The organism is Bacteroides sp. 1001302B_160321_D4 (genome assembly GCF_015667765.1).
Classification (GTDB): domain Bacteria; phylum Bacteroidota; class Bacteroidia; order Bacteroidales; family Bacteroidaceae; genus Bacteroides; species Bacteroides xylanisolvens.
In genome coordinates this window covers 1-115343 of record NZ_JADPLO010000012.1, presented here as the reverse complement: position 1 = coordinate 115343, position 115343 = coordinate 1, and the positions used below count along the sequence as shown (strand labels likewise).

General features: G+C 38.5%; 91 protein-coding genes, 1 pseudogene and 1 CRISPR repeat array. Of the genes and pseudogenes, 21 read left to right on the top strand and 71 right to left on the bottom strand.

Annotated features, from left to right (window positions below):
• The first annotated feature begins 76 nt into the window (after positions 1-76).
• From KFO40_RS07245 to KFO40_RS07235, 3 genes are read left to right on the top strand one after another with little or no spacing between them, the layout of a single operon-like run.
• Entirely contained in the window at positions 77-415 is a 339-nt protein-coding gene (locus KFO40_RS07245; protein WP_048696669.1) for a hypothetical protein, read from the top strand.
• Positions 396-980 (top strand): hypothetical protein, encoded by a 585-nt coding sequence (locus tag KFO40_RS07240; RefSeq protein WP_048696646.1) that lies wholly within the window; start codon positions 396-398, stop codon positions 978-980. The genes KFO40_RS07245 and KFO40_RS07240 overlap by 20 nt, the downstream gene beginning before the upstream one ends.
• Position 981: 1 nt before the next feature.
• Positions 982-1422 carry a hypothetical protein gene (locus KFO40_RS07235; RefSeq protein ID WP_048696643.1) on the top strand — a complete coding sequence of 147 codons (441 nt, stop codon included), beginning with the start codon at positions 982-984 and terminating at the stop codon, positions 1420-1422.
• Between the two features lie 387 nt (positions 1423-1809).
• On the opposite strand, the gene KFO40_RS07230 is transcribed toward KFO40_RS07235, so the two are convergent.
• From KFO40_RS07230 to KFO40_RS07015, 44 genes are all read right to left on the bottom strand, one after another.
• Positions 1810-2436, bottom strand: a complete 627-nt coding sequence (locus KFO40_RS07230) for a hypothetical protein (protein ID WP_055229381.1) — start codon at positions 2434-2436, stop codon at positions 1810-1812.
• Positions 2437-2527: 91 nt separating this feature from the next.
• On the bottom strand, positions 2528-3463 hold the full coding sequence (locus KFO40_RS07225) for a DUF6734 family protein (RefSeq protein ID WP_055229382.1): 936 nt from the start codon (positions 3461-3463) through the stop codon (positions 2528-2530).
• Positions 3464-3607: 144 nt separating this feature from the next.
• Positions 3608-4399, bottom strand: a complete 792-nt coding sequence (locus KFO40_RS07220; protein ID WP_151923091.1) for a tetratricopeptide repeat protein — start codon at positions 4397-4399, stop codon at positions 3608-3610.
• Between the two features lie 24 nt (positions 4400-4423).
• The gene (locus tag KFO40_RS07215) at positions 4424-5431 is read right to left on the bottom strand and encodes a hypothetical protein (protein ID WP_055229385.1); all 1008 of its coding nucleotides are present in this window, start codon (positions 5429-5431) and stop codon (positions 4424-4426) included.
• A 12-nt stretch (positions 5432-5443) separates the two neighbouring features.
• The gene (locus tag KFO40_RS07210) at positions 5444-6199 is read right to left on the bottom strand and encodes an SDR family NAD(P)-dependent oxidoreductase (protein WP_225693978.1); all 756 of its coding nucleotides are present in this window, start codon (positions 6197-6199) and stop codon (positions 5444-5446) included.
• A gap of 35 nt (positions 6200-6234) precedes the next feature.
• Positions 6235-7419 carry a glycosyltransferase gene (locus KFO40_RS07205; protein ID WP_081030127.1) on the bottom strand — a complete coding sequence of 395 codons (1185 nt, stop codon included), beginning with the start codon at positions 7417-7419 and terminating at the stop codon, positions 6235-6237.
• Positions 7419-8531: a radical SAM protein gene (locus KFO40_RS07200; RefSeq protein WP_055229389.1), complete on the bottom strand. Its 1113-nt coding sequence runs from the start codon at positions 8529-8531 to the stop codon at positions 7419-7421. The genes KFO40_RS07205 and KFO40_RS07200 overlap by 1 nt, the downstream gene beginning before the upstream one ends.
• An 18-nt stretch (positions 8532-8549) precedes the next feature.
• Complete coding sequence (locus tag KFO40_RS07195) at positions 8550-10979, bottom strand: GumC family protein (RefSeq protein ID WP_055229390.1); 2430 nt, start codon at positions 10977-10979, stop codon at positions 8550-8552.
• A 12-nt stretch (positions 10980-10991) separates the two neighbouring features.
• Positions 10992-11786: a polysaccharide biosynthesis/export family protein gene (locus KFO40_RS07190; protein ID WP_055229391.1), complete on the bottom strand. Its 795-nt coding sequence runs from the start codon at positions 11784-11786 to the stop codon at positions 10992-10994.
• Positions 11787-12272: 486 nt separating this feature from the next.
• Positions 12273-12728 carry a hypothetical protein gene (locus KFO40_RS07185; RefSeq protein WP_187325305.1) on the bottom strand — a complete coding sequence of 152 codons (456 nt, stop codon included), beginning with the start codon at positions 12726-12728 and terminating at the stop codon, positions 12273-12275.
• Positions 12729-12755: 27 nt separating this feature from the next.
• On the bottom strand, positions 12756-13127 hold the full coding sequence (locus tag KFO40_RS07180; RefSeq protein ID WP_055229393.1) for a hypothetical protein: 372 nt from the start codon (positions 13125-13127) through the stop codon (positions 12756-12758).
• A gap of 102 nt (positions 13128-13229) precedes the next feature.
• Positions 13230-13385: a hypothetical protein gene (locus KFO40_RS07175; RefSeq protein WP_153882652.1), complete on the bottom strand. Its 156-nt coding sequence runs from the start codon at positions 13383-13385 to the stop codon at positions 13230-13232.
• Between the two features lie 34 nt (positions 13386-13419).
• Positions 13420-14007 (bottom strand): WbuC family cupin fold metalloprotein, encoded by a 588-nt coding sequence (locus KFO40_RS07170; RefSeq protein ID WP_117977926.1) that lies wholly within the window; start codon positions 14005-14007, stop codon positions 13420-13422.
• Positions 14008-14110: 103 nt separating this feature from the next.
• The gene (locus tag KFO40_RS07165; protein ID WP_055229394.1) at positions 14111-14788 is read right to left on the bottom strand and encodes a PIG-L deacetylase family protein; all 678 of its coding nucleotides are present in this window, start codon (positions 14786-14788) and stop codon (positions 14111-14113) included.
• Positions 14789-14791: 3 nt separating this feature from the next.
• Complete coding sequence (locus KFO40_RS07160) at positions 14792-15445, bottom strand: sugar transferase (protein WP_055229395.1); 654 nt, start codon at positions 15443-15445, stop codon at positions 14792-14794.
• Positions 15446-15467: 22 nt separating this feature from the next.
• Positions 15468-15605, bottom strand: coding sequence for a hypothetical protein (locus KFO40_RS07155; RefSeq protein ID WP_153882651.1), 138 nt, complete (start codon positions 15603-15605; stop codon positions 15468-15470).
• A gap of 92 nt (positions 15606-15697) precedes the next feature.
• A complete protein-coding gene (locus tag KFO40_RS07150) occupies positions 15698-15859 on the bottom strand; it encodes a hypothetical protein (RefSeq protein WP_153882650.1) in 162 nt (53 codons plus the stop codon).
• Between the two features lie 331 nt (positions 15860-16190).
• A complete protein-coding gene (locus KFO40_RS07145; protein WP_117977909.1) occupies positions 16191-16331 on the bottom strand; it encodes a hypothetical protein in 141 nt (46 codons plus the stop codon).
• Positions 16331-16483: a hypothetical protein gene (locus tag KFO40_RS07140; protein WP_153882649.1), complete on the bottom strand. Its 153-nt coding sequence runs from the start codon at positions 16481-16483 to the stop codon at positions 16331-16333. Before KFO40_RS07140 ends, KFO40_RS07145 begins: the two co-directional genes overlap by 1 nt.
• A gap of 89 nt (positions 16484-16572) precedes the next feature.
• Positions 16573-17634, bottom strand: a complete 1062-nt coding sequence (locus KFO40_RS07135) for an ATP-grasp domain-containing protein (RefSeq protein ID WP_211146219.1) — start codon at positions 17632-17634, stop codon at positions 16573-16575.
• 95 nt (positions 17635-17729) lie between these two features.
• Entirely contained in the window at positions 17730-18761 is a 1032-nt protein-coding gene (locus tag KFO40_RS07130; protein WP_055229397.1) for a WD40/YVTN/BNR-like repeat-containing protein, read from the bottom strand.
• Positions 18762-18810: 49 nt separating this feature from the next.
• Entirely contained in the window at positions 18811-20094 is a 1284-nt protein-coding gene (locus tag KFO40_RS07125; RefSeq protein ID WP_055229398.1) for a glycosyltransferase family 4 protein, read from the bottom strand.
• A gap of 91 nt (positions 20095-20185) precedes the next feature.
• Positions 20186-20797, bottom strand: a complete 612-nt coding sequence (locus KFO40_RS07120; protein ID WP_055229399.1) for a CatB-related O-acetyltransferase — start codon at positions 20795-20797, stop codon at positions 20186-20188.
• Positions 20797-21906 (bottom strand): glycosyltransferase, encoded by a 1110-nt coding sequence (locus KFO40_RS07115; RefSeq protein ID WP_055229400.1) that lies wholly within the window; start codon positions 21904-21906, stop codon positions 20797-20799. Before KFO40_RS07115 ends, KFO40_RS07120 begins: the two co-directional genes overlap by 1 nt.
• 125 nt (positions 21907-22031) lie before the next feature.
• The gene (locus KFO40_RS07110) at positions 22032-22385 is read right to left on the bottom strand and encodes a sugar-transfer associated ATP-grasp domain-containing protein (protein ID WP_055229401.1); all 354 of its coding nucleotides are present in this window, start codon (positions 22383-22385) and stop codon (positions 22032-22034) included.
• A gap of 567 nt (positions 22386-22952) precedes the next feature.
• The gene (locus KFO40_RS07105; RefSeq protein ID WP_055229402.1) at positions 22953-23810 is read right to left on the bottom strand and encodes an ATP-grasp fold amidoligase family protein; all 858 of its coding nucleotides are present in this window, start codon (positions 23808-23810) and stop codon (positions 22953-22955) included.
• A 5-nt stretch (positions 23811-23815) separates the two neighbouring features.
• A complete protein-coding gene (locus KFO40_RS07100) occupies positions 23816-24646 on the bottom strand; it encodes a hypothetical protein (RefSeq protein WP_130042169.1) in 831 nt (276 codons plus the stop codon).
• 116 nt (positions 24647-24762) lie between these two features.
• Positions 24763-25893, bottom strand: a complete 1131-nt coding sequence (locus KFO40_RS07095) for a hypothetical protein (protein ID WP_130042168.1) — start codon at positions 25891-25893, stop codon at positions 24763-24765.
• A 127-nt stretch (positions 25894-26020) separates the two neighbouring features.
• Positions 26021-27169, bottom strand: a complete 1149-nt coding sequence (locus KFO40_RS07090) for a hypothetical protein (RefSeq protein ID WP_055229405.1) — start codon at positions 27167-27169, stop codon at positions 26021-26023.
• Positions 27170-27171: 2 nt separating this feature from the next.
• Positions 27172-28677 (bottom strand): lipopolysaccharide biosynthesis protein, encoded by a 1506-nt coding sequence (locus KFO40_RS07085; protein WP_055229406.1) that lies wholly within the window; start codon positions 28675-28677, stop codon positions 27172-27174.
• 53 nt (positions 28678-28730) lie between these two features.
• A complete protein-coding gene (locus KFO40_RS07080) occupies positions 28731-29315 on the bottom strand; it encodes a hypothetical protein (RefSeq protein WP_055229407.1) in 585 nt (194 codons plus the stop codon).
• Between the two features lie 250 nt (positions 29316-29565).
• On the bottom strand, positions 29566-30615 hold the full coding sequence (locus tag KFO40_RS07075) for a polysaccharide biosynthesis protein (protein WP_055229409.1): 1050 nt from the start codon (positions 30613-30615) through the stop codon (positions 29566-29568).
• A gap of 40 nt (positions 30616-30655) precedes the next feature.
• The gene (locus KFO40_RS07070) at positions 30656-31870 is read right to left on the bottom strand and encodes an NAD-dependent epimerase/dehydratase family protein (protein WP_055229410.1); all 1215 of its coding nucleotides are present in this window, start codon (positions 31868-31870) and stop codon (positions 30656-30658) included.
• A 5-nt stretch (positions 31871-31875) separates the two neighbouring features.
• Entirely contained in the window at positions 31876-33063 is a 1188-nt protein-coding gene (gene wecB, locus KFO40_RS07065) for a non-hydrolyzing UDP-N-acetylglucosamine 2-epimerase (protein ID WP_055229411.1), read from the bottom strand.
• Between the two features lie 40 nt (positions 33064-33103).
• Positions 33104-34423 carry a nucleotide sugar dehydrogenase gene (locus KFO40_RS07060; protein WP_195591942.1) on the bottom strand — a complete coding sequence of 440 codons (1320 nt, stop codon included), beginning with the start codon at positions 34421-34423 and terminating at the stop codon, positions 33104-33106.
• Between the two features lie 25 nt (positions 34424-34448).
• Positions 34449-36383 (bottom strand): polysaccharide biosynthesis protein, encoded by a 1935-nt coding sequence (locus KFO40_RS07055; RefSeq protein WP_055229413.1) that lies wholly within the window; start codon positions 36381-36383, stop codon positions 34449-34451.
• Positions 36384-36466: 83 nt separating this feature from the next.
• Positions 36467-37015 (bottom strand): UpxY family transcription antiterminator, encoded by a 549-nt coding sequence (locus KFO40_RS07050; RefSeq protein ID WP_055229414.1) that lies wholly within the window; start codon positions 37013-37015, stop codon positions 36467-36469.
• A 646-nt stretch (positions 37016-37661) separates the two neighbouring features.
• Positions 37662-38870 carry a tyrosine-type recombinase/integrase gene (locus tag KFO40_RS07045; RefSeq protein WP_055229415.1) on the bottom strand — a complete coding sequence of 403 codons (1209 nt, stop codon included), beginning with the start codon at positions 38868-38870 and terminating at the stop codon, positions 37662-37664.
• A 417-nt stretch (positions 38871-39287) separates the two neighbouring features.
• Positions 39288-39962, bottom strand: coding sequence for a hypothetical protein (locus KFO40_RS07040; RefSeq protein WP_055229416.1), 675 nt, complete (start codon positions 39960-39962; stop codon positions 39288-39290).
• Between the two features lie 101 nt (positions 39963-40063).
• Positions 40064-43639: a CRISPR direct-repeat array (repeat unit 47 nt; unit sequence GTTGTGATTTGCTTTCAAATTAGTATCTTTGAACCATTGGAAACAAC).
• 106 nt (positions 43640-43745) lie between these two features.
• On the bottom strand, positions 43746-44078 hold the full coding sequence (gene cas2, locus KFO40_RS07035; protein WP_055229417.1) for a CRISPR-associated endonuclease Cas2: 333 nt from the start codon (positions 44076-44078) through the stop codon (positions 43746-43748).
• Positions 44078-45010 (bottom strand): type II CRISPR-associated endonuclease Cas1, encoded by a 933-nt coding sequence (gene cas1 / locus KFO40_RS07030; RefSeq protein WP_055229418.1) that lies wholly within the window; start codon positions 45008-45010, stop codon positions 44078-44080. Before cas1 ends, cas2 begins: the two co-directional genes overlap by 1 nt.
• 926 nt (positions 45011-45936) lie before the next feature.
• A complete protein-coding gene (gene cas9, locus KFO40_RS07025; RefSeq protein WP_055229419.1) occupies positions 45937-50232 on the bottom strand; it encodes a type II CRISPR RNA-guided endonuclease Cas9 in 4296 nt (1431 codons plus the stop codon).
• Positions 50233-51088: 856 nt separating this feature from the next.
• Positions 51089-51871 (bottom strand): hypothetical protein, encoded by a 783-nt coding sequence (locus KFO40_RS07020; protein ID WP_225680746.1) that lies wholly within the window; start codon positions 51869-51871, stop codon positions 51089-51091.
• The gene (locus KFO40_RS07015) at positions 51861-52229 is read right to left on the bottom strand and encodes a hypothetical protein (RefSeq protein ID WP_117977906.1); all 369 of its coding nucleotides are present in this window, start codon (positions 52227-52229) and stop codon (positions 51861-51863) included. The genes KFO40_RS07020 and KFO40_RS07015 overlap by 11 nt, the downstream gene beginning before the upstream one ends.
• Positions 52230-52719: 490 nt before the next feature.
• Between KFO40_RS07015 and KFO40_RS07010 the strand changes: the two genes are divergently transcribed.
• The 3 genes from KFO40_RS07010 (at position 52720) to KFO40_RS07000 (ending at position 56478) form a co-directional block, all read left to right on the top strand.
• Positions 52720-53355, top strand: coding sequence for a tetratricopeptide repeat protein (locus KFO40_RS07010; RefSeq protein WP_070102211.1), 636 nt, complete (start codon positions 52720-52722; stop codon positions 53353-53355).
• A gap of 12 nt (positions 53356-53367) precedes the next feature.
• Entirely contained in the window at positions 53368-54267 is a 900-nt protein-coding gene (locus tag KFO40_RS07005) for a BT4734/BF3469 family protein (RefSeq protein WP_055229423.1), read from the top strand.
• A gap of 297 nt (positions 54268-54564) precedes the next feature.
• On the top strand, positions 54565-56478 hold the full coding sequence (locus KFO40_RS07000) for a DEAD/DEAH box helicase family protein (RefSeq protein WP_117977925.1): 1914 nt from the start codon (positions 54565-54567) through the stop codon (positions 56476-56478).
• Positions 56479-57678: 1200 nt separating this feature from the next.
• Here KFO40_RS07000 and KFO40_RS06995 read toward each other — a convergent pair.
• From KFO40_RS06995 to KFO40_RS06930, 14 genes are all read right to left on the bottom strand, one after another.
• A complete protein-coding gene (locus KFO40_RS06995) occupies positions 57679-59370 on the bottom strand; it encodes a DUF3987 domain-containing protein (protein ID WP_055230343.1) in 1692 nt (563 codons plus the stop codon).
• The gene (locus KFO40_RS06990; RefSeq protein WP_055230340.1) at positions 59367-59798 is read right to left on the bottom strand and encodes a hypothetical protein; all 432 of its coding nucleotides are present in this window, start codon (positions 59796-59798) and stop codon (positions 59367-59369) included. The genes KFO40_RS06995 and KFO40_RS06990 overlap by 4 nt, the downstream gene beginning before the upstream one ends.
• Before the next feature lie 191 nt (positions 59799-59989).
• Positions 59990-60286: a hypothetical protein gene (locus KFO40_RS06985; protein ID WP_055230339.1), complete on the bottom strand. Its 297-nt coding sequence runs from the start codon at positions 60284-60286 to the stop codon at positions 59990-59992.
• A 712-nt stretch (positions 60287-60998) separates the two neighbouring features.
• Entirely contained in the window at positions 60999-61325 is a 327-nt protein-coding gene (locus KFO40_RS06980) for a DUF3853 family protein (protein WP_055230335.1), read from the bottom strand.
• 197 nt (positions 61326-61522) lie between these two features.
• Complete coding sequence (locus KFO40_RS06975; protein WP_055230332.1) at positions 61523-62800, bottom strand: hypothetical protein; 1278 nt, start codon at positions 62798-62800, stop codon at positions 61523-61525.
• 163 nt (positions 62801-62963) lie between these two features.
• Positions 62964-64394, bottom strand: a complete 1431-nt coding sequence (locus KFO40_RS06970) for a tyrosine-type recombinase/integrase (RefSeq protein WP_055230330.1) — start codon at positions 64392-64394, stop codon at positions 62964-62966.
• A 544-nt stretch (positions 64395-64938) separates the two neighbouring features.
• On the bottom strand, positions 64939-65637 hold the full coding sequence (locus KFO40_RS06965) for a DUF4468 domain-containing protein (RefSeq protein ID WP_015531316.1): 699 nt from the start codon (positions 65635-65637) through the stop codon (positions 64939-64941).
• A 455-nt stretch (positions 65638-66092) separates the two neighbouring features.
• The gene (locus KFO40_RS06960; RefSeq protein ID WP_015531315.1) at positions 66093-67388 is read right to left on the bottom strand and encodes a hypothetical protein; all 1296 of its coding nucleotides are present in this window, start codon (positions 67386-67388) and stop codon (positions 66093-66095) included.
• 7 nt (positions 67389-67395) lie between these two features.
• Positions 67396-68001, bottom strand: coding sequence for a hypothetical protein (locus tag KFO40_RS06955; RefSeq protein ID WP_015531314.1), 606 nt, complete (start codon positions 67999-68001; stop codon positions 67396-67398).
• Between the two features lie 97 nt (positions 68002-68098).
• Positions 68099-68758, bottom strand: coding sequence for a hypothetical protein (locus tag KFO40_RS06950; RefSeq protein ID WP_015531313.1), 660 nt, complete (start codon positions 68756-68758; stop codon positions 68099-68101).
• On the bottom strand, positions 68743-70386 hold the full coding sequence (locus KFO40_RS06945; protein ID WP_015531312.1) for a trypsin-like peptidase domain-containing protein: 1644 nt from the start codon (positions 70384-70386) through the stop codon (positions 68743-68745). Before KFO40_RS06945 ends, KFO40_RS06950 begins: the two co-directional genes overlap by 16 nt.
• Before the next feature lie 2 nt (positions 70387-70388).
• Positions 70389-71075, bottom strand: coding sequence for a hypothetical protein (locus KFO40_RS06940; RefSeq protein WP_147340876.1), 687 nt, complete (start codon positions 71073-71075; stop codon positions 70389-70391).
• Positions 71076-71912: 837 nt separating this feature from the next.
• Positions 71913-72548: a recombinase family protein gene (locus tag KFO40_RS06935; RefSeq protein WP_007754395.1), complete on the bottom strand. Its 636-nt coding sequence runs from the start codon at positions 72546-72548 to the stop codon at positions 71913-71915.
• Between the two features lie 293 nt (positions 72549-72841).
• Positions 72842-73864, bottom strand: a complete 1023-nt coding sequence (locus KFO40_RS06930) for a DUF3871 family protein (protein ID WP_004320912.1) — start codon at positions 73862-73864, stop codon at positions 72842-72844.
• A 762-nt stretch (positions 73865-74626) separates the two neighbouring features.
• Here KFO40_RS06930 and KFO40_RS06925 point away from each other — a divergent pair.
• Together KFO40_RS06925 and KFO40_RS06920 are read left to right on the top strand one after the other, a co-directional pair.
• Positions 74627-74821, top strand: coding sequence for a hypothetical protein (locus KFO40_RS06925; protein ID WP_211146218.1), 195 nt, complete (start codon positions 74627-74629; stop codon positions 74819-74821).
• A gap of 258 nt (positions 74822-75079) precedes the next feature.
• A complete protein-coding gene (locus tag KFO40_RS06920; RefSeq protein ID WP_015531308.1) occupies positions 75080-75898 on the top strand; it encodes a helix-turn-helix domain-containing protein in 819 nt (272 codons plus the stop codon).
• A 152-nt stretch (positions 75899-76050) separates the two neighbouring features.
• On the opposite strand, the gene KFO40_RS06915 is transcribed toward KFO40_RS06920, so the two are convergent.
• The 6 genes from KFO40_RS06915 to guaA all read right to left on the bottom strand — a co-directional run bounded on the left by KFO40_RS06915 (position 76051) and on the right by guaA (position 82858).
• Positions 76051-77856 (bottom strand): DEAD/DEAH box helicase family protein, encoded by a 1806-nt coding sequence (locus KFO40_RS06915; protein ID WP_081030975.1) that lies wholly within the window; start codon positions 77854-77856, stop codon positions 76051-76053.
• Entirely contained in the window at positions 77840-78016 is a 177-nt protein-coding gene (locus KFO40_RS06910; protein WP_015531307.1) for a hypothetical protein, read from the bottom strand. Before KFO40_RS06910 ends, KFO40_RS06915 begins: the two co-directional genes overlap by 17 nt.
• Before the next feature lie 67 nt (positions 78017-78083).
• On the bottom strand, positions 78084-78572 hold the full coding sequence (locus KFO40_RS06905; RefSeq protein WP_015531306.1) for a hypothetical protein: 489 nt from the start codon (positions 78570-78572) through the stop codon (positions 78084-78086).
• 245 nt (positions 78573-78817) lie between these two features.
• Positions 78818-79816, bottom strand: a complete 999-nt coding sequence (locus KFO40_RS06900; RefSeq protein ID WP_229098082.1) for a hypothetical protein — start codon at positions 79814-79816, stop codon at positions 78818-78820.
• 66 nt (positions 79817-79882) lie between these two features.
• Positions 79883-81112, bottom strand: a complete 1230-nt coding sequence (locus tag KFO40_RS06895; RefSeq protein WP_015531304.1) for a site-specific integrase — start codon at positions 81110-81112, stop codon at positions 79883-79885.
• 438 nt (positions 81113-81550) lie between these two features.
• The gene (gene guaA, locus KFO40_RS06890; protein WP_117684970.1) at positions 81551-82858 is read right to left on the bottom strand and encodes a glutamine-hydrolyzing GMP synthase; all 1308 of its coding nucleotides are present in this window, start codon (positions 82856-82858) and stop codon (positions 81551-81553) included.
• A gap of 283 nt (positions 82859-83141) precedes the next feature.
• Between guaA and KFO40_RS06885 the strand changes: the two genes are divergently transcribed.
• The 13 genes and pseudogenes from KFO40_RS06885 to KFO40_RS06825 all read left to right on the top strand — a co-directional run bounded on the left by KFO40_RS06885 (position 83142) and on the right by KFO40_RS06825 (position 106722).
• Positions 83142-83723, top strand: coding sequence for an RNA polymerase sigma-70 factor (locus KFO40_RS06885; RefSeq protein ID WP_117684968.1), 582 nt, complete (start codon positions 83142-83144; stop codon positions 83721-83723).
• An 82-nt stretch (positions 83724-83805) separates the two neighbouring features.
• Positions 83806-84996: a FecR family protein gene (locus KFO40_RS06880; RefSeq protein WP_004314578.1), complete on the top strand. Its 1191-nt coding sequence runs from the start codon at positions 83806-83808 to the stop codon at positions 84994-84996.
• 24 nt (positions 84997-85020) lie between these two features.
• A pseudogene (locus KFO40_RS25870) lies at positions 85021-88350 on the top strand (SusC/RagA family TonB-linked outer membrane protein).
• A gap of 11 nt (positions 88351-88361) precedes the next feature.
• On the top strand, positions 88362-89864 hold the full coding sequence (locus KFO40_RS06870) for a RagB/SusD family nutrient uptake outer membrane protein (RefSeq protein ID WP_211146217.1): 1503 nt from the start codon (positions 88362-88364) through the stop codon (positions 89862-89864).
• A gap of 11 nt (positions 89865-89875) precedes the next feature.
• On the top strand, positions 89876-90736 hold the full coding sequence (locus KFO40_RS06865; RefSeq protein ID WP_008649981.1) for a DUF4843 domain-containing protein: 861 nt from the start codon (positions 89876-89878) through the stop codon (positions 90734-90736).
• A 21-nt stretch (positions 90737-90757) separates the two neighbouring features.
• A complete protein-coding gene (locus KFO40_RS06860; protein ID WP_008649980.1) occupies positions 90758-92437 on the top strand; it encodes a PKD-like family lipoprotein in 1680 nt (559 codons plus the stop codon).
• Between the two features lie 33 nt (positions 92438-92470).
• Complete coding sequence (locus KFO40_RS06855; RefSeq protein WP_151935456.1) at positions 92471-95056, top strand: zinc-dependent metalloprotease; 2586 nt, start codon at positions 92471-92473, stop codon at positions 95054-95056.
• 14 nt (positions 95057-95070) lie between these two features.
• Positions 95071-97614, top strand: a complete 2544-nt coding sequence (locus KFO40_RS06850) for a zinc-dependent metalloprotease (RefSeq protein WP_151935455.1) — start codon at positions 95071-95073, stop codon at positions 97612-97614.
• 81 nt (positions 97615-97695) lie between these two features.
• Positions 97696-98115: a carboxypeptidase-like regulatory domain-containing protein gene (locus tag KFO40_RS06845; RefSeq protein WP_004309031.1), complete on the top strand. Its 420-nt coding sequence runs from the start codon at positions 97696-97698 to the stop codon at positions 98113-98115.
• A gap of 39 nt (positions 98116-98154) precedes the next feature.
• Positions 98155-100938 carry an outer membrane beta-barrel protein gene (locus tag KFO40_RS06840; RefSeq protein WP_004309030.1) on the top strand — a complete coding sequence of 928 codons (2784 nt, stop codon included), beginning with the start codon at positions 98155-98157 and terminating at the stop codon, positions 100936-100938.
• Between the two features lie 185 nt (positions 100939-101123).
• Complete coding sequence (locus KFO40_RS06835) at positions 101124-102059, top strand: ABC transporter ATP-binding protein (protein ID WP_143260040.1); 936 nt, start codon at positions 101124-101126, stop codon at positions 102057-102059.
• A 1-nt stretch (position 102060) separates the two neighbouring features.
• Positions 102061-104382: a Gldg family protein gene (locus KFO40_RS06830; protein WP_117684954.1), complete on the top strand. Its 2322-nt coding sequence runs from the start codon at positions 102061-102063 to the stop codon at positions 104380-104382.
• Positions 104383-104394: 12 nt separating this feature from the next.
• The gene (locus tag KFO40_RS06825) at positions 104395-106722 is read left to right on the top strand and encodes a Gldg family protein (protein WP_117684952.1); all 2328 of its coding nucleotides are present in this window, start codon (positions 104395-104397) and stop codon (positions 106720-106722) included.
• 79 nt (positions 106723-106801) lie between these two features.
• On the opposite strand, the gene KFO40_RS06820 is transcribed toward KFO40_RS06825, so the two are convergent.
• The 7 genes from KFO40_RS06820 to KFO40_RS25930 all read right to left on the bottom strand — a co-directional run bounded on the left by KFO40_RS06820 (position 106802) and on the right by KFO40_RS25930 (position 114820).
• Positions 106802-108241: an ATP-binding protein gene (locus tag KFO40_RS06820; protein ID WP_008640698.1), complete on the bottom strand. Its 1440-nt coding sequence runs from the start codon at positions 108239-108241 to the stop codon at positions 106802-106804.
• Positions 108242-108260: 19 nt separating this feature from the next.
• On the bottom strand, positions 108261-109391 hold the full coding sequence (locus KFO40_RS06815) for a sensor protein KdpD (protein WP_008640697.1): 1131 nt from the start codon (positions 109389-109391) through the stop codon (positions 108261-108263).
• Between the two features lie 83 nt (positions 109392-109474).
• The gene (locus KFO40_RS06810; RefSeq protein WP_074705922.1) at positions 109475-110239 is read right to left on the bottom strand and encodes a hypothetical protein; all 765 of its coding nucleotides are present in this window, start codon (positions 110237-110239) and stop codon (positions 109475-109477) included.
• Positions 110240-110360: 121 nt separating this feature from the next.
• Positions 110361-110933, bottom strand: a complete 573-nt coding sequence (locus KFO40_RS06805; RefSeq protein ID WP_004312961.1) for a K(+)-transporting ATPase subunit C — start codon at positions 110931-110933, stop codon at positions 110361-110363.
• 16 nt (positions 110934-110949) lie between these two features.
• Positions 110950-112983: a potassium-transporting ATPase subunit KdpB gene (gene kdpB / locus KFO40_RS06800; protein WP_120145327.1), complete on the bottom strand. Its 2034-nt coding sequence runs from the start codon at positions 112981-112983 to the stop codon at positions 110950-110952.
• A gap of 18 nt (positions 112984-113001) precedes the next feature.
• Complete coding sequence (kdpA, locus tag KFO40_RS06795) at positions 113002-114708, bottom strand: potassium-transporting ATPase subunit KdpA (protein ID WP_134993292.1); 1707 nt, start codon at positions 114706-114708, stop codon at positions 113002-113004.
• A 31-nt stretch (positions 114709-114739) separates the two neighbouring features.
• Positions 114740-114820, bottom strand: a complete 81-nt coding sequence (locus KFO40_RS25930; protein WP_073343870.1) for a potassium-transporting ATPase subunit F — start codon at positions 114818-114820, stop codon at positions 114740-114742.
• Positions 114821-115343: the final 523 nt, after the last annotated feature.

Below are 115343 nucleotides of genomic sequence, written 5' to 3'. Positions count from 1 at the left end.
AATGACAAAACGCTCTTAGTATCCCGCCAATTCCTAACTAATGATGAAAAACAGCATATTTGATATGTGGAGTATTATGAATTTATTCTTTGGTGGTCCCCCGGAGGAATTACTGAAGCGTCAGGTTGGAAAGAAGGCTTCTTGTCCTGATGTAAACGAAAAAACAAGAAGTAATAGTAACGAGAAGTACGAACAGGATATTACAGCACTCAAGGAGAAGTTCGGAAACTCTTTTATAACCGGACTCTGTATCAGGATTACACTGAAGGAAGCACTGGGGATGATGCCACGTAACCGAAAAAGGGTTGACGCATATTATGGGCTGACCAGGTATCTGCAAGAAGAGTACGGAATTACACTAACCATTTATTCACAAAAAACTAAACCAAACGACCATGAAGAAGATAATTTATAAAGGTACAATAGAAGAGAGTGATTATAACCGTGTGAAAGATATAGACAGTGAGAACTATATAACCCCGGACGGGACAACGGTACTGCCTAAATTAACACAAATGCCATTACGGGACCTCGCTATCCTAAGTTTCACCAGTGAGAACGAACTGAAGAAATACTACACCGGCAATGAGGAGTACTTTTCATATTCCGTTGTAGAATTAATGCTCGATACAAGAATACAAACCAGTAACTTGAGCAGACACAAGGTCAGCAGTTTTGAAGACGCATTGTATCTGCTTTATAACTATTCAGAGGAGATACCACAAGCAGACGATCCCAAATATCTGTCCATTCTTATTGCAGCCGACATATTGAATGTAGAGGAGGAGGATATCATAGAAGAGGCAAGAAGGGATAATAAGTTGTATTCGGACGAAGACAAGAACCTGTTTGTACCGGTCCGGTGGATTGGGGATTGGTATAATGATGCTCTGGCTGCTTTAGGGGTATCGAGTGTAATCTATATACAGACTAGGGGAACGGGGAAAGTTAAAATATTAATTGAAAGAGACCTGGAGTAATATGAAAAAGAAAATATTCGTTATGGGCAAGGTGTATGATTTGGGTACACTAAGTGTTGATATGATAGAAAATGCTGTTCAGGCGGATCTGGATAAGGTCTTTAATGTCGGTGGAGTCAGATTTAAGCTTAGAGAAGTATCAGGGAAAACATTGGAACTAACATTTTTCCGTAAATATAGGGAGAAGGAAATAGACTGGCTGAATTATGATCCAAAGTTGATCTATAATATTGATGCTAACATAATCACAGGGCATAGTTTTAATGGTTTCAGGATACCGGATTACTGGGGAGGCGTTCCCTTCGGGTACACGTTTTTCATGTCGAAGAGAGAATTTATAGGGTGTTATAAAAATTCGGCTGTAATGCTTGGGGCAGATCAGGTAGATAGAGTTAAGATCACAGCACAACCGGAGAAAGTGGTTATGAGATTGACATTTTAAGAGCAAGAGAGAAGATAGTTAGGGAGCTGTCTTCTCTACTTTTTTGTTTTTAAGAAGTACTAGAAAGTACCAGATTGATTCTCTTCACGGGCATCCATATTTCACCTTCTCCCATTCAACAACAAAAATCTCCCTGTAAGACATGTATCGAACTATTTATGAAAATATATATCAACGATCTTCACAGACAGTTGATATATGGGGTAAAAAAACATATCGGAAATCAACCGATATGAAAATGTTGGTTTAGATATACCGCCGTACTCTTTTCTTAACCAACGAAAGATGTAGGGTTCTTCATCCTGTAGCATGAAGTTAGGGACCTACATATAACGAATTCAATATAAAAGGTATTATATGCAAAGAAATACACTATTTTAGGCCTGTTCAAGGAGATAACTTCTCATATAGCATAACCGCTTTTATCAAACGTAGATTCTCCCTGCAAAACCAAGGAAAGTCAACACAACGGAAATCAACACGAAATTCGTCAAGCAAATCATAAAAGCGAATATCCTGTATTAGATCACGAACTGAAATGAACAGAAGCAAATACTTTTTCCTTTTGCAATAAAACAATGCTTTCTGAAGTTCCGCATAGGCAATATTTTCTCCTGTTTTACACTTTGGAGCTTCTTTATCACAGAAAGACAACTGAATCTTTAAAGAATTATTCCGCTCCAAATATTCTGCCAATCGTTCTTGTACTACAGGGGAAGAAGCATCACCATATAATACAACATCTTTATATTCCATATCCGATATTTTCCTGGAAGGAGTACTTTTCAAGTCAGAACACAACATATTATATTCTTTAAACAGGCTTTGTTTCGTGTGTCGCCGTAGTTTTTCAACAGAATAGAAAGCATACCTGAATACAAAATGTGTCCCTCGCTTCTCTATTGTTTCCTGTTCTGAGAAAAAAGCATGTAAACGCATCTTATTGGTTTGAAGAGATTGCTTGGGAATATCTTCAAGCGTATTGGTGATATATTCGATTACAGTCTTTTTCATATATTCAAGAACACATTTTTACATTCTACAAAATAGCCCCTGTTCCACAAAAGAGCATCAGAACAGGTTAGTCGAACACTTATCATAACAGTTATTTAGCAAATTGCAACATATCCAACGGTTCTTCCGGAAACCGAGTAACAAGTTCGTGTAACAACTGCTGTTCCAATTCAAGCTTAGCCAAAGGATGTTCCTCCAGCCATTTCTTATAAAACCAAAAATGGGTAAAGAGCATTCTATCGTCAAGTCTGTTAAATGACCAGCTACCATATTGCGGGTCATCTGATACAAACCTGAAGAATTTAGGAGACCAGGTTGCATTAAGAAAAGGACGACAAGTATACCCATATCGCTTGGAAAGCAGAACAGGAAGCCGTTGCTCCATATACAGTATTTCAGGAGTTGCATGCAAACTGGATATGGAATCCACCTTATTACCACGCATATACTTGAAGGCTTCATTAACGAAAATTCTACAGAAATCCATGTTATTGAATACTGTAATGCACATATTTGATGCACGCGTTTCCGCAAATGCCAATTTAGGAAATATATAACCTGCAGGCTTTGACAGGGTAGCGGTATCAGGATAAGAAATGTCCCCTGGCTCAATCGATTCCCAATGGGCAAACTGCCAGTCCACATCGGGACATATATCCAGTTTTTTCCAGACAATAAGGTCAGTATCGATACAGACAAACGGTTCGTATTGCCTTTCATAAACCAGAAACTTCACTGCCGACCAGAAGACTTGTAAATTAATCCCCCTGTCTACGGAATCATCCCGAAGCACTTCAATATCATCCCAGCAAGATAACAGTCGGAATTGCCGAAGCTGTTCATAAACAGAGGCATCGCAATACAACTTTATATTTCCATTCGTTTTTTTCCATTGTAGGGCGGAAAGGAGCATCGTATATAAAGCATAATTAGAAAATATTTTACCGGGAATATAAGTCTTATATACACCGCTGACATCACGTCCCTGTTGAACCGGCTGGGAGAAAAAACAATGGATACCGAGCATATAAAATACGATTACCTAACAGGAAAATATCTACGCAAGCAATTCAAGGATACGATTCTTTAGTTCGTCACCGTGCAATGAACCACTCTTCAATCCTGCCTGCAATGAATGGCGCGCAAAATTCACCAATCCATTCATGGAATTTTAATTATTCTCATTACTCCTCACAAAACACTCTCTACATTCCTTTATATCAGGTGAGTAGTACAACACGTTCAACAAAAGTTGCAAGAACCTGTAATGATTCCTGTCTTTCCTTTCCGTAAGCCGGTTATATCTCTCCATATATTCACCCGCTTTAGCCATCCTGTCACTTGCCAGATACACCACTACCAGATGCGTATAATAAAATTCCTTGTAACCATCTATAAATATAGCCTTTTCAAGTAACCGGGCAGTCTCTCCCCATGAAATTGCATCATTACCTTTTTCTAATTGATAAACGTAGGATAACGCCAGATAAAAAAGATACAACGATTCTTTTTCTTCACTTTTTTCGCACGCCAGCTTGAAATACTCACTTGACGATTCGTATTGTCCCGCTCCATAGTAGGCCCTGCCCAAATCATAAAAATAGTATACTTTCGCATTGTCATTGTTCTCAATAGAGTAATTTAACTCCCTTATCGCTTCCGGATACTTTTCCCATTCAATATAAATGACTCCCAGATGATAATGATAACCATAATCATCAGCCAAATGATACACACGCATCTTATCAAACAAAATACAATACGAATCTTCCGCCTGTCGATAACATTCATGCGACAGGGAAATATCCCCTGTTCCCTTATGGGAAAGTCCTTTGCGATAATAAGAGACAGCCAGTTCATGATAATAATACCACATCTCAGGATTTATGGCAATTATATTCTCCAACAATTCTATTGACCTGGAATATTCACCTCTCTTCCGGTAAGTAATAGCAATCCACATTAGAATATCGGTATTCCGCTTATCCTACCGGAGTGCCTCGGCAAAAGCAGACAATGCTTTTTCAAAGGTGTTGTTATTCTCCGGACTATCTCCTTGAATGGTAGACAGGTAAATACGTCCCAACAAACAACTATATCTGGAAAGAGTATATTGGGAAGAAGTACATGTCTCGTCTATAATCCGCAGGTCTTTTTTGGAGGAGTCCAGACCGGGCAGACTTGATTTGGACTGCAGAACTTCCATAGCCTTAAGAACATACCTCCCGGCAAGTTCAAATTCTTCCAGATAAAAATAGGTCTCACCCAAATAATAATAATATTCATTCTGTACATCCTTGTAAAAAAGATGAATAACGTTCTCAAGTCTTTCACGGGCACCCTTATAATTCTCACGGTCCATTTCGACACGAGCGGACGCATAAATAAAATAAGGATACCCCATGCCCTCATACTTCCGACAAATCATATCTGCCTCCTTATAACGGAATTGGGACAACAGACTTTCCACACGGGTTTTATCCTGAATCTCCTGCATTTCTTGCAGGTTATCGGACATCTCACGCTTGTGCCTTTCCCGTTCATCATCCATTCCCTTCAACTTATCCTCCATTTTCCTCTCAAACTCTTCCTTATCCTTTTCAAGATGCTTCAGTTCATCCTGTATTTTCATTAGTCCCAAAAAACTAAAAATAACAAATACAATCGTGACAACACTAAGTATCAAAGTAATAGAAGAGGAAAAGTCTTCAAAACGTGCCTTAATCAGCCGCAGTTCGGCGTGTAAGGATTCTTTGCAATACAGTAAATTTTTATCAGTTTTAGAGGAGTCTTCAACATTATCGACCAATTCCTCCAATAAACGGGATTCTATAGTAGACATATGTTCTGTAGTCTTCGCACCAATATAGCACTGCCAGCACAAGAACAAGAACAGAATCATAGAAACAAGCAAAATGAATACAAAAGAAAGCTTGTCCGTTATCAAGGAGGAAAGAATACACACATTCTTACCCTCTTTTAATTTCCCTGTCATCTTATCCCTATGCTAAAGTCCTGTTCCACCATCCACGCACATTATCTCTCCGGTGGTCCATCCCGATTGTTCCCCGGCAAGAAAAACAATAGCCTTAGCCACATCAGAGGAAGAACCGAACCATTTTAAGGGCTGTTCCCCCAGATAATGATTCATTCCATTTAGTTTCCGATAAGCCTCATAACTTCCCTCACCGGCCCCCTCGACGGGATTCAATATGCCCGGACAAACACAATTCACACGAATATTATACCCGCCGTATTCCACAGACAACAAACGGGTAAGATGCACAACAGCGGACTTCACGGAACCATAGACGGAGCATCTGGTATCACGCAAGGAACGAAGTCCCAAAACGGAACCGACATTTACTATGGAACCGAAACGCTGGTTAAGCATAAAAGGAAGAACCGTCCTGCAGGAGACAAAAACGGTGAACATATTGGACATTACCAACTGATAAAAGTCCTCCGCTTCCGTCTCGACAAAAGGTTTGGATATGAAACCGCCTGCAACATTGACAAGAATATCCACACGTCCTTTTTCCCGGATACGGGGTTCAAGTATCTCTTCCGACTTGTGCAAATCACAAAGATCAGTCTCCACAATCTCATACCGGATACGGTCCTTAATGTCCGAATCACTCTCTATCCGTTCTCTCATTCTTTTCCGATTCCGACTTACCAAAATAAAATAGCAGCCGGAATATAAACTCAGGAATTCCCTAATTACCGCCACACCAATTCCGGAAGTCGCACCGGTTATCATTATTATTTTACTTTCATTTTCCATCGCTCAAAACATCATGTTAATCCTAGAATACCGTTTAACAGTTTATTGTATTCCCTGTTCACGTCAGCAATGCCATAGGATAAGATACACGGCATTAAAATCTCCCGGTGTTGTAAACCGAGAAACATTTCTTCTATGCTTTTAAAAAGATCATACGCATCATAAGGATTGGTCCTTACCACCCTGCCACAATCTTCCGGAAGCAGTTCGTTTACACCACAGAATCTTGACAGGACAACCGGAACCCCCATCTGTATGGCATCATAAGTGATTATGTTGAAAGGATCGTACAGACTGGGAACCACCAGAGTATCACACTGTTCACAAATGAATGAGATATACTCCACCCTGTCACGTTTCCAACCGGTCAGGCTGATGGCTCCGCGATCCAGCAAGGACTTAAACTTGACGGCATTGTCCGGGGAAAGAAAAAGACGGTCGAAGTTCTCCATATAGAGATAATCCGACAGAATATGCAATTCCATGCCATATTGTGTATGACAGTGGAAAAAACTGTCTACCAACTGTTCAATACCTTTCCGGTACTCCCATCTCCCGGCATACAGTAAACGGAACTTTGGAAATGATACCCTTGTAACATCCCAAGTACGGTCAAAACCACAGATGGGCACAGGTATCGGATAAATTACAGAAGAACGGTGGAGTATATCCGGGAAAAAACGGGAAGCATATTCTCTATCCATACAGGAATCAAAGACCAAATGATCCGCTACGGCTACCAATTCGCGCTGCAAACGGTGAAAGTGCTCAAAACCCACCCACTTATTCTGGGCATTGGCTATCCATTCCTGCTGTAAAATGGAATGGACACAATAAATAACCTTGACTCCGGAATTCATGCTTCTAGCATATTTTATGCTATCGCTCCATACAAACATTTCGCAGACAAGCAGATCAAAACCGGACAAGGCTTTCCCAGCAAGCGAGATATCCCTCGAATCCATCTCATGTACATGAATACGGGAACAGGGAAAATGAATATGAAAATCAGCCTGTATCTCCTGCAAGGAGCCAGAACTGAAATCATTAATTGACGTAGTGTATAAATGAATGGAGGATATGGAAATATTTTCACATATGGCATTTATGACAGTAAACAAATGATAATTTATGGAAAAGCTTCTTCCACCCAGTAAATCTGCGGTAAGGCAGGCAACAGACACATTATTTTTCATCACTCATCAACATTTAGTTTGCCAGAAAGATCATATTTCTCGTAAAAACTGCAGCACCGTGTACAAAACGGAAAGGAACCGTGTGATATCAGGCTGTCTCTAAAAGAATTATTCTTCTCACCATTCCAGATCTTCCAAAACGACTGTTTTTTTATATTACCCAACACCATACCCGAACAGTTGGAGATATCCCCATTGGGACAGATGGTAGGAACACGCCATGGCTTAAGACAGACATTATCCTTACCGCACAGAAAATGCCGCCGGTCCGAATAATAATTATCAATGTCCGGGGAATCAAGGGCAGGAAAAAATGAAATATTCATCTTACCTGACCATTTTTTTACCACAGAAGAAAGGAGTTTTATCCTCTTTAAATAGGCATCATCGTACTCATAAGAGACATTCGGTTCCAATACCAATGTAAAAGCGTCCCCAAAAGCCTTTTTCCAGAACTGATCGGTCATATTACGCAAAGCAACAGAAGAAAATTGCATGTGTTGAAGGGAAAGAGAATGAATAGGATATGAGGATAAAAAATGGATCAGTTCCTCTATTCCGTCAATATTATCGGGAGTCATCACACAATTAACCCCTACATTACTGAAATATGCCGGGGCATGCCGGGAAAGAAAATCAAAGAAGCCTGCTATTCTTTGAAAGCTATTCGGACAATTCTTGATATTGTCATGCACCTTATCAACACCACTCATACTCACTGTCACTCTAGCATCCACTGCAATCAGTTTATCAACATACTTCTCCAAGAAAAAACCATTGGTTACGACCTCCACCGGACAATCCCGTTGACAAAGAAAATCCAAAAGAGAACCAACATTCTCATACAACAAAGGCTCACCACCGAACAAGAGAAACGTGGGCTTTGCCCATGACAGTTCTTCGATGGCCTCTACCCAATCCGACACTTCCAGTTCCTTCTTCTCCACGGTAGTATGCTGTAATGTGCACATATTACAACGCATGTTACAACGGTCGGTCAGACACAGAATTACTTTTCGGGGAATGGCAAAAGAAGACCGTGCTGAATAAAAGTCCACAACGCTTCTGTACGCCACAGACTTATCGGACAGAGGGTTAATCGGAATAGCCATCAAAAATACATTTATTCATCACTTTTCTCCATATCCATAGCCGTAGCCATAACGTTTGCCATAGCCGTAATGCTTGCCATACTTACCGTAGCCGTAATAATAACCGTATTTTCGCTTCTTCAGGTCTACACCGTTAATGACGGTACAAAGATTAGGCAGTTTCTTCTCAAAAGACAGTTCATTGATCAATGTATATTCCGCCTTATGAGTGTAGTCAGCACGACACACGTAAACTGACAAGTCTGCTACACGACCTATTAATAAGGTATCGGTTACCATACCAATAGGAGCAGTATCAAGAATGACATAATCGAAGTTCTTCTTCAAGGTTTCTATCGCTCTGTCCAGACCGTTACGGGCTAACAGTTCTGTCGGATTAGGAGGAACAGTACCACCCGGAAGAATAAACAGATTCTTATTTACATCAGAAGGCTGAACAAGTTCCATCAAATCCGTTTCAGGATTGGAAAGATACTGAGTAATACCTCTCTCCTTATTAGAGAGCTGGAATACTTTATTCAGTCCTGGCTTACGAATATCGAGCCCGACAATCACCACTTTCTTTCCCAAAAGAGAAAGACTGATTGCCAAATTCGACGAGACGAATGATTTTCCTTCGCCACTGACAGTCGAGGTCACAAGGATCACCTTCTGATCATTATTGAGCATAAACTGAAGATTGGTCCGAATATTACGGAAGGTTTCACTCATCAGATTATTCTTGTTCTCGAAGACAGCGATAGAACCATTCTTATCATTCTTCTCATCAGTTAATGGAATATCACCGACAACAGGCACACTTGTCAGTTTCTCTACATCGGCACGACCTTCTATCTTGAATTTCGTCAGTTCAATCAGGTAGATGATGCCAACAGGAATTCCAATACCCAACACCAATGCAATCAGATAAATCATTTTGCCTTTAGGAGATACCGGAGTATCGTCAGCTATTGCTTCATCAATAATTTTTGCATTATTGGCAGTAGCGGCAAGCGCAATTGCATTCTCTTCACGTTTCTGTAACAGCATCAGATACAAGCCAGCTTTGATTTCTTGCTGACGGGCAATGCTTACATAAGCACGTTCTTGCCCCGGAGCGTTGCTGATACGACGGGAATAGCGACTCGCCTCACGGTCAAGGTTTGATTTAGTGATCATCAACCCCTGCAAAGTTCCTTCAAGAGTAGCTTGTACATTGGCTTTCATAGCACGTATACTCGTATCCAGATTCACAATAGCAGGATTATTCTCAGTTGATGTACGTAACAGACGTTTACGTTCCACCAGCATTTCATTATAACGTTCAATCGCACCAATCAAGGCAGCATCTTGTAAACCAACATTACTTGGTAATACTTCATATTCATTACCTTTCAAGTATTTACGCAAGTCATTCACCAGACTGATTTGAGTACGGTTCTCCACACTCTTCTTTTCATATTCAGCATTACCGGCTAAGGCTATCTGAGCTTCACTCGTCAAGTCCGTGATACCCGCGTCACGCTTAAAGGTTTCCAAATCCGCTTCTGTACTTCCCAGTTCTTTTGAAATAATACTAATACGTTCATCAATAAACTCAGCTGTTTTCTGAGCAATTTCGTTCTTATCATTATTCGTATTGCGATTATACATTTCAAGCAACTGGTTGATAAAATCCTGCCCACGTTGCAAACTGGAATTTTTTAATGAAATCACAGCCACAGAAGTAGTCTTGGAGGTTGGCGCAATAGACAGGCTGTTACAATACCCCTTTGCCACTCTCATCGGTTTGTTGATAGTCGCAGTTATATGACGTACGTTCTTCTCCATCCGAGGCACTTTCGTTCCATCTTGCAAAGTTACCGAATCAACATCTTGAAAGAAAGCCAATGTACCTTCATCAGTCGGAAAAATAGCAGGCAGCTTCTCAAAATGTTTCTGATACCCTTTCTCACCTATAGTCACATTCACATCCATATTACCTTCAGGCTGTAAGGTCATCTCGACTACCATCGAAGTTTTTAATTTTTCAGCTTCCTGAGGTGTCAAGCTTACTTGGACAGGAGATGTCTTATATAAACCTTTAGCAGGAAACTCATCCTCGTCTTTATAAGTTATATACAGATTTAATTGATTAACAACTTCTTTTACAAGCGTTTTTGAGCGTAGGACTTCCAACTCGTTATCAATATTCTTAGAAGAAGTCATCAGACCACTTAATCCCATATCCTCCAATTCCGAAGAAACTCCCGAACCTCCGCCCTTCTTCTCATCTTTTATTAGAACGGTGGCTGAAATATTATAAATGGGGGTAGCCCAATGCAGATAAAACCATGCACCAACAAAGCAGAGCAACACTGCCCCTACAAACCAAGGCCAATGAATAATATATTTAAAAAGCAATGTCCGGAAATCTATTTGTTCTTCAGCCATTTGGCGTTCCTTCCCGTTTTGATTTTCTTCTTTCATGACTCTTTCTTTTTATTTCAAGATGTTAAACAACAAGCTGGCAATAGAAACAAGGATAGAAGTAGCAGAGAACCATAAGCTTGTACTAGTTCCGATATCTGAGTTTCGTGCTTTCGCCTTATTCGGAGTAACGTATATGATATCATTCTGCTGCAGATAGTAATAAGGGGAAAGGATTGTCTCAGCCTTATTCAGATCCAATGGAATTATTTCCTGCTTGCCATTAGCATTCTCCCGTATTAGTTTTACATCATCACGCAAACCATATACGGTCATATCACCTGCCATAGCCAAAGCTTCCAGGATATTCACTTTTTCATTGGAAATCGTGAATGTACCGGGACGGGCAACTTCTCCGATCACAGAAATCTTATAATTTACCATACGTACTGTTACAATAGGAGTTTCAGTAATATAAGGTTTCAACTTTTCAACGATCATTTGTTCGGTTGCCTTCTTGGTTAGGCCACCAACATGAAGTTCACCCAATACCGGAAAGTTGATATTACCATCGTTATCAACTAAATATTGTTGTAGGACTGGCTGAGTAGTTGTATAACTCAAAGCAGCATTATTCTGCGTAGCCACTGTCAAGTTGAAAGGTGCTGCCAATTCAGGACTAGTACATGACACCACTATCGTCAGCAGGTCCTTGGGCATGATCTTAGCATCATAAAGCTGTTCGTTCTGGGTACTGTACAAAACGACCTCAGCATCCTGCAGGTAAGGTACTTTTTTGTAGGACTGGCAGCCTGTAAACATTAATGTCGCCAATGCGCAATAGAATAATTCTTTCAATCTTTTCATATATTTCTTTCTTGCTGGGGTTATACAATTTTTCGCAAGACCGGGTATCCCCATTTCATCCGGCCAGTACGGTATATTATTGGAATTCTTAGGTAAGGTCTTTTTCTTTTACAGCTCAATCGGATAAGCAGGACAAGGTATCTTACTTACTGGTCCTCCTGTTCCTTCTTTTTTCGCCCTCCGATATGACCGTCCATATCCCGCATCCCGCTATGCCGAGGAACATCTTCAGTTTCCACTTCTCTAGTATGCCTTGATTGATCTTACGACAGACAAATTTTATCTTGTTCAAAAGACGAGTATGCCTATTCGGAAAATAACGGTTTTCCAGGACATACGCCTTTAACTCATCACAGAAGGCGATAAAATTCTGATCGTTCTTTCTGGACATTCATTTGCTATTTATAGAATTCGTATCCGCTTGCCCGGTGGTTTGTTTCCGCTCCCTCCTCACGGCCTATAACTACCTCCAGCCTCCGTGCGATATCAAAGAAAAACATGGAGATCGTTATAGTCCAGCATTGTCAAAGCCATTGAGGGTATAATAGCCCCATTCAAAGGTGTCAGAATCAACCTCCCCACCATCGAAACAGATGTTGCCATAACTCTCCTCGAAACGCTCCAGAAACATGTCACCCATATATTACCCTTTATGATGAATTTATGGAACGCCCTAAACACTTTAACCTGGGAATTGTAGTAAAGGCTACGGACAACCGTCACCAAATCCAATGCCATTGAATATTTAGTCTTCTGGGAAAGTTCAAGGTTGTCATCCGGTCTCCTCGGATCAACATCATCAAAGTAACCGTCAGTCAGCTGGTCATCATCCAGAATATGCTCGAAAAAGCGTTGGAGCATCTCCTCAAGGGACATTCCGTCAAAGTCATAGATCTCTGTTTTGAAAGGGTGGATGATCGGCATATCCGGTTCTACCGCCAATTCCTTCGACTTCTTCCGAACTTTTTTTCAGGACGGAATCAAGGTGGGAGCAAACAATTCCCGTAGTTCATCGACCATCAGCAGACTCTCCTTCCGCGTCTTCTTGTCATAACACACAGAGACCAAGAGAAACATCTTTAGGGTATCGATCCGGCAGGGAGCTTTTACCACAGAGGTATTAGGACACGCCTTGACAAACTCCTGGGCCAATTCCTTCACGCAAAGCTTTTCCAATACCTCTATCGGATTTGACTTGACGTAAGAGTCGATCTTCTCAATCATATAAGGCTTATCTGATGATTTACTGACAGACACACCAAGGATAGTGGCAATCCGAAAAAATGACTCCTTATGGACAATACCCAAATTACTATGGTACGTAAACGAGATTATGCTCATCGTTTTTTATAGGAAATGTAGGAAAAATTCATTGTGGTTGCTATCAGTAGACTTATGTCGAACCGCAGGCATTAGCAGTACTTTGTTGACAGATAAACATTATTATTTCTTCAATGTTTCGAGAGCTTCGGCAGCATCTTTCTTTGTTATCTGGAGGCTGCGAGCTACATACTCAAGAATCATGAGATCCATTGAGTAACTATGCTGCTCCATTTCTACAAATTCTACTACATGCTTTTTCAATTCTTCTGTAATCATACTCAATTATTGATTAAAGGGTTATATATCTTCATCATAGTTCCTTCATAACTTGCTCAACATCTTCCAATGGGACATTGAGCATACGAGAGACATACAAAGGGGAGATTACATCCATCGAACCAGACTGTCGTTCCATACCTATAAGGTATTCGATGTTCTTTTTAAGGTCACCAAGAGAGTTTGAGAACCCAGTATGTTCAAATGATTCAAAATCCCTTTTTGACTTATATTCATCAAGTGTTTCGCTTTCATCCTCACCATACTTGCCATCCTTTGCCTCATAAATAACACAAGGCTCCAAAACTTCTACGGTATGCCAAGCACATTGCGGAACAACACAACCGTAGTTCCCCTTTGATGGATCGAGATGGATTCGCTCTGTTTCGATACCATTGTCGTCATAGAACACTTCATCCATCTTTCCAACGAGCAATATCACATTCTCATTACTCATTGGATGGCGATGAATAGGCACTATAGTACTGCGCAACATAGCATTAAGCATACGTTGTCCTCCATCATTTAGACTTGTACGCAAGTCGTGGTTTATGCGCTTGCGGTCGCTTGACTCTGCCTGTACGAAGAGAGAATCAAGCAGTTCTTTGTTGATTTCTATCATATCGTATCTTGTCTGTCTTTTGTGGCCAAAAACAAGTAACTTACAAATTTCCAAACTGGCCAAAAAAAATCTTCATGATCAAATACCTGTAATTTATTATAAATCAATATGCTCGAAGCACCACTTCAAATGCCTCTGAGTACATTTGCCTCCATTGGCCTCCTCGCATAGCAGCAAGACCGGTAATATAGTCAGCAGAACGAGGGTGCGGATATGGACGCATCACGCCACGGTACATCGAGAGAGCTTTGATCTTCGCATCAACGCCCTCCTTGCCCACCTCCACATAGCAGTTCGGGTTGAACGACTCCATCGCGTTATTGATTTTCCACTCCGTACACGAAGGCACCTCCATGTACCAGAACTCCTTCACACGCTTCACCTCCGGCCTACGCTGGAACAGGCGGATTGCCTCCTGACATGCCATCGACGTCTGCAAGTGATCATTATTCGTGTCTGCAGGATGATGAGTGATGATAACATCAGGCTCACTCTCCTTGATTGCAGCCTCAATGAACTGCACCAGTTTCAAATGAGGCACGGTATTCATCTCAATATTTGGGAAAGTACCCTCATAAATCTTATTTACACCCAAGAACTTGTTAGAAACATTAGTATCATCCTCCAACTCATTGTCTTCAGGTCGGAACGCGCGAGCCTTAGCCTCAGTACACATGATGCATACATCCACAGTATCTCCGTTATGTGCCCACTTCCACATACTTGCGCCTGCTCCCAATGTTTCATCATCAGGATGCGCTACAACTATTAAGTATTTCATCGCTTATACAGTTTTTGAATATTCAACCAATTTATCATGCAACCACTGTGGATATTTTCCGCAAGTAGTATAAAGAATAGACAATACCGTCCACCAAATCAGACAAATGTCCCACCAAAAGCTCGCATGCTTCACATAATACACATCTAGTTTCAGACGGATAGGTAACACTTTTTCGTTGTACTCTTCCTCTTCGGTGAACTGATCTCCATAGATATAATCCCACAAGCTCGACTGAGAGGTCAGTCCGCAAGGTACAGTAGCAGCAATAGCATTCTCGCCACCACGAGTAATCTCTATCTGATCAACTGCTGCAGGACGAGGGCCTACAATTGACATTGTGCCGTTAAGGATGTTCAAGAGCTGAGGTAGTTCATCAATCTTCAGTCGGCGCATAATCTTGCCCCACCAGAAGATTCTATCCTGCTCTGGACGAAGACTCGCCTCACTTGCTCCACGAACTACACGCATGGAGCGAAACTTCCACATCTTGAACTTTTTGTTGTCCTTACCCACACGATTGGCAAAGTAGAACAACGGCCCTGGGTCGCTAATCTCAGTAAGGATGATGCTCACAATCCAGATCGGGCTGGTACCTATAATGCCCAATAGGGCGCAAATCACGTCAAACAGGCGCTTAAAGAACTTATATATCATATCAAGACATTGTTTTCATAAATTATTCATACCCATGTAGTTTACGGTCGCAGAAATGCCAGATACGCCACATCGAACCCCAAAACCAGTCAAAAGAAGCGAATTGCGAGTAGGAGTAGTTCTTTCGAGTAATGCGGACAAGACTCTGCAAAGGATTCATCCTACGAAAGTTATCCGCTCATCTTTATAACCGAAATTACCACTCTGAATAATCTCATTCAAAAGGAAACGAGCATTCTTCTCATTGGGTTCTCACAGCATCCAGTTAGCGTTACCTTCAAACATCTCCCCCAACACCCACATCAACGCCTTAGCAAAGCACGTCGTGTTAAAAGAAGTCACCTCCTTCTTAACTTTCTCTACGTTCTTATCACTCTCACCACCTGCTGCTTGCAGCAGCATATAGTAGTCCATACACTGCCTCAGTCCCACGCCCTCCGTAAAAATGTTGGAAGATATGTGTCAACTGATGAACAGTATTGAAAGTTCAAGCAGTGGTCACAATCTCGTGCCTTCCAACCTCGTTTGGGATGCGTTCTTTATGTGTAAAACACTCCTCAGCCATCTCGACAAAGAACCATTGCAGACGTACGTTGGTTACGAAGTTCTACACCAACTCAGGACGATAATGTGCCTCAACCTCTACATCCTCAAACACATCCAGATGTGCATGCGTCTCGCGTAACTCTTTCGTTGGAGCCAGTTTCCGCACCAACTCTATCACACGCTCCTTGCCATTCTCTATTCAGATGTCGATGTCGCCCGACTGACGAAGCGAAGATAACTCAGAAGGATAAAAAGGAAGATTCGCCTGTCCCTTAAAGATACAGCTTCTCACTCCCTGCTTCGTAAACAATGTCTGCACCTGTCCGCATCGCTCATTCATCAGTTCATTCTGTTTCTGAATCGTTGCGGTAATTCCAAGCTATGCATCTTCAATTCGATGGGTAGATTCACCAACTGTCGTTGCTTGTTCAGTTTCTGCATCCCATCAAAGCAAACTCCTATTAATACCTGCTTCTCAGCTATGGCATACATAACCTCCTATTCCTCAGCCGAAGGCGTATGTAACAGACAAACTACCTTACCTATAGATACTCGTATCAGTTCCAAGAAAAGCGCTTCCATCAAACCTCCCTCTTCTTTTTATCCTTACTTAGTTTGGCAAAGCCTTGGAACGTGAACGCAAAGAACACCCACAGGTCAGCCCAAGAGAATATCTGGTCCGTAGTATTCTTGAACGAGAACCACGAAGGCTTACACTTGAATCGGTTAGGCGACTTTAGGAACCACAGCACATCCATGTGCATGTAGCGCAGATACTTGTGCGCCACCTCAAACTGCGGCTTCACCTCCTTACCCAGAGAGTCATCCACTATCAGCTGCGAGAAGTTCACACCCGCCTCAAAGCAGATCTTCACCGAACCCGTGATGCGAGGGTTGATCTCCATGATCTTTGCCTTACCATCGCGAGTATCCTCTATCAGGTCAATGTCGGCATAGCCTCTCCAGCCAATCTCCTGCAGCAACTTCTGACAGTCAGCCACAATATCCGGACGGTCGATGGTCTCGTTCAGCGTACTGCTCCCGCCATCTATCGGGTACCAACGCACCTTGGCAAATACACAAACGCCCTTCATCTCACCATTGCGGTCAATGAACATCTCGCACTTGTACTGCAATCCATCCTGGGGAATGTACTCCTGTATCAACATCTTGCCATACTTCTGTTCCGCCTTGTCATAGTAGCCGATCAGGTCCTGCTCGTCCTGTGCCACATGGAAGCCCACAGCTGCACAACCCGTACGAGGCTTCACTACCACAGGGAACTTCACCTTATCCTTGTTCGCCAAATAGTCCTGCTTGTCAGTAAACGACAGCGGGCAAGGCAGATCATGCTGCATACACACCAGCATCGTCTTCAGCTTGTCCGAAGCCATCTGGAAAGTCTCCCAGTCCTCCACCGCAATCACAGTCAGACCCTTCAGGTCCTCCTTATGCTGAGCCAGAATGATAGCCACATCATCGTTCATTGGAATCACCAAGTCATAATGATAAGCCTCCAGTTCCTTGCGGATAGCCCTGTACGAACCATCAGGATCGTGCGCATTGCAGTACGCCAGCAACTTCCTGTGCGGATACTTCGACGCATAGCCCGGATCCAACTTACTGCCATTGTATGTAGTCACCTCACAGCCCAACGCACGCAGCGATTTCGCCATAGGCAACACCTGTCTTGCTCTGCCCTCTATAAGCAGCACCTTTATGTCATTGTAATCTTTCATTATTTCTCTATCATTACGGTTTCACCATGTCCTTTCAGTCCCATTGTGGTAAACACTACCCTATCGCACTGGTCTGAGCCCAGCGGGAAGCGCATCACACCATATTGCAATATCAGCGGCCACATGTCCTTCTCCAGCTGCCATATGTTCACCGGCCTTCCAGCCACCAACAGCTTCATGCGGCTGAAACGATCCAACTCGTTCTCGCCACCTTCCACACCGGTCGAGAAGAACGCCCTTCCGTCCCGATACGAAGCGCAACCGTGGCAAGGCCCTTCAAAGTCAGCCACCACCTCAATCTCGCGCGTCTTCCTATCCATGCGGATGAAGTGAACAGTGTCCGAACAACTGCCCGCATCCGTACCCCACAGCAACGCATCCTCCGTGAAGCACACACCAATAGCACGCCAATCCTGACTGCCTTGGCCTATCAGCGACCACGTCACGCCATTGTCCTCGCTACGATACAGGCAACACTCCCTGTTACCCTCGCCATAGTCACCAGTGCCCATCCAAAGGCACTTCTCGTAGACATCCCACTTGATGAAGTGGATATGACGAATCTCCGCCGAAGCAAATGTCTTCACCACCTCGAACGACATACCATCGTCCACCGAACGCCACAACTTCACCACCATATCGCGATTTGGGTTCAGCACATATTCGCCAAAGAAAATCGTACCCTCAGGTGTCACGCACACCCCTTGGTGCACAGGCTTATTACCCTTAAACTCGCTCCAGGCGTTTAGCACCTTGCCCTCGGACGAAAGGATATACAGCTTCCGCTTCACCACCACCAGCAGGTTACCATTCTTCAGCGGCAACAAGTGGTGAATCCCCACACGCAACAGCTGCGAAGGTAGTCGATGCCAACTCATCAGACGATCCTTCCAACCCCCGATGCGATACTTCCTGCTCACCCGCTTCCCGTTATAATCAATGGCGAAGAACGTCATCCCCTTCGCCACCCAGATCTTATCCAGCTCTTGGTACAGCGCCTTGGCATCAATCAGTTTCTTAAACTCTATCATATCTTGTCAAAGAAACAATTAACAAAAATCAACGTTCAATTGGTGGCAATTAACGTTTAGAATCCACCACCTTCTGAAGCTCAGCCTCCAGTCCGTTCATATAATGTTCCAAGGTAAAGTGAGCCTTGAAATACTCACGTGCATTCTCCCCGCACTGATCATAGTCATGCGGATGCTCGATGTACAGCTGCATCAGCTTCGCCAGCCCCTCATAGTCGCCTGCAGGCACACAACTGCCGCACCGCGACTCGCGGATCACCTCCTGCGCACCACCATTGATGGCACCGAATATCGTCTTGCCCGTAGTCATATACATCTGCATCTTGCCTGGAATGGTATCGCCCACCTCGTTGTTACCACGGAGCGTCACCAGCAGCACATCCGCCATCTTGTAGAACTTCGGCATATCTTCGCGCTTCTGGTTGCCGTAGAAGATTACATTCTCCTCCAACCCCTCAGCCCGCACCATCTGCTCCAGTTCCTCACGCATACGCCCGTCACCCAACATGTGGATACGGTAATCCTTACGCTTACCTAGCACCTTCGCCGCCTTGATGATCACATCCGCACGCTGTCCCTTACCGATATTGCCGGCAAACATAAAATCAGCCACACCATTATTCTCAGCGCTCATATCCATGCCAAGCATACCAGTATCAGCGTGTTGAGGAAGGTAAGCCATTCTATCGAAAGCAATCCCATTCACCCGATGCAGATAATCCATAAACGGACGCGAAGTCACCAGCACCCGGTCCGCCCCCTGATACAGCTCACGACTCATCTTATTGATGGGCCACATCAGCGGATTCCTCTTACTCTTCAGCATACCCTCAGCCGACACAGGCCACACATCCAGCGTATAATATACCACCGGCACACCCGTCAGCTTCTTGTACTCCAGAGCCGCATACATCGAGGTGATAGGACTCAATTGGTAACCAAGGACTAAGTCGTAGTCACAGTTTATAGTATATAGTTTAGAGCTTTGAGACTTACCTGCCTCACTCTCAACTCTCAGTTTTAAGCTATCAGCTACCAATTTCTTCGAATTCCGCACAAAACTTACGTAGTTCCTCACCAATTGTACTGGATTCTTTCCCCTCGGCACCTGCTCCACATGCACCACCTTCACGCCCGTCTTCTCCAGGTACTCCCTTTCTCTAAGTTCTAAGCTCTCAGCAGTCTCATACCCCGGGAACACAACTCCCTTCGGGTAGTTAGGCACACCGCAAAGCACAGTTACCTCGTGCCCACGCTTCACCAGTTCCGGAACAATCTCATTGATCTGAAACTGTTCCGGGTAATAATATTGTGTTACAATAAGTATTCTCATAAAACAATGGTAATATAAACCTTGTTCCGCCCGATGGTATCACACCATATCGTTTGCACTATCACTTGTGCGGACGGACATTCCTTTATTCTTACTTACTAAAACTTCTCAAAAATTCCTGTGGATTTGATACCAATCTTGCTTTTTCTTTTAGAACTGCGTCATCTAAATTCCACCACTCCGATACCATCAACTTTTGGATAGTTTCTTCGTCGAAACGATACTTTATCACCTTAGCAGGACACCCAGCAACAACGGCATACGGTGGTACATCCTTAGTTACTATCGCTCCAGCACCAATAGCAACACCTGTTCCTATAGTCACACCTTGCATGATGGTCACACGATTGCCAATCCAAACATCATGACCAATAGTTGTACGCTTGAGAGGTTCGATCTCGAGATCGCCAAGATGAGTACCCGTACCGCCACCTACATTATAGAATATTGGTGAGCTGCTTACCCAATCCAACGGATGCTTAGCTCCACCTACCACAAAGCCATTGGCAATACTACAGAAAGAACCTATATCGCACGAATGAACCTCACTATCATAACCAATGTATGAATGACGGCCTATTGTGGAATCGTAGAACTCCGTACCGGAATAGATCTTAGCTGTCTTGTCAATCTGACTGTTCAAGACAGACTTTCCGCGAAGAACCTTCTTGAAAAACTTGGAATATAAATAACTTAGTGTCATCAGAACTTCAGATTTTTCTTGATTATATCCATCTGGTAGTATGGATTCCAGTTGGAATCAATTTCGTTGAAACAAGCTTTACGCACCTCTTCTCGGCTATCCATTTTTCTTGCGAACCAACGGCTAATTACCATTGTCAAATCATCGGTATCATCCATTGTGAAGAAATCACCGGTTACACCCGCTTGTATTGCTTCGTATTCAGGCATCTGCCACTCAAAGCAATTATGAGTAATTACGGGACAACCGAAAACCAAAGAGTGCATTGCCGTCAAGCCCACATTGCCAGGAGACACGCACAGGTCGGCATTGTAGATGAGTTCCGCATTGGTCTTCTCGTCATAGCATACACCATAGAACCACACCTGACTATCCAGCCCCAAACCTTTGACCTTAGACTTTAGACTTTCGCTCTCACTACCATCTCCCACAAACACCAGATTGTACTTCTCATCCTTATTTCTGAGACAAACCAACGCATCCACCAACATATCCAACTTCTTCACCTTGGTCAGGCGACCGATGAAGATAATAGTAGGCAGATTATTTTGGAAGTGATCCTTGTAGATGTCCGAAGGGTGGATGCTCTCGCGAAGCGCCTTCTGGGTATCGTAATCCAGCGAGTTATGGATAGCAAAGAGCTTCTCCTCGGAAATGCCTTGCTCAATGAGCAGACGCTTTGCACGATCACCATACACGAAGGTGCCTGAAGCATGGCGATAGAGCCACAACTTCATCTTTGCATCCAAGCCGCCTTCCTTGCCATACCATCCGTGTGTCCACAAATAGAAGCGCTTCTTAGGAAAGAAAGTGTATGCCAATGCAAAAAAGAGCCAATCGCTCATAGAACGGGTCTCTGGCAGGATTAGATAGTTCTTGTAGTCACTCTTGAAAAGCAAAAACAAATAGTTTCGCTTCCAATACCATTTCTGGGGATTACCGTAGGTCTTGTAATACGTCACGTTCTTCAACAACGACGTATCCATTTCCTTTATGTCGGACTTTGTTTCACCAAAGTACCAATCGCAATCATACTCTTTGTCGATTGCCCGAAATACCGCCTCGCGATAGCGAGGAGCAGTATTATATATTACACAAAGTTTTTGCATATTAATATTTCGACTTATAGTCTTTTCCGTATTTTTCTAATATCTCGTGAAGTTCAGAACGGAATCCTTTTTGCTCTGAAATCTGGAAAAATGAATTGTACGCGAGGATTACCATCTATCAATACTCATCCGTTTTCAGTAAAGGCTAAGTCCAAACTTGCGTAATGGATATCTGTATTATGAAGTGCCAGTTTCTTTGCTGTTTCGTTAGCTTCTTTCCAGTAAGGTACCATGAAGCCGATTAATGGGAAACCGGTGTCAGGACGATTGGTATAAATGTTCCCGTACTCATCGACTACTGTCAAGACTTCTCCTGTTTCAGGATTACAAGAGGTAAATACACCACCGCTTCCAGCATTATCTACAACACTTTTTCCTCTGCCGATACGTATATAAGGATGGAATACGGTTACATCTCCATCAAAACAAATAGTATGGATTCGTAATGTATTGACTGATTCTTTATGCAAGACAGCCATACGTTCGTCTTACTTGATAATCTCTTCTGCAATGAATCCTTTAAGATATTCAGTGTCTGTAATCTTTGCTTTAAGCCCTCCTTGTCAGAGGTGTTTTCTATGATTTGAATACCCTTACCAAAAGAACCATCAAGAGGCTTTATTATCAGCCTGCCAGAGATCTCAAACAAACCGGATAGAGTCCACCATTCCCCATTGGATTGGTAATGCAGCATGCTTTTCGAGCGAAAAACTCTCCAAACTCCTAATAGTTTTCCCACTTGTCACCGAGAATTCTTCTTACATTTGCTGTATTCATAAAATCTGCCACATAGACATGTTCGTCCTCACAAACGAATGAACGGCGTTCTACCTCGAATAAAGATTCGTAATGATGCAAATAGAACTAGCCAAAACATGTGTGGGCTGCTCTAATTTTCTTGAATTCAGCATCTAAGTCCCCTACAACCCCAAAGTTTTTAAATACCAGTTTTGAAATTCAGTTTAACCTATAATACCAATATAACTTTTTTTCGATGTAGCTTGACTTAATCAGTTATGCAATCTTTTGTTTCATACATTTATGAATTAATGTGTTCTATAATACTCTCCCATTTCATTGATGGCCTTTTGCGTCCATCTGCGGAAGATACAGCCATCAGGAGTAAGAGTCATTTCACCAAACCAAATTTTGTTACCGTTAGAGTACAAATCTACTCGAACCATATCTATACCAGATGCTAGTTTTTTTGCACATTCAAGCATTTGAGTTAGATTGGCAGGCTTGCTTACTAATTCGCTTTTATCATGCTTTGCAATGCAATAATCAAACAAAGGCTTCCAGTTGACATCATAAGGAATATAATCAGCATGACCAGATTCACGATCATTGCAAACAAGAATAGCCTTGACTTCGCCTTTAAGGCAGATGAACTTATAATCTATTGGGAATCCGCCGGTACCATCATCGATAAATTCCTCACATACAACTTTTCTCGAAATCAGATTATAATGACGTTCTGAAAAAGCGAACTTCGGAGATACGAGCCATTTATCAATCTGGCTCCTCAGTTCATTTTCTGTATATTGAGATTTTTTCGTACAAATGAGATTCATACCAGCCCCCCAATTAGCCTTGAGCGCAAATTTTTGGGGTAATTCAGAATAGATTAACTCATCTCCCTTAGAATAACAGTTCACAAGGCTTGTTAATGTGTCAGCATACCCGCACTTCTTCACGTACTCGCGAACCAAATACTTATCTGCCAGTTGATAGTACTGATTGACTTGCCCATCCAACAATCTCTTTATCCACAACTCAGAAAGATCTTTAGGACAAGTTAGATTCGGCCATTTATGACGATGATGGTAGTATGCCAAACAAAAATGTATTCTTGGGAAGAATTTTGAAATTATTCTCGATACAATCTTATTTAATGATTCCATATTAGTTATTTTGCTATTAAAGGTTCAAATGGGTCTTTGCCATTGGCGATACAATATTCTCTTACTGCCATTTGCTGACGATAGTTTTCTTCTCCGTAATTAATACTAGCAAGAATTGAATTGTTTTTATTGATAATCTCAAGCAATGGACACCTATTCATAATTGCAACGATTCTGTGGCCAGAATAGCGACACATAGAGTTTAACCACACATCATCTGCTGTTCGACAAATAGACATAAACGTATCTTTGTCCTTTGCAATTTCAGGCAAAAAGCCAGCAGGAAATAATGTTCCTCCACCGCTACCAATGAAAACTGACCATGATGGTTGAAAGGCGACGTCACGATTTTTATTGCGAATAAATCGGACATTCCCCGAGTCGTCTATTCCTACTTGATTTGAATACCTACCTACAACGCAATCAGGATACATTGTAGCAGCCTCCATAATTGAAGAGATTGTATTAGTTGGATAAATCAAGTCATCATCAAATGTTATCAAATGATCATTCGGATAGTCTCTTAAAACATAATAATACTTTTTATGTGAGCGCAAATCGCCATCACACAATCGAATCTGAAGTCCGCGAGTTTGCAGATTTTGTAATCGTTTCGGTAATACGTCAATTGAAGAAAACTGTTCTTTAGATAACCATAGAAATAACATATCCGGCTTTTGGGATTGTCTCAGAATACTCTCTATCACAATCCATATATTATCAATACGAGCAGGAAATGTTGTAAGTGATGCAATAATTCGACCTTCTGTCTTCTGAGTAGCGTCTATTCTATATTGGGGATTATTTGCTGTTCTGTTAAACCAAAAGGGAACCATAATATTCGTTAATCTCTGAATAATATGCCGGAACACAGAATTAATCTTAGTCCTTTCTAAAAAATTGCTATTATTGCAGAAAATTGCGTACGACTTATATAGATAATTTACCATTGCTATATTTGTTTATATTTTTTAAAGTACCAGTATGGGAAAATAAACATAAAAGAGTAGAATACTGATGACAAGTAGTTATTGTTCGCGAACAAAAATAGTAACATATTAGCCAGAACAACGAATACGATACCAGAACTTAAATCATGACTTGTCCTATACATACGTAGAGCTACACTGGCAAACTTGGCAATATAGTATATAACCAAAGGAACGAAAAGTAGTGTAAAGTCATTTGCAAGCCAAAGATAACATGAGTGCCAATTAACGTATGAGTCAACTCCTAACCTTTCCATCTGCATCTGATAACTATCCAGTTCAGGGTTGAAGAACAGGAAATCCTGAGCTATTGACTGGAGAGCAGGATTATTGCCGAAAAAACCTCCCCAATGGAAATCGAGCAAATAAATGTTCTCCAAAAACATATAGCCTTGTGTAAGGTAGCTAAAGATATAAAGCAACAAAATTTGAAATCTATAAGGAAGAATATCCAAAAATGCATTGGTGTCAACAGTAACAGAAGATCCTAATGCTAGATAATCTCCTCCCTTAAGTTCCTCAAAACTACCGCCACTTCGACCTTCCATATTGTAGAAGAATATAGAAACGACAAAAAGAAGCGCAAATATGCCTAATATGCTGAGTCTTGTAATTTTCGCTGTCGATAATGTCTCATTAGGTATCTGCATCATGATTGCTAAGCAAGCGCATGATACGAGCATAATAACACCAAAGTTAGTTCCTGTTCCCATTGAATAAAAGCCTTCAAATACGAGAAGGACAGCAACAAGGATTTTTATTATTGTCTTTAATTGTTTCCAACAAATCAGCGCGAAAATAAAGAAGATAGAATCAATAACCGAAGTGATAAAATAGACAGTCCAAGGGATGGTTCTACCTCCGTGCATGAATGTACGTCCCATATGCGGATCGGCAACTCCAATCGCAATTCGATTGATCAGTACACCGAAATCAAGAGGAGGCAGATACAACATATAGGCGTATCTGATGGTAAACGTACATAAATAAAATATGAGCACAATATTAAAAGTCTTCGGAGTAATCTGAAGACTTGGTTGAGACTCTAAATAGCACGTCTTATTTTGTCCTTTCTGGAATCCAAGCTTCATCATAAATATATTTAGAGCAATATAGAATATATTTAAAAAGTGATAGCCAGAATTTATGCTTAATGGCGTGATGATATACATCAAAAGTGTAAACACATTAAAACACAATAACACCTTAAGTATAAGACTTTCAGTTCTCATTATTTTCATAAATTTGATTAATGAATGTATCTGTAGCAGCATTTATATCCATCCGCTTTAGATACTCCTCTCTTTCAGAATAATCTATTGAACCAATGTTATTTATGCAAGACTCCATGGCGTTATTAAATTCTTCTGCACGATGATGTACATGCAATATAGTTTGTGAAGTCTTAAACATTGAACGAACAGGGCTTCCATTGCCAGACTCTGAAATAATCAATCTATTGTATGGCAGATAACTAATGACTTTACTTGACAAAAAAACATCATTGTCAAAGTTTGCATTTACATCAATCAACGCAACGCACTTTTTATATATCTGGGCAAGATCCGTTGTATATGAGATAAATTCAATACTATCCAATAAGTCTGCATAATGTTCTTTGATGTATGTATCCAAATTACCCGAACCTACAAAAATCATCTTTGCTAAAGGATGATTCTTAAGGAAAAGCTTAAATCCATCAAGTAGGGCATCTGGATTTCGCACACCATACATCTTACCAGCATAGACAAATGAAGGTGTAATATCTTCAATTGGTAATTTTTGAAGCGATGTCTCTTTTGATGGATTTGGCAGAACCACAGATTTTATATTGGGATTACCGATAATCCCTAACTCGTAGGTCAGCATTTCTTGGTTGGTCATGCACAGGACATTCACCTTTTGCATATACTTCCTCACACAACGTTTCATGGCAGAAGTGTACATTCCCTCTTTTTCCCATGGGAAAGGTGCTGGAACTGCATCTACACAATAGCAGATATGCTTCACTTTCCTATGAGATACAAATATATCAGCAGCCATAACGGATGCATAGAAAGCGGACGACATGAGGCTTACAACAACGTCATACGCTTTGGAGTTCAATATACCTTGGATATCCTTTGCCCACTTCTTCTGTGTATGATAGAAGCCAAATATATTAAACAAAAATGTTCTTAGCCTCCATGATGGAATTCTCTTCTGCGGTACATAGTTAACGCTTCCTCTATGTTCCTTTGGTGCCCGATAATCTAAAGTAGAAGTAATAATGTCAAACTCTATCTTTTTAGACAGACCTGTCAGAATGTTTCTAAACACTAATCCTGGCGCATTATTACCCAGATTATCTGCAATAATAGCTATCTTCATTTTTACCTTTTAATTATTCGTAATAGAAGGGATTTCTCATTTTTATCTAAGACACAAATCCAAGATACAAGTGCGATAGAAGTCCATGATGTTACACAAACGATAAGAAGTCTAAATAGTCCTTGTTCCATATAATTGTAAATAACTAAAGGAACAATATTGCTTACTATCGTCAAGATGACAATTGGGATTGTGAAATCCAATACAAGTTCTTTGACGCTATATTCTACGTATGATCGCAAAAGGCAATAGCGTATAACCAATGCTATCGAAGAGAGTGATATTGATACATAAAATGTAGAGTCAAAGCTCATACCTATTTTTAACATAAGATATGAAAGTGGGAGATTCATCAATAAGACTCCACTTACAATTATCTGATACTTTCTGATAGACCCAGTAGCCTGCATCAGCGTATGAAGTGGTCCTGCCAATGAGCAGACTAAGATATCAATCATAGCCAATCTCACAAACATAATAGAATATTCCGGTACTTCTTTCAACCAGAGTTTCAACACATAAGAACATTCCAGCAAAAAAGGAATCACAATGAATAGAAGCAATATGTATGAAAGCTTGGACGATGATGACAGAAGTCTGAATACAGACTTATCTCCTGTTGCGTATGCCTTCATGATTGGTGGATTGGTAGCCAACTGAAAGTTTGTAACCAATTGGTTTGCAGCGCCACTCACTTGGAAGGCAATAGCTCTTGCCGCATTTACTATCGGACCACCAAAAATATTAAGAACGATATTTACACCTTGATTATAGACAATGCCAGCAAAAACACCTATTAGGTTCCAGCCCGCAAAGCAGCTCATTTCCCCAAACAATTTTTTGTTCCAAAATCGCTTATACTTTCCTTCTTCATAATGCGATATACAATACCACATATAGAACAGTTGGATTGTAACAGCTACAATCATCAGCAAGACACCATAGAGAATGAGCTTGTCCAAAATACTATAAACCAAAGCAATGGCAATAGCAAGCTTTGCAAACACTTCGATCAGACTTATTGCTGCAAATGCTCCCATATTCTCCCTCGCAATAATCAAGGCCTTATAGGGAACGTTCATAATTCCGAAGAATAAAACAATGACAGACAGATGAAAAATCCACAATGCAGCCTCCATGCGCTCAAGTGGAATAACCAACTTGGTTTGCACAAAATACAATCCGATAGGTTCTGCGATTATCACCATAGCCAAAGCGAGGATGAGGTGGATAGTAACACCCATACTGAATATCTGGTTGAGTCTCTCATGATTGTTCTCCTTCATCTCAACGGTCAGAAAACGCTGAACCGAGGTGTGCATTGCACTATTCAGGAAACCAAAAGACACAACAAATCCTGTGACTACGTTATAAATACCAAAGTCACTCGCGCCAAGTGTGTTAAGCACCACTCTTGACGTATATAACGTTACTATCATTGATAGCAACATTCGTCCATACAAGAACATTGTATTCTTTGCTATTCGTGACCCTCTACTTTCTTCCATTATGGATAATATTTCAAAACTGAAGTATAATAAATTGTATTAATACTTCCCTTCTATCTGGCCTGTATTCTGTTTTGATACAAGTTGTAATGTTTATATATTGGCTTACGAGCCTCAAATCTAATCATGAATCTACTGATTCTCTTTAATAGTTTTTTCTTTTTGTATCTAGCTAATGCAGATAGTCTTTGGCTATGGAAAGGATTAAGACTCTTAATAAAGAATTCTTCTGCCGAAGGAATTGATGATAAAAAATGATGTATTGTCTTACTTCCTCTGTTTGGTACTATTATGAATTGATTTGAAATTTGATTACTTTTGGCAATATCCTCATTTACGAAGAATATAATTGCGTTATTTGAGTCGAATGAACGGAAAAAGTCGTTTATAAAATCTATTCTTCTGCAAACATAGTCCAACTCGTTTTCATCCTCTATATATCTAACAAAAAGACTGGCATCACTCAGACACTTATACAGGCATTCTATCCTTCTAATATATTTGTTTTGAACACTGTCAAACTGGTCTTCAAAGGGAATATGGCACGAAAAGTCATGGTAAAAATGAAGTTTACTTTGAACGTCATAATAATACTTTGGATTAATATCATATTCTTGTTGCATGTTTTCTTTGCTCATGAACCCAGCGAATTTACTCCTAATTAAAAACAATACATTTTCAAATGAAGATGAAATTAATCAATCAAAGGGTAGTGATTCAAATTCGAGGTCAGATTCCTCTATGGAGATGGTGATTGGCTCGAAACAATGGTTACATTGTATCTTGATGTTCATTGTGAATTATTTTGTAGCAGGCAACGGATTCGATCCGCAGCTTCACACCTGTTGCCTACTTAGTTATTGGACAAAATCCTGATAAAATTGGATTTTACTTTGCAAGCTTTAGAACTTCGTTCAACTCGTTTTGGATGTACTCCAACGAAGCAATCTTTGCCTTGGTCTCCTCAAGATTCAGACGACAGGTGTTGTCAGAGTTGAATTCAGAGAGCTCGCAACGCTTGGCATCACCCTCAGTGAAGAACTGGTCATAGTTCAAACTACGGTTATCAGCTGGTACACGATAAAAGTCGCCCATATCCTCGGCCTTGGCGCATTCTTCGTTGGTGAGGAGAGTTTCGTACATCTTCTCGCCATGGCGGATGCCAATGACCTTAATATCCTCCTTCTTGCCACCAAAGAGCTCGCAGACAGCTTCAGCTTGTGTCTGGATGGTACAAGCTGGAGCCTTCTGAACGAGGATATCACCGTTTTGACCATGTTCGAAGGCAAATAATACGAGATCGACAGCCTCTTCGAGCGACATGATGAAGCGGGTCATATTAGGCTCGGTGAGGGTGATTGGGTTGTCGTGACGGATTTGATCAATCCATAAAGGAATAACTGAACCACGAGAACACATGACGTTGCCATAACGGGTGCAGCAGATCTTGGTGCTACCTGAGTAACGTGACTTAGCAACGGCGATCTTCTCCTCGATGGCCTTGGTAATGCCCATAGCATTAATAGGATAAGCAGCCTTGTCAGTTGAGAGGCAGATAACTGCTTTCACGCCTGCTTCGATAGCTGCGGTAAGTACGTTGTCAGTACCAATCACATTGGTCTTAACAGCCTCCATAGGGAAGAACTCGCAAGAGGGAACCTGCTTCAATGCAGCTGCATGGAAAATGTAATCAACACCAGGCATGGCGTTCTTGCACGACTGGAGGTTGCGGACGTCACCGATGAAGAACTTGATCTTATGGGCCACCTCCGGCATCTTAGCCTGATACTCATGACGCATATCATCCTGCTTCTTCTCATCACGTGAGAAAATTCGGATTTCTGCGATGTCAGTCTTAAGAAATCGATTGAGGACTGCATTACCGAATGATCCTGTGCCACCGGTAATCATAAGGGTTTTACCAGTAAAAATATTCATAATTAATAACTATTTATAATTTGTTGTTGAATTGTATCTTTTAGTCTTTGCCCACTGGATCAAAAAAAGTATCTGGTCTTTCTGGATTAAAAATCTCATTGCAGTACATAACAGTGACGAGGTCTTGGGTGTCCGAGAGGTTGATGATGTTGTGGGTGTAACCTGGAAGCATGATGACGCTTTGGATCTTATCACCAGAAACTTCGTATTCAAGGATTGGTGCATCGAGATTAGCTTCGTTACGCATCTGAATCAATCCATGACCGCTGACTACGATGAATTGTTCCCACTTAGTGTGGTGCCAGTGTTCCCCCTTAGTGATTCCTGGTTTAGAGATGTTGATACTGACCTGACCACAATTGAGAGTGTGAACAAGTTCGGTGAAGGAGCCACGGTTATCTACGTTCATTTTGAGATTGAAGACGGCCTTGTCCTTAGGTAGATAACTAAGATAGGTGCTGTAGAGGCGTTTTGCGAATGAATCAGCCGGCATTTCAGGAATCATGAGGGTCTGAGGCATATCGCGAAACTTGTAAAGCAGGTCAACGATTTCTCCGAGCTTGACGTGATGGGTAATTGGGACTGTACAATAACGGCCATCAGCAGTAAGGACTGTCTCAACGCCATCGAACTCACAATGGTGTTCTTCACCTTTGAGAGCACAAATCATTTCCTCTACAAGGTCATCGATGTAGAGGAGCTCCATATCTACGGTTGGGTCATTGACGGTGATAGGAAGGTCATTAGCAATATTGTTACAAAAAGTAGCAACAGCTGAGTTGTAATTAGGACGGCACCACTTACCATAGAGGTTCGGGAAACGATATACAAGCACCTTAGCGCCTGTATCTTCGCCATACTGGAACATGAGTTCCTCACCAGCCTTCTTGCTCTTACCGTACTCGCTAGTGCCGAAGCGTCCTGCGAGGGTGGCTTGGATAGAGCTGCTAATCATCACTGGACAATTGTTCTTGTATTTCTTGAGGGTGTTCAGAAGAACTGTGGCAAAGCCGAAGTTGCCCTCCATGAACTCCTTTGGTTCTTGAGGACGGTTGACACCAGCGAGATTAAAGACGAAGTTGCATTCTCGGGACCACTGGTCGAGTTGCTCGGAAGTAGAGTCTAGGTCATACTCGAATACTTCGTCAATGACAAGGTCGCCGTAACACTTGGCCTTACCGGTCTTTATATTATTAAGCTGAGCGCAAAGGTTCTTACCCACGAAGCCCTTTGCGCCTGTAACTAAAACTTTCATGATTCTTAAATTTCTTTACGCCAAACCATCTTGTTGACTACTCCAACATATGATTGGATAATCTTGACAACTTTGGTTGAGACATTTTCATCTGTATAGTTAGGAACTGGTGTACCATAGTCATCATTCTTGACGAGTTCTACTGCTGTATCGACCGACTGGAGAAGACCTTTGGTATCGATACCAGAGAGAATGAAGCCTGCTTTATCAAGTGACTCTGGACGTTCGGTAGAGGTACGGATGCAGACTGCTGGGAATGGATGGCCAACGCTAGTAAAGAAGCTACTCTCCTCTGGAAGTGTACCTGAGTCTGAAACTACAGCAAAGGCGTTCATCTGGAGGCAGTTGTAGTCATGGAAGCCAAGAGGTTGCTGTACCTGTACACGTGGGTCAAGCTGGAAGCCCGAAGCTGCAAGGCGATTGCGCGAACGTGGGTGGCAACTGTAGAGGATAGGCATATCATATTTCTCTGCCATAGTATTAATAGCGTTGAAGAGCGAGAGAAAGTTTTTCTCGGTGTCAATATTCTCTTCACGGTGAGCAGAGAGGAGAATGTATTTGCCCTTTTCCAATCCAAGACGCTTGTGAACATCAGATGCTTCAATCTCGGCAAGGTTCTGATGTAGTACCTCTGCCATCGGTGAGCCTGTAACATAAGTGCGCTCTCGAGGGAGTCCGCACTCTGCAAGGTATCTTCTTGCATGCTCCGAATAGGCGAGGTTGACATCTGAAATGATGTCCACGATTCTTCTGTTGGTCTCTTCGGGGAGACATTCGTCCTTGCAACGGTTACCTGCTTCCATGTGGAAGATGGGAATGTGAAGACGTTTTGCTCCAATAACGCTCAAGCAAGAGTTGGTATCACCAAGGACAAGAACAGCATCTGGCTTGGTGGCTACCATAAGCTTATAGCTTGCGTTGATGATGTTGCCACAGGTTGAGCCTAAGTCATCACCTACTACATCCATATAAACCTCTGGTTCCTTGAGATTTAGATCTTTGAAAAATACGCCATTGAGGTTGTAGTCATAGTTCTGTCCTGTATGGGCAAGGATAACGTCAAAGTACTGACGAGTTTTGTTAATGACGGCTGCAAGGCGGATAATCTCAGGACGAGTACCCACGATAATGAGTAACTTCAGTTTTCCATTATTCTGGAAACTGACATTTGAATAGTCTGTACGGAGTTCCATTATTGTATCAATTTAATATGTTCATCCTATCAGCAAATACTTAGTCGCGACGGAAAATATCACGTGTGTAAAGCTTCTCTTCTACATCTGCTAAACAATCATCAAAACGATTAGCGATGATTGCGTTTGACAAAACTTTGAACTTAGTAAGGTCATTTACAACCAATGAACCGAAGAATGTTTCTCCATCAGCAAGAGTTGGCTCGAAAATTACAACATTTGCACCCTTTGCCTTGATACGCTTCATGATGCCCTGAATAGCGCTCTGGCGGAAATTATCGGAATTACTCTTCATTGTGAGTCGATAAACACCAATGGTAACAGACTTTTTCCCTGCCTCAAATTCATTGTCTGTGCTATATGCATACCAACCAGCTTTGCGAAGAACTGCATCTGCAATGTAATCCTTTCGAGTACGATTTGATTCAACGATAGCTGTCATCATATTTTGGGGCACGCTCTCGTAATTGGCAAGAAGCTGTTTGGTGTCCTTTGGCAAACAGTAGCCACCGTAACCAAATGAAGGGTTATTATAGTGTGTGCCAATGCGAGGATCGAGTCCTATGCCTTGGATGATAGCTGCAGAATCCAGGCCTTTGACCTCTGCGTAAGTATCAAGTTCATTAAAGTAAGATACCCGGAGAGCAAGATAGGTATTAGCAAACAGTTTAACAGCTTCCGCCTCCTTCAAACCCATAAAAAGGGTAGGAATATCTTCCTTAATTGCTCCTTCCTGAAGCAATGCGGCAAAAGTACGTGCAGCCTTCTCTAGGGCAGGAATATCCGCAACAGCCTTGATTGCTTCATTTTCCTCTTTAAATTGTTCGCTCTCTATAAATTTTGGATAACCAACAATGATACGACTTGGATATAAGTTATCATAAAGAGCCATACTTTCACGAAGAAACTCCGGAGAAAAAAGCAGGTTAAGCTTCCTGCCCCCCTTACGGGCATACTTCAAATAAAGTCCCCGGCAATATCCAACAGGAATAGTAGACTTGATTACCATTACCGCATCAGGATTGACACTTAAAACCAGGTCTATGACATCCTCTATATGATGGGTATCGAAATAATTCTTCACAGGATCATAGTTAGTAGGAGCCGCAATGACCACAAAATCAGCGTCACTGTAGGCCTTGGCACCGTCAAGCGTGGCAGTCAGGTTCAATGTCTTTTCAGACAAATACTTTTCAATATATTCATCCTGAATAGGTGATTGCTTACGATTGAGCATATCTACTTTCTCAGGAATCACATCGACTGCCGTCACCTGGTGATGTTGCGACAAAAGCGTTGCTATGCTAAGACCAACATAGCCGGTACCTGCAACAGCAATCTTCAAATCTTTTGTATCCATTGTTGATTTATGTTAGTGTTATAGATTATTCCGGTTGCTTATCCAGAACTTCAAATCGAGGTGAATTCTTGGATTTAAACTCAGGTACCACTTTCTTCATCAGCTTCACTGTATCCATGATCTTTACCGTACGGGATAGATTCTCAAATTCTGTATAAATATCAAGGATATCAGCATATTCATAGTGACGTACCTTCGCTATCATTATCTTCTTATTTTCAGTAGGAATCGTGTTTTCTTTATCACTCAAAACTTCTTCATAAAGCTTCTCACCGGGACGCAAGCCAGTAAACTTGATCTCAATATCTTCACCCGGGCGATAACCGGCAAGTTCAATCATACGAGTAGCCAGGTCAACAATCTTCACAGCCTTACCCATCTCAAAGACAAAAATCTCATTGCCTTCACCCATAGTGGCAGCCTCCATTACCAGACGACAAGCTTCGGGAATTGTCATAAAGAAACGGATGATATCAGGATGAGTCACTGTGACAGGACCACCATTCTCGATCTGTTCTTTAAAGCGGGGAATGACAGAACCATTACTACCCAGTACATTACCAAAGCGGGTAGTGATAAATTTGGTATGGCCTTTCACCTTTCCCTCACGGATGGCGCAGCCCAGGCTCTGCACATAGATTTCAGCTAAACGTTTCGAGCATCCCATTACATTGGTAGGATTTACAGCCTTATCGGTAGAAACCATGATCATCTTCTCAGCTCCGTATTCCACTGCTATATCGGCAACCTGACGGGAACCGACAACATTGACCAATACAGCTTCACAGGGGTTTTCCTCCATTAACGGAACATGCTTATAAGCAGCGGCGTGAAAGATTATCTGAGGCTGATAGATATCGAACACCATACGAAGACGTTCTTTTACACGGACATCTCCAATGACAGGAACAAAATCAAGACCGGGATAATTCTTCTCAAATTCCAAACGGACATTATGCAAAGGAGACTCGGCGGAATCAAACATAATCAGTTTCCTGATGTTCATCTGAGCCAGTTGCCGGCAAAGCTCGCTACCAATACTACCGGCAGCTCCCGTTACCAACACAACCTTGCCACAGAACTCGGTCATCACTTCCTCCATATTGATATGAATCTCTGAACGTCCCAGTAAATCCTCAATTTTGATAGGACGTACCCATTGATGGAAACTTCCGTTCTCATCGGCCTCACTAATACTTGGAGATATTAGTGTCTTCAATCCGCTTCTTTTGCAATACTGGAGCAGTCGGTCTTCCTCTTCACGGGTATTTTCATAGCGGGCAAATAAGATGCCTCCGATACATTTCTTACGAATCAGTTTATTGAAGCAATCTTCATCTTTAAAAGAATAAACAGGAAGATCAGCCACACGCCGAATAGAATTACCTGTTCCATAAATACAAAAGCCTACAACTTTATAATGAGAACTGTTCAGTAACCGGACTTTCAATGCCACACTCTTATCATCAATGCCATAAATCAGAATACGCATATTCTTTTTATTCAGTACATTCAGCAAGAATTCATAAACAATAATCAACTGTATACGAAACCCAACCATAACAATAAAAGTAAGCATAGCATCAAACAGTACAAAAATTATTTTCTGACTGTTATGTAATCCCGTCTGTGGCAGGAGAAACCAAATGACAATGGCTATGCAGACAGCCTTTATGAGCACACTTCCCGCCAACCTCCATAATTCCTTCAACTGGGAAAAACGAATCGTATTACGATAAGTATGAAATAGAGTAGCCCCCAAAACACTCGATATAACTGAAACCGCCAAGATATGGAAAAGCGAAACTATTTCTTTGGAAGTTTCCGTAATATAATGAATGCCAATAAATGACACCCAAGTACACAGTAAAGCTATGAATGTATCGATTCCCAATACAACCCAATAGCTAAAGTAGTTTTTCTGTAAATAGTGAATAAAACGGTCAAATGCGTGTTTCATAATTTAAATCCCCCAATTAATTATCATATATTCTTACAACGCTGATTATAAGCAACTAGAATAATAGTATAAATCGTACATAATTATATTATTTCTATCAAATCAGGATTTACTTCTACACCCACCGAAAAGAAATTAGGCAGTTCGACAAGAAGACGTTTGACTTTAGAGCCACGGGTAGTAAGCAGACGGCCTTCATAACCTTCAAAAGGACCTCCAATAATACGGATCATACGACCATATATCGTATCGCTTATCTCTTCAGGTAAATAATATTTAGGATTTTCCGAACCTCTGACAGCACGTATAAAACGCTCCATATCCAAATCGGAAACAATCATAGGCTGACAATAACCGCCACCTTTCTGGTAACGATATTGAAGGGTCGGTATTTTACGAACAAACAGATCTAGAACTTCTCTTGTATCGTGGATAAAAAGCAGGTCCTGCATAAACGGTACTTCTTCACGAATTCGCTTACCATTTTTTAACTTCAACCGCCATTGCATAGGAGTAAATACTTCTAGATGTTCATCACTAAGCTGCTTATAAGCAGGTAACTTAGCATTAGGGCGTTTGAGGTCACGCATCACATACCAATGCATTCGTTGTTCATCTTTCAGGAGCGCCATAAAACCTCAAGACAATAATTCTAATCCTACCTGATTACATACAGCGTTATATATCAAGCAGTTATCATCATATTTCACAAAAGTTAGAGATCCCTCCCCACTATTATTAAACTTTCTCATCTTCACCATACAAGATGCATTCAAGGTCTATTTACAACCTTACTTTTTATTTCTCTCTATAAGATAAATAACAGGATGTAATATTTAATTTAATCACATAGATATCAGATAATTATAATCATTATATAATCGATAATAATTAAACATTTGTTGAGTAAGTCCTTCTCTAGAAGAAGCAATTACTCAAAATTACATTATGTTTTATGCTGTTATTTCCAATAAATTACGTACCTTTGTACCCGTTAGTATTTCTCTTATAGAGAGAACTATATTTTGCTAAACAAATTTAGCTTATATCAATATTATCCTTTCTTGTAGTTTCTCTTTAATAACCAGTACGATATCATTATAGAATTAAGAATGATGCATAATGACTATTAAACCGTTCCGGATTCCCGTTTAACTTTGTTATGCCCTTACTTTAGGAAAGTTTTAATATGTAAAAAAACAACAGTAAATCATACATACCCCTTGATACATATTTCCGATTTACAGTTTCATGGCTATATGGTAGATTATCTCATTTCTACAATGAATTAAGAATAAGACTGTTTGCCTTGTCTACCAAAGAAGTATCCAATGAGGCTAGATAAATGCGGGTAGTATTTTCCGAATCATGCCCCATAGCTTCACTGATAACAGATAAGGCTACATTTTTACTTTTGGCGATACTAGCCCAGGCATGGCGGGCAACATATGTAGTTAAAGGTATAGATAATCCTAACTGCATCCCAAGTTTCTTCAGTTTTAGATTCACCAAATGAGCAGTTTTCTTGTACTGTTTCCTTCCGTCCGCCTCCAGATCTCGTATAATAGGTAGTAGGTACGGGCTCCCCTGAGTATCATACCTATTAATTATTTCTTGCATTGGCTTTTCCCATTTGATGAACAACTGTTGCCCCGTCTTCTGTCGGCGATAGGACAAAATACCATTCTGCAAGTCTTTCTTTCTCAAAAAAGCCATATCAATGAATGACATACCACGGGTATAAAATGAAAACATGAAAATATCCCTCGCATAAGCCAGAGAAGGGCTCCTTGTTAGATCAAGCTCCCTCAAGCGACGAATCTCCTCTAACGGAATGGCACGTTTGACCGTCTTGTCTATCCCTGTATATACATATTTAAAAGGACTTCGCTGAACCGTCAAGTCCTTCTCCACAGCACGATTATAAATAGCCCGAAGATTCCGCATATAATAAGAAGTGGTATTCGGACAAATACCGGTAGACTTTAAATAGCTCTCATATTTCATCATCAAACTGGAATCAACTTCCTCCAACAGGACATCTTTCCCTTTCCGGAAACGTATGAAGCTGTTTAATGTAGTCATATAAGTTTCAGCAGTACGGTGTTTCCCGATTTGATTTAACTCTTTGATAAGATTTAGAGTAAAGGATACAAAACCATTATTCTCTGTGGATGCACAATAAAGCTTCACCAGACTATCTGAAGTATAAGCAATGCCCGAACGTTCAAGACGGGTTATAATATTCTTCAGCCTTACACTATCCTCCAACAGAGAATTCTTCAAAGAAAGCAAGTAATCTCTCCGACTTTCACTGGTTACTGAGGACAGAACAATCTCCGAATGTACCGCGTCCCATTCCGCAGGAAACAACTTGTATCCGGTATGTATTTGTCTTACTATACGTTTATGAATCACTTGATAAAAAAGCGTGCCTTCTTTCGTTGCGACGGAAGATGCACGGAATTTAACTTTTACTGTTGCCATATAAAATTATTTCTCTAAATAAATATAATCAAACGTGAACTTATAGATATTGAATGACCCGAATAAAACGTTTTATCTGAATTAAACAATAATCACTCCCTCATTATTCACATTTCACTATTTCCTCACTACAGAACATACAATAATCGAAATAACTTACTGCTTTACCTTATTTTAATAACTAATTCTTGTTTTTTATACTCCCAACCCTTTCCATACAACAGATCTCCAATTCACTGAACTTTCCAAATATTTCTTTTTAGTAATTATTTTAAAACAACTCACAAAGATGACTCCGTTAGAGTCCCGGAATAAAGGATAAAAAGGAGCGGAGGAAACATTATATTATATTACATAACAAATAAAAAAGGCGATGTCACCACAACATCACCTCTTCTTCATACAAAACATTAAAATCTATCTCATCCAGCAATAAGCATTCGCCTTAACCTCAACTTTTGTAAATTTCTCCAGTTCCGCCTTTAACATCTTCACTTCATTCGCAGTCGGTTCGGGAAGGGTAATATCATACCGTGAGTTACGACCGATATTCACCTGCCAAGGGGAACACATACGAACCAGTTCCACCAATTCTGCCGGATCAAATTTCATTAGAGGTTCACAAGTTACATAGGTGGGGATTCCATAGTTGGCGATCTCCTGCATAGCAGCCGCACGTTCTTGAGGTACCAGAGTATTCCGCATTATATCCGGATAAAAACGGTTCGTCTCAATGGTCGTACAAAGAACGGATTTCTTCATAACCGGATGCTCCAGATATTTCAGAAAACGGGCGGGATTCTTTGACTGGAAGAGATACTTGTTATCAAAACCGTCACAATAGTCCAGTATCTGCTCAATCCATTCTGACGGGACATTAGCCGCCCATTCATCCGTACTGCTGCCTACAAAGATAAAGTTGCCTTCACCCAGATTCACTTTCAGTTCCTTCAGCTCCAGACGCAAGGGAGGCAGGAGAAGTTTACGTCTCATAAAACAATATGAACAAGAGTGTTCACATTCGCCTTTCATCGGGTTATATGTATGTGAAACGAAGGCATACATGTTCCCGGTACTTTTATTCAGTGCCATATATCATTATGCTTTTCACATCCATGTTATATTCAACTTTTAATTAGTATCTTTGAACCATTGGAAACAACTTGAACATTGAGGCTACGCAGTACAGGACGGTTGTGATTTGCTTTCAAATTAGTATCTTTGAACCATTGGAAACAACCCGTCAGTGGATCAGAGACGACATGGACAAGTTGTGATTTGCTTTCAAATTAGTATCTTTGAACCATTGGAAACAACATAAGGCTGTTGAGGAGCAGCAGAAGCGGCGTTGTGATTTGCTTTCAAATTAGTATCTTTGAACCATTGGAAACAACAAAAGACGGTGTATTACCTGAATATAATATGTTGTGATTTGCTTTCAAATTAGTATCTTTGAACCATTGGAAACAACTCATCCACTTTAATAAATGGACGGGATTGCGTTGTGATTTGCTTTCAAATTAGTATCTTTGAACCATTGGAAACAACATGTACCATATTCCGCCCGTACATCGTAGCGTTGTGATTTGCTTTCAAATTAGTATCTTTGAACCATTGGAAACAACCGGAACCGGAAGTTCCCGAAGAAGTAGCACGTTGTGATTTGCTTTCAAATTAGTATCTTTGAACCATTGGAAACAACGAACCGAGGGTCTGATATTCCCGGAATACGTTGTGATTTGCTTTCAAATTAGTATCTTTGAACCATTGGAAACAACGACATCCCACCGTCCGGTACATCGAACGTCGTTGTGATTTGCTTTCAAATTAGTATCTTTGAACCATTGGAAACAACGTTTTCAACGATAGGGCTGGCTTCGATGTGTTGTGATTTGCTTTCAAATTAGTATCTTTGAACCATTGGAAACAACAGGAGACATCATTGATCTGAATTTAATCAAGTTGTGATTTGCTTTCAAATTAGTATCTTTGAACCATTGGAAACAACAATCGAATGAATAACGAGTTTAATGCTAGAGTTGTGATTTGCTTTCAAATTAGTATCTTTGAACCATTGGAAACAACTACGATTAGCATTAGAACGAATACCATAATGTTGTGATTTGCTTTCAAATTAGTATCTTTGAACCATTGGAAACAACCATCTGCGCCCAAAGGTCTATCAAGCCGTTGTTGTGATTTGCTTTCAAATTAGTATCTTTGAACCATTGGAAACAACACGTTCACTTTGAAAAAGTAGATTAACCATGTTGTGATTTGCTTTCAAATTAGTATCTTTGAACCATTGGAAACAACCGTTTAGTCTATCCTTCGCATACAGGCGGTGTTGTGATTTGCTTTCAAATTAGTATCTTTGAACCATTGGAAACAACTAATTTCATTCAAAGACGTTTCCAGTGCGCGTTGTGATTTGCTTTCAAATTAGTATCTTTGAACCATTGGAAACAACATCATGACCGTTAGAACACAGGCAGCCGCTGTTGTGATTTGCTTTCAAATTAGTATCTTTGAACCATTGGAAACAACAACGGAATCCTTGAAACCATCGTGAAATTCGTTGTGATTTGCTTTCAAATTAGTATCTTTGAACCATTGGAAACAACGTTTTCAACGATAGGACTAGCTTCAATATGTTGTGATTTGCTTTCAAATTAGTATCTTTGAACCATTGGAAACAACGCCATAATTTTTTGATTTTATTGTTCCGTAGTTGTGATTTGCTTTCAAATTAGTATCTTTGAACCATTGGAAACAACAATTCGATAATTCGATAATTTCGATTCGAGTTGTGATTTGCTTTCAAATTAGTATCTTTGAACCATTGGAAACAACGAAACTGTGTATACAGGAGATTACATTGAGTTGTGATTTGCTTTCAAATTAGTATCTTTGAACCATTGGAAACAACTGGGAGAAACCTCTACATATAACGGAAGTGTTGTGATTTGCTTTCAAATTAGTATCTTTGAACCATTGGAAACAACAACGAAACACATGAACTTGTATGCGTAGTGTTGTGATTTGCTTTCAAATTAGTATCTTTGAACCATTGGAAACAACTAACAAGCATCGACATCACAGCCAATGACGGTTGTGATTTGCTTTCAAATTAGTATCTTTGAACCATTGGAAACAACCTTTCATATTAGGAAGCCATTTATTATAAAGTTGTGATTTGCTTTCAAATTAGTATCTTTGAACCATTGGAAACAACTCCAATAAATTCAGGCATAAGAAGTTCATGTTGTGATTTGCTTTCAAATTAGTATCTTTGAACCATTGGAAACAACGAATTATCTGGCTGAACGTAAACGCATGAGGTTGTGATTTGCTTTCAAATTAGTATCTTTGAACCATTGGAAACAACGCGAGACCCAAACAGTTATGCGCTCACTGCGTTGTGATTTGCTTTCAAATTAGTATCTTTGAACCATTGGAAACAACCAAGGCTGATCTATTTATAGTCCCTTTAATGTTGTGATTTGCTTTCAAATTAGTATCTTTGAACCATTGGAAACAACGCAAAGACTGGGAAAGACGATCACCGATTAGTTGTGATTTGCTTTCAAATTAGTATCTTTGAACCATTGGAAACAACTTAGTTTGATGTTTAGCACTTCATCCTCTGTTGTGATTTGCTTTCAAATTAGTATCTTTGAACCATTGGAAACAACTTTGTCGTGTCGCTTGTCTTAACTCTTATCGTTGTGATTTGCTTTCAAATTAGTATCTTTGAACCATTGGAAACAACAGAACCTCGACACGCTTACACCCCTGACGAGTTGTGATTTGCTTTCAAATTAGTATCTTTGAACCATTGGAAACAACTGCAAACGGCGGTTTTACTACGGTAACTATGTTGTGATTTGCTTTCAAATTAGTATCTTTGAACCATTGGAAACAACGCCGTACCTTTGTAACATCGAAAGAGAAATGTTGTGATTTGCTTTCAAATTAGTATCTTTGAACCATTGGAAACAACGCGGTAGCGTGTTAATAGCGTACGGTGAAGTTGTGATTTGCTTTCAAATTAGTATCTTTGAACCATTGGAAACAACACCAAGCAGCAACATTAAACGCGGTGGCAGTTGTGATTTGCTTTCAAATTAGTATCTTTGAACCATTGGAAACAACAAACGGACTATTACAGATGTAAACGCGCCCGTTGTGATTTGCTTTCAAATTAGTATCTTTGAACCATTGGAAACAACTTTGTTTCGGTTTTCCGATCCGAAAGAATGTTGTGATTTGCTTTCAAATTAGTATCTTTGAACCATTGGAAACAACCTTCACCGTGTAGATCAGATCGGACTTGTTGTTGTGATTTGCTTTCAAATTAGTATCTTTGAACCATTGGAAACAACAATTCAGCACTAGTACCAATCATTGTACTAGTTGTGATTTGCTTTCAAATTAGTATCTTTGAACCATTGGAAACAACGACGAGAAGGAGCTGAATCAGGTTAGAAGTGTTGTGATTTGCTTTCAAATTAGTATCTTTGAACCATTGGAAACAACTAAGTCGATAGAATTAAATGAATAGATGTGTTGTGATTTGCTTTCAAATTAGTATCTTTGAACCATTGGAAACAACTAAATATATCTTAGAACTAGTTCTCCAAGTGTTGTGATTTGCTTTCAAATTAGTATCTTTGAACCATTGGAAACAACTGTAGCCTGCATAACAGCCGGAGAAGCAGCGTTGTGATTTGCTTTCAAATTAGTATCTTTGAACCATTGGAAACAACATATTTTATATAACAAAATGATTTCCAACAAGTTAAAAAGAAAATTAGAAAAGAAAAAAAGTCTGTTTCCAGCACAAAATCTCGCATTAATGCGAGATTTTGTTTTTTAAAATAACTCTAATTGTTGTCCAGGCGTATTAACATTCTGCATTTTCTTTCCATAAAAAAGTTCTATATTACCAAACTGTTTATCGGTAATACACATGATTCCGACATGTCCAAACTCCGGGAGGAAAGATTTAACTCTTTTTATATGTACTGTAGCATTTTCACTACTAGCACAGTGACGCACATAAATGGAAAATTGAAACATAGTAAAACCATCCTTTTGCAGATTCTTTCTAAAGTCCGCATAAGCCTTCTTTTCTTTCTTCGTCTCAGTCGGCAAATCAAAAAAAACAAGTACCCACATAATACGATATTCACTAAAGCGATCCATTATCGTTCAGGATAAGCTATTCGACGAATTTCTCCATTGAAACATTTGTAAAGTGAGGAAGTGGTTTGTCCTACGGCAACCATCAACGGACTACGTTTACCTCCAATTACCACTTCCAATGTCGGAACAGTCAGCAACCGTGCTTTTATGTCTTTTGTCAACTCCACATCTTTTCCATACTCCTGTGTCAAGTTAAATACTAATTCATCCACATAAGGACGATAAGGTTCCATTATATCATCAGCCAAACAATAAGCATTATATCGATTGTGATGATGGATGCCCAAAGTAGGAAGCAAACCACTTATTACCAACCCACGAGCCACTACTGCACGAAGAATAGCATATCCGTAATTCAATAGGTTATTAGGAGAAACACCCTCACGATCTCGCGTAAAACAGTCAATGCCAGCAAATAAGAATTTCCAATAATACGCTGCAGCACGCGCTTCCAAGTTATCAGGATCACCGCTACGCACGTCAGCCGCCCACACACGCATACACTTTACTTCTTCGTTCATACAATCTTTGAGTACAGATGCCTGGTTGTTGATCTTCGCTTGAATAGTTTGCTGCCAGAGTTGCTTTTTCAATGGAAGTGAAGCATCCAATTGTTTACGAAAACGCTCATTCTGCGTGGTATTTCCATAAAGAGGAAGCATTAGTCCGACCGGCATACTCTTACTATTACAAGTGATTACCGAGCAATTATTTTCAAGCAAAGCCTCCAACACACCGGAAGTAATGGTAATTTGTTTGTTATCCAACACAATTATTCCAATATCCTCTATAGGCTTCGTCACTTCCGCCTGTTTTTTCAAGACTTCAGGCAAAGCTATTGTCTTTTCAACATCAGGCAGTTTAATGATTAACTGTGCATTTCGTAACGATAGATAAACCGGATTCCCGAAATAAAGTGTTTTCTTAATCATAATTCATTCTTTTATTAAAGTGTTTCAAAATCAGATTTGTAATCATAAAATCATTTAGTATGAAATCGATCATATTTCTGTTCCATAATGGCATGACCACTTCGTAACTCACTCTTCCAGTGTATACAACACAACCTTTCCATTGAATTATCAAAATAAATCCTACTTTTCACCTCATCTTTCACATACAAACATGTTCTTTTTAGCCGGATTTTTTACATAATCTAAAGATATTGAAAGAATGCGACTCAAATCATACAACTCTGTATTATTCAGATTTTTTTTGCAATAGGAAAAAACTTCCGGTTTATACATCACCTCGTTAGATACATTTTTCCAAGCAGTTTCTATTTATTAAACCTCTTCATCACATCACCATTCGCTCCACAGTCAGCATCACTTTGCAAATAAATACCGATTATTCTCTTATGGAAACAACGTTCGCTACTACGAATGTCACAAATACAAACAAATTATTACTTAAAATAATTTTCTCTAAACAGTTTCTGCGAATTCTTTAATCGTCTGTCATTCATACCCAAGTACCTCAATCAAACATTTTTTCAGTACGCTGTTTACCCATATTCAAAATATGTAGTTTGAATTTCATCAATGCAGTAACCCACAGATAGAATGATGCCCAGATGATATAACCTCATCTGATACATTTTACCATCAGTGGCAGCTAATTCCAAAAATCTTCAATTGGCTCACTGTCTACAAAGATATTCTTGAAATGTTTTGCAACTGCGGAGCACAGTACTCTAAACAGTCAAGTAATTTTGCCTTGCGCCAACCCAAACATTTCGTCAAAAATATAGATTTCAACTTTCACCTATCTATCTCTATATTTGTAATAATAGGAGTCAAAGCATCAAGGATCATCATTGTTTTTACACATATATTATTTATTATGTATTATTCAATTAGTATTCCCCAACCGAAACAATCTGCCCAATGTGATTAACACGTACTTTAACAATAGAGTCTAATCCTTTTGAACTACGAAAATCTATCCAAGTGATACCTCTCAAAATAGAACTCGTATCCTTGATCGTTGTTTCCAAATGATGTCTAAAAACATAGTTTTTATGAGTAAATTTCTGTACCCTGAACAAATTTGGGCTTATCAATCCATAATTATCTGCATCAAGTAAATCAATCTCTTTCGGATTAAAGCCAGTCTTTTTATTTGGAAATACAAAATACTCATTTTGCTTCATACTGAAAAGGAATTGCCAGCCCTCACTCGCTTTATAATCCTTATCAATAATCGGTTGACCAAGATTTACCCTTGTTACTGCATCAAAGAAAGTAACTACAACCTCTTCAAGTTCATACTTTAGGTTGCCATTCTCGTCAATTACCATTTGACCGTTCTTATCTATAACGGGCCTACGATAAACTGCTACATGATGATTATTGCCTGTATTAACAAAATCCACAGGAATATTTCTACCATTTCCATCCAATACTGGTTTGCCATCCTTATCCTTTTTCACATGCAATGACTGCGCATTGCTGATTCCCGAAATTGTAACTCGTTTAATGGGTATGCCTTTCTCTTTATTCAACCAAATAGGTTTCTCATCAAGATTGGAGAATGCTTTTTTAGCATCATTCCCATACTCCTTTAATCTGCCTGTTAGCATTTTTCGAACACCTGAATCTATTATCTTATCAACCCTCAAATCTGGAGAAATCTCTTTACGTATAGTATAAATAGTTTCAAATGTTACAGTTTTTACTTTCTCTGGTACCTTCCTTATTTGCTCCTTATCCAGCCAAACGGGCTTTTTATCTAGTGAGTTCCTTCCGGCAAATGCCTTTTTCGGATCATTGTGATGTTCCTGCAAACGTTTTAGCAATGCATCCCTGTAAACAGAGCTACTTACTGTCGCTATTTTCGACACATCAAACGAAGCATTCACCTTCTCTTCTTTTGTCAAATATTGTCTGCAACAACCATAGATTGTTTCCAGATGCAACTGTCCACGTGGGGTTTGTTGCTTCTTTGTATTTACGCCACCTCTTTTCTTCGTTTTATTAATATTGTTCGTAATTACCTTATTTTTCGCTTTTATCGAAATTAGGGTATTTTCCAAATGTTTTTTAGCTTCTGCACGAAACTCATTCAATGGTATAGGTGCTATTGCCCTACCATTTTGAAAATATTTGTTCTTTATTGCATACTCATTTGTGTTGGGATTCAAACTGGCATTTTTGTTATTAAAATACTGAATGAATACCTCCTTTGTAAACGCAACCGTCAAAGCGTCCATCGCATGATGACGATGATCATTCCGTTTCGACCAATCCTTGATTCTGCCTATTTGTTTTCCATCTTTATCTTCAAAATATTCAACCAGTCCTAACGCCTTATATTTTTCCCAATTCAATTCTTTCATCACATCAACCAGTTGCCAATCTTCGCGCAATTTGTCAGTAATTGAGCCACTTGTGGCAACTACACAACGAGAAATTTCATTCAACATAGACAGAGCCTTTTTAGCAATATATTGCGTATTACGAAGGTCACGTTCAATAAAACCACCAGGAATATCCTGCTCTGTCATTTTCAATTTAGTATATTTAGTTTTCGATATTTTCCCTGAGACAAACAATACTTCGATATTATTCAAATAACAATCTAAACTATTATCAGTTCCACTTTCACCAAATTTTTCCTTCACAAAATCGTAAGCTGTCCTATTCCCTTTTTCAATATTTACATTACGTGCTTCAAGTGTCTTATTTGAAAAGCTGTCATCAAAAAGCCGCGCTTGTGGAATAATATGCTCAATATCAAATTCCTTACTAAACAACTTTTCTCTTGGAATATAGGTATTGGAATAAAGAGTCTTATAACCACGTGACTCTAATTCCTTATAAAGTTTGTAACGCAAGATATCCGAGCGGCCTACATTCTTCAAACCGAACTCCTCTTGCAAAAGTTTCTTATGTGCCTCATGTGTCTTTGTAGTTTCAGCTATGGACTTGGTTAACTTCTCCCTCTCTTTGGCATTCTTTTTCAATTCACGTGCCAATTCGACACGGATTTCATCCGGTCTCCCATAAGCCTCAATAATTGCGTTGATTACGTTTACCATCTGATTCAGAATCTTTTCCACCACTGGATTGCGCAAACTATTCCTAGGAAGAACCTCTAGCTTATCTTTCAACACCTTGTTTGCTATTTCTTCTTTGGTTAAAGACGATTTTGAATGCCTATATCCAGCATACTCGCAAGCTACATCATACTGATTGCCTTCTTTCAGATGAGGTAAAATCTTATGAATGGCTTTTGCACTCAGACTGCCATAATCTTCTTGAAAAGTAATATTTGCCAAAATCTTTGCAAACTCCTTCCCAAGACCATAAGAATCCATTATCTTTTGAACTAGGCACCCGTTTCCTGTTGGCGTATTGTCACCTTCAAAAGAATACAATAAATGCCAAAGTTTATAATAAGATTGTTTATCCAACTCTTTATTTGAGTCAAAACTCAAAATGTCGGTATTCCAATTAAGAAGAACAAAAACAGACTTTACCTGCTCAACTATTTTCTCAATGGGTTTCTTGAAGTCAACTGGCTCATGACCAGACATTTCAATCATTTTGCTATATGCTTGAAAAAATAGATATCCCGTCTTATTACCATCAATCGTTTTAAAATTCAAGTCCAATTCTTCTGGATTATCAAATAATAATCTTAAAACATCCAACTTCGTCATTTTATCACGAACAAAAAGCTCTTTGGCAAGCAATTCTTTTTCTTCCTGATACAAATAACGCCTGCCGTTCAACTCCAATTGTTCCGTATCGTCCGGTTCATTTGAACCATTCTGCATTCTTTGTTTATTCTTATTACCAACAGCTGTTACTTCAATATTATTTAGTATTTGCCATATTTTGAATTCTTGGAACAAGGGAGAAGAACGGGGTATCACCCGATTACCTACTGTTCTAATTTTTCTCTTACCATCTATCTTTACTTCTATCTGTCGACTTTCAAACTCACAAAAACTGATTAATCCTTTCTGACTCTTCAACCTGCGCTGATAAAAAATGATAATATCACGGATCTCTTTTTTTAGTTCTCCCGTCAATTCTTTATGAAATTCTGCTTGTTTTTCCCAAAGCACATTAAACTCATCCAAATAATCCTGACGATAAAACACAATATTCCGTAAACTTGCATTGGGATTGTTATCCAAAATATCCATTAGGTATTGACCAACAGTTTGTTTGTTAAAGTACAATTCTTTACTTCTATCACTGATTGTACCTAGATAACCGCTTGAATTATTGATTTGAGTGTTTATTTCTTGTAATATAATAACCAATTGTTCCAATGATAACTTTTCTTTCAAACCACTTACCCTCCATTGCAAATTTTCCTTTTTTGCCTCATCCCTTTTTCGTTTGCTATAAATACCTTCCAACTTATGTTCCTTTTCTATTTGTTCGTTTTTGCTTTCTTCATTATTCCATTCTGTATAGGTTTCTTTCCAAACAAAAGCATTGGCACAAATGGCCCAAACAGCATCACGTTTTTTACCTCTCAACTCTTCTTTCAATGCAGCAGTAAGAATCCCAGGATAATATTCTTTTTGTTTTTCCCAAATCCTGTCAAGTTCATTCTGTAAGTCAGAACGATAAAAATCAGGTAATACCTTTTTCCCTGCAGAAAGAAGTTGCAGACATAATTCACCGGGGGTAAGATTGGCATCATAAAGTTTCCTGGCTATATCCATACCGTCAATCAACGTGTCCTCTTCTGCTCCTCCCGCCTTCCGACTACTTTTATAACCACGTTTTTTATTAATCATTATCAATACACGCGCAAACTCTTCCAACGAAATTTCCTCTGTTAGCGCTTTTACCCTCAAACGATATGTCTCAAAAGTTGTACGATTACCATTTTCCGAAAGTATTGTATCTTCAGTTATAAACTTACATTCCTTCAGCACCTCTATTAAAGCCTCCCGGCGAAGTTTGTAACGATGCAAATTGCGACGCATACTTCTCTTAAGTGTTCTATCTGCATTGGTTGTAATACTCTTCCCTTTTTCAAAGTTGATCGATTCATCTACTGTCAAAGGATTAACTCTCACACCAAGCTTAACAATTGACGACCTTTCATTCTTGCTTTCCGCCTCGTTCACTAATGCCCACCCAATACTACTTGAGCCTAAATCCAATCCTAAAATCCTTTTCATATTTGACCAGTTTTATTACAATACCCCAAATATATTATTTTTTTCTATAAATAAATACTATTATGAAAATAATTTCCTATCTTTGTATCACTAATTTGAAGCAAATCACAATAAGGATTATTCCGTTGTGAAAACATTAAGGGCGGGGCATTTGCCTCGCCTTTTTGTATTACTTATAAAAACAAACAATCCTGCCTATATATAACCGATAGATAGAATAAAGCAGACTAATAATTACATATTGGAGAAAAACACCTATTGACATAGAATTTATAAAAAGGATCGAGTCTATCCTGCTTAGATAAATTATTGAGCCCCTATCATATTAAAAAGGAAAAGCCAAAACGACTGCACACAGTCTGTTTCCCTGTTTTTTTATAAACTAAGATCATTTAATCTATTAAATAAAGTTGATTTACTTTTTTTATACACCTCATCTTAATCGGTATTCTTCTAATCACATTTCACATAATTTTAAGTCCATAAATTTCTAATACTTAGTCAATCTTAACATACCATTTAATATCCTATCCATAATTCCCAATAATTCTATTAACATGATCTGCCCAGACTATTACAACTTTATATACCATATAGAAAAGATACCGAGTAATCCATTATAGGATCCTCTCCGATATCAAAATGCTATTTCGACAAGGATACTCTCTCTTACTCCGAAACTGGCAATAAGTGTCTTTCAAATAAACTATTTCCGTTGGTATTTATATGTATAATTATTTTTATTTATAATAACTCCTACTGATACTATTGGTAGTCTGACAATAATATGTTTCCCCACGGCTCTCCGGGAAATAGTTGCCTTCTCATCCATAAGACATGTTTTTTATAACTGGCATTAATGTAGAGGTTTCATTAAAGGATTGGGATGATTCGGATTCTCCTGAATGGTCAACCGGTCCAGATCTTCCTTTTTCTGCCACATATAAGCCTGATACTCCGGACTGTCCTCTTCTGCCCATTCAAGATTGGAGGAGTTGTAATTCAGGTAATCCTGATCCTTATGCAGTACCCGCGGCCTGCTCATCAGGGAGTTATCACCGGCTACAAATTCGGCTTCCGCCATAAGAGCATCAACACGCGCACGTCTCTCGTCAATAGAGCCATAACGGTTCTTACGATAATAGCATACATAAGGATCCACAGAAACCAGTCGGTCCGTATCGCTGTCACCAATTACCGTGACTACAAACAGTTTTTTCCTTTTATCAAGTATGGTACCATCCGACCGTACCACCAGTCCGTTATCCAGCTTTCTTTCCTTGTCGGTCGGAGAATACTTCAGGACCTGTTTCCATGCAAGATTCAAGGCATGACAATTGCCCGGATCATTATCCTTATGAACCGGTATATATTTCCTGCCATCCCGGGGCATAGGACTGAAACAGATGGCCACAGCTTCATCAAGAGGTATTTCTCCATGGCTTTTCGTGTCCAGGTATTTGCTTCCATCCAGACGGGTATGGATTTGCAAGGCATGGTTCCAGGCTGGGTCTTTATATTCCCTATAAACATATGTACCTTCACGGTTTACCCAGATATTATATATTCCACAATATCTCATTTTTCTGCCGTTGATCTCTTTTTCGAACGGCAGTTTTTTATCGTTTTTATTCATCATTTTCTTTTGATTTTATATAACTATTCATATTAGTATTCAGACAATTTAAAAGATATCTTCCGGATTGGTTTTCAGTTGTTTCTACAAATATTACATATTGCGCATTCCCTCCTGTATAGCGTCCATCGGTATCTGTTTCAATAACCTGTCCGGATTTCCATACTTTTCGTAAATAAGTCATAGGTGGGCTGCACAGACCTGTTTTCAACAACCATTCAATGCAGAGTCCGGTTGAAAACAGAATGACTCCGGGAATAATCCGCTCATGGTTCCCTTTAGCTGAAATAACATAAATCAGGAGATGCCCGGAAACCATAGTTCCCAAATCAGGAAACCACTTTTCTGCTTGCTTTAACATTATAATTATTTCAAACATGATTTATTATTATCTTTCATCATTTATCAGGATGAGGGGTGATGACAACAGCGTTTTTATAAATTTATGACACTAAACCTGTTTATAAAGAGCTCCAGACCTCATATAATGAATGGACATGTACAGTTCAAAACATTTTTCATATGATTGGATATGCAGATCTGGGAGGTGACGAAGGAAGCCGTCAAAGCTTCAAAATGCCTCAAAAGTTATCCGACCTGAGAATACGAATTAGCAATAATTCCTCATCGGGTTCAATACAGTTATGCCCTCTTTTACTCACTATATACATATACAACCGTCAACCCCACAGATAACCTTGACATGTTTATTAAAAAAAAATACCGTCTTGGGAAAACCCTGAAATCCTTATACATGTACGCTAAATAAGGAAGGCATACTAAAACTGAATAAAAATGAAGAACGAAAAAAAAGAATTATTAAAAAAGCAGCGGCAGGTGATGCGGAAACCATGTACCTGCTAGCACAGGATTATGAAAACGAAGGAAACTTTGACAATGCTTTCTTCTGGTATAACAAAGCCGCAATGCAGGGACTGGCGGATGGGATCAACAATGTCGCCATGTACTACCTGGAAGGTCTGGTAGTAACCCCGGATGTTGACAAGACTATTAATCTGCTGGAAAGCATTGCAGACAAGGTACCTGTAGCAAAGATTAATCTGGCGTGTATATATCTGGAAGGGAAAGGTTGCCCTCAGGATAGTGAAAAAGGAATGGAGTTACTACGGCACGCTGTCTCTGGTGAGGGGCCGGCTGCTTTCACAATAGGGAAGATACATCTTGGAGGTATGTATGGAGCTCCTGTAGATTATAAGATAGCCATCAAATGGTTTGAGAAAGCGTATGCATTGGAAATATATGAAAGCGTGGAGATCCTCTGTAATTTGTATGAAGGCCTGTATTCACGTAAAGTAAAGAACAGGGAAAATATCATCATAAATAATAAGAAGGTTTATCCGGACTTCCTGGTTGCAAGAACGTTCCTGCCGAACATGAACCCGGAGCTTTATACGGAAGTGGAACATATTGACGGGGACATGTCCAATAACTCCACCCGGAACCTCAGATGGATAAAAAAGAAATAATGCCGGACAATCATGGATAGTTATATCACATTAGCACATAGAATCAACCATACAAGGTACAATCTGAGCTATCCGACACTCTCACGGGTTACAGGCATGATCCGTGATGGTAACATGGTGCTGTGTGACAGTCAGTACGGTAAATATACCCTGGCACAGGCCATAGAACATATAAGGAAACAACCGGAGAATGAAATGCAGTACTGGAAAGCCAGACTACTGCCTGCCGTAGCCTATAACGGTACATTTTCAGAAATTGACAGTACGCATCTGATATCGTATTCAAATGTGACGGCAATGGACTTTGACCATATAGGGACACAGGATGAAATGACAGATCTGCGAAACTGGCTGATAAGAACTCCATGTGTCTTATGTGTATTCGTAACTCCAGGCGGAAGGGGGTTGAAAGCACTGATACTGCATGATAATACCGACCCGGACAGGCACAGGGACTTATACACACAACTATTGGACAAATTCAACGTGGCCGGTAAGGATAGCGCCTGCAAGGATATGGCAAGGAGAAACTATCTCAGCTATGATCCTGACATATGGATGAATCCTAATCCGGTAACGTTTCATTATATCCCCACCGTAAGGGCGCAGGGCAAAGTGATACAACCCCATGCAGAAAGAAAGGTGTCGGACAAAAGCATTATCAATATTATAAACTCTCTCTGGAAGAAGAATAACCCGGAATACTGGAAAGAGGGGAACAGGGCGGAGAGCATCTTTAAGCTGGCCTGTCTGATGTGCAAATGGGGAGTGGATGAGAGCCTGGCTATCGGGTATTTCACTGAAGGATGGAAAAGTCCTACGATGAGCGAAGAGGAAATACTAGGGCATGTGAGAAACGCATACAGGGCTGAGAAGAATAACTTCGGGACATTGGAGTTCAATGTATATTAAGGACTGAAGGGGATTCGAAGGAAATGCTGCAGAAGGATAATTTACAGGTTAACCGAAGGCAGGATATATGATAACTATTATAAATGATATGATAACTATATTATAATCACTCACACGGCGTTTGCCTACAGCTAACGAATAACACTATTTTAGTGCAACTTTTTTCCCTAAAATCGGTATTATTACTTATAAATAGTATGTTTTAGAGTAAAAAAAAATGTTGCGTTCCGTTTACCCTTCAACGATTAAATGGAGGGTAGGAAAATATTGCAAACCTTTTATAAACAAAGTATAAATATGAATATGATACAAATTGATATGCCTGAGAAATGCAGGTATATGAGTGACTACGACAGGCTCCTGAAGGGGATTCTACCCATAGACAGAAAATTTATTCTCAATAAGACGATAACAGGTTGCGGAGGGACATCAATGTTCATCAATTCCAGTCTGCCGGTAGTGATTATTTCGCCACGGATTCAGGTGCTCAAGGAAAAGCATAAACAGCATCCCGACACTTTTCTCTTCCATATCCCCCTGTGCAACGACAGGGCGGAAGCAATAAGAGAGAAAATGCAGGATTTAGGCGTATACCTGGACTGTCACCAGGGAAATTTGCCTTTCGGGCAGTTATCAAGGCCACCCAGAATACTAGTCACACTGGATTCATCGGACAAGGTACTTTCCGTACTCAAGTCGAGGGGAATGACAGATACATTCCTGTTTGTGGTCGATGAGTTTCAGTGCCTTATGGGAGATGCGACGTTCAAAGGAAGTACGGACATGAATTTCCTGGTATACCTTGACAGGGAAGCACGGCGAATCTGTTACCTCTCCGCAACACCCATTCCCGACATATTCCTGGATAATATACCACAATTCGCAGGTATTCCCTATTATAAGCTGGAATGGGACCCGGAGGTCATTGAGGAGCCTACACTAAAGGAGGTAAGGATGAAGAGTGGTGAAAGTGCGGAGAAACTATGCGCCCGCTTAATACAACGATACAGGGAGAACGGATATTTTGAAAGGAAGGTCCTGCAGGGAAATGTCGTATATTCCCGTGAAGCCTGTATATTCCTCAATGAAGTAAGGTCCATCAGGAACATCATCGGGCAGAACAACCTGAAACCGGATGAAGTGACCATACTGTGTTCGGAGAGCAAGGCTTCAGAACTGCCGAAAGGTTTCGTGGCAGGCGGATTATGTGCCGACAGGAATAATCCGGTAAACAAGACTTTTACATTCTGTACAAAAGCCTCATTCGAAGGTGTGGACTTCTACTCGACCAATGCCAGCACCTATATCTTTATCAATGCGGGCAAGGAATGGCAGACACTCGATATCATGCTGGACATACCCCAGATACTGGGAAGGCAGAGGCTTGACATGAACCCGTTCCGTTACGATGCAACCATATATTACAAGACGATGCCGGAGAGGGTAACCAAGGAGGAGTTTGAACGGAAACAGAGCGAGATGGAGAGAAAGTCACAAATGATCCTCGATACATATAACAATGCGCCGGACAATGCCAGAGAAATGTTTATCGAGCTTTACCGGGACAAAGCAACGGACAGGAGGTTTGTGGATGATTATATTGATCTTATCCGGGAGAACGGGCACACCACAATCGGTTTCAATTATCTGGTTATGGTAGCCCGGTGGAACAGGTGGCACCAGAGAAACTACTATTACAATAATTCCTGCCGGCTCTTAACAAGTATTCAGGATGCGGTCAGGATGTGCCAGAAACCGGAGGAACTGAAACAGTTTGAGAGTTGGTACTACAATGCGCCTCAAAAAGACAGACTGGCCGGGTATGCCCGTTTTAGAAAACAATACCCCCAGTATGACAGCCTGGTCCTGCAAAACCCGTTCATTAAGATGGAATTTCATCACTGGTATGATACCCTGGGCTATGAGGAGTTATCAAAGCTTGGTTTTCAGGAAACCGATATGGAAAGGGCTTACAATACGGTATGCGCGCAAGAGACGATAAGGGATGCCTGCAGGCGGACATTCAAGGCGGGTGTTTCATACTCCAGGCAGGAGGTAAAGGGAATGCTCCAGAAGATATATGACAGCATCGGGCTGACCGGGAAAACAGCCAAGGCTAAAGAGCTGGCACAATATCTCCCCGTCATAGAGAGGCAGAGGACGAATGAGAAAGGCAAGAGGGGGTATTTTATAGAAATCCGGGAAATCTAAAGAAGCAGTGCGTTCAGTTCATAACAGGGCGATACTGTCCTCTTTTTTTCTTCTTGACAGGTATAAGATTATCAAAGCTTAAGGTGAGACAGTCAGCAGAGATAGTAATCGCGTATCAACAGTTATTCATCGGAAAGTAATTATTCCGAAGAAAAAAATGACTCTCACAGGTATACAGCCTGCTATCATAAAAATGGGAATAATTATTTCCATGCACGAACATCTAATATCATATATTACACAGATAATTTCGTATATAATGATAAAGGATTCAGTTTTGCTAAAGGGAAGTAATGGACAGACTTATCTACCATAGACGCTTCCCGATTGCAAGTATATCCCGCATCAGGAAGGTACTTAGGAGAATATTACCCATGAATTACAATGATTCAATCTTTAAGAATGATAACTTACAGGTTAACCGAAGGCAAGATATATAGTAAATATACTACAACCATTATTATAATAATCACTCACACGGCGTTTGCCTACAACTAACGAAGACAATATTTTAGTGCATTTTTTTTTCATAAAATCAGCAATATTACTTAAATAGGATATGTTTTAGAGTAAAAAAAATTGCATCCTGTAGACTGGTTAAAGGGTAGTTTGAATGCAGAGAAATATTGCAGAGTCCAGTTGCTCATAATACAAAAGGGAGTTGATGAAGATGAGATCTCAGTGAGTATCAGGGGGGAAATTAGTTTCGATAGTTATCTTAGGTGTTTTCAAGAAAACACAGTAGGACTAATGAGATCTGGTACTTATGAAATCGAGGCTGTGTCATTGACAATGTACTAAAAATCGGTTAGTGTACCTTAATATACACTTGAGCAAGAACCTTTAGTGCTGTTTCGAAACAAGTAAAGATATATAAGTTTATTATTGAACTACACTAGTGTGGAAATCAGATTAAGAAGACTTTACTCGACGAAAGACAAACTCTATTTTGACTACTAGATTAAGAGCGTATGAGCTATTGTCATCACATCCATTATCATATTCAGGGTGCAACGTTTTACACCCTCTAAGGATAGAAAGTTTTTTTTTATGTATAAATAGCTGGATTTCAACACAATTCGTTATAATATGCAGAATTAATCAAATACTCATACATTCAGCATTTACACCCCTATGAAACGGCATTTACACCCCTAAAAAAAAGGAGAACACCGGTGTGTAGCGTCCTCCTTATCTGTATTAACTCAATCCGATTTCTTTTTCATGCTTTCTAAAAGCATTTCTCACATCATTCTTACTCACTCCAATCAGTTTGGCTATCCTTCCATAACCCAGCTGATTGCCATTTTCATCGAGAGTTTTCCACAAAGGATACCAGCATTCAATTTCCTCGTCTGTTAATCTCCGTCCCAACCGTGGTTCGGTTGGTATATCCATCTTCGGATACACTCCCTTGTAATACTGGCAGAGAAAACGCTCCATGCAGTGGTTGGCAAGATATTCGGTCAACTTACAAATCGCCCTACGTGTCTTCGGGACGTCTTTCCCGGGTTCACCGGCGAGCATATGCAGCACTATGGCACCATGGAAGGCGACAGTGGCCATGCGAAGGGAAACTTCTTTTCTTGTCTCGTCACCCATCTCCTTCTGTTTCTCGATCCAGTGCTTCAGAGTACCGAATACATAAGAGAGATCTGTCCGGTGTTCGTTGGCAGGAATATCAATACCCTCTTTTGTTCTTCTGAAGCAATACTGTTCACGCCACTTGTCAATCTGGTCACGCATTTTCTCCAGTTCTTCACCCTCCGGTAAGTCAAACTCCGGAATTGAATGACCCAGTTCGGGAATTGCACAAAAACAAACACGCGAGGCGGTTCCATCTTCATACTCCTCCTCTTTAAAGAAACGTCTGACAGCCTTGGGAGTCCCGGTAAAGGTGTAATTGAAATACACGAGAAATGTACCGCGACATTCATTAGGGGTATGCTTGTTGTCCAAAGAAATACTCTCGTTGGAGAATGCTTTACGTAACAAGTCACTAGAAAGTCCGCCACCTTTGGTGAAAGATTGACGCACGGTATCGATCTCTGTCTCCATCGAATAGAAGTATACATCATGATTACCAGCTATAAGCTCCAATAATCTCGCTTTTGAGATCTCGCTGCCTATCGTTTGGATAATCTGGTCAGGCTTGTTACTCCTGGCCTTCTCTCGGTCCTCCATAACCACTCGATGAAAGAGATCCTGTTCATACACATTTTTAAAGATACTCTTTCCCGAACCCTGCGCTCCTACAATCACAACCTGCAAACTGGGAGAATGAGACCGTCCGTCCATATATTGCGCACGCACATTCGAGAAACAAAGTGCACCATAAGTCCCAAGCAGATGTAGAAGCATGGCAGGCCTGAAGCCACCAGGACAACCGTTCAGAATAGTGCTGATGTGAGGAATAGCGGAGTAACCCGGCATGGGGAACTGAGTATCGAACCATTGTAACCACTCACCAAGAGCAGGTTCTTTATCTATCGTTTGTTCGCCAACCGTTTTTTTTCCCATGAGACCAAAATCCTGACGAATCGTAATAACTCTAGATATCTCATCAGTCTTTACCTGACTGATCTCTTTCGCTTTTTTGATATCCAGATCACACTGATGATCTTTTTCTTCCATTTTAAGTCTGCTCACTTCCCTTGCCTTGTCATTTTCAAGTTCGTTTTTCTTTTTCTTTTCGTCAATCTTAACCTGTCCAAGCTTTCTCTTTATTTCGGGTAAAACGTATATTCCAATTACACCTATACCAATAAGGCAACCACCAATTTTCCAAAGAGTTGAAGCAGTACCTTTGTAGCGTCCACTAACTCCCCCTAGTCCAATTTTACCTCCTACATCGATTATAGAGTGGGACATTGCCTTTACTTTATTACTCATAACTCATGTTTATTAATTAATAATCTGTTATTTTTAACTTCACTGTTAATCATCGGGACTGTAGAATAGGCCTTATCGGTTTTGGCGGTCTTCTTTCTACCTGACCTGGCCAAATGCCTGTCTACACTAACCAATGACACACCATACCCGGCGGCAATCTGTTTATGGGACATTCCCTTTTTCGCCATCATATTCCATTTCCTGATCATACCGGACGTAATCCTGGCTCTCGTACGTTTTTGAGAAATAGGCGTTTGCAACGGCATAACTGTTTCGGTATCATTCACCACATCGTTAAATACGATAGACATCTTTTTTGTCTGCTTACGTCTCTTGACAAATCGGTCACAGACCCATACACTAATAAAACCTGCGGCTGTTATGCCAAGTCCAAATACTGATACGATTGTTGTTGTTTTATATTTCATAATTGATTCCTTCTAAAAGTATTTCTAATCTTATCAATTCGGTTGTCTGTTACGATCACAACCCGGACCTTCTTCGATAAGTGGGAACCTCCGGTCGTTTTTTGAAAGATTCCCCACGAGTATCTTAAATCTGTTATTACCGCTGGACTTCCCCTATTCCGTTTTATACAGTTATCGCTCTTCATATTCTGTCAGTTTGTACCTGTTGACATCCGCTTATGCTCTTCCTGCATACGATGAATGTGAAGTTGTTCGTTCTCCTGCATTTTACATAAAGAAGCAATTTCAATCTCCCTCTGCTTGTTTGCGAATACATCATTCTGCTCCTTTATCCTACCGTGGGATTTAATCGCCGTTATAAGATAACAAACAGAACCTAAAGCAACCAATGCGAAACCTGTCCCTATAAAAAAGTATTCGGTTGTCTTCTTAACTCCCAGTATCCCAGTGATTCGAGCAATGTTGTTTGAATTAGGTATTAATTTCATTTTTGTAATTTACTTTTATTTATTAGACTATTTATATGAACATTATTAAGTTTCAATCTGCTTTGAAGTGCCGCATTGTTCGCACGAACCTCCTCATCTAATTCAATTTGCTTCTTGTACCTATGATAAAGGCAACAAAGACCAAAGTTTGCAACACTTAGAATTAAGCATGCACCACCCAATTTTAGGATACTAGGGAGCGCGGATAAACCTTTGCATTTGCCTCCAGTATCATAGAGTTTCTTGATGTCTATATTGTTTAACATATAATTTAATCTTATGGAGTGCTTTCATATACTACCAGCAATCACTCCGGGTTAATTATAATATTTTTTTTTCAGCCTCCTTATCAGCTTTTGGAAACTCTACTAAAGCGTTCTTATCATTTTGAAGTACTGCGCCATTTACAGATTCCAATTTCTGTCCATCTACTAAGATTTTAGTGGTTACTTTCTAAATTTTCGAGAGCAAATATAAGCAATAAAACAAAGGAATAATCCTTTTGAAGTCAAGCTGTTATACAAAGACACACCTGACAGTAGGCTATCTTTTACATCCATAAATTTATACCTATTAAACTACATATGAACTTCATTGAAGGTCAATAGACTTTTCATAGATTCCTTCTTGATTTATGAACAGACAGCTCCACCGTTGAAAACAGCCGGCATATTTCTCAGCGAAACTGTCTATTCCGATTAATTACCTGAGACTACTTGCGTCCCCATTTTTTATTAGAAACTCTCAATATGTCCAAAGCCCGCTCAACATCAATTACAACGACCTTACCGTTTTGGGAAATGGCTGCATCAATGACACCGCTACTCTTTATGCGTTGAGCAGTCGAAATAGAGCAATGAAGAGCTTTTGCCAGTTCTTTCATGCCCCGGACATAATGTTTACCACCAGATGGGAAGATGTTGTCCTTTTCATCGTTACCACTCTCGCTTGCAAAGCCTAACTCTTCTTTCAAGACCTCCACCAAATCACCCAAAGTAGACTGAAAAAGAGGTTTTTCTTTTAATAAGGTATCTTTCATATTTTCTTCTAATTTTTAATTGTTGAACATCTATTCTGAATTCAGAGCGCTCAGAATTCGGTTGTGAAGATAGAGAGTAGCTATTAATATTTAAATTATTTCTTCACACTACAACCCAATTTCAACCGGATAAAAACAAAAAAGGACATATCGCACTTACGATACATCCTTCCTTTATCAAAATCAATTGCAATTGATTAGTCTACAGCTTTTTCTATCAATTTTTTAAAATAAATATAAGGTTTGCGATCCTTCTTTATTTTGGAAAACTCGGTAGAAATTGATTTATTATCTATCGTTATACCATCAATTACAAAAACTTTTTGGGTTATACTCCATATTCCATAAGTATCCTTCCCTTTCCTCTTTTTACATAACAATCCAATAAAACAACTTAAATCCTGCATAGTGCCAAGCCATTTTATCGATGGATGATCAACTCCTTTGACCTTTTCTCGTTTCCCCGTTAAAATATAAGCAAACTGCTCTATGGGAATATCAAAGACATACCTGTCAATAAGTTCTTTATATAAGTATTCTATTGATTTTCTATTCAAATCCAATCGGAAATCATATTTTTCTTTCTCTACGCCGATCTGTCTTAATGTGTCAAAACTCTCAGGTAGATTAAAAATACGAGGTGCTTTATAATTGTCTGGACAAATTATAATATCTATTGCTTTGGGATTTTTTTGCTTATATCCATTATAAATTTCTTGCAACTTAAATGCATAAGCAGAATTCGACATTTTATTGAAAAAACGCGTTACATATTGTGCAGGGAAAGACTGAATCATATCAAATATCTCAGACAATCCATGTAAATATTCCTCCAATAGAGACATTATATATTCTTCATTTTCTTTATCAGAAGAAGAGTCTTTTAGCAACTTAGGTAATAATTTTAATTGATTGCCCATATTTCGGATTTTTGTATCCGTGGAATGATCAACTAAAGGAATATTAACACAAGAAGCCTCTTCTACTAATGAACTAACCACTGGATATAATTGCTCAAAAATTGATTTACGACAATCTACATTTTTGAAAGCATTAATTATAATTGTAAGGGTTCTACTATTATTGGATAGTATTTCTTTAAAACAATCAAAATAAAATATTCCTGCTTTTATATAAAGAAATAAATCTCCCCTTTTATCTATCTGACAGAATGAAGCATAATCGTCGTCTCTTAATGCATTTATCATCTTATTTCTACGAACATTTGATAGAGAAAGATATGAACATATCGATTCTATATCATTTTTTGATAACTGTTTCAATCTTACAAATAACTTTTCATCACTAATATTCAAAGTAGGATCACTCCTTAAATCATTTTCGCTAATACGAATATCTGAATCAACGACCTCTAACATTTTTTGGTGATTTAAGAATTCATATAACTCTAAAGGATTTAGAATATCAATGAGACTATTCATAAACTCAAACTTTTCAATTATCTGCTCTAACATTTCAGCGTTTTTAGTGAATAAATAAAAAAGCAGCACCCAGTTCTCCCGAATACTGCCTCAAATATAAAAAAAATATTAAACTATACTCCTGATATACTCATAAACTTCTTTCAATTATGTCAGATTCATCGCACCAACCCCTTGGTAATATTTATTATACCTATCAATCCTTTGTTTTACTCTTTACCACAGTTATTATAGCTTTCAATTCATCAGGAGTAAGTGAATTTAATATTTTAGTAATCGAAGTCATTTCCTCATAGGCTAAATTTAACAATTTATTATTATATAGCACTTGCTGTTCATGTGGAAAAATATCTATATAGCGCGCAGTAATATTTTCATCACGAGAATGCCCCATACTATCACTTATATAATTAATAGGAACTCCTGCATGAGTTAAATTTGTTGCAAAAGAATGCCTGCACCAAGTACTGCTAGGGAAAATCTCCCAATTTAAAGCCATAGTCAACTTTTTCATCCGATCTTGAATATTACTATTTTCTAATGCTATCAGTTTCCTTACCTGTACTTCATTTGTTTCCCCCTTCAATATAGAAGGAAATACCAATCCCCCTCTTTCCTCCGGTGCAGCAATTTCCGACAAAATTATTCTCAAAGGTTCAATAATCGGAATTACCACCTCACTATTATTTTCACTTCTATCCTTAGTTTTATAACGCATAAACTGAAAAGACTGTTTACCACTAATATAATAATAATCATTGTATCGAAGCCGTGCAGCATCTGCTAAGTTAAAACCATTACATAAATATTGTACCAAAAACAATCCTAAAGAAAAATGAACCTTTTCTATATAACTCTTTCGCCATGATTCTGGATATTTTTTGTTGATAAACACTTGATACAATTCCGTCATTTGCTCTACATTCAGGTATTCCTTTTTTCGTGTACTACCTACAGGAATCGTGATCAAACTTTTATCTTTACCAAACGGATATTCTTTTTTACTTAAAAATCCCCTTTGTGTACACTCATTCCACACAACCCGACATGCCCTTAAATATATTCCAATAGTCGTTTTAGTAAATCCATCATTCTCCATTCCTTTAATCCATTTCTCAATTGTACTCTTGGATACATTAAAACCAGATATTACTCCCACATACTTAATAAATGATTTTTTTGCCGTAGTATAACTATCTGCAGTTCCCACAGACCTATTATTAATAATATCTTCCCATACTAACAAAAATGAATCCTCTTCATTTTTTCCAGTTAACCGAGTCATGATCATATTCAAACTAAGTTTAGAAGTTTTATCCAAATCCTGTACTATATCAACATAAGATTTAAATGTTTGTTCTAAAAGCATCTTACACTCAAAGTTTGTTTCCTTCTCACTCTTAATATTGGATCTTCGACCTGTATTTTTTGCTCTACAAATAGCATCAAATTCTTTTTCTGTATATTTATCTCCCAACGGATAATACAATCTTTTTCGATCTATAGTAAAACGTAATGCTATAGGATATTTACCTCCATTCCTCACATGCCTTTTGTCTAGAACAAGACTTATTGCGCAAACACCAACTTTGTCATTAACCAAACAACTTATATACTTTTTATCCATAAATCATCATATTTAAAAACATAAAACAAAACACTTTAATAAGCTATTTGGGAACACAATGGGAACACAGCGGGAACACAAAAAGCTTTATTTTCTAAGAATCAGTCATTATCAGACAATGTCACAAAAGTATTAAATCACTGATAAATAAGCAAATATATCATCCAATAAAAATCGCAAAAAATCATTCTAAATGATTCATAATCATGAGGTCCCCGGTTCAATCCCGGGTCCCGCTACTTGATAAGAATAAGGCATTTGGGAGGCTTCCACTTCTGGGTGCCTTTTTCTTTTTTAGCTCCGGTTTGCGCTATGGTTTGCGCCAGCGTCAAATTCAATGTAACATGGTTCAACAAATTTTATCTCTACAAAGATACTATTTTACTTTCAAATTTTAATTGAAAAGATTAATAATACAATTGCACGACATTGCTATTCTATAAAAAACAGCAAATGAATTTCTTCAAATAGTGATAACCATGTTAGTTACCACCATACCAAAGAGATATTAATTCAAAATGTCAAAGTTACATTTATAGGATAATTACCAATCATCATTACTTGTTTGCAATGGCTTCTTTAGAACTGTATCAATTTTGTCTACAAGGATTTTATAACATGATAGTGAATAAACAAAAGCTCGTGATGAGGTCACTTTAGGATGTTGTCTGTTTTCTGTAAATGGAAAGCAATCAGAAAGTGCCCATATTTGGGTATCTTTAGTAACGCCATTACCTGTTACACCAAAACCACCACCAAACATTATGACATATCCACTATCGTCATTTATCTTCAATACCTCATAGTTCTGTAAAGTATATGTCATTCGAATACGTTCTTCTTTAAAATCAAATTTAATAAGTGGTCGAATACTTACTCTATATGAGTTATCTCCCATAGTCCGTTTTGCAATATTAGGCAGATAACAACGTGCCATGATTGTTCCTTCTTCCTCATTTGAAACCTGTATAGCTGACTTTGCATCAGAAGACATAGATATGACCCAATCTATAATTTTGCGATATAATTGAGATTTGGACTGACCTTTATACTCTTTTATAACCGATAATGATAGTTCACCCAATTCATTCAGCTTATATTCATTAGATAGCTCCTTAGCCTTAGCTGACCAAGACATATCCCCTATATTAGTATATTCTTCTAATTCTTGTTTAGTTACAATTTGGGCATTAATTGTATTACAGACTAATCCTAATAACATTATAAAAATAATCTTTTTCATGTTGACTTGAAGCTTACTATTAGTATGATGTATTTTTGTGTTCAAATGTACAAAAAACAAATTAATTAATCAGATTTTATTATATATATTTTCTAACAAGCCTTGTTGTAAAAGATGTGTTGTAATTATTGATAGAACAATAAAAAAAACAGCAAATGAATTTCTTCAAATGCTGTTTTACTCAATATTTACAAATAATTCATTTGTTTAATTATTAATACGGTATCTAATATAATGAATGCCACAACATCTTGTATATCCCAAACACAAGGTCCTTTTAGTATTATCTCGCATGCCTTATCAAACATAGTAATTATAATAGCTATGAGCATTTGGGTAATAATTATCTTTTTCATAGAAGATAGTGTAAACCAATTAAACACACTAATTAGCCATTGAGGCATTTTAAGTAATATAATTCCCATTATTTCTTATTTAATAATTCTACCTTCATATTATTCTTCTGATGCAATATTATTTATGCCTTTTAGTTTTTTCAATTCTTGAATATACTCCAGTTCACCTTTGGCATATTCCTTATTTGCATCTTCATTCAGCATTTCCTTAAATGCTTCCTCTGCATCATCCAACCGTCCCATATCAACAAAAGTATATGCTCTTCTCCTACGTAGGAAATTGTGATAAAATATAATGCCATCCGTAATCTCACTTTCTTTTAACTGCGCCAATTGATTAAGTTCATTATGGATTGTATTAATTGCTCTTATATCTCTACTATTTGCCAAACAATTTATGTATTCTATGTTGTATCTAATGTTATTTAAGGGACGAACTATTTCCAGAAAGAAAAGGGCTTTCTCATATAAACCCATTTCTGCATAGCAATATCCAATGAGATAACAGGTTTGATAAAACATTCTTTTATCATCATCTGTAATGCTACCCCTTAGCCAACTTTCTCTCAAAGCATGATATACATTTTCCAAATACACAATTGCATCCCAATATCTATTTTCTTTCAAAACTTCATTACCCCAATAAAAATCCTTTCCAATGGCAAGCGTCATTTGAGACATAATACAATATTCATAAAAATCCAATTCTTCTCTATTGTTGAATTTTTCAATTGCTTTGTCATGAATAGCCTTATATTCCTCTATCCTTTGCTGTGGGCTTGTATGGTCATAGGCAAACAAAACACTCAGTGTTTGAGGTTGATTCGCATTTCTGGCATATGTCTTATCTCCTTCATGGCTGAATGTTGGTAACATGATAGATGCACGGATAAACCATGTTTCCTTTCCACCTCCACATCCTCTTAGGTGTACAATGATATTGTCGTTCACTCTGCTAATGGACTTATCATCATCTTCTTGTTTGACATATCCCTTCCTATAGGAAATAGACAAAATGACATTTTCACTAAATCTATAGCCCATATCTCCATTGTCCTGTTTGATAAGGACTGCATTGCATAAATCAAAACTCCAGATTTCATTGCTGTCTACAACAAGTATCCCTTTTTTCTCATGAATGTTGTCTGTGACAATATATAAATCAGAAACCTCTTCTTGCCTTATGTCAAAAGTTCTATTAAGTAGTACTCCTAAAGTTACTTTCTCATTAGGAGTGGCTCGTAATTGATACTTTTCATTTTGGTGTTGAAATCTAAATTCATTTGATAGATACGTTTCATTTTCCAATCTATCAATCAAATCATCCTCTTTATCTTTAGAGATGTTCTTTACTTGAGGATGAGCATTAAATATGGAACTAAAAAACTTCTTCATGATATTATTAATTAAATCCTTTAACGACTACCCGTGGGCTTTCATGTTTTTCTTGTTTAAAATTAAGACGTATAAACTGTTCTTTTAGTAAGTCATGAGCTTTGAAGCAATCATCCAGTACAATTTTCAAATAATCTCCTATATTTATTATGGAAGGAACAAATAGAATTACTGCCTTGCAATGTACTCCCATTTGCTTATTATCTTCATCTATGGAATAAACAGTGGAAACAATATTTCTTATGTTATTCAGATTTATTGCTTCCTTCAAATGCTCAACATTGGCATTATCCAAATCGACACATAGCCACCAAGTATCCCAAAGAGTGACAAACAGATAGTCATTATCTGCATCTATAAAAAACTCCTCACCTTGGTATTTAAAACAGATTCTATCCTTATCATCAACTTCTGGTTGACAACCAATCTCTTTTAATGTATTGATAACTAAATTCCGTGTCTTGTTATCTTCTGCATTAATCGCCTTATCTATAGTTTCATTTGTTTTTGCATATTCTGACCGTTCTTTGTCTTCCTCAACAGCGAACCCTATTCTACCAAAGAGATATGCGATAACTATCAATATTAATCCTAACACTATCCAACCTTCCATATTTGTACTTAAAATAATATTTGACAAATGTATTATTGGTTATTTCTCATATCATTCCTAACATCAATTTCAACTAAAGAAATAAACTGCAATTTTATTATTCTCTTGGTAGATTATATAAGTGAATATTGTTGTCAACTATTTCTTCTGCTTGCTTTTTAACAGACCTCGTATACTCCAACTTCACTGTTACAATAATCTCACGCTCATAAGCCTTCTTACAAATAGCTTTACTGTAAAAATATCTATCACCCTTAGTATTGCCTTCAATAGTATAACTATGGTCTGTAATATCTTTCTTGACAATTCTATTGCCTTGTTCTATTTCTGTATCAATCATTATATCAAACCATTCATGAAGCGAATAATCATCTTTAAAAACATCGAAGTATGTAGCATACACATTCAAACAGATTGTACTATCTTCATTTACGAAATGATTGCCATTACTTAAATCTGATTCTTCTCCATGCGTAAAGCTAGAGGGATATACCAAGAAATAACCAAAAGTCCTATTCCAATAAAACCTTGTATCATTATATTGGTATATCCTATTTCTGTAATCAATCAGTTTCACACCTTTTACTCCTAATACAGAATCTACCCATTGTAAATGCTTAGCTTCTGATATATCCAAAGTAGGATGATTATCATATATAGATAGGCTATCAGTAATCAGTGTATCAGTATTCTTATTACCAATACATAATAGTAGTATAACTATGCATAAATATTTCCTAATCAATAACAACCACATTTATTCCACAAGTCATTCAATTCTTGTTCTAATTCTGTATCATTAGTTAGATTATATGCAATCTGAATGTCTTCACAAGCTACCTTTTTCTCATTCAAGTAGATACGACAGATAGCCCTATTATAATACGCCATTGCATCTCGTTTAAAATCATCTGTATCCAATGCTTTAGTCCAATCAGATTCAGCTTTATCCCACATATTCATATCCATATAAATAAATGCCCGTTGAGTATAATTATCTGGCTGTGCATTATTCAAATTTATCGCTTTTGTTATATCTTGCAAAGCTTCTTCATTCCTTTTTTGAGACCTATATAGGTGACAACGGTTTATATATCCTATTGGATTATTAGGATGATATTCTATTGCTTGACTGAAATAAGATTCTGCATCTCTATTGTTATCAACAACATAAGATATTATACCTAAGGCATTTAGAGATTGAATATCTTCGGCTTTCTCATTTAATATACTTGTAAATATATCAATAGCTTCATTAAAGTTTCCTTCATGCATAGTAGAATAAGCATATTCTTTTTGATAACTATCCATATCAACAGTAAAATTTGATTTGTATTTATCTAAATCAATATTTCTAAATTGCCATCCTCTTGAGGTATTTCCATAAGTAATACTAATTTTATGCAAAGTCGATTTGATTGGTGGAAAAAACACTTTGAACTTATAATTAGAAGCCAAAGATACTTTTGTCCCATTCATTTTATCTACTCCTATCGTTGATGAAGTAACATAATATTTACTATCGTTATCTAAGTCGTGAATAAGAAAACCGTCATCGCCTTTATCTATCTCGCACCATATATACATTTCCCCCATAGATAGATTCAGATTCGTATATGAAAGATATGCGATTGTTACATCATCTTTAAATTCTATAGCATTCAAAACCACTTCACTATTCCTTTCATTAGGTATATTCAAGATAATAAAATTTTCTTTATTGTTAAATTTGGGATTAAAGCGATTAAAATCATTACTCGTCAATGCAGTAAGTCTTTCTTTATTTATAGATACCCCAAAATTAAGATTTTGCCCTCCTGTACGATTAAATGTCGCAACAGCAAACACTTCCCCTTTTTCATTCAATAATGCACTACCACTGCTTCCTGGAGAAATAGGTGCAGTTACCTGTATAATATCACCATGTTGTTTATCATTCCTTAATGACGCCACAATTCCATCAGAAACACTTTTCTCTAATCCTAAAGGACTACTTATATTATAAACTCTATCTCCTTGTTCTGTGCCTTTAGTAGCAAATTCTAAATAAGGAAATTTTTGATTAGATAGAGCTATTATCGAAAACTTAATAATATCCCATTTTTTATCAGAAGCCAATACCTTATCTATTTCGTACTCTTTCCCATCGCTAGTTTTAAGCATTGCTTTTACAGCACCATCCAACACGTGGTAATTTGTTATCCCTGTACCATCACTATCAATAAAGAAGCCAGAGCCACTACCTAATGGAGCTCCGTATTCATCGTAAGTATAGATTATAAATGTTGCACTCTCTGTATCATGTATAATATCCTTCAGATTTTTTTGGCATGAACTAAAGAATGCTAATATAACACCAAGTATCAAAAATATATTCTTATTCATATTTATTCAATTTTAAAATTAGGATTCTTTTGTAATGTTCTCCGTTTATTTGGTGTATTTGAATTCTTTGATTTGGGTGTATGCGTTTTCACATTTTCATCTCGTTGTATAATATCCATGTTCCCTTGAATCTCTGTTGTGTAATGCAGAATTTTATTATCTGTTGAGATTTGTACAAAAGCCATATTAGTATATTCTCGTTGACCTATTGCAACTAGTGCAACACCTGTTTTATTATCATAAGAATTTTGATAGTACCATTTTGCATAACTAATTTTATCTATACTCCCATCATTAGTTCTTGCTCTCTCATAGTCTTCAACAATCAGTTTCCCCCATGATTGGCTGTTATGTAAAGGATGTACATTAGCCAAACAAAGCTCACCGTTATCTAAGTATAACGTTAAATACGCCCTTCTGCTCTTAATAATAGAAGTAATGTCTCTGTCATTTTCGTAAGCGTTAATAATACTAAGTCGACACAATTCCTGTTGATTAGTATTATTGCTTTTTAATTGAACTCCAAAGAAATGCCAAGACCCTGTGTCTCCTTCAATTATATCCAATTCTTCTGTGTTTTCAGGTATAGCCTCAAAAATTGCAGAAAATTCAATTTCTTGCCCTGGGTGACATACCGTTTGTCCATCTTTATTGGCTATTCCATTAGTAAATAAAAGTTTATACTTCATATTCTTTACCTTTAAATACATAGAGTTGTTTCCATCTTTAGGGAGTGATAAATAGATATAACGTGAATTACTCTCATTAGACCTGTACAGGAAATCCACTTGTGTATGTGCACTCAATATCGTTATTTTCTTTATAAAAATATTATTTTGAGATGCATGTTTTACGTTAGGAAATACAATATCTTTAGAATATGAATAGGTACATTGCCATATTGCTAATATGAATGTTATGACTGGTAGAATTTTTCTCATAAATATAAAAATTGGTATTCTTTAATAGAAATGGATTATGATTGTTTTTCAAAATTGGCAACATTGCTTAATAAGCCTTGCTACAGTAGGTATAATTATATATCTGTTTCCATATTATTCAACACATTTATGTACCCTGTTCCCTTTAGATACTGTTATACAATAAAAAAGGTGTGGAACGTATTGTCTTATCTCATTCTCTGGCTCTCGCATTGCCTTTGGTACGGATAAAACAATAGCCCACACCAATATTGACAATATCTAAAGCCTTAAAGATATAAGGTAGGTATATATCAAATGGTGTGGTGCTATTGCTATCATCTTCGTACCGTTATCAAATTTGCGAGATTTGAGAATGGAAGATAATTTCAATAACACCTTTCGTAATATGTCCTTTCAGACCTAACACATTAGGTATCTGAAATTGCCACAAAGTTACGAAAAGCGTTCGTAATAGCAAGAACTATTGTTTATTAAAAGTTGAGAGCTATCCCTTCTTTATAAATCCATGGTAGTGGAAAAATTCAAGACCACCCATATAAAAACTAAATCTCTGAATTTTTCCACCCCACCGATATTTCATGCTTATGGCTTTATAAACTGATTTTTTATCCGTTGAACGGTGGAAATACCAATACTTTGTAGCTTAGCTATATTTCTGATTGAATAGCCTTTTCTTAGTAAAGCAATGACTTCTTTATATTCCTCTTTTTTCTTATCATCCGTTTTGGTTGAACCTGTCTTTCTGCCAAGTTTACCACCTTTGGCAATATAATTTGCCCTACCACTATTCAAACGGTATTGAATATTGCTTCTTTCGATATTTGCCATTTCTGCAAGTACTGTCACCATGATAGAAGCTATTGGATTAACTTCCCCATTTGGTTGCAAAGTATATAAGCCCAAGTTCTGTATGTAAACCGACACTTTCGATTCATGCAATATATCCAAAGAGCGAAGAACCTGTAATGTACTTCTTCCTAGTCTTGACAATTCAGACAAAAGTAGGATATTCACAGATTCACGTTTACAGTATTCTAAACATTCCCCTAAAATCTGTCTTTCCTCTATTTTCTTTGCACCTGAAATATGCTCCTGGAATATATTCACAATTTCTATATCCTGTGAGATAGCATATTTCTTTAAATCCTCTATTTGTCTGCTCGTGTCCTGTCTGTCATTACTTGACGAAACACGAGCGTATATTACGGCTGTTTTCATTTTATTCTTTGATTAAATTGATAACATGAAAGAATGTGTTCAAACCACCTTTGCAGATTTATTTGAACACATTCCAGTTTTGAACACAATAAGTAGTTAATGACGATTATTCGCTTCTTCAATATCCCATAAACCTATAAAAATCACAAGCCATATCAACGGCACACACGCACTAATCATAGCCAATGCCACAAAAAAGAGCCAAACAAGTATCTTATAATAAAACATGATTCTTTGTTTTACGTAGTTAATAAAATAGGAGAATACCCATTTCTGAATATTCCCCTGTTTAATCAATCAATAAACCACTTATATTTAGTGTCTCCATGCAAAGCGGCATTTATTCCCGTTGCTATTTCGGTTGCATTTATCGCTCTATCCAAAAAACTATCAATGTAGCTTGACTTATTGCTTCCAGTTAACAAATTATACAATTTCCACATACTTATATCATTTCCCAAGCTGCCAAAGTTCTCATCATTGATATAAGCCCTAGCCACATTGTTAACCTGTGTATCAGTAAATAACATACGTGGAATATCTTTTTGATAGCCTTGTGGTAATGATTGATAAAATCTCATTCTTCCAAGTAATTGGCAAAATTGATGTTCTGTGAGATATGAGTTACCAAGCGTTTGCAACAAATGTATGTTTTTGGCTGTATTGAAATTATTAAGTAGTTCCAATGTAGCCCTAAACAGTTCTTTTGTGCTCATTACCTTTATATCATCCTTATATCCGTCTGTGAAAACGCACATGTTACAGCATACGGTATTTTTGAATGAAACCGCCAGTCTGAATAATTCAGGACTTTTCTTAGTTGCCAGATTCTCTCTATTCAAGGCACGAACGCCAACTATAGAAAGATTAAGCCTGTTGCCAGATACATTTTCATAAATAGATGGAATATCTATGGCAAAAGCACATCTTTCGTAATACTGGGTAGTGTCAGCTTCCGTTAACAGGTTCTTTGGCTTGTTAATGGACTCTGGACGTCTCCCTTTTACCACATGACTGCACCTTATATCTGGTTGCTCGATTTGTTCACCACTATAAAATGAATTAGCCGCTTCCCAAACCGTTTCAATGAATTGTGGATGCGAAATAGTCAGTTCATTATCCTTGCTGAAAACTGGTATCACATTATCATTCTTTAAATGGTCTAAAGTAACCTCCACAGAGTTTGCTTCTATAAAGTGATTTACCCTTTTGGGCTTTACTGGCTCTTCGATTATTACCGCTTCTTCTGCATACTCACCAAAGTTACTTTCCCTTCTTACCTGTGGCACATTGCCAATAATTTGTAGATTTCTCATAACGAATAAAATTTTAAATGATTTATAAATTGATTACGTGGAGAATAGATATTTCGTTTCTCTCCAACTACCCTCGGGGGGTGTTAGAGGGTACTGTTCATGCGCTCATGTAACTTTCAATTCAGTAAATCATAGGAGAAATAAGCTGATATATATTTAAGCTCCTATTTTTATAGGTAGGGGGGGGATTATATATAAGTACCTATACTTTATTGCACGCATATCTTTCTACTCTCCACAAATGGAACTACTTTAGACCATTACAGAATGTGGCATAACCATACAACCAATGTTTGAAAAATGAGTATCATTCATTTTTTAGCTTCCCCAATTATTCGTAAATTTGTGTATCCCATGAAGGAAGGATTACCGTATTGCATTGAGGGCTTTTTATCTCCATTTCCCAATTACTATCAATGTGGTAAATTCATTTCTTCGCAGTCTTTCATAGATAAAGCCATGTCTGATAGATTTTATTGCAGTCGCCTATATACTAGTATTAGACGACCTTTTTCATTTTTGTAGCATAACCATAAAAAGTAGGGCAATTTGACGTCTGCCCTACCGCTTGTGGTTATGAAAATTTCTTTATATTACCTACCATGTCAGAAGTATATACCTATCAAGAATTACGTGAATTAGCCTTAAAATACGGAATCAGAGATAATAAAGTCCATATCGGTGTATGGATACAGACACAAGGCTATCAGAAACAAAGAATACAGATTAACCACATTAGAAAAACATTTTATTTAAAATCCCATGATTGAGACAAGAATCCCAATAGCACCTGACACAAGTACCACCCTTACAGATGAAACAACAGAGCACATCATTCATCGCAAAGTAACAATCAAAATAGACAGAGATTATTTAAGAAAGAAATACCCCGAACTATTCGAACGACTAGCAAAAGTTGCAGAAAATATCCTTATACTCCGAAAAAACAACTTGTAAAAAAACAGGGGCACGCTCATGTAAAAAAACAGGGTGGACTATACTACTAACCATTGGAAAATAACTAATAAGCATTGCCTTCTTTCAGAAGTCAAAAGCACATTCTAAATCTTATTTTTTTCATGTATGTAAATCAACTAACCAATGAAACTTATATAGACAGAAAGGAAGCCAAAATAAGTCTCGGAACTTCCAATTTCAACAGATTATTAAAAAAGAAGATTATTTATTTTATCAACGGACAACCATTTGCCAACTATGGGATACAGAATAATACCGGCAAGCCTAGCCATAGGGCTTACAACAAATGAAGCATATACTTATTTTTGTTTATTAGCGAAATCAGATTACAACACTTATATTTCACACGTAAAGCTTGAAACGCTATCCCAATTGACAGGAATAAGCAAGACCGAATATATATCCAAGCATATCGAGAAACTAATAAAGAAAGGGTTACTACGGAAAGATACACAACAGAACATTGGTAACAAAGGCGTGTTCAATACCTGTACGTATTATCTATACAAACCGCAAATTGACTGGATTAGAATTGACTTGGATTTATTGGAAGAAAACATTCCTAACAAACTCAAAGCTTTCCTCATCTTATTAAAATGTATCTGCCTAAACAACACCAATTACACAGGATACAACAAAAGTGAAATCTGCAAGAAACTAAATATATCCCGCCCGACCTTAGATTCTTATCTCAATCAGTGTATCGACAAAGAACTGATAAAAGAAGAGCAAAACGGATACACACTTACAAACGCACATTTATTCAAAATAGATATTGCCAAAGGAAAGGATGATGACGAAGTTTATACAAAGGTATATATACCAATGGCTGATTTTTTCGCATCACAAAACATTACAATACCACCATATAATAAAAAAATAGTAGGAAAAATCATCGACCATTATAGCGCATTACCATTTTTAGCAGCAGCACTAAAAAAACGAAAAATACCGGAAGGAACTGTTTGTACTTGGAAGTATTTAGCTAAAGTCTTGAAGGTAAATATCGTGGAAAAACCTCGTCCCATACCACCAAAGGTTACTCTTATCATGTAAAAATTAACCTTTGCAAAAAAGGAGATTCACTCATCACGGAGCGAATCTCCTTTTTGCTACCAAATTATTCTTTTAGTCGATTATTTCAAAGTAAGGGACATTTTTCGAACAGGGTCTATAAAAGTACTTTTCTTAAAAAAATGTCCTTCGCATTATAATATTTCCTCAATCAGCAAATAACATCTTTCACCTCTGACTTTGCATTCGGACACCATAAAAAAATCGCTTATAGTCTTACTTGTTATGGCTTTAGGGGGATGTATATTCAATAGAGCATAAATTCTCTTTATTTCTTCTTTGATATATTTACGAGTGTATTTTTGACCAACAGTAAATGAGTTCTTTATTAAGCGGATTACCTCTGTTCCGGTTGCCTTCTCACTGTATTGCTTCTGTATCATGGCTTCCGTGATTTTCTTTTTGGAATATTTGAGTTGTTCAATCACTTCTTTACCTACCGTATCATAAGCTTCAACAATAAATGAATCAGCCGCAATCAAATCCCGCTTGTATTCCAATTCCATTTCAGTAGCACAATTTCCCAACATCTCCAACTGGCGGACTATCTCTTTACGCTTGTCTTTAATGGATTGAGATTTATTTTCCCTCTTTAACCGCTCAAAGTCACCTATCGAATAGTAAAATCCATGTTGATAAGAAATAAATGAATAACAATTATCGTATGCCTCGTTTAGAGAGCCTTTATCGTAATAATAATTTTTCATCAATTCCTCATCTATGTAGTTGTCTATTGCAAACCAATTCTCTCTCCCGTTCCTATCAAGCATCTTATTAAAAGGAAGACTTTCCAGTGCAGCACGGTAAGCATCACGGGAAGCCCTGTCTGCTGCACAATCATAAAAGTTCTTCATTGTTCGATATATCTCCTTGCTGCAAACAATATATCCTTTTATTTCTTCTTTCGTTCTTTGTGGTATACCTTCTTTAACGTTACTAATATGTGTAATTGATGATACACCATTTCTGAATCGTCCAACCATTTGGATAGCATCAGTATAAGGGTCTATCATTGTATGTTCTGCAAAGTAAACATCGGTTAACATTATTACATGAGGTTTCTGTTCTAACTCAATATCCACAGCATTGAAAAAACGGCTAGTGAAAAAATTGTACCGTTTCATTTTATCAATGCTGCACTGTTCATAGGCATTGGTAAATTTATTCCTTCCCAACTTATCAACACTCTTTGGGGCACAAAAGACTGCGGAATCTTCCAATAAATCTAGTTGCTTCATCAATGAATATATAATATCAGTTGAATTGATAAACACACAAATCGGAAGTGGTGCAGCTTCCTCATTGTTTAGCTTGGATAGTGTATCTTTAAATGCTTGCAGCGTATTATTCGTATGATGAAGCCAAATCTCCTTTTTATAATCGAAAGTCGGCTGTATTTCTATCGTCTGAAAGTTCTGCTCCTTAAATCGAGGGTCATTCAATTCTATCGGTGTGGCAGAAACCAATGCTTTTTGGTCAAACTTAAAGAAATCATCTATCGGTAGTGTTATGTCACTCCGGTAATCCGCATCCTTCACTAGCTTATGACATTCATCAAACAGAAGAAAACAAGAACAATGCGCACTCATTTCCAGTTCTTCAAATGCGTCCTTTACTTTCTGAAAACTTTCGGGAGTAGTAAGTATCTTATAATACTTCTTCTTGCTCTTCTCCAAGTAGTTTACAATATCGTCAGTATATACACCTTCATATACTCCGAACAGATTATCATCTTTATGCTTAGGGTCATTGCACTTACCAATTATAACAGGAACATTCGGCTCAATGATAATCGAGTTACGTTTTGCTGTGATTTCTCCATAGGTAGCACCAAGTCCGGTCAACTTCTTATAAAGAATAGTATTCGTAGGAATTTCGGGAAGAACTTCGGTAAGGTATTGCACCTTACCGAGCTCACTAAGATTAATTTCTATTGTCATCTTCCTCATTAACGTCTATCACATCCATTCCTTCATTTTCGTATTCTTCCTGCTTGATTGCATCAAAATCAGGTGCATCTTGCAACAAATTTCCAGGAGTATTAGCTTCATTAATGAACTGGGACAACTCTTCTACTGGCTTTACATTTAACTTTTTCATAATTTTAAATTTTAATAGATTTATAAATATAGGGAAGGAATTGCGCCTTCCCCCGTTAATAATTCAATTATGCTATCAATTCTTTTTCCAATAAATAATCATATAACTCTTCTGTCCTTTCCAACCGGAAGAAAATCTTTCCTTTTCTGAAAAAAGCACTGGCAGTAATTTTCGCTCCATACTCACGAAACGTAGGAACAAATTGTAATGCTTTTCCCGCTAAAATCAGTTGCTTAAAAATTGATAGTTGAAAATCCTTATCTTCTCCTTCACTATAAGCCGTAACACTATTAGGATTAAAACCAAAATCTTCCGCTTGTCCTGTTTCCAAATAAGTACGTAACCAACTTAATCCTTCTTGATTCAATATCAAACAGAAACCTTGAATCTTTTTGGATTCAATCCAAGCACATGGATAGTTATCCTTGTTAGTGTAAAACTTAACATTCAATTGCTCACCTCTTTTCATCATTGCCTTTACAGTTTGCATTGCACCTTCATTGTCATAAGACTTAACTACTTTTTTTTCTCCAAATTCTAAATTCATAATCTTCATTTTAAAAAATTAAACATTAATGAATCTCAAACGAGGTGCGCACCTTTGTCTTTGATTACGCTGCAAAACTACGGAGAAATAGAAGCGTATGAAATGAAGAAAAAAACATAAAGAAATCCCTTTTTTTATGCTTAATTCTTTATGTAATCACAAATATCATAAATCACAATATATCAACAAATTATATGTATTTGCACAATAATCATCAATTAAATAAAGGCTATCATTTTTTATCTTTATATGTTTTACCAATATGATTTTAAATGTTCAACTGGATTATTGGGAGACATTTTGCACATGGGGATTTTCCACCAATTTGGACGAACTTCATATTTTTGTAAGTTCCTGATTGTAGCCCGCAAATTCAATATGTCATTTTTAGGACTGTCCTCATCAATCAGTTTGAGATATTTCAGTAACTCAAGAATAAAATTCCCCTCGTTATCTGTTAATCCTTTACCTTTGGCTGCAAATGATGAGTGGCGTAGTAGGTTATATATACTAAGAGTTATCGTATCAAGTATCGCATTTTCGCGCTTCCTCCCTCTTTTACCTATACTGGGATAATCTTTATCCAATTCCGTTTCCGCTTCTTCCAAAGTTGAAACTCCTAAATATTTATCAAGATATGGAGTTATCATATTGAGAAACCAACTATCATCATTCGTAAGCTCTATTTTCTGTTTGTTATATTCAATCGTGACAATATTACTCTTGGTCTTTTTCTTCTCATGAAACATCTTGTAAAGACGTAGCATATCCGGTCTGACAGAATAACTATACTTTAGTTGCGTTGGGTCAGCAATATAATCCTCAAAATCAAAATAGCCATTGGTCTGTGTGTATTTATAGTAGATACTTATAATAAGAAGAATAGCGTAAAATACATCTTGGTCTTGCTGTTCATAGGCTTCGTCCTCATTTTTATTGTATGTATTCCACAACGTTTCAATATACTCGGCTTTAAAATTACCACTTTCAAGGACTAAATTCTGTCCCACAGTCATGCTAAATTCATATTTGTCCTCATCTGTCCCACAATTTGGATAGGGAATCTCCTGCTCTTCCTTCTTTATTGACAAGTACAAATCCTGTATTTCTATTGGGAACTTATTACCCAAAAGATACACATCAGATATATAGTCCAGTTCATTATGAAACATTGAACGGCTGAATCCCACTTCACTATTCAGCCATGATTCGATTCGTTTTATCGTATTGATTGGTATTATTTGATATTCCATATTTTCAAACTTTGTCACAAAAATAAAAAATGTCGCTTCACCATAAAAGCAAAGCGACATTTTATTTTAAAGAAGATTCTTCATTGCTTCATCTATCTGCTCATTTTCAAAGCTATCAAGATAATACTGTGTCGTTGACAAACTTGTATGTCCCAATGATTCACTTATCAATGCGATGTTTACACCAGAACGTTTTAATACCGTTGCAAATGAATGACGTGCAACATAGGTTGTCAGCGGAATACTAATATCCAAATGAGCCCCTATCTTTTTAAGAGCTTTATTCATGCCTTTTATCACTTTTCTAATCCTGTCATATTGCTGTTGTTCAGTAATATGAAAATTACGGTCTAATATTGGGAAAACATAATCATTCAGTTGTGAGTTTGGTTTCCTATATTTATCTACAATTTGTACAGCTTGAGGTAAAAGTTGAAATGTAATAGGCTGCTTTGTCTTATGTCGTACAAAGCATATTCGATTATTCACAATATCTGAATACTTCAAATATGCTATATCAATCATATTCATACCACAACCAAGATAACTAAAAGAAAATAAGTCTTTAGTCAAATAAAGTAATGGACTATAATAAGTTGTTATCTCCATTAAATCAACATTCATTATTTTATGTATTTCAGCCTTAGTAATTGCCCTCTTACATTTACCCTTGCGATAATGAGATATTTTGAATTTTACAAAAGGATAATACTTCTCGTTCACCACATTATCTTCTATTGCTTTATTATAAACAGCACGTAATTCTCTCATTCGTATTCCAATCGTATTATCAGAATTACCACGTTTACGAAGATAAAGTTCATAACGCTTTAACCAATTTACATCAATATCCGTGAAAGGTATATCCAAGTTACCTGCGAATCTCAATACAGAATTATAACAACTAATGTAAGCTTTGGCATTACCTAACCGTTTCTCGGCAGTCATATACTGTATGATGTATTGAATATAATCTCCCACATTCTGTTTATTACAACTTCGTTCCACGTATTCAGCCAAAGATTGTGGAGTAAAGTCTTTACCAAGTGTTTTCAGTTCAAACATCATATTGACATATTCTTGTCTCGTTTGATTCATGATATTCAATAACTGTTCACGATTGGGATAGTTTCTTTTAGGTTCTTCCTTATCAAAATTCCAACAAGAAGCTTTGATTGAAATTCCCAAAGATTTAAAGTAACGTAACTTACCTTGGCTAATTCTCAACATTAACGGATGTTCTCCATTAGCTAAAACTTTTGATTTAAAACAAATAATGCCTATATTAGCATCCATAACGTAACATATTATTGTCACATTTTGGTTTGCGCTACGGTTTACACCGCTAAGCAAATAGGAGATATTTTAGAAGTCAGATATAAGATTTAGCAAAAGCCAAAATCTTCATAAATGACTTATATTCAGTAGCTCTGCTGGTAGCTTTCAAAGGCTTAGCCTTTGGAAGACGCAGGTTCATAATCATGAGGTCCCCGGTTCAATCCCGGGTCCCGCTACTTGATAAGAATAAGGCATTTGAGAGGCTTCCACTCTTGGGTGCCTTTTTCTTTTATACATCAATTGGTGCCGGTTTACACTATGGTTTACACCAACGCAAATCACATATCAATCAGATTAAACATCTGTCAAATTCAATGTGTCAAGGTTCAACATATAAAAAAATAGCCTCAACTTACAAAAAATTGAGGCTATCGAAATATCACTTAAAAAGTCTCTCTATTCCCATTCTATAGTCGCATTAGGTTTTGGAGACATATCATAACAAACGCGATTTACATTCTTCACTTCTTTCAGGATACGGTCTGTTATCTTCATCAGGATAGGCCATTCTATCGGTTCGATAGTAGCCGTCATAGCATCTACCGTGTTGACAGCGCGAATAATCACCGGCCAATCAAAAGAACGGGCATTATCACGTACACCAACAGATTTAAAATCGGGTACTACTGTAAAGTATTGCCATACCTTTTTATCCAATCCGGCAATCTGAAACTCTTCACGCAAAATAGCATCGGACTCACGTACAGCCTCCAAACGGTCACGCGTTATAGCACCTAAACAACGTACGCCCAAACCTGGACCAGGGAAAGGTTGACGGTAAACCATCTCATAAGGCAATCCCAACTCCAAGCCACAAGCACGAACTTCATCTTTAAATAATTGGCGCAATGGCTCCACAAGCTCGAACTTAAGGTCTTCAGGCAGCCCACCTACGTTATGGTGAGACTTCACCATTTTAGCAGTTTTCGTTCCACTTTCCACAATATCCGGATAAATAGTCCCTTGCCCCAAGAAGTCAATACCATTCAGCTTACGTGCTTCTTCTTCGAACACACGAATAAACTCACCACCAATAATTTTACGTTTCTGTTCCGGATCTTCCACACCTGCCAGTTTATTCAAGAAACGATCGGTTACATCTACATAAATAAGATTTGCTTTCAACTGGTTGCTGAATACCTCAACCACATCTTCAGACTCTCCCTTACGCATCAAACCATGATTAACATGTACGCAAACCAGATTGTTACCAATTGCCTTCAGAAGTAACGCTGCTACCACAGAACTATCAACTCCCCCCGACAGAGCCAACAATACTTTCTTATCGCCCACCTGACGCTTAATCAACTCTATCTGATCATTGACAAAGTTCTTCATGTTCCAGTTAGCTTCAGCTTTACAGACATCGAAAACAAATGATTTCACTGCCGCCTTTATAGCCTCAATATCATCCGCAAATTCTGCCAACTTCACTTCACAAGTTGCTTTATCGTGACCTGCAGCCATGACAGGAATCCCCAAAGTATAGATAGCCGGATTTACATCAATGGCAACGCCATCAATTACATTATTCGGTCCACCATTAATAATAATACCCTTTACATTGGGCAATGTTTTCAGTTCTTCCACTGTGATATCGTGAGGATAAATCTCACTATAAACTCCTAATGCACGGATGGCGCGAGCCAACACCGTATTCTCATGACTACCCAAGTCAAGGATAACAATCATATCCTGCTTCATCTGATTTTGGTTGTTTTTAAGTTATTGTATTGTTTATTATTCACTATTGTTTCCAAACGGTTTGCAAATATAAAGATTTTTAGAGAGACTATAATACATTGATTCTCTAAAGTTTCAGAACAGAGTCGCGTTTTTTTGCTGTTATATTATTCCAAAGAAAAAAATGAAGTTATACAGACAAGCAAAAAGAAAAAAGAAGCATTCACAAACACTATAGAGTTTGAAAGGCTTCTTTTATCCTAGATATTTTATACATTTGCTGCATAAAACATAATATTTCACCATGAACGAAGAGAAAAGTTCCTTTATAAAAGGTATAAATGAACAACGCCCAACCGCTTATCATCAGCTTTATAATGAATATTATAAAGCATTGGTGTTGTATGCCATCAACTTTCTCTCTTCCCAACAAGCTGCCGAAGATATTGTACAGGATCTTTTTGCAACTATGTGGGAAAAGAAAATGAGATTCTTATCATTGCCTTCTTTCCGAACTTATCTTTATAATTCTATACGAAATGCCTCTCTTAATTATTTAAAACATCAGAATGTAGAATCTCTCTATCTTGAACGCTTGGCAAGCACTTATCGAGAAATCACAGAAGAAGAAGATACCAATGAAGAAGAAGTATACCGGCTACTATTTCGTGCTATCGATAAATTGCCAACACGCTGCCGGGAAATATTCTTATTACATATGGATGGAAAAAAGAATGAAGAAATAGCTACTGCACTAGGAATTTCGATTGAAACAGTAAAAACACAAAAGAAAAGAGCTATACAATCTATCAAAGAACAGATGGGCACATGCTATTTTTTGCTCCCCTTATGTGACATTTTGTATAGTTCCAAGTTTTTTTCGTAACCAAAATAATCTTTTTTAGAAAGTTTGTACCTCTTTTTAATCTTCATGTTGTCTTATTAACAAATGATAAGACAATAAATATATGAAAATAAAATCTGGTACAGAAGAATTAATAGCCAAATATCTCTTCGGTGATATTACAGAGCACGAGAAAAAACAACTTGACAATTGGATCAAGACCTCTCCACAACACGAAGAGTTTTTCAATCGTTTACGAACAAGCGCATCATTTCGTAAGCGCTACGAGGCATATACACAGATTAACTCACATCAGGCATGGAAACATTTCAAAAAGAAATATTGCCAAGTATCAGTCACATCAATTCTCCTGAAATATGCAGCTATTTTAATATTACCTATAATAATAGCAGCAGGAGGATGGTACTTTTATATTGCTTCCGAAAAACAAATATCTGACAATCTAGCCTTAGGAGATGCCATACAGCCAGGAATTCCTAAAGCTACATTAATTTTAGCCGGGAATGACAAACAATCGCTTACTCCAACATATCCAACACCAGTTAAGGTTAATCATTCCACAACTGCTATAGCTCAAAATGGTGCGCTCATCTATCCATCAACACCCAATATAAATATAGATATATCTCAAAAACAGCAGCCTGAAATAGTAGAAAAAAACACATTAACAACTGAACAGGGAAACGAATTCAGAGTAACCTTTGAAGATGGAACAACCGTACACCTCAATTATAATACAGAAATACGGTATCCTGTAAAGTTTAGTAAGACTAAACGCACGGTTTATCTAAAAGGGGAAGCCTATTTTAAAATAGCCAAAGATGCTCGTCCTTTCTACGTTGTCACTGACCAAGGAATAATCAAACAGTATGGTACAGAATTTAATGTTAATACATTCACCTCTGGACGAACAGAAGTCGCATTAGTGAAAGGGAGTATCAGTATTATTCCTCAAGGAAGTACACAGGAACAACTCATAGAGCCGGGCCAATTGGCACACATTGAACAGAAAGGTAACAATATATCTATATACAATGTAGACCTCACTCCCTACATAGCATGGAATGAAGGACGACTTATTTTCGAAAATCGTACTTTAGAAAATATTGTCGAAATTCTAGAACATTGGTATAATGTTAATATTTCCTTTGGCACTTCCGAGCTTAAACAACTGCGATTTACTGGTAATATGGATCGTTATGCCACAATCAGCCCGATATTAAAAGCAATAGCACGTACTACGAATTTACAAATAAAAATAGAAGGAAGAGAAATTTTAATCACAGACAATTAATTACTAATTAAACAAGAAGAAAGAATGAGAAAGACAAAAAGTAGAGAAAGAATCCGAATACTTTCTCTGGTAGTAGTATTATTACTATTACCCACAATGATGCTTGCCATTCCAGAAAGTGGCAAAAAAGTAACTTTAAATCTGGAATCTGTCACTGTCAAAGATTTTTTCGATGCTTTAAGACAACAAACCGGATTAAGCTTTGTCTACAATACAGAACAGACAAAGTCACTGAAACCCATCACTATCCATGTAAAAGATGAAACTGTGGATAACGTACTACGTACTGTTCTTAATGATACAGGGCTTACTTATAGTATGGAAAGAGATATTGTTACCATCTCTAAAGTGGAACAACAAGGGGATAAACGTTCCGCAACCGGTATTGTATCAGATGAAGAAGGATACCCCCTGCCTGGTGTTAATGTTGTGATTAGTGATCTTCAACGATTTGCCATAACCGACAACAATGGTAAATATAATATAGAGATTCCAACTAATACCGCATGTACTATCACCTTTTCATATATCGGAATGTCTACTCAACAAGTGATGATTAATAGTGGTCGGAATGATGTACGAAAAAATATTACTCTAAAAAGTGATACTAAATTAGATGAGGTTATCGTTACTGGAATTTATACTCGTAAAGCGGAAAGTTTTACTGGAGCAGCAACTACTATTTCGAGCAAAGATTTGATGCGTGTCGGAAATCAGAATGTGTTCCAGAGCTTGAAAAATCTGGATCCTACAATATACATTGCAGATAATTTTGATATGGGCTCCAATCCCAATAGTGTTCCGGATATGTCAATGCGTGGAACTTCCAGTTTTCCAACGACAGAAAGCAGTTCTTTACGCAGCAACTATCAAAATCAACCCAATCAACCTTTATTCATTCTTGATGGTTTTGAAACAACTGCTGAAACAATAATGGACATGGACATGAACCGAATTGAAAGCATTACAATTTTAAAAGACGCCTCAGCAAAAGCTCTCTACGGTTCTAAAGCAGCCAATGGTGTAATTGTTATTGAAACAAAACGTTTAACCGGAAATCAACAGCGTATTACGTATAATGGTAGTATTTCTTTGGAAATGCCGGATTTAACCAGTTATGACCTTTGTAATGCATTTGAAAAATTGGAAGCAGAACGTTTAGACGGAGTATATACAAGTAGTAACGCCAATACACAAATCCAATTAGATCAATTATATAATGGCCGACGAAAACTTGCATTAGAAGGATTAGATACATACTGGTTATCCAAGCCACTTCACACTGGCATAGGACATAAACATAACCTAAATATAGAATTAGGCGATTCCCAAAATTTACGTGCAATCTTAGACCTTACTTATAATCAGATTACTGGGGTTATGAAGGGATCTGACCGCCGCAATATATAGGGTGATATAAATTTATCATACAGACATAACAAACTATTACTAAAGAATATCCTATCAATCATATCTAACAAAAGTAATGAGTCCCCTTATGGAGAATTTAGCGAATATTCCAGAATGAATCCATATTGGCAAGCAACTGATGAAAATGGGAATATAGTTCAATGGGTAGAACAAATTGGCTCAACATCAACCAAAGTAGCTAACCCTATGTATAATTCTATTATCGGAACCAGCTTTACTTCCAGTTATTTACAATTCACCAATAATTTTTATGCAGAATGGCAAGTTGATAAAAACTGGAAAGCAACAGCACGTATAGGAGTCTCTGAAAAACGAAATGATATGGATGATTTCTATCCCGCCTCACATTCCATTTTTGCAAATGTTAATGATATACTTAAGCGTGGTAAGTATATTATGGAAAATGGTAAATCCAGTTCTATTTCCGGAGACTTGAATATAAACTATAATAATCAATTTGGTAAACATACTATCTTTGGAAATGCCGGTGCCTTTATCTCCGGAGAAAAATCATCAGCATATCGACACACGGCAGAAGGTTTCCCCAATAATCAGAAGGCAGATATTTCATTCGCAAAACAATATGCAGAAAACAGTACCCCTACTGGTTATTCCACAATTAACCGTGAAGCCAGCTTCCTATTAGCCGCTTCGTATGATTATGACAATCGTTATTTAGCCGATGCAACTGTTCGGGAAAGCGCATCTTCCTTATACGGTTCAGATAACCGTTGGGCCAATAGCTGGTCTTTTGGTATTGGATGGAACCTGCACAATGAAGCCATCTTGAAAGGTGTTGGATGGATTAAACAGTTAAAACTTCGAGCTTCGATTGGTTTGACTGGAAATCAAAACTTTGATACCAACGCAGCAATTGCTACATATAATTATTACACAGGCGTCGTATATGGAGGCTTAGCTGGCAAATTTACAGGAGCATATTTAGCATCCATGCCTAACTCCAAATTAAAATGGGAACAGAAAAAGGATCATAATATAGGAATTGATATGAGAGTTGCCGGATTATCCCTTTCTGTTGACTATTACTCAGCAGATACCAAGAATATGTTAACCGATGTAACAATCCCAACTTCTACAGGGTTCGCAATAGTAAAAGATAATTTAGGATTGGTACGTAATTCTGGAGTTGAAGCTAAAGCTAATTATACAATATGGCAAGGAAAAGAAGGTTTTGTAAATGTGTATGGAACATTTGCCTATAACCGAAATAAAATAATTCGTTTGTCAGAGAGTATGCGGGCTTACAATGAAAAAATGATGAAACAAGCAGAAGATAATAATACCTCTGCACCTGTATTAATGTATCAAGACGGATTATCTATGAAAACAATATGGGCAGTCCCTTCAGCCGGTATTGATCCGCAAACCGGACAAGAAATATACATTAAAAAAGATGGTACCTACACTTATACTTATTCAGCCAATGATATGGTCGCTGCTGGTAACTCCGATCCTAAGTATCGTGGTACAGGCGGTTTCACAGCCGAGTATAAAGGTATCGGATTAAGCGCTACTATAAGTTATCTTGCTGGTTGTCAAATGTATAATTCAACCCTCGTCAGTCGGGTGGAAAATGCAAATATTGCTTACAATGTGGATCGCCGATTGCTAATTGGTCGTTGGACTACTCCCGGACAAGTAACACCATACAAGAAATTTAATTCTGAAACAACCACACGTGCTACCACTCGCTTTGTACAGGATCGGCGTGAATTATCACTCTCTTCCATCAGTGCATATTATGAGTTTCCCAGTTCCATTTATAGGAAATTAAGTATGCAACGCCTGCGTTTATCATTCTATTTAAATGATATTGCAACGTTCTCTTCTATAAAAATAGAACGAGGTTTAACTTATCCTTTCGCAAGAAATATGTCGTTCTCATTAACAGCCACTCTCTAAATTTTATAAAGATGAAAAAATACATATTAATCCTATTAACGTCCATAGTAACATTATCCTCTTGCAGCGACTGGTTCGATGTTACTTCAGGATCTGAAATTCGAGAAAAAGATCATTATAGCACTCTTGCCGGATTCCAACAATCCTTAATAGGTTGTTATATTAGCATGACAGATAATATCCTTTATGGTAAAGAACTATCTTGGTATGCAATTGAAATATTAGGTCATCAATTTAATCCTGTGACTTCCAATTCAAGTAATAGTAAAGAAATGCAAGAATATGAAAGATTCAATTACGACCACACACAAATATTCTCGGACATCGAAAATATCTGGGCTAAAGCATATTCTGTAATAGCCAATGCCAATGAAGCATTAACTAATATGGAAGGACAGGAGTCAAGTCTGAACGAAGTCTATTATCATGTTATCAAAGGAGAACTTCTTGCCATTCGTGCATATATGCATTTTGATCTGTTGCGCCTATATGGATATGGTGATTGGAAAAACCGTTCCGCAGAACTAAATTCTAAAAAAACGATTCCATATGTAACAACTTTATCATCGATCCCAACTCCTCAACGCACAGGAAAGGAGACACTTCAGATGATTATCAACGATTTGGAAGCCGCAGAAAAATTATTAAAGGAATACGACCCGATCACAAAAAAACATCCGGCTTCTTATTACACAAGTATAGATGCAGATGGTTTCTTCAAAGATAGAACTTTACGACTCAATTATTATGCAGTCAAAGCATTGGAAGCACGTGTATATTTATGGGAAGGCAGTAAAGGAAGCATAGACAAAGCTTTAAATGCTACTGAAGAGATAATCACAGCTATCGGTGATAATGGAATTGTTATGGACGATATGTACACTTACTCCTACCTGTTACCAGAAATTTCTCAATCTAACCGTTCTCTAGCATCCGAAGCTTTATTTAGCCTAAATGTTTCAGACGTTACGTCCAAAATTACCTCATATATAATACCCAACTTCGTCAACACAGACTATACAGCTATGTATATATCTCCAACAGATGTTGAAAATATATATGAAGGCATAAATTCAGATGTTCGTTTCACACGAATGTTAGATCAAACCCAAAGTGATTCCAGAGGATATGTCCCTATGAAAATTCATCAAGCAAGTTTAGACGAATTCAATAAGAACCGCTTGTCTCTAATACGCTTGCCTGAAATATTCTATATTGCTGCAGAATGCTATGCAACAAGTGCAACCCCAAATCTTGACATGGCATTACAAAGGCTAAATAAGATTCGCGAAAACAGAGGTATCAGCACCCCTCTTGAAAATCTAAATGCAGATCAAATCATAAAAGAAATACAAAAAGAATATCACAAAGAATTCATTTCCGAAGGTGTCATGTTCTATTACTATAAGCGAACAGGGTGTAAATCCATTCCTAATTATAGTGAAGAGATGACAGATACGCAATATTTATTGCCTTATCCTACCTTCGAAATACAATCCGGTCGTGTACAATAAACAATATTAATATGAAAAAAATAATTATAAAATCAGTCTTAGCGATAAGCTGTTTCTCTTTATGCCTCATTAGTTGCGGCAAGGAAGAAATACCATATTTTGACAGTCAATATAATGCTGTCAGATTCAATTCTACGAATGAGTACGATGCAGAAACCGACATATTTAAAGGGAATTATTCTTTTCTGGAGAATCCCTTTGATGAATATGGTGAATATGAATTGCCTTTAGTTTTGGTCGGAAATGTATCGACAGAAGACCGTACTGTGAATTATGTAATCAATGCGGAGGAAACCACTGCCCCCGAAAACAGTTATGAAATAACTGCTGCAGTGATTCCCGCAAATAGTTTAAAAGGAACAATAAAAATAAGGCTGTTTAATACTGATGAAATACAAAATGGAGCATCATATAAACTTTATATCCAGCTAAAGGAGTCATCAACTCTAGGGTTAGGACCTAAAGAATATATCACAGCAACGTTAAGTTGGAACAGCAATATCATTGCCCCTCCGGCAACTGAACGATATTTATGGATGACATATAATTCACTAATAAAATCATCTCTAGCTCCAACCTCTTCTTCTACAACGGCTTATAGTTCCAATGCTTTAAAAACAATTGTAACAGCTTTAGACTGGGATGATTGGGACGATATGACTGCGCATCCTGACCAACCACAGAGACCAACATATTTTACATATAAATATCTCGCCAATTATAGATTATTCGTAACAGACAAATCATATGAAGCTTATGCTGCAAAATTAGCGGATTATCTAAAAAAGTATCAGAAAGAACATCCCGATGCCCCCCTAGTTCATAACGAAGGTAATTTGAAAGGACAAATTATAGAAGCCAGAACATATTAATTTATATAATTCTATAAAATTATGAAGAAAAATAATATAACTCAATTAATAATATTACTGCTGCCTAATATTCTCTGGTTTACTTCTTGTTATGAGGATAAAAGTTCATTTGTAACAAACCTTATTCCAGAAGTACAAATTAGTATAAACGATAAAAATCAAGAAAATTCAATATACGTAGGTTATCAATCTCCTGTCGATATTGTACCATCTATTACCCAAGATGGTTTTGATGGTTCTAATTTGCGCTATGAATGGGCTGTAACGGAGGAACCCTCAACTAGCAATCCTGTTTATGAAATTATTGGTACAGAAAAAGACTTTCATGGTATTATAAATCGTCCTATATCAAATGGAGCCTATACGTTAAAATTGACTGTAACAGATGTAGCAAATGATAACTTACAATATATTTATTCTTGGGAATTATATGTACAAAGTAGCTTCCTAGACGGATTGTTAATCGCAGATAGTGAAAACGGAACAACAACAGATCTCACTTTGATTAACAATTCTCAAATAACAAATCAATATACAAAAGAAGAAAGAATATTTCGTCACATACTAGAAACTGCTAATGGAGCAGCATATGATGAATTATTGACTTCATTAACCTATGAGGTGATGGGGAACACAGCAATACTTGGTAGTTCTCACTTAAATCAGATTTGGGCTATTTCTTCCACAGGAAAAAGCATTCGTTTCAACTGTGAGGACTATTCAATAAACGGGACATGGGAAGATGAAAAAATATTTTTATATTGCCCCACCGATTTTCAAGTAAAATCTTATATTCGTTCTTCACAACTTTTCATCGCTTATACAAATAATGGACTATATTCATTCTTAAACGTAGCAGGTAACAAATTCTCTATGCCTAATTCTGTTTTTAATGGATTTGAAATCAATAACAATGTATATGCAGCAAATTCTTCATTTAGTATTGGGGACAACCATTTAGTATGGTTAGATAAACCCAAAGGTGCCTTTTATTCCTTAAATGGCACGAGTTATAACACATGTACTCCGTATATCTCAAATCCAGATTTCGATCCTAATGACATGGGAAGTCAAACAGCTATTGCCGCAACAAGTTCTCAAGATGGCTCATTGGCCACTTTCTTACTTAAAGACGATAATAGTGGAAATTATGCTATTTACACTTTAAGCCAATATAAAGCAGAAGAAGGACATTATGAAGATCCTGATAATTGGGAGGGATGGATTGTGACTTCACCAGAACAACCAGCAGCTGCAAAAAACAAATATATTATTCCAACGACAGGAAAAACCTTACTAGACAAAGCTGTATCTATTTTCTTCGGACATACAAATAATGTATTATATGTAGTAACAGATGCAGCTATATACTCATTTACTTACGGTATGGGAAATGAAGTATCTGTCTCCACCACCTCACAGTTTACCCCCAGTAACGGAGAAAAAATTACAAAAGCCAAGTTATATCAACAAGGGCAATATACCAATCAAATTAATGTAATGACTGGTAATCCACCAACTATTGCCCCAAATGCATGGAATAACAAAGCCCTCATTATTGTGACCCAATCCGCAGAATTTAACGGAAAAGTCTCAATTGTTCCGATGAAACAGGCCGGTGCAGGAACCTTGGATATTTCTAAAGCCCTAATCTATGATGGTTTTGGTAAAATCCTAGATGTAACAACAACCGGATATTAATCTAATTTCATAAAAATACATTAAAGAACTGATATGAAAAAGAAAATCCTCTTACTTGCAGCAATGGTGGTAGCTTCGTCTACCACCATTGACGCACAGCGTAAATTTCCATTCTTCTGGAAAAAAAAGAAGGCAAAAACAGAACAAACAACTCCTGCTAAAAAAGAAAGTGAATATGACAAACTATTCAAGAAAAAGCATGAAATAGCCAAAGGACTGATTACTCTCCATCTGCTGGATGGAAAAGTATATTTTGAACTTCCTGTGAATTTAATCAATAAAGATATGCTTATTGGTTCCACTGTCACCAGTATCTCTGATAATGGCAATGCAGTAGTCGGTTCTAAACCGACCGATCTTCTTCACGTAGTATTCACACGCAATAAAACACATGTACAGTTACGTCAGGTAAACACTGACTATATTACTGGTAACACACAAATTGATGAAGCTTTACGCAAAAGTACACTGGGAGCAATTTTAAGCAACCAAAAGATTCAAGCATACAATAATGACTCTACTGCTATCGTTTTTGATATGAGCAGCGTCTTCCTGGGCGACAATAAAAAGATGAGTCCCTTCGACAAAAATTCTATTTATGGAATGTACAATCGCACAGAGAATTATCAATCCGACTGCTCGTACATTTCACAAATCAAGGCTTTCAAAGATAATGTTTCTATTAAAAGCTGTCTGTCATATACATTCTCTGTCAGCAATTCACAAGGAACATCACTCATAAAAGACCGTCCATTCACCGCAGAAATGACACGTTCCATCATGCTGTTAAAAGAAAAGCCTTATCGTCCACGTATGGCAGATTACCGGATCGGTGTATTTTTTACCGGACGCGAACAACTAGGCGAAGGAGCTAAAACGACCGTACCCGTTTACTATGCCAATCGATGGGATATACAACCGTCCGACACCGCCGCCTACTTACGTGGAGAGAAAGTGAAACCCACTAAACAGATTGTCTTCTACATCGATAATACTTTCCCAGAGAAATGGAAACCATATCTGCGGGAAGGAGTCACCCAATGGAATGAATTATTTGAACAGATTGGATTCAAAGATGTTGTAGCAGCCAAAGATTTCCCGACAGATGATCCGAAATTCGATCCCGACAATATCAAATATTCATGTGTCCGCTATGCTCCATCAAGCATTGAAAATGCAATGGGACCATCATGGGTAGACCCGCGAAGCGGAGAAATCCTGAATGCCTCCGTATATCTATATCACAATGTCATCAAACTTATCAGCAACTGGTTGTTCGTGCAAACAGCACAAGCCGATAAAGATGTACGCACAGTCAATATTCCGGATGAAATGGTTGGAGATGCGTTGCGCTATGTACTTTCACATGAAATCGGGCACTGTTTAGGGTTTATGCATAACATGGGAGCTTCTTCCACCTTCCCGGTAGATTCTTTACGTTCACCGGAATTCACACAGAAGTATGGTACCACTCCTTCCATCATGGACTATGCACGCTTCAACTATGTAGCACAACCTGGCGATAAAGAACGTGGCGTTAAATTGACTCCTCCCCGCTTTGGTGAATACGACAAATACCTCATTAAATGGACGTATACTCCAGTATTCAATGTTAATTCTGCAGAGGAAGAAGCAATTATAACAGGCAAATGGATCAGTGATGCCATTAAAGAGAATCCAGTGTACCGATATGGAAAACAACAAGTATATGGAGTTGTTGATCCCCGTTCACAAACGGAAGATATTGGTGACAACTCTATGAAAGCAACTCGATATGGCATCAAGAACCTTAAGTATATCATGAATAATCTGGAAAGTTGGATTTCCGAAGGTGACGATACATACGAATACCGTGAAGATTTATTTATTGGTATCGTAGAACAACTTGCAATGTACGTTACCCATGTAGCAGGCAATGTAGGCGGCTATTTTGTCAACGAAGTTAAAGAAGGGGACACAATGCCACGTTTTGCACAGATCCCAAAGGCACAACAAAAAGAAGCCCTGAATTACCTATTCGAGATTTATAACGATCTGAATTGGCTTGACAACAAAAACTTGTTAACTAAATTCCCAATTTCCGGTTCCCCTAAACAAACTATTCAAAACTTCATGTTGAGATATATACTGCCTGTACCTTTTCAGGTATCACAATACGAAGGATTAGAAAAAGATTCATTTACTGCTGCCGAGGCTTTCAACATGATATACAATTTTGTATGGAAACCGACCATTTCCGGATGTACATTAACAGAATCCCAAATGAATCTCCAGAAACAATATATATACATGATGATGCAAACTGCCGGTTTCACAATCAAAGGAGCCGGGAAAGCATTGACCGGAGAAAAACCACTTGACATCAATCACCGCCAGTTCGGATATACTTGTTGCCAAGGACATGCCATCAAAGAGGGTGTCATGCACAACCCTGTAGCAGGTTTTGAATGGAAACCGTTGAATCGTTTTTCTATGACAGCCAAAGTTACCCAAGCAGATGTATACGCATATATAGCTAAAGCGAAACAACTGATGAAACAAAAGGCAGCCAGTGCATCAGGGAAGACGAAAGCTCACTATGAATTATTATTAAAGATGCTCGACATCAACTTAAAATAAGGGAGGGACAAAAGATGAAAAAACTATTTTTATGGTTAATGCCAATTTTGTTGATTATCGGATCAACAAATGAAGCCAATGCCCGCTCCAAAAAGAAAAAAGGAAAAGCAAAAACCGAACAACAGATTGACAGTGTTCAAAAGAAAAAAAGGAGTGTCTACGACAAGCTTTTCAAAGATAAGAAAAAACATACAGTCAATAAAGGGACAATCACAGTTCATCAGTACGAGGATAAGATTTATCTGGAACTACCGGTTGAATTAATGGGACGGGATTTTTTAGTAAATTCTGCCATCACTACTGCAAGTGACATTTCGCTGGCAGGCACAAAAGCTGCTCAAAGTAGGTATCTGATTATTGATAAAACCGATTCATTAATATTATTCCGAGATCCGAAATACAATGTTCGCCTCAACGAACAGGACGATAATCAAGAAGCGGCTTTTGCATTATCTCGTAGTAATGCTATTTACAAAGCATTTCCAATTGAAGGATACACCAGCGATTCAACGGCTGTTGTATTTAATGCCACTTCCTATTTCTCTTGTTCCAATAAAGATGTACTCAATCTTAGCGGACGCAGTTATGGAGGTATGCTCACAATTGTAAGTGCTTCCCCTCAAAGTAAAACATCTTTTGTGGACTCTGCAGACGCATTCGACAATTGTATCAGTATCACTCAAAACTGTACTGCAAAGTTGAGCATCAGCATCATGGGATTCGTCTCCAAAGAGCAACCGGAATTAACCATGTCGGTACAAACAACACTAGCCCTACTGTCGAAAGAAAAAATGAACACCCGCGAAGCCAACCCACGTGTAGGAACAGGTTATATATCATACACAGACTATCGTAATGAAAAACGTTTCAAGAAAGGATACTATGTAACACGCCGTAATATAACGACACAACAACCTGTTGTCTTCTACATCGACACTCTGATTCAAGATAGCTGGGTAAAAGCCATCCAAAAAAGTGCAGATGAATGGAATATAATATTTGAAGACTTAGGAATAGGAAAACCAATCATAATAAAACCATATGAGAAAGATTCAACTTTCCGTGCTAATAACCCAATGATAAATACGATTGCTTTCCTGAATAACAACAACTCGGAAGTTACCGCATACAATGTCACTGACTTACGCACTGGAGAAATCTTAAGTACCAAGATAGGAGTACCACGCGACCTTGCCGTCAGCGTACGTCGTAATGGAGTATACCAAATGGCAGAGATTGATCCGCGCTTCCGGACTTATTACATTGCCGATGAGGTGATCTGTGAGAATCTGACAGCACGTATGCTAAAAGCATTTGGTCTTAGTTTGGGATTGGCAACTAATTTGGCTGGTTCTGCAGCATACTCCCCTGAGGAACTGCGTTCTCCTGAATTTACTCAAAAATATGGTATCACAGCTTCAGTCATGGACAACGTATTATACAATTATCTGGCACAGCCCGGTGATAAAGAAAAAGGAGTGGTATTGATTGTCGACAAACCGGGTGTATGTGATGCATTTACGCTCAAATATCTGTATGCCGCCACCAGTGAAAATGAATCAGACATGTTGAAGAAATGGGCTATGGAACACGATGGAGATCCACGCTATTTCTATGGAAAGCGTTCACCAGCTTATGCTACAGACCCGCGTTGCCAAAACTATGATTTAGGTAATGATCCGATAGCCTCTTTAGATGCACAAATCGCTCATGTGAAATATGTAGTTAAAAATAGTCCTGCCTGGTTTCACGACGATAATATCCCCAATGATTACCGGGAGCTATTTCCTGATTTTGTGATTATTGAATTAATCAATAAAACATTGTCACCTGTATCTTCTTATATCGGAGGTATTTATATCAATGAAGCCAACGAAAAAAGCAATGTTCCTTCATATCAACCGGTATCGGCAGATATGCAAAAGAAAGTCTTACAAAAGATATTCAGTACCTTCTATGATTTAAGTTGGCTGGACTCTAATAAGGATTTCTTGCGTTTAGGTGGTGTCAATCCTGATATGTCAACATGGATTTACAATAACGGGTATCCAATGATGTCTTTGATGTTTCGTTTGATGCGTATGGGATTGAGTGTAGAGAAATCAACTAGACCTTATACCCAAGAAGCATATTTGAATGATATAGAGAAACAATTATTCAAAGAAACTTTAAATGGGAAACCTTTAAGTGCTCCAATGATTGCACAACTGTCTGTATATATCAATTCTTTAAAAGGAATGTGTCCGACATTAAAGGCTATTGACAAGGCTGTATCAACAAGAATAACTTCCATTGCTCTCAACGAGCAAACTAATCATAAGTTACAATCATTAGGGTTGCTGACAACTTTTGCCTCTATATCTGCAACAGAAGAGCAATCGGGTATGGAACCTATGACTGCTGTCAATTTCTATGTCGGTACGGATATCGAAGCCATTTGCTATGATAAGTTGAAAAGTACACGTCGCTATTTGATACAAGCTCGTTCTTTGGCTAGTAATGATATTGAACGTGGAAAATGCGATTATTTGATAGCGATGATTGACAGGGTAATTTAGCCTTTCCTCTACCATTCAACGTGTATGTTTATAAAAAGTTTAGTGATAGTAAAATGTATAACAATAAAAAAAAATTATATTATGAAGCAGATTATTTTATTCATTGTATTCATATTTACTATAATGATGTGTTCTTTTGCACAAGAAGCCCCCTCCTCTCCAATAATCAAGGCAAGAGACAATAAAAGTACTGAGTTTTTCAAAAACAAAAAACTTCAATCTCCGATCTCCCCAATGGTCCTTTTCAGTCAGAAAATCACAGGGGTTGTTTATACTGAAGGAGGAAAAGAGGTACTAATAGGCGCGAGCGTTATCGAAGTGGGTAGTACTAATGGTACTATAACTGATATTGATGGAGAATATAGTATAGGCATTTCTAAGGCCGACAAAAAAATTCTCCAAGCAAGTTATCTGGGTTATGAAACAAAACAAGAAAGAATTGGAGGCCGTAGGGTGGTGAACTTCTTCCTAAAAGAAAGTTCACAAGCCTTAGACAAATAAAACCACACACTATCACTAAACTTTTTATAAAACAGCAATATGAAAAAATTTATTTCTATTTTTTTATTGTTATACATTACTTTACCGATAAATGCTCAAGATAAAACAAATGAGCTATCGGGATTTATTATACACAAACAAGAAAATGGGTCTAATGGTTCATTAGACGGTGCCAATATCTTTTTGATCTATGCAAAAGACACACTGAAAACAACAAGCATAAATGGAGTATTCCGTTTCAAACCCATAAAAACAGGAAAAGCAAAACTCATTATCACTGCAATAGGGTGTCGGAAAGTTGAAAAAGAATTAAATATAATAGCTGGAAAGAATTCTAATCTTTACATAGAAATTTTGGATGAATCCATCCAACTGGAGGAAGTCACCATCAAGGGCAGAATCCCCATTGTGACCCAAAATGGCGACACGCTAATATTCAACCCGAAGGCAGTCAACATACAAGAAGGGGATGTCGCTATGAATATAGTCGAGCAACTTCCCGGAACAGAGACTGACGACCATTCCGTCAAAATCATGGGAAAACAAGTAACCAAAACTTATATAGACGGCAGACTAATATTCGGAAGTGACCCAATGGCAGCACTAAAGAATCTTTCTGCAACAGATGTATTAAAAATCAAGGCTTATGATGAATATGAAAATACGAAAACAAAAAAACTAATGTACAGAGGGGATCTCACCAGAGTGCTCAACATAGAAACCAAAAGCAAACTCATCAGCTCATGGAAAGCACACCTATTGGCTAGTACAGGCAGCAACATGGACTCAAAGAACGACAGAGGAAAGTTCCGTAAAGGGCTCGGACTCACCACTAACTTTTTCTCCGAGAAATTTTTACTCACAAGTAATGTATTTCACAATAATATCAACCGAAAATCAAATAATATCAAAAATGTTCTTTCCATTTCCGATCCTGGTAGTACTTACAACGAAACGACTTATGCAGATCTGGCTACGGAACGCTCATGGGACACAGAAAATGGAACATACGGTACATTTAGAGCATTTTACACTTTCGGATATAATCGCGATAATACAAATACACGATCCGAACAACATTATTTTCCTGGCAACAATTATCAGCAGCGCCTTTATGAAGAACAAAATAGCAACAGTGACAGAAAACAAAATCACTATTCCGAATTTTCTTTCTCCAATTCAAATGACAAATGGGGAGAATTCCGTTGGAACCAGCTTATAACATATAACAACAACAAAGATTGGCAATCGCTTTACATCTATAATGAAGAAAACAATCTTCAAACATCGAAAAGCCTGATGCATTACGATAATCTAAACAAGAATTTTCATGTGAAGGAAGATGTCAGTTATGTCAACAGTATTACCGACAGAATCGGATATACATTAGAAAGTTCAGTAGATATAAATAAAGGCAAAAATCATTCATTACGGATAGACACATTAGAAAGTTCGACAACACAAACTTATCTGACTATTCCATCAAAACTCCGCAATACGGAGTGGAACGGCAATGCGCAATTAATATATATACTGAATCCAGAAAATGACACCCAAATATCTTTTGACTATTCCGTTAAATACGAAAACGGATGGAAACACCAATTCGCCTGGAATATGTTGAGCCCCACAAATCCACAAACAGACGAAGCCAATACATATAGTTATAAAATAAATAACCTGACACAAAAACAGGAAGTTTCATTTCACTTTTTTCCCTTTCAAAAAACAAGTTGTGACATTTCAGCCGGACTGAAGGAAACTACACTTAAGCGGAAAGAAAAAGAAATGGACAACTACCGTAAAACATTCATCTCTCCAACAGTAGCAATATCTTTTGTGCATACAGATATAACAAAGTCATGGAGTGCCGCTTACAGACTGCATAATTTTGCACCAAACATAGTGCAGTTACGCCCACAAATAGATAACAGCAATCCTTACATGCTGCGCAGTGGAAATCCCAACTTAAAACAATCATATCTACATTCGTTCCTCTTCAATTGCAATCGTATGTTAGGAAAACATAACCACACCATAGGTGTTATTATCAATGCCTCTATCCGCCAACACTCTCCTGTTGCAAAGACAACCTATTACAATGCCGAAACTTATCTATCGGGATTGCAATACACAGCACCTGCACACAGTTCTCTAATTAGTTTTGAAAACGTAGAAGGATATTGGGACATAAAAGGCAAACTGATATGGCAGGCTCCTATACGTAGTATAAAATCCAAATATGCCTTATCTACCGGATTCAACTACGAACATAACCCATATTATATAGGAGAAAATAAGACTACAACACGTACCTATGATCCATCGCTCGAACATTTTCTACTCTGTAATCTAACTAAAAGATTAAAAATAACAATCAGTGCCAATACTCATTATGTACATAGCATCAATACTGAAAATTATACAAGTAAAACATTCTATCAAACGGCAGGAGCAACATTTGATATAAGCCAAATATGTAAATACTTCTATCTAAGTAGTCATTATAATTTCATTTTCAGCCGTGATTATGGAATCAATAAAGAGATTAACCGCAATCACACCCTAAACTTGAACATAGGCTGTAAAGTGTTAAATCGCAAAGGAGACATTAGTATTGCCGCATATGATCTACTAAATAGTCATCGGACTTTCAACAGCCAAATGTATTCCAACTACATTCAAAACACGTGGACAAATTATTATGGACGGTTTTTCACCATAAATTTTGCTTATCGGTTTGGTAAAGTGAAATCGAACTACGAAGGTACTACAAACGATGGAAGCATACGCGAATATAGGCCGATGTCAGATAAAATGTGAATTTCATAGCTATCCAAATGAAAGATAACTATACCAGTTATATTGACCGAGAAAACTTCGGGCGGTATTTTACCATAAATTTCTCCTGGAAATTCAGAAAGATCAAATCGAACCGGATGGATATTTCAAGAGGAGTTACATGGTAATATGAATAAGAAATCTATTAATCATTTAAAATAAAAAGTATGAGTAATCCTATTGTCGAAGTTAAACACTTATCTCATCGTTATAGTGTAGATTGGGCCATTCGCGATATCAATTTTTCTATTGAAAAAACAGGAATATTAGGTCTGTTAGGGTCTAATGGGGCAGGTAAGTCCACCACTATGAATATCATCTGTGGAGTTTTAAATCAAACGGAAGGAGATGTATTTATCAATGGCATCGATCTACGAAAAAATCCGGTTGAAGCAAAAAAACATATTGGTTTCTTACCTCAAAAACCACCTCTCCATCCGGACTTGACTGTCGACGAATATCTCATACACTGTGCCACACTGCGGAGAATGGAGAAATCAAAAATTCGTGAAGCTGTAGAAATAGCTAAAGAACGTTGCGCTATTGCCCATTTTAGCAAACGACTTATAAAGAATCTTTCAGGCGGGTATCAACAAAGAGTAGGAATTGCACAGGCTATTGTACATAATCCTCCATTCGTAGTACTTGATGAACCTACAAACGGGCTTGATCCTAACCAAATTGTCGAAATACGCAATCTGATTAAAGAAATTGCTGAAGATCATTCTGTCCTACTCTCCACTCATATCCTGTCGGAAGTGCAAGCTACCTGCAATGATATTCGCATGATTGAACATGGTAAAGTCGTATTTTCAGGTAGCATGAAAGACTTTGATAACTATGTGGTTCCAAGTAGTTTCACCGTTACATTTGCCCTTCCCCCTTCTATAGAAGAACTAGCAAAGATAGAACATGTGTTGAATATAGAAGAACTCTATCCCGGTACATTCCGGATACGCTTTGATGACGATGACAACATAACTGAACGAGTAGTAGCATTAAGCATACAAAACGGATGGCGGCTGAAAGAAATCACGATGGAACGCTGCTCTCTTGACATAATCTTTGCACAACTATCGGGAAAACTTAAAAATAATATTTAACATGACGGATTTAAAGATTATAATACGTATTGCCCGAACCGATCTGGCTATTTTATTCTATTCGCCGATTGCATGGTTCATATTGATTGTTTTCTCATTCCTGACAACAGCAAGTTTTACGTCATTGATGGAGAATATAGTGACCGACTATGATCTGTCAGGCGGCAAGGAAGTATCTTTGAGCGGTATCTGCTTCTTAGGTAGTTACGGCTTTTTGTCCTCCGTCGTATCAAACATATACATCTATATTCCATTGTTGACAATGGGACTCATCAGTCGCGAAACGGCATCGGGTTCAATCAAACTGGCATATTCATCCCCAGTCACCAGTGGTCAGATCGTATTAGGTAAATATCTTGCAGCCATCGGATTTGGTTGCTGTCTGATGCTTGTCCCGATAGCCAGTGCTATTTATGGCAGTTTGGTAATCCCTTCTTTTGATTGGGCTCCTGTACTAGTCGCCCTTCTAGGACTCTATTTATTAATATGCGCCTATTGCGCTATCGGGCTCTTTATGTCCTCACTCACGACTTATCAAGTAGTAGCAGCAGTTGGGACTCTTATTATATTAGCTATACTGAATTTTGTAGGAAAGATCGGCCAGGAATACGATTTTATACGCGAACTGACTTATTGGCTGTCAATAAACGGAAGAACAATCGATATGCTGAATGGAGTAATTCGGAGTGAAGATGTGATTTATTTCGTGGTCGTAGTAACCCTTTTCCTGACATTTACCACTTTCAAACTTACATCCGACCGGCGCACTATCAGTCGTTTCCGGCAAGCAATCAGCTATCTGGGATTTTTTGTCGCAGCAATGGCAATTGGCTATTTCACTTCACGTCCGGGAATGATTAAGGTATGGGATACAACACGCACTAAACTAAACTCACTTACCGAAAATAGCCAACACGTATTAGCAAAATTGACAGGACCGGTAACTATTACCAATTATGTTAACCTACTTGATAACAAATCATATCGCTACCTCCCTATCATGAAGAAAGCGAATGAAACAATCTTCGAACCTTATTGTCTCGCTAAACCGGACCTGCAAGTGAAATATGTCTATTATTATGATTTCGCCCCCAACGGCGTTGCAAATAATCCTAAGTTTCAAGGCAAAACAGTAGATGAGATGCGTGATTATATGACCATGATTTATAACTTGAATCCTCATTTATTCAAATCTCCGGCAGAAATCCGCCAAATCATCGACCTGCGTGAAGAACAAAATACATTTGTTCGCATTATGGAAACGCAAGATGGAAAACGTACCTTCATCCGTGATTTTGAAGATATGGATGCAACGCCATCCGAAGCGGAAATTACAGCAGCCATCAAAAAGATGATTTCAACTCCTCCCACTGTTGCCTTTATCAAAGGAGACGGTGAACGTGAGGTGTCCAAATCCGGTGACCGCGATTATAGCAACTTCTCCATTGAGAAATATTCTAGAGCCGCCTTAATCAATCAAGGCTTTGATGTATGCGAGATCGATATTTCTCACGGAGACACCATTCCTTCCCTAATCAATATTGTGGTTCTTGCAGAAATGAGAACTCCGCTTACTGAAAAAGGGAAAAATCAACTGGAAACTTACCTGGCTCGTGGAGGTAATTTGTTTATTCTCACCGATACAGGCAGACAAGAAGTTATGAATCCTTTTTTAAGCAAACTCGGTATCAAGATGGAAGAATACCAACTGGCACAATCTTCCGCTGATTTCTCTCCTAATCTGATTCTAGCCAAGGCAACCCGTGAATCGGGAAAACTTACATTCGGATTCAAAGATGATTTTCCCAAATATGATTTACGTGTCTCTATGCCCGGATGTGTAGCCCTTACATGCTCCGACAACGATTACGGCTTCCAATATACTCCGATTCTTGAAACAAATGCCAAAGGTGTATGGATTGAAAAAGAACAAACAGATTTACAGGAATCACCAGTAGAATGTAATGCTTCGGCAGGAGAGAAAGAACAAACCTATATCACAGCCTATGCCCTTTCACGCCAACTGAAAGATAAAGAGCAGCGTATTATCATCTCTGGTGATGCGGATTGCATAAGCAACACCGAACTGACTCTTTCACGCGAAGGATATAGATCAGGAAACTTTAATCTGATTATCGAAAGCTTCCGCTGGCTTTCCGGAGGAGAATTTCCAATCGACATACGCCGTCCCCATTGTACCGACAATAAACTTTCGATCGGAGTGAAAGATATTGGTACAATGAAAACTATTTTCATAATCATTATACCAGCTATCCTCTTACTTATAGGAGTTGGCATCTGGTTTTTCCGCAGAAGAAATTAATAAGAGAAAAAGATGAACTTAAGACTTATACTTAGAATAGCCCGTACCGAACTAGCGGTACTCTTTTACTCACCGGTCGCATGGTTGCTGCTGGTCGCATTTACATGCCAGGTAGGATTCGACTTTATGAATATCCTGACGGAAATAGTAAAAATAAAAGCATTGGGCAACACGATCACTTTTAGCGTCACAGCCGGTTTTGTCCTTGGTCTCAAAGGAATATATGAAGTAATACAAGAAACCATTTATCTGTATATTCCTTTATTAACCATGAATTTGATGAGTCGTGAATATTCATCAGGCTCTATCAAACTACTTTATTCATCACCGGTAAGCAGTGTTCAAATCATTACCGGCAAGTTTGTTTCAATGGTGGTATTTGCCCTAATCTTTGTCATCATCCTTGCCCTACCGACAATCGTAATGTTTATCTCCGTGCCGCATGTCGATATTACACTTATCTTGGCGGGATTGTTATCCATGTTTCTGTTGATACTGACCTATTGTTCTATCGGTCTCTTTATGACCACACTCACATCTTACCAGGTTGTGGCAGCTGTTGCCACCCTTTCCGCATTAGCATTTCTCAATTATGTGGGAGGAATTGGACAGGAGTCCATATTCTTTAGAGAAATTACTTATTGGCTATCCATTAAAGGACGTGCCAGTGAGATAGTTGGAGGATTGATATGTAGCGATGACGTTATCTATTTCCTTGCCGTAATTTTATTATTCCTCTGGCTATCGGTCATTAAACTGAATAATGAAAAAACACGTCGCTCACTCTTTTCAAAAACAATGCGCTATGCCTTAGCTGTATGTACCATTATAGTTATCGGCTTTGTCAGTTCCCGTCCGGCAATGATGGGCTTTTATGATGCTACCCGCAGCAAACAACGTACACTTTCAGAAGAAAGCCAGAAAGTAATGGAGCAATTGTCCGGACCTATGACGATCACAACTTACGTCAATATTTTCGATAAAGAATTTGATGTCGCTTCTCCAAGAGAGCAAAAAGAGGATATGGCACGCTTCAAAATGTACACACGTTTCAAACCAGAGATAAAAATGGAGTATGTTTACTATTACTCTACACCGAAAGACAGCACCCTTTATCGCCAATATCCGAATAAAAACATTCGTGAGATAGCTTATGAAGTTGCCAAGAAGAAGAACTTCAATCCTAAAAAGCTTAAAAGCGCCGAAGAACTGAAAGAAAAAATAGACTTGGCTAAAGAAAATTATCGATTTGTGCGGGTTGTTGAACGTGGCTCCGGTGAACAAGCCCGCCTTCGTTTGTTCGACGATATGGAATATCACCCTTCTGAAACAGAAATCTCCGCAGCATTGAAGAAAATGCTTGTTACTCCTGTGAAGGTAGGCGCCATCACAGGACATCAGGAACGTTCCACCACTAAAAAGGGAGATCAGGATTACTCACTTTTCGCCACACATGGACGCTTTCGTTATTCCATGATTAATCAAGGTTTTGATTTGGTGGAACTGAATCTAAAGGATATGAATGATATACCAAGTAATATCAATATATTACTTATTGCTGAAATGCGTTCTTCCATGAGTTCCAAAGAACAAGAAATCATAGACCGTTTTCTTGAACGCGGAGGTAATATGATGATTATGGGCGACGTCGGACGTCAGGAAGTAATGAATCCTTTACTCCGGAAAGTCGGTTTAAAACTGTTGCCGGGAATCATTGCACAACCTTCTGATGTTAATCCCGGAGACCTCGTTCTCGCGAAAGCTACCCAGATAGCCGCCGACAGTATAGGAGGCTTCTATAAACGTATGGTTGACAGGCAGAAGCATAGTGCAGTCACCATGCCATCGGCTGTTGCTCTGGAAGTTGTCGATACAACAAAATTCCATCCAATAGTTTTATTGCAAAGCAACGCCCAACAGACATGGATTGAGTATCAAACAAAAGATTTTTTGAATGACTCCCTTTCATTAGACTCTCTTCAAGGTGAAAAGTTAGGAGCCTATCCCACGGCAATAGCGTTAACCCGCAAGATTAAAGCCAAAGATAAAAAACAACGGATCATTGTGTTGGGGGATGCAGACTGTTTCAGCAATGCCGAACTACAAAAAAGCTCAAGACCGGGTATCTATTCATTCAACTTCAATATGATTCCCGGTTCATTCCGTTGGCTATGCTATAATAAATTTCCGGTATCTTCTTCCAGAGCCCCTTATCTCGACAAAGATATCAGCCTGACTCCTATGGATCTATCTACTATCAAAATTATCTATTGCTATGGCATCCCATTTATTATTGGTCTGTGTGGTATTTGGATATGCTGGAGGAGAAGAAAACGATAAAAAGAGAGAACAGAGAAACTTCCGGCAAGCAGATTTCATGCCTGTCGGAAGTCTAATTCTTTCATAGACTCCTTCAAAACTATGCCTTCAACCGCATCACAAACCGACTCCCCTTACCCAATTCGCTCTCTACCGTCAGCGTACCGCCATGAGCTTCCACAAAATCCTTGGAAATAGATAACCCCAAGCCACTACCTTGCACTTTCGTTCCGGGTACACGGAAATAACGGTCGAAGATACTTTTGTGATAACGCGGGTCAATGCCTTTGCCAAAGTCTTGGACATACAATTCAATCCAGTTTTCATCCTGTTTGGCACCAATAACCACATGCCCGTTTTCTTTTGAATAACGAATAGCGTTACTTAACAGATTCGTCAATACCCAAGCAATCTTCTCGCTGTCGACAAACAGTTTACCGATTTTCTCCTCCGGATACTCCACTTCTATCTGAATATTAAACTTATCCGCTTGCACCTGATTAGCTTTGATCGCATACTCAATCAATTCAATCGGTTTGGTGATCTTCGGCATCAACTGTAATTTACCAGCTTCCACCTGCGTCATGTTAAGCAATTCTCCGGTGATACTTAACAAACGTTCGCTATTCTCCTTGATACTCTTTGAAAGCTGTTCCTGCTCATCATTCAGCGCACCGACACGCTTATCCTCAAGCAGTTGTAGACTCATCATAATAGCAGCAATCGGAGTTTTCAATTCATGAGAGATCGTTGAAATAAATGTAGTCTTGGCAGAATCCAGTTCTTTGAATTCCGTGATATTCTTAAGTAAAATGACATCACCCAGTTTGTGAGGTTCCCCTTTTTCAGCCTCCGTATTAATAATCGGGACATAAGAGACCTTAAAATAACTTTCCTTATTATCCGCATAAATTTTTAAAGCCTCTTTCTGATCGCTTGGCGTCACCAACTCACGAATTAGTCGGCGGAGCAGGTCATTCTTCAAAGAAAGTTCCTCTGCCGATTTACGAATCACATTCTCCCGTTTCATATTCAGAATACTTAAGGCTTCATCATTGATAAACAAAACCTCACGTTCTGTATTCAGACCGATAATCGGGTCGTTAATACTGTTAACAATAGCTTCTATAAACTTTTTAGCAGAAAGAATATCCGACAAAGTACTGGCACGATATTCAGTCAAACGCTCCGCCATCCGGTTGAAACTGTCAGCCACTTCACGGAACTCTTCATTGTCACTCATGTCGAGACGCTTCTCATAGTTATGATTGGCTATTTCAAGAATTCCTTCTTTCAGCTCCTTAATCGGCTTGCTGATAGAACGAGGCAACCAATAAAGCAATATCAGTCCGGTCAAGATACAGATTCCCCCTGTTATGGAGATCCATAGCAATGCACGTTCCAAGGCAGGCATAGCAGCAGGACTATCAGGCTCTGTCGCAGTCAGAGTTTGAAGATTCACTACTGAAAGTGTTACCAACAAAATAATCATTCCTGCCAACATCCCAATGCCAAGAATCAGTTTCGTTTTAATATTCATAACGTTCATACGATTAATATTATGCAAGTATAATCAAATCTACATTAGCTTGCGACAAATTATTTAAAAACTTTCTATATCCCAGTATAGAACAAATAGCGTATGGCAGCCTCAAATTAGGAGTTCCCATACACACTGTCGATATCTGTTTCTCTTTACAAACCTTGACGATGCTCCCCAAAATGTCTTTCGACTGCACCTGGACAACTTCTCCCCCAAGTTCCGCCACCAGTTTAAAATGATTCAACAAATACCGTTGACTGGCCAAATCAATTCGATCCATACTCTCTCTCGGAGTCTGAACATACAAAGCTATAAAAGTTGTATTATACCGGGTTGCCAACTTTGCCGCCTTTCTGATAATTCGCCGGGGTGTTTTCTCGTGACTACTGATACAAGCCATAAACTTCTCATGCCGAAGTCCGACGGCTACTCCCATCATCACTTCATTCTCCACCTTTTTTTCTACCCGCAACGCCACTTCCTTTAGAGCCAACTCACGCAATTGAAGAATATTCTCGGTTCTAAAGAAATTATCCAATGCTGTCTGAATCTTTTCCGGACGATAGATCTTTCCCGCTTTCAAACGGGCAATCAGTTCTTCTGCCGTCAAGTCAATATTCACCACCTCATCCGCTTCCTGAAGCACACTGTCGGGCACCCGTTCTTTCACTTCAATCCCCGTAATCTCCTGCACTTCTTCATTCACGCTTTCGATGTGCTGAATATTGATTGCCGAAATCACATTGATTCCTTCATCCAACAATGTCATTACATCTTGCCAACGTTTCTCATTCAGACTTCCTTCCACATTGGTATGTGCCAATTCATCCACTATCACAATTTCGGGATGAAGGCGAATAATAGAATCTAAATCCATTTCTTCCAATTCCTTTCCCTTATAGAAGATTTTACGTCGCGGAATGACAGGAAGTCCTTGTAGCATCCCTTCCGTCCCGACACGTCCATGAGTCTCGATATAGCCGATTTTCACGTCCACACCATTTTCCAACAGTTCATGTGCCTCCTGAAGCATACGATATGACTTTCCCACACCGGCTATCATACCGATATAGACCTTAAACTTACCTCGCTGAGATCTCTTTATCAGATCCAGAAAATGCTGTACACTTTGTTCTCTATCATCCATTATGTTGCTCTGTTATTTTAAACATCCTAACCCGTAGCAATCATCACGATCACCACGGGTTCACAAAAATTCATGAGTTTATTTTATGGCCTTAAAGTTACGCCAAATACTAGATGGGCATCCTCCAAACGCGGATTCCATATAGCTTGCACAAATATAGGCAATGAAAATTTATCATTAAAATTGATAGCTTTCGTTGCTTTCAAAGCAAGGTTCGTCACTGCAAAACCATTCACATTATACTGCGGAGTTTCATAAGGAACCACTCCACAGGTAGCATTCAAGTCTACCCCTTTTACGCTGAACGGATAATTCAATTCTACGTAAGAAGAATATGCCTGTTTTTCTTCCCCCTTGTCAGTCATCTTCCTGTCAGCACCGGCAAACATGGTATACCATGCAATAGACAACGGGAATTTTTCAACAGGAAGCGTATAAGCTAATCCTGCTTCAAAATGATGTCCGGTGTCGCCACTCTTAAAATGGAAATAATCATTTGTTAGTTCTCCATTGGCTACATCAGCTTGTCCGTTCCACCAAAGACTGGCTACTGAAAGTGTCGGTCCTGCTTCACCAAACTTATAAGCTGCAGTGAGGTCAATTTCTTTATTACTCTCACTCAAACTGGTTGATCCCCATGCAGTAAGTGAGAAATTACCTACGCTAAATCCCAAAGTCGGTTGAAAAGAAGCGGCACCCCCCTGATAAATACCACGCCATACATACGAACTTACCAAATCACCTTGTATAGTAAACTCTTGTGCTTGTGCATTGCCAGTTCCCAACATACATACGGCCGCTACAGCCATTGTTCCTAAAATACTCTTTTTACTAAAAAAACTTTTCATACTTCTTATCTAATTCTATTTTATGTTCCTGTAAAAAAGCAGCGCCCCATCCCCCCCTGTTTATTTGAACCGCTGGTATCACCCAAACGATTCGGACAGGAACGCTGCTCCTGATCTTCATCTACTTATTACTTTCTTCAAGAGCTATATTCAATTTCAGCACATTCACCTTTTCTGTTCCCAACAATCCCAGGAACGGTTTTTCGATGCTTTTATCAACAATCGCTCTTACTTGTTCTTCTGTTAATCCGCGTGCTTGTGCCACTCTCTTCACTTGTACGTATGCACATTGGGGAGTAATATCAGGATCCAGCCCCGAAGCACTGGCTGTAACCATTTCGGCAGGCACATCCGCACGGTCTAAATAAGGATGATGTACAAGGAAAGTATCAATACGCGCTTTCACTTCATCCAGATATTCCTGATTCGTAGGACCTTTATTACTACCTGCAGAACTCGTAGCATCATATCCGTCACCGGCAGAAGACGGGCGTCCCCAGAAATAAATATCTTTTGTAAACATCTGACCCACATTGGCTGCCCCCACTACTTTTCCATCCAGCGTAGCTACCTCGGCATTTCCCTTATTAGGACCTGCAACCTGCGCAAACAACCACAAGATAAGGATATAGAACACGGAGAAAAAGACACAAAAAGCAAGTGTTATTTTTAATGACTTCAATAAAGTTTTCATTGCTATTGTTTTTTAATTAAAAGAATAAACCTACCAATAAATCTATCAACTTGATTCCCACAAAAGGAACAATCACACCACCCAAACCATAGATCAACAGATTACGGCGAAGTAAAGCACTTGCACCTATCGGTTTGTATTGCACGCCACGCAAAGCCAGCGGAATCAGAATCGGAATAATAATCGCATTAAAAATGACCGCTGAAAGAATGGCGCTTTCAGGACTATGCAGATGCATGATATTCAGAGCTGCCAGTTCAGGAATAGCAATCATAAACAAGGCCGGAACGATCGCAAAATACTTCGCTACGTCATTGGCGATAGAGAAAGTGGTCAGAGTGCCGCGTGTCATCAGCAATTGTTTACCGATTTCCACAATCTCGATCAGTTTCGTCGGATCGTTATCCAGATCGACCATATTACCGGCTTCCTTCGCAGCCTGTGTACCACTATTCATGGCTACACCTACATTGGCTTGTGCCAGAGCAGGAGCATCGTTCGTTCCGTCTCCCATCATTGCAACCAATTTACCAGCCTGCTGTTCCTTCTTGATATATTCCATCTTATCTTCCGGTTTAGCTTCAGCGATAAAATCATCCACACCGGCTTTTTCGGCAATATATTTTGCAGTTAACGGGTTATCTCCTGTCACCATGACCGTCTTCACTCCCATCTTACGCAGACGTTCGAAACGTTCCTGAATACCCGGTTTGATAATATCCTGCAACTCAATGACACCGGTCACTTTCTTGTTTACACATACTACCAACGGCGTACCACCATTACTGGAGATAGAAGAGATAATCTCTTCCACTTCTTTTGGGAATTCATTTCCTTCTCCTTCCACCATCTTACGGATAGCGTCGAAAGCACCTTTACGAATTTGTGTTCCATCTGCCAGGTCTACTCCCGAACATTTGGTTTCAGCCGTAAACTTAATCATTCGTGCTCCCGTTGTATTTAGGTTACGCATACGGATGCCCGACTCGCGTCCCAGTTCTACGATAGACTTACCTTCCGGCGTTTCATCGGACAAGGAAGACAACAGACAAGTCTCTACAAAATCGTGCAAATTGACACCCGGAGCCGTATGGAAATGAGTTGCTTTACGGTTACCGATGGTGATAGTACCCGTTTTATCCAGCAACAACGTATCAATATCACCGGCAGTCTCTACCGCTTTACCGGATTTAGTAATCACGTTGGCACGAAGTGCGCGGTCCATACCGGCAATACCGATGGCAGAGAGAAGTCCACCGATAGTTGTCGGAATCAGACACACAAACAAAGAAATAAGCGAAGCAATGGTGATGACCGTATGACTATAGTCGGCAAACGGTTTCAAGGTAACACACACTATGACGAAAACAAGCGTAAAACCTGCCAGCAGAATAGTCAACGCAATCTCGTTCGGGGTTTTCTGACGGGAAGCACCTTCCACCAATGCAATCATCTTGTCGAGAAAACTTTCTCCCGGTTGAGTAGTCACCAGTACCTTTATATGATCGGACAATACCTTCGTACCACCCGTTACGGAACTCTTGTCGCCACCTGCCTCACGAATAACCGGAGCAGACTCGCCAGTGATAGCACTTTCATCAATAGAAGCCAAGCCTTCAATAATCTCACCATCGGAAGGAATTACGTCTCCGGCCTCACAAACAAACACATCTCCTTTCTTCAACTGTGAAGAACTGACGGTAACGATTTTATTACCTTCCACTTTCTTTGCCGGTGTCTCTTCACGAGTCTTACGCAAGCTGTCGGCCTGTGCTTTACCACGTGCTTCGGCAATAGCTTCGGCAAAATTGGCAAACAACAAGGTTACAAACAGAATGATAAACACGGCAATGTTGTAAGCAAACGAACCTTGTGAAGAATTTACAATGGAGTAAAGCGTTACGAGCAGCATAACTACTGTAGCCACTTCTACTGTAAACATAATCGGGTTCTTTATCATCATCCGTGGGTTCAGTTTCACGAATGACTGTTTCAAACTTTCTATAACTTGCTCCTTTGGAAACAAAGAAGCTGATTTATTATCTTTCATATCTTCTCTAATTCAGTATTACAAACTTAAATGTTCAGCAATTGTGCTCAATGCATGTACCGGGAAGAATGACAGCGCAGCAATAATGAAGATAACCACAAATGTCATGACTCCGAAAGTCAAAGTATCGGTCTTCAATGTGCCGGCACTTTCCGGAATGAATTTCTTCTGTGCCAGTAATCCGGCAATGGCAACCTGCCCGATGATAGGAATAAAACGGCTCAAAATCAGAACAATACCACACGTATAATTCCAGAAATAAGTATTATCTCCCAAACCTTCAAAACCGGAACCGTTATTGGCGGCACAAGAAGTGTACTCGTAAAGTTGCTCACTTAAACCGTGGAATCCCAAGTTGTTCAACCATCCACCTTCACTTTCCACAAAATCAGGGTGGTGCACATAAATATAACTTGAGAGTGCTGTAAATACCAAAATGACAAACGGATGAAGCAGAGCTACAATCGTAGCGATTTTCATTTCGCGGGCTTCCACTTTCTTGCCGAGGAATTCCGGCGTACGTCCTACCATCAAACCGCTGATAAACACTGTAATGATAATAAATGTATAGTAATTCATCCATCCTACACCTACACCGCCAAACCAAGTGTTAATCTGCATATTCAGCATCTCCATCATTCCGGACAGCGGCATAGTAGAATCATGCATACCATTCACAGAACCATTAGAGGTTACAGTAGTTACAATACTCCATAATGCCGTTGCTCCGGCTCCCAAACGGACCTCTTTACCCTCCATCGCACCATTATCCTGCGCAATTCCCAGTTCATCAATGCGTGGATTACCGCCCATTTCCTGACTGACATTAATACATACGCCTACCAGAAAAGCGAAAAGCATTACTCCGAATATACTGTAAGCCAACTTCTTTCTGCGAGTATAGAAACCCAGTGCAAGTACCATCGCCATCGGGATAATCAGGATAGACCAACATTCTACCATATTAGTAAGATATGTCGGATTCTCCAACGGATGAGAAGAGTTTACACCAAAATAACCACCACCATTTGTACCCAATTGTTTGATAGGAACAATCGCAGCCGTAGGACCTTGAGAAACCATTTGTTCCTGGCCTTCCATCGTAGTTACCTTCATCTTACCATCAAATCCCATCGGGGTTCCCTGGAGAATCAGGATAAAACCTACAATCAGAGAAAGAGGCAATAAAATACGTGTACAGCTTATTACCAGAAATTGCCAGAAGTTACCAATTGTTTTGGTTGTTTTTGCAGCAATACTCTTCATAATACCTGCCATAGCAGCCATACCTGTTGCTGCGGTAATAAACTGGAAAAGCATGATGACGAACAGTTGAGTAAAATAAGTAAGTCCGCTTTCACCGCTATAGTGCTGCAAGTTACAGTTCACCATAAAACTGATACAGGTATTGAATGCCTGATCTGGAGTTTGCGGTCCGTTGCCGTCCGGATTTAAGGGCAACCATCCTTGTGAAACCAAGAGTACCATTCCCCAGAAAAACCAGAAAGCATTCAAAATCAACAATGCTTTCAGGAATTGTTTCCAGTTCATTTCTTCATTGGGGTCGATTCCACAAACTTTATAAATGACTCTTTCGATAGGAGCCATAAAATCAGACCAAGTCTTTTCTCCTCTGTAGACCTTGGCAATGTATTTTCCCAGTGGATAAGCCAGAATCACCATCAAGGCTATCTGAACAACCACGCCTAAAATTTCTATATTCATATACTTTTTACCTTAAACTGTGTGTGTTACTTTAAAACTTTTCGGGTTTGACGAGCACGTACATCAAATAACCGAAGATCGCAATACCTAATACGAATAATGCTGTGTACATAATCAATTCTCCTTTTTCTTTAAATATTCTCAAACCAGTCTACACATTTCCAAAATAGCCAGAAACAAGCGAAACCGCTTAACAAGCAGAAAATAAATGATAGTGTTATTCCCATGTTTTTACCTTTTAAATGATTAATAATCCTAATTATTTGCCATAAGTAATGCTAAAGGTATGCCAGAAAAAGAGAAAAGTAAGTAAGTTGTTGATTTTCAAAACAATAAAAAGGACTAAAAAGAATAACAAACGGAAAACACCCTACCATTTTGAAATGGATTATGCTATTATGAAAAACAATATAATAGAGAGGTGAAAATAAAAAAGAGTAGTAAAAGAGGAAATACAAGTATACCAAAGTACCATTGATAAATCAAAAAACAGAAATTTTGCAAAGTACCCAAAACAGAAAGCCCCTTGATTCGTTGCTGAATCAAGGGGCTTCTCTAAAAACGGCGGCTACCTACTCTCCCACTGTTACGCAGTACCATCGGCGTGACGAGGCTTAACTTCTCTGTTCGGAATG

What these genes read in the sequence shown, in the direction of transcription:
- KFO40_RS07245 (WP_048696669.1), top strand. Translation starts at nt 77, where the DNA reads ATGAATTTATTCTTTGGTGGTCCCCCGGAGGAATTACTGAAGCGTCAG.
- KFO40_RS07240 (WP_048696646.1), top strand. Translation starts at nt 396, where the DNA reads ATGAAGAAGATAATTTATAAAGGTACAATAGAAGAGAGTGATTATAAC.
- KFO40_RS07235 (WP_048696643.1), top strand. Translation starts at nt 982, where the DNA reads ATGAAAAAGAAAATATTCGTTATGGGCAAGGTGTATGATTTGGGTACA.
- KFO40_RS07230 (WP_055229381.1), bottom strand. Translation starts at nt 2,436, where the DNA reads ATGAAAAAGACTGTAATCGAATATATCACCAATACGCTTGAAGATATT.
- KFO40_RS07225 (WP_055229382.1), bottom strand. Translation starts at nt 3,463, where the DNA reads ATGCTCGGTATCCATTGTTTTTTCTCCCAGCCGGTTCAACAGGGACGT.
- KFO40_RS07220 (WP_151923091.1), bottom strand. Translation starts at nt 4,399, where the DNA reads ATGTGGATTGCTATTACTTACCGGAAGAGAGGTGAATATTCCAGGTCA.
- KFO40_RS07215 (WP_055229385.1), bottom strand. Translation starts at nt 5,431, where the DNA reads ATGACAGGGAAATTAAAAGAGGGTAAGAATGTGTGTATTCTTTCCTCC.
- KFO40_RS07210 (WP_225693978.1), bottom strand. Translation starts at nt 6,199, where the DNA reads ATGATAACCGGTGCGACTTCCGGAATTGGTGTGGCGGTAATTAGGGAA.
- KFO40_RS07205 (WP_081030127.1), bottom strand. Translation starts at nt 7,419, where the DNA reads ATGAAAAATAATGTGTCTGTTGCCTGCCTTACCGCAGATTTACTGGGT.
- KFO40_RS07200 (WP_055229389.1), bottom strand. Translation starts at nt 8,531, where the DNA reads ATGGCTATTCCGATTAACCCTCTGTCCGATAAGTCTGTGGCGTACAGA.
- KFO40_RS07195 (WP_055229390.1), bottom strand. Translation starts at nt 10,979, where the DNA reads ATGAAAGAAGAAAATCAAAACGGGAAGGAACGCCAAATGGCTGAAGAA.
- KFO40_RS07190 (WP_055229391.1), bottom strand. Translation starts at nt 11,786, where the DNA reads ATGAAAAGATTGAAAGAATTATTCTATTGCGCATTGGCGACATTAATG.
- KFO40_RS07180 (WP_055229393.1), bottom strand. Translation starts at nt 13,127, where the DNA reads ATGAGCATAATCTCGTTTACGTACCATAGTAATTTGGGTATTGTCCAT.
- KFO40_RS07175 (WP_153882652.1), bottom strand. Translation starts at nt 13,385, where the DNA reads ATGATTACAGAAGAATTGAAAAAGCATGTAGTAGAATTTGTAGAAATG.
- KFO40_RS07170 (WP_117977926.1), bottom strand. Translation starts at nt 14,007, where the DNA reads ATGATAGAAATCAACAAAGAACTGCTTGATTCTCTCTTCGTACAGGCA.
- KFO40_RS07165 (WP_055229394.1), bottom strand. Translation starts at nt 14,788, where the DNA reads ATGAAATACTTAATAGTTGTAGCGCATCCTGATGATGAAACATTGGGA.
- KFO40_RS07160 (WP_055229395.1), bottom strand. Translation starts at nt 15,445, where the DNA reads ATGATATATAAGTTCTTTAAGCGCCTGTTTGACGTGATTTGCGCCCTA.
- KFO40_RS07155 (WP_153882651.1), bottom strand. Translation starts at nt 15,605, where the DNA reads ATGAATCCTTTGCAGAGTCTTGTCCGCATTACTCGAAAGAACTACTCC.
- KFO40_RS07150 (WP_153882650.1), bottom strand. Translation starts at nt 15,859, where the DNA reads ATGGACTACTATATGCTGCTGCAAGCAGCAGGTGGTGAGAGTGATAAG.
- KFO40_RS07145 (WP_117977909.1), bottom strand. Translation starts at nt 16,331, where the DNA reads ATGAATGAGCGATGCGGACAGGTGCAGACATTGTTTACGAAGCAGGGA.
- KFO40_RS07140 (WP_153882649.1), bottom strand. Translation starts at nt 16,483, where the DNA reads ATGTATGCCATAGCTGAGAAGCAGGTATTAATAGGAGTTTGCTTTGAT.
- KFO40_RS07130 (WP_055229397.1), bottom strand. Translation starts at nt 18,761, where the DNA reads ATGATAGAGTTTAAGAAACTGATTGATGCCAAGGCGCTGTACCAAGAG.
- KFO40_RS07125 (WP_055229398.1), bottom strand. Translation starts at nt 20,094, where the DNA reads ATGAGAATACTTATTGTAACACAATATTATTACCCGGAACAGTTTCAG.
- KFO40_RS07120 (WP_055229399.1), bottom strand. Translation starts at nt 20,797, where the DNA reads ATGACACTAAGTTATTTATATTCCAAGTTTTTCAAGAAGGTTCTTCGC.
- KFO40_RS07115 (WP_055229400.1), bottom strand. Translation starts at nt 21,906, where the DNA reads ATGCAAAAACTTTGTGTAATATATAATACTGCTCCTCGCTATCGCGAG.
- KFO40_RS07110 (WP_055229401.1), bottom strand. Translation starts at nt 22,385, where the DNA reads ATGGCTGTCTTGCATAAAGAATCAGTCAATACATTACGAATCCATACT.
- KFO40_RS07105 (WP_055229402.1), bottom strand. Translation starts at nt 23,810, where the DNA reads ATGGAATCATTAAATAAGATTGTATCGAGAATAATTTCAAAATTCTTC.
- KFO40_RS07100 (WP_130042169.1), bottom strand. Translation starts at nt 24,646, where the DNA reads ATGGTTCCCTTTTGGTTTAACAGAACAGCAAATAATCCCCAATATAGA.
- KFO40_RS07095 (WP_130042168.1), bottom strand. Translation starts at nt 25,893, where the DNA reads ATGATGAAGCTTGGATTCCAGAAAGGACAAAATAAGACGTGCTATTTA.
- KFO40_RS07090 (WP_055229405.1), bottom strand. Translation starts at nt 27,169, where the DNA reads ATGAAGATAGCTATTATTGCAGATAATCTGGGTAATAATGCGCCAGGA.
- KFO40_RS07085 (WP_055229406.1), bottom strand. Translation starts at nt 28,677, where the DNA reads ATGGAAGAAAGTAGAGGGTCACGAATAGCAAAGAATACAATGTTCTTG.
- KFO40_RS07080 (WP_055229407.1), bottom strand. Translation starts at nt 29,315, where the DNA reads ATGAGCAAAGAAAACATGCAACAAGAATATGATATTAATCCAAAGTAT.
- KFO40_RS07075 (WP_055229409.1), bottom strand. Translation starts at nt 30,615, where the DNA reads ATGAATATTTTTACTGGTAAAACCCTTATGATTACCGGTGGCACAGGA.
- KFO40_RS07070 (WP_055229410.1), bottom strand. Translation starts at nt 31,870, where the DNA reads ATGAAAGTTTTAGTTACAGGCGCAAAGGGCTTCGTGGGTAAGAACCTT.
- wecB (WP_055229411.1), bottom strand. Translation starts at nt 33,063, where the DNA reads ATGGAACTCCGTACAGACTATTCAAATGTCAGTTTCCAGAATAATGGA.
- KFO40_RS07060 (WP_195591942.1), bottom strand. Translation starts at nt 34,423, where the DNA reads ATGGATACAAAAGATTTGAAGATTGCTGTTGCAGGTACCGGCTATGTT.
- KFO40_RS07055 (WP_055229413.1), bottom strand. Translation starts at nt 36,383, where the DNA reads ATGAAACACGCATTTGACCGTTTTATTCACTATTTACAGAAAAACTAC.
- KFO40_RS07050 (WP_055229414.1), bottom strand. Translation starts at nt 37,015, where the DNA reads ATGGCGCTCCTGAAAGATGAACAACGAATGCATTGGTATGTGATGCGT.
- KFO40_RS07045 (WP_055229415.1), bottom strand. Translation starts at nt 38,870, where the DNA reads ATGGCAACAGTAAAAGTTAAATTCCGTGCATCTTCCGTCGCAACGAAA.
- KFO40_RS07040 (WP_055229416.1), bottom strand. Translation starts at nt 39,962, where the DNA reads ATGGCACTGAATAAAAGTACCGGGAACATGTATGCCTTCGTTTCACAT.
- cas2 (WP_055229417.1), bottom strand. Translation starts at nt 44,078, where the DNA reads ATGGATCGCTTTAGTGAATATCGTATTATGTGGGTACTTGTTTTTTTT.
- cas1 (WP_055229418.1), bottom strand. Translation starts at nt 45,010, where the DNA reads ATGATTAAGAAAACACTTTATTTCGGGAATCCGGTTTATCTATCGTTA.
- cas9 (WP_055229419.1), bottom strand. Translation starts at nt 50,232, where the DNA reads ATGAAAAGGATTTTAGGATTGGATTTAGGCTCAAGTAGTATTGGGTGG.
- KFO40_RS07020 (WP_225680746.1), bottom strand. Translation starts at nt 51,871, where the DNA reads ATGATGAATAAAAACGATAAAAAACTGCCGTTCGAAAAAGAGATCAAC.
- KFO40_RS07015 (WP_117977906.1), bottom strand. Translation starts at nt 52,229, where the DNA reads ATGTTAAAGCAAGCAGAAAAGTGGTTTCCTGATTTGGGAACTATGGTT.
- KFO40_RS07010 (WP_070102211.1), top strand. Translation starts at nt 52,720, where the DNA reads ATGTACCTGCTAGCACAGGATTATGAAAACGAAGGAAACTTTGACAAT.
- KFO40_RS07005 (WP_055229423.1), top strand. Translation starts at nt 53,368, where the DNA reads ATGGATAGTTATATCACATTAGCACATAGAATCAACCATACAAGGTAC.
- KFO40_RS07000 (WP_117977925.1), top strand. Translation starts at nt 54,565, where the DNA reads ATGAATATGATACAAATTGATATGCCTGAGAAATGCAGGTATATGAGT.
- KFO40_RS06995 (WP_055230343.1), bottom strand. Translation starts at nt 59,370, where the DNA reads ATGAGTAATAAAGTAAAGGCAATGTCCCACTCTATAATCGATGTAGGA.
- KFO40_RS06990 (WP_055230340.1), bottom strand. Translation starts at nt 59,798, where the DNA reads ATGAAATATAAAACAACAACAATCGTATCAGTATTTGGACTTGGCATA.
- KFO40_RS06985 (WP_055230339.1), bottom strand. Translation starts at nt 60,286, where the DNA reads ATGAAATTAATACCTAATTCAAACAACATTGCTCGAATCACTGGGATA.
- KFO40_RS06980 (WP_055230335.1), bottom strand. Translation starts at nt 61,325, where the DNA reads ATGAAAGATACCTTATTAAAAGAAAAACCTCTTTTTCAGTCTACTTTG.
- KFO40_RS06975 (WP_055230332.1), bottom strand. Translation starts at nt 62,800, where the DNA reads ATGTTAGAGCAGATAATTGAAAAGTTTGAGTTTATGAATAGTCTCATT.
- KFO40_RS06970 (WP_055230330.1), bottom strand. Translation starts at nt 64,394, where the DNA reads ATGGATAAAAAGTATATAAGTTGTTTGGTTAATGACAAAGTTGGTGTT.
- KFO40_RS06965 (WP_015531316.1), bottom strand. Translation starts at nt 65,637, where the DNA reads ATGAAAAAGATTATTTTTATAATGTTATTAGGATTAGTCTGTAATACA.
- KFO40_RS06960 (WP_015531315.1), bottom strand. Translation starts at nt 67,388, where the DNA reads ATGAAGAAGTTTTTTAGTTCCATATTTAATGCTCATCCTCAAGTAAAG.
- KFO40_RS06955 (WP_015531314.1), bottom strand. Translation starts at nt 68,001, where the DNA reads ATGGAAGGTTGGATAGTGTTAGGATTAATATTGATAGTTATCGCATAT.
- KFO40_RS06950 (WP_015531313.1), bottom strand. Translation starts at nt 68,758, where the DNA reads ATGTGGTTGTTATTGATTAGGAAATATTTATGCATAGTTATACTACTA.
- KFO40_RS06945 (WP_015531312.1), bottom strand. Translation starts at nt 70,386, where the DNA reads ATGAATAAGAATATATTTTTGATACTTGGTGTTATATTAGCATTCTTT.
- KFO40_RS06940 (WP_147340876.1), bottom strand. Translation starts at nt 71,075, where the DNA reads ATGAAGTATAAACTTTTATTTACTAATGGAATAGCCAATAAAGATGGA.
- KFO40_RS06935 (WP_007754395.1), bottom strand. Translation starts at nt 72,548, where the DNA reads ATGAAAACAGCCGTAATATACGCTCGTGTTTCGTCAAGTAATGACAGA.
- KFO40_RS06930 (WP_004320912.1), bottom strand. Translation starts at nt 73,864, where the DNA reads ATGAGAAATCTACAAATTATTGGCAATGTGCCACAGGTAAGAAGGGAA.
- KFO40_RS06925 (WP_211146218.1), top strand. Translation starts at nt 74,627, where the DNA reads ATGATTGAGACAAGAATCCCAATAGCACCTGACACAAGTACCACCCTT.
- KFO40_RS06920 (WP_015531308.1), top strand. Translation starts at nt 75,080, where the DNA reads ATGGGATACAGAATAATACCGGCAAGCCTAGCCATAGGGCTTACAACA.
- KFO40_RS06915 (WP_081030975.1), bottom strand. Translation starts at nt 77,856, where the DNA reads ATGACAATAGAAATTAATCTTAGTGAGCTCGGTAAGGTGCAATACCTT.
- KFO40_RS06910 (WP_015531307.1), bottom strand. Translation starts at nt 78,016, where the DNA reads ATGAAAAAGTTAAATGTAAAGCCAGTAGAAGAGTTGTCCCAGTTCATT.
- KFO40_RS06905 (WP_015531306.1), bottom strand. Translation starts at nt 78,572, where the DNA reads ATGAAGATTATGAATTTAGAATTTGGAGAAAAAAAAGTAGTTAAGTCT.
- KFO40_RS06900 (WP_229098082.1), bottom strand. Translation starts at nt 79,816, where the DNA reads ATGGAATATCAAATAATACCAATCAATACGATAAAACGAATCGAATCA.
- KFO40_RS06895 (WP_015531304.1), bottom strand. Translation starts at nt 81,112, where the DNA reads ATGGATGCTAATATAGGCATTATTTGTTTTAAATCAAAAGTTTTAGCT.
- guaA (WP_117684970.1), bottom strand. Translation starts at nt 82,858, where the DNA reads ATGAAGCAGGATATGATTGTTATCCTTGACTTGGGTAGTCATGAGAAT.
- KFO40_RS06885 (WP_117684968.1), top strand. Translation starts at nt 83,142, where the DNA reads ATGAACGAAGAGAAAAGTTCCTTTATAAAAGGTATAAATGAACAACGC.
- KFO40_RS06880 (WP_004314578.1), top strand. Translation starts at nt 83,806, where the DNA reads ATGAAAATAAAATCTGGTACAGAAGAATTAATAGCCAAATATCTCTTC.
- KFO40_RS06870 (WP_211146217.1), top strand. Translation starts at nt 88,362, where the DNA reads ATGAAAAAATACATATTAATCCTATTAACGTCCATAGTAACATTATCC.
- KFO40_RS06865 (WP_008649981.1), top strand. Translation starts at nt 89,876, where the DNA reads ATGAAAAAAATAATTATAAAATCAGTCTTAGCGATAAGCTGTTTCTCT.
- KFO40_RS06860 (WP_008649980.1), top strand. Translation starts at nt 90,758, where the DNA reads ATGAAGAAAAATAATATAACTCAATTAATAATATTACTGCTGCCTAAT.
- KFO40_RS06855 (WP_151935456.1), top strand. Translation starts at nt 92,471, where the DNA reads ATGAAAAAGAAAATCCTCTTACTTGCAGCAATGGTGGTAGCTTCGTCT.
- KFO40_RS06850 (WP_151935455.1), top strand. Translation starts at nt 95,071, where the DNA reads ATGAAAAAACTATTTTTATGGTTAATGCCAATTTTGTTGATTATCGGA.
- KFO40_RS06845 (WP_004309031.1), top strand. Translation starts at nt 97,696, where the DNA reads ATGAAGCAGATTATTTTATTCATTGTATTCATATTTACTATAATGATG.
- KFO40_RS06840 (WP_004309030.1), top strand. Translation starts at nt 98,155, where the DNA reads ATGAAAAAATTTATTTCTATTTTTTTATTGTTATACATTACTTTACCG.
- KFO40_RS06835 (WP_143260040.1), top strand. Translation starts at nt 101,124, where the DNA reads ATGAGTAATCCTATTGTCGAAGTTAAACACTTATCTCATCGTTATAGT.
- KFO40_RS06830 (WP_117684954.1), top strand. Translation starts at nt 102,061, where the DNA reads ATGACGGATTTAAAGATTATAATACGTATTGCCCGAACCGATCTGGCT.
- KFO40_RS06825 (WP_117684952.1), top strand. Translation starts at nt 104,395, where the DNA reads ATGAACTTAAGACTTATACTTAGAATAGCCCGTACCGAACTAGCGGTA.
- KFO40_RS06820 (WP_008640698.1), bottom strand. Translation starts at nt 108,241, where the DNA reads ATGAATATTAAAACGAAACTGATTCTTGGCATTGGGATGTTGGCAGGA.
- KFO40_RS06815 (WP_008640697.1), bottom strand. Translation starts at nt 109,391, where the DNA reads ATGGATGATAGAGAACAAAGTGTACAGCATTTTCTGGATCTGATAAAG.
- KFO40_RS06810 (WP_074705922.1), bottom strand. Translation starts at nt 110,239, where the DNA reads ATGAAAAGTTTTTTTAGTAAAAAGAGTATTTTAGGAACAATGGCTGTA.
- KFO40_RS06805 (WP_004312961.1), bottom strand. Translation starts at nt 110,933, where the DNA reads ATGAAAACTTTATTGAAGTCATTAAAAATAACACTTGCTTTTTGTGTC.
- kdpB (WP_120145327.1), bottom strand. Translation starts at nt 112,983, where the DNA reads ATGAAAGATAATAAATCAGCTTCTTTGTTTCCAAAGGAGCAAGTTATA.
- kdpA (WP_134993292.1), bottom strand. Translation starts at nt 114,708, where the DNA reads ATGAATATAGAAATTTTAGGCGTGGTTGTTCAGATAGCCTTGATGGTG.
- KFO40_RS25930 (WP_073343870.1), bottom strand. Translation starts at nt 114,820, where the DNA reads ATGTACACAGCATTATTCGTATTAGGTATTGCGATCTTCGGTTATTTG.